Origin of the sequence: Winogradskyella eximia, assembly GCF_003386165.1 — a bacterium.
GTDB lineage: Bacteria > Bacteroidota > Bacteroidia > Flavobacteriales > Flavobacteriaceae > Winogradskyella > Winogradskyella eximia.
Genome location: NZ_QRDV01000003.1, coordinates 173,015 through 288,357, shown reverse-complemented (window position 1 = coordinate 288,357; position 115,343 = coordinate 173,015). Strand labels below are relative to the sequence as shown.

Sequence of the window (115,343 nt, the reverse complement as noted above, 5' to 3'; positions counted from 1 at the left end):
TTCCCAAAGCCACTTGCTCTAGTAGTTGATCTGTTAATATATTGGCTTGCTTTGATTTTTTTAATCTATCGGTTAAAACAATGGAGTCATTTTCTAAATTTTGTTTAATTAATAGTAAAATTTCTTGTTCGTAGTTTTGATTCTTTCGTGCATCATTCCAATCATTAAATTGCAGTGCAATTAAAATTCCAATAACTACTAGGACAATTTCACCGATGGCGTATTTAAAGTATTTGCTGGCTTTACCTTCGTTTAAAAGGTTTTGACGAATTTTTCTGAAGAATTTAATCATTCTGTTTCTTTAATTATGGCATCAATAATTATTTCTAACTGCTTAAGGTTATTGCTAGCCGATTTTACCCTGTATAAATAATCATCAATAATGTTTTCAAATTGTATGTCTTCGAATATATAAAGCTTGTCTATGTTTAGTAAGGTTTTGCTTTTCCATTGTAACACGCCATGCATATCGATATCTTTCATGGAATAATGTTTTGATAAATAAGGAATTAATTCATTATCAATTTTTAATTCAACTCTACTATAACTGACATCAGTTTTCTTTAGGGTTCTTGTCCATTTATAAAGTAAATTTTTTAAATCTTCATTTTGTAATAACTGTAATTTACCTGACTGTAATAAGTCTGAAATTGTATTTTCTGAAGGCCTGAATGAACCGGTTTCTAGCATTACATACATCAAACTATCCAAATTGTGTTGTAGGATATGTTCTCTTTTTTGTCCAACAAGATTCATTAACGCTATGGAAGCTTTGCAACCTTGATTGTTTTCTTCAACACCTAATTTTAAAGCAACTTTATTTTCTAAAAATTCAGTGTGTATATTTTTTAGGATAATTTTTTCTTCATTTTGCAGCTGTCTTTCTTGATTCCAATTGTTAATCTGTAGCGCGATAAGAATACCAATAACCACGAGGAATATTTCTCCAATGGCGTATTTGAAGTATTTGGATGTTTTGTTTTCCATTATTAAGTTTTGACGAATTTTTCTAAAGAATTTAATCATTACTTAGTTCGGTATTAATAATCGATAAGATTTCCTCTGCTTTTCCTATAATTTTTAAATACTGTATATTTTGGTTTTGAGTACCTATAGATTTTAGTGTTAATGCATTCAAATAAGCATTGTCTTTTATTAACAGAGACATATTTAATGGAGACACTTCTGCATTTATATTCATACTCCTTTTTGCTATCGCAGGATGCACTAATTTAGGAGTAATAATTTGATGTTGGTAAATTTGAATACTTTGTTCCATGTTTTTTTCAACCCTTTCACTGTTTGAATAATATCTAAATATTAAATCTCGTAAAGTTTTATTTTTTATAAAGCTACCTGAGCTACTTGATTGTATTTGATTGATGGTTCCTTTTTCAGGAATAAAATAAGATTCACCAAATAATGTTAATGTCATGTTTGCAAGTAACGTTTCATCTTGTTCTGTAAATTTTTTTTTTGAGGAAATAAGTGTTAAGATTGTATCAATATTATGTACCATTAGATTATTATTTGCAACTCTAGCATTGAGCGTCTCTATATCAAAAGTGATATCATTTTTTAGGTCTTGTAAATAAACAGTCTCTTGATTATTTATCTTTCTATTTTCATTCCAATTGTTAATCTGAAGCGCAATGAGAATCCCAATGACTACAAGAACAATTTCTCCTGCGGCATATTTAAAGTATTTAGAAGTTTTGTTTTCCATAATTAAATTTTGGCGGATTTTGCGGAAGAACTTTATCATTGATTATTGGTCTTTTTTCTTGAGTTCTTGTTCAATAAGCTCAATAATTTTATCTATTTCTTCAGCAATTTCCATTTGGCTTTCAACTAAATTACTTCTAGTAAACATTGCAAGTTGCGTCGTTTTAAAAAGGTCCATATCAAGTATGAAATTCTGATAATCTTTTATTTTTAGACTGTACAAATTGAGTGTGTCCGAATACTTTCGAGGCATTTTTCGCGGTTTTGAGAAATCAATTTCGAAGTATTTTTTTTGATAAGGGAACATCATATTTGAAATATCGAATTCCTTATTTTTTCCTTGAAAATCACTCTGTAAACGCGTAAAGCTCAGTTGGAAAATGTTTGTAATGGCAATGCGCAAACTGTCGTTAGAAATGGTATTTAATCCAATAGTTTTCAAATTATCAAAACCACTGGTTTTGGGTACTATTTCGTAATCACTACCTATCTTAGAGAACGCACGATAAATTGAATCGGAATAAGATACTTTAGCACGAATTGCATCTAAAAGATATTGCGATAAACTTAGCGCCTCTTTATGTCTATCTGCAGTCCTAATAACATCATTTTTTGTTTGGAATAAATCGCTTTTTATTTCTTTTAATATTTGAACTTCTCGCTGTTGTAATTTGCGATTCTCATTCCAATTATTAATCTGAAGCGCAATGAGAATACCAATAACTACAAGAAAAATTTCACCAATGGCGTATTTAAAGTATTTGGATGTTTTACCTGTTTCCATAAGGTTGTATCTTATTTTTCTAAAAAATTTAATCATTAGTAAAGTATATTATCCAAGGTCATGTCTAAACGTTCTTCCATCATACTAAAACTGCAATCCGAAAAGAATATCTTATACATCTCTCTTCTAAAAGCAGCAAGTTCCATTTCAGTGTAATTATGGTTGTCAATAGAACTTTCAATTTTATTTAATCGCTTTTTTTTAGAATGCTTATGGAATTTTTTATGCATTTTTAAAAATGTTTTTTTTGGTATTTTGTTTTGAATCATTTCTAATTCTTCTTCCGTTTCCTTTTTATCTGCATTTGCACAGAGTAGCATAATGTAAACCTGTAATTCTGTTTTGGTCCAATTTGGCTTTTTGTTTTTCATGGGTTTTTTGTTTTAATTAATTAGAAATTTAATTATATAGCGTTTTCAATTTCAATAATTAGGTCTTCTAATTGCAATTTTATTGATTCTATAAAATTGATTTTTGCCTCAATATTACCTATTGTTAATCGGAGGTCTTTTTTTAAATCAACATCATTTTTTAACGGATTTATTATGGATTTAGCCAGCTCTATTGATATGTTAATTTGGCATTCTTTTGGCAAAGCAACCTCATAGGTTTGTCTGATTTTAATATAAATATCACCACACTTAGATCTTATTTCATCTTGTATAACATCAGGCATTTTACTTCTAAGATTATCTCTATAAGTATTTTTAAGCGTCAAGGTGGTGGATTCTGCCCAGTTGTATTCATAATATCGTATTATGGATGTTTTGAGTTCGTTAAGTTGAATTAGATTAATTTGCCCAGAAGATAAAAGTTCTTGGTATGTAGATTTCGCAGAAATAGGATTTTGTATCTGACTAGCTTGGTATAAATGAATTAAGTTTTCTACTGGATTTTTGTCCGCACTTTCAGAATGTTCAAAAATTAACATTGCTTTTTTTGCATGGCTCTTAACTTCATTAGAATAATTAAGTGTGGCTTGCATAATTGCTTTATCTTCCTTTAAATCTTCTAAAAGCCTTATACAGTATTGCGACTCTAAGCTCTTATTAACTCTGGCAATATTCCATTTGTTAATCTGAAGCGCCATAAGAATACCAATAACCACAAGAATAATTTCACCTATGGCATAGAGAAGGTATTTCGAAAACTTGTTTTCGGAGATTAAGCGTTGACGGACACGTTTAAATAATTTAATCATTTACTTTCTTTAGGTTGAAAGCAAATTAGGTATATGGTTGTAGTTGAGGTTGGTTAACTATTTGTATTTAAAGTTATTAAAATGTTACAGATAAAACTATTACATTTTTATATAATCTCAAAATTTGTTGAAAATCTAATCTATTTTAATTGAAATACGTCTTAAAATAGACGAATTACTAATGTTTATTAAATTAACACCCTTTGCAACTAAAGCTACAATTAGACTGAGTTTTTATTAGTAACTTCGCATCAAAATTTAATAATTCATAAAAATTAAACACATATGGAAGCAATTGCTACCGATTTCGGAATAAAAGAGGCTTTGAGTCAATTAGGAGTTAAAGACTTAAATGATGGGACTTCAACCGGTTCAAATAATTTTTCTAACGGAGAAATTATTGAATCATATTCACCTGTTGATGGTAAACTCATTGGGAAAGTAAAAACAACAACAAGAGCAGATTACGATAAAGTAATGGATACTGCAACTAAGGCATTTTTGTCTTGGAGAGATATGCCAGCACCACAACGTGGAGAAATTGTACGTCAGTTTGGTAACAAATTAAGAGACTTAAAAGAACCTTTAGGTAAATTAGTGTCTTACGAAATGGGTAAATCTTTGCAAGAAGGTTACGGAGAAGTACAAGAAATGATTGACATCTGTGATTTTGCAGTAGGATTGTCTAGACAATTAAACGGACAAACTATTCCATCGGAACGTCCAGGACACGTAATGAGAGAGCAATGGCACCCAATAGGTGTTGTTGGTATTATTTCTGCGTTTAACTTCCCAGTTGCTGTTTGGGCATGGAATACTGCTTTAGCTTGGATTTGTGGTGATGTTTGTGTTTGGAAAGCCTCTGAGAAAGCACCTTTATGTTCTATTGCTTGTCAAAACATAATAGCAGGTATCTTAAAAGAAAACAACTTGCCAGAAGGTATTTCTTGTATCATCAATGGAGATTACAAGGTTGGTGAAATGATGACTACAGACTCTAGAATTCCTTTAGTTTCTGCTACAGGTTCTACAAGAATGGGACGTATAGTTGGTGCAACTGTTGCAGAGCGTTTTGGAAAATCTTTATTAGAGTTAGGCGGAAACAATGCCATTATAATTACACCAACTGCGGATTTAAAAGTGGTAGTTCCTGGTGCTGTATTTGGTGCTGTTGGTACATGCGGACAACGTTGTACGTCTACAAGAAGACTAATTATTCACGAATCAGTTTACGATAAAGTAAGAGATGCCATTGTCGGTGCTTATGGGCAATTAACTATTGGAAATCCATTAGATGAAAAAAATCATATCGGACCATTAATAGATAAAGAATCAGTTGAAACTTATTTGGCTGCAATTGAAAAGGCAAAAGCTGAAGGCGGAAACGTTTTAGTTGAAGGTGGTGTTTTAGAAGGTGAAGGTTATGAGTCTGGATGTTACGTAAAACCAGCAATAATTGAAGCAGAAAATCATTTTGCTATTGTTCAGCACGAAACATTTGCGCCTATTTTATACTTAATGAAATATTCTGGTGAAGTTGAAAATGCTATTGCTAAACAAAATGGTGTTGCTCAAGGTTTGTCTTCAGCCATTATGACAAACGAAATGAAAGAAGCAGAGAAATTCTTATCTTATGCTGGTTCAGATTGTGGTATTGCGAATGTAAACATCGGTACTTCTGGCGCTGAGATTGGTGGTGCTTTTGGTGGTGAGAAAGAAACAGGTGGTGGACGTGAGTCTGGATCTGATGCTTGGAAAGTTTACATGAGAAGACAAACAAATACAGTTAACTACTCTGATGAATTGCCATTAGCGCAAGGCATTAAATTTGATTTGTAAGACTTATTTAAGTCTCAAAAAATATGGAAGCCACATCGAAAGATGTGGCTTTTTTGTGTGCATAACTTTAGTTATGAATCAGTTATGTGACTTTTTTTTAAATGGTGTTTCCTATATAATGTTAAAAGATGTTAAAAATTTAATATCTTAAGCATTAATAATTAAAACACTAACCAATGAGTAAAAAAACATTATACCTTTTAGGTATATTACTTACTATCATTATTGGTACGTTGTTATTTTGCTATTTATGTGACAATTGTCACTGTTCTGAAACTAGCAAAGTTGCAACAGAGGAGACCAATACAATTATTGCAGAACCCAAAGTGAAGTCAATCACCAAAAATGCATTTGTTATTTCTGATGCCAATGGAGACTTCAATGTTAAAATTAATGACAACTTTAATTTTAAAACCTCTAACTTTTCAATTTTAGATACTATTTCCCCAAGCGTAAGCGAAGGCGTTACTAAATTGAAAGACTTCCTTTTAGAAAATCCATTAAAGACGGTAGATATCACTGGTTATTATAAGAGTGATGAAATCAATAATTCTGCCTTTCCAGATCTTGGATTAGCAAGAGCAAATAGCGTAAAAAACTACTTAGTATCACAAGGAATTCCTTCTAAGCAAATTAATATTAATGGACAATTAAACGATGCTATTAATCCAGATGATTCGGGTACATTATTTGGACCATTAGAATTTGGGATGTTAACATCTAAAGAGGGTGCTATAGACGAAACTTTGACTGCTGTTTGTGATGATATTAGAAAAAATCCAATTGTATTATACTTTAATACAGGACAAGCACAAATTAATTTAACAACCGAGCAACGTGAAAAAATCGCAAACATCTCTCGTTGTGTAGATAAGCTTGGCGTTAAAATACAAGTTGTAGGTCATACTGATAATACAGGTAGTGCCACTACAAACATGCGTCTTGGTCAAGAACGTGCAGATTTTGCTAAAGATTATTTGGTAAGAAACGGAATTTTAGAAGCAAATATAGAAACGTTTTCAAAAGGACCAACAGATCCTATTGCAGATAATAATACTAAAGACGGTCAGGCTAAGAATAGACGTACTGTAATAACAATTAACTAACTAACTTAAAAAAGATATAAATTATGAATTGGTGTATATTAATCCCATTACTTGTAGGTGCTATTTGTGCATTGCTAGGCTATTTTCTTGGAAAACTTCTAGGAGGAAGTAACCACGATGATTGCAATGATAGAATAGCTAAACTTGAAGCAGATTTAGAGGCTTGTAGAAAAGCGAGAACTTCATTAGAATCTGACTTAAGTGCATCAAAAAATGCAGCATCACTTTTAGAATCTGATTTAAAATCAGTAAAGCTAGAAAACGCTAATCTTGCCTCATCTTTTGCGGCACCAGCTGCTGTTGCTGCTTTAATTCCGTTTAATGCAGATGCAGCGAAGGCTGTTTTTGGAAAGAAAATTAAACAAGATGACTTAACCGTTGTTGAAGGCATCGGTCCAAAAATTAAAGAATTGTTTCATAATCATGATGTTAAAACATGGAAAGCACTCTCTGAGTGTAGTGTTGAAAAATGTCAATCTGTTTTAGATAGTGGAGGAGATCGTTATAAAGTGCATAAGCCAGGCACATGGCCAGCACAAGCAAAGTTTGCATATGAAGGTAAATGGGCACAACTATTAGAATGGCAAGACCAACTTGATGGTGGTAAATAATCACATCAAAAATATTTAATGATAAAAACCGTTTCAATTTGAGACGGTTTTTATAGTTTTAAACTATTTGTAAATATTTAAGTCTTAGTAATATGATACAGCAAGAGCTTCAACATTTATATTGGCGAGTTGGTTTTGGCCTTAATCCGGCTAACTTTAATTCATTGCCTAAAAATAGGCAGCAAATAGTGGATGCTATTTTTGATAATTCAAAATCAACATCACCTCTTAAAATTGACTTGTCTTTTATGAACGGTGTTACTGTAAAAGACCTAAAAGAGAATCCTAAAATTGCTCGAGAGCTAAGAGTTACAAGTAGAAAAAAACTAGCAGATTTAAATTATGCTTGGTTAAACCAATTGGTAAATACTAAAGAGTTACTGAGAGAAAAAATGACTCTGTTTTGGGCTAATCACTTTGTGTGCAAAGTCAATCATGTGGTTTTTGCTCAAAAATTTAATAATACGCTTAGAACGCATGCGCTTGGTGATTTTAAAACTTTTGTAAAAGCAATATCTAAGGAAGCAGCAATGCTCAAATATTTAAATGGCAAACAAAATAAAAAAAACCAACCTAATGAGAATTTTGCTCGCGAACTAATGGAGTTGTTTACTTTGGGTGAAGGACAATATTCTGAAAAAGATATAAAAGAAAGCGCCAGAGCATTTACAGGTTATAACCATGATTTTGATGGAAATTTCAGGTTTAAAATGAAAGTTCATGATCAAGGTGAAAAAACATTTTTTGGTAAAACCGGTAATTTTTCAGGTGATGATATTATTGATATCATTCTTGAAGATAAACAATGCGCGACCTATATATCAGCTAAAATCTATCGTTATTTTGTAAATCCAAAACCTAATAAAAAACATATTGAAGCCATGGCTAATGTTTTTTATAAGGATTATAATATCGAAAATCTAATGCGTTTTGTGTTGTTGTCAGATTGGTTTTATGATGATGAGAATATAGGTGCAAAAATTAAATCACCTATTGAATATTTAATAGGCATGGTAAAAACAGTTCCTGTTAAATTTGAAAGAGAAAAGGATTTACTTAAAATTCAGAAACTTTTAGGACAAACCTTATTGAATCCGCCAAATGTTGCAGGTTGGAAAGGTGATAAAGCTTGGATTGATGCTAATACTATAATGGTGCGTTTAAAATTACCTTCGGTTATGTTGAATAACGCTGTAATTTCTTCGGGTGAAAATGATGAGTTAAGAAAGAAGTATTTCAAGAAAAACAAAGGGAAATTACCTATTAAAGTCACTGTTGATTGGAATACATTTTCAGAAAATTATAAAAATATTAATCCTGAAAATCTTCAAGATTATATCCTTCAAGGAAATAGTAATAAAGGTACTGCAGACTTTTTAAAAACGTTGAGTAAAACTTCTAAGCAAGAGTATTGTGTTCAGCTAATGTCGTTACCAGAATATCAAATGTGTTAATAGATTAATCATGGATAGACGAAAATTTATTAAGAATTCAGCATTAGCGAGCAGCTTGTTTTTTGTTCCAAATTTTGTAAAAGCTTTCGAACCTGTTACGGCGAAACAATTAGGCTATAAACGTTTGGTAATTGTTCAATTAGCAGGTGGTAATGATGGGTTAAATACTATAATTCCGCATAATAATGATTTGTATTACAATGCAAGGCCACAATTAGCAATTACAAAAGGTATTATAAAACTGAATGACGATTTAGGGTTTCATCCTAGTTTAAGTCCATTGCGTTCTTTGTTTGATAATGGTAAATTGTCAATAATAAATAACGTAGGTTATCCAAATCCGGTTCGCTCACATTTTAGATCTATGGATATTTGGCAAACAGCAAGTTCTTCTAATGAATATTTGCAAAGTGGTTGGTTAGGTCGTTATTTGGATCAGCATGGCGATAAGCCTTATAATGCTTTGGAAATGGATGAGCAATTAAGTTTAGCTATGAAAGGTGAGCATTTTAATGGTATTGCCACTAATGATTATAAAGTTTTGTATAATACAGCAAAGGATCCTTATTTTAAAAAGGTGCTTAATTACAATGATGCACATTTAAGCGAACATAATTTAGGCTATCTCTATCAGACTATGATAGAAGCAGAGTCTTCTGCTAGTTATATTTTTGAAAACACCAACGTAAAGTCATCTCAAGAGAGCTATCCTCAAAACGGATTTGCAAAGCAGCTTAAAAGTGTTGCGCAATTTATCAATTCAGGTTTAGATACAAAGGTGTTTTATACCTCTTTAGGTGGTTTTGATACTCATGCTAGTCAAAATAATAAACAAACAAAATTGTTATCGCAGTACGCAGAGAGTATTTCGGCTTTTGTAAAGGACTTAAAACGAAATAATACTTTTGAGGATACTTTAATTTTAACCTTTTCAGAATTTGGAAGACGCGTAAAACAGAATGCAGCTAATGGCACAGATCATGGTGCGGCAAATAATGTGTTTGTAATTGGTAAAAATTTAAAGAAAGCAGGTTTCTATAATGATCTTGCTAGTTTAAGTGATTTAGATGGGAATGGTGATTTAAAATACAATGTAGATTTTAGATCTGTTTATGCTACAATCCTTTCAAGCTGGCTAAATGTTTCTGCCGAAGGAATTATTCCTTCCAAACAAAAAGCATTGAATTTCATTTAGGTATATAAAAAAACCTTGTTTCAATTTGAGCGTTAAGCTTTATAGAAACAAGGTTTAATAATTGATTAATAGCAATACAAAGATGTGCAATAATTCCATTCGTTAACAAATTTTTTGATGAATGGTTAAAAAAAATGTATAATCAGTAGTGTTTTGATATGTTATCCGATAAGACGCAAAAAACGAGGTTGTAATTTCGAAAAATATCGATGAACTAACTATATCTTACTTTTCTTAAAACCCGAATTGTTTCTTTGTATGAAATATAGAGTTCTGCATCATAGTCTTTTATGTAGGGTTTTGAATATTCTAACTTGTCTAGTGCGTCATCAAAACCGTTGAGGTAACAGATGAGATAACTTGCAGCTAAATTCTTTAAATCTTCAATTTCATTTTGAGATAATTCTTGTTTCTTTTGAAGTTTTTCTAAAATAGCATTATTAGCATTGTAAATATGGTGCAATACTTTTTTGTTGAATTGTGGTGGCTCAAAAATAAGATTCACATCAATGGAATAATTGGCATTGTCATTAAACTGAATCGTTTTTTCTTCAAGCTTATAGTATTTATAAGATTTGTTTAAACCGAGTCTTACATATTCAATTATTTTAAAAGAGTTTTCGGAATATGAAATGGATACTTCATCTAAAGTAGAATAAAACAAACGTACTTGTTCGTTTATCATTTCAATATCAACTCTAGAAAAGAAGGTTTCGTTTTTCACTATTTTTTTAGCGCCAGACCAGCATAAAACAAAGTATTCTTTAAAAACCTTGTATTGCGGATTGTAATCTTGACGTTTATTCATAAAATCAAAAACGCCTTCTAGAGTAAGTTCAATATTGTTTTGTGCATGCTTTTCTATGGCAGCCACAATTTTAGAATTCACATCTTTAATTTCAATATCAAAAACCTTAGGCATACTCATGCTTCCGTCTCTAAAAAAGACAGAACCACCATAATATTTCCAGATGTTTTTTCTAAGCGATGTGATAGAGTCAATTGGTCTAATAGTAACTAGGCCAACCACTTTGTCATCTGGTAAATGCGGAAAAGGAATATTTTCGTATTGTACAATTGGTGGGTTTGAGAGATAGGCATTAATGAGATTCTGAATTTTACTGTCATCAAAAAAATCGACACCTACGATTTTGTTATCGTCATCTTTTACACCAATAACTATGTAAGAGTTGTTTTTTGGATTGCTATTAGAAAGTGCACAAACATGTTTTAAAAATTTAGCTTTTCCTTCTTTGTGGCCAATATTGATTTTTAACTTTTTATCATAGAAACTATTCTCATCATTATGAGCAAGTAAGTTTTTTATGAGAAGACGTTTGTTAATCATAATTTGTTTTCTTGCAAAAGAAGGAATTTTGTTAATTTGATTTTTTCACAATAGTAGAACTAGCCTGAGCAGTACAAAACATCAGAACATCTGCAATATTTACGTGTGCTGGTCTTGAGATGGCAAAGTAAATGACATCGGCAACATCTTCTGGTTGCAATGCTTTATAGCCTTTATAAACATTATCTGCTTTAGAATCACCTTTAAAACGTACTTCTGAAAATTCAGTTTCTACCAAACCAGGATTAATAGCTCCAACTTTTATTCCGAAGGGATTTAAATCAATTCTCATACCTTCAGTGATTGCTAATACAGCATGTTTACTGCCACAATACACATTTCCGTTTGGGTAAACTTCTTTGCCGGCAGAAGAGCCAATGTTAATGATGTGTCCGGATTTACGGTCTGTCATGCCAGGAATAATAGCTTTACTCACGTAGAGTAAACCTTTTACATTGATGTCCATCATGGCATCCCAATCATCTAAATTACCCGTTTGTATTGGGTCTAGTCCATGTGCATTACCTGCATTGTTAATGAGAATATCTATTTTTTGAAATTCTTTGGGTAAAGAAGCAATAGCCTCAAAAGTTTGTTTTCTATCACGAACGTCAAAATTTAATGTATATACATCTGTTTCGCGAGATAATGCTTTTTGTACACTATCTAAGCGTTGTTGCCTACGTCCACATAATACTAAGTTTATACCGTGTTTGGCAAATTCGTGAGCAGTCGCTCTGCCTATTCCGCTTGTTGCGCCTGTGATTAATGCTGTTTTTTTCATTGCGAAGTTTTCTTGAGAAGTCAGAAATTGTTTTCTAAAAATAAGCAAAAACCCTTCTGGTTAGAGAAGGGTTAGTAAATGTTTTATGGAACTTTATGTCCTTGAGCTGCAACTAATATTAAAAACCAATCTTCAGTTTCTAAGTTAATTTTTGCTGCTGCAACTGCTTGTTGTAATCTTTCTTTAGTTGTTGTGCCAACTACAGGATGAAAACCAGATGGATGTTTCATAATCCAAGCTAATAGCAATTGGTCTTCCGTAGCATTGTATTTGTCTTTAAGCGCACCTAGTTGTTTGTGTATACGTCTAGTTTGTTCCGTATCTTCTTTGAAAACAGAGCCTAAAGGCGACCAAGCCATGGGTTTTATTCCGTTAGTCATCATAAAGTCTAATGTTCCGTCATGCATTGCTGTATGTTCGGTTAAGGAGAATTCAATCTGATTAACGTCTATATCCATGCGTAAGCCAATCATGTCCATTTGAGATGGTGTAAAATTAGACACACCAAAGTCTCTAATTTTTCCGTCTTTTTTTAAAATGGTAATGGCTTCAGCTATTTCTTCGGCAACCATTAAAGGACTAGGTCTGTGTAGTAATAACATATCTAAATAGTCCGTGTCATGGTGCTTAAGAGATTCTTCTACAGACCAGATAATGTAGTCTTTACTATAGTTATAATGTTTAACCTTGTTCTTTCGATTGTCACTTTGATATTGAATGCCACATTTAGAAATAAGCTGAATGTCTTCACGTTTTAATCCAGATTCAGCAAATGCTTTTCCAAATTCAGCTTCAGTTGTATATGCGCCATAAATATCAGCATGGTCAAAGGTTGTAATGTTGTTAGCAACGCAGAAATTTATCAATGATGCCATTTCTTTTTTTGAGAGTTGTTTTCCCCAACTTCCCCAAGTCATGGTTCCTGCAATTAATCGAGAATATATCACTTAGTTTTCAGTTTATATGGTTTTTTGTGCAATTCGTGTATAAAAATACTCAAAACATAAAGAATACGATATTATTGAGGTGTAATTATTCAATATCCCAAATCATGAAACATTTACAATCACTAAAATTTATTGTTTTATCACTATTAATATTAGTCAACTTTACAAGCTGCACTAAAGACGATATGGGCAGAGATGCTAATAAAGCGGCTATTTCAGTAAGCCTAAAAAGTAGTGCTAATCACCTAAATAATGTTTTTCTTGATATTGAAGATGTGCAAGTTAAGGTAAAAGAAGATGGAGATGTGTCAAATGCTTGGGTAAGTTTAAATGCTATAAATCTTGGAACGCACAATGTCTCTGACTTAATCAGTGAAACTGAATTGCTTTTAGTAGATCATTTTGAAATAAATCAAACCTTTATCTACGAAATAAGATTAGTTCTTGGAGATAATAATTTTGTAAACATTAATGAAACATTAATCAGTTTAGATCTTGACGAAAACGCTTCGGCTTCAAATTTAATACAGACAGAATTTGAAGGAAATCATATTTATCAGTTAGTAATTAATTTAGATATTGATGAGTCTATTAAATTTGCTGAAGATGAAAACATCATGATTTTGAACCCTAAACTCTATACAGAAATTAGAAAATTTTAGTATTAATTAACCCTAATCCATAATTAATTCTTAAAAAGAGTATTACTTCGGTATTACTCTTTTTTTTTAACCAATTGTTAACAGCATCTAACGAAAAATTTTAACACTTTGCATGCTCTTAAATATGAAGAAGCTATTTTTAGGATTATTTTAAAAATAGTATAACAAAAGATTTGTTCTTAAACCCTTAAATAATGGAAGAAACGAGTACAGTTGATATTAAGTCAATTAACGAAAAGATAGAAAGAGAAAGTGCTTTTGTAGATTTATTAACCTTAGAAATGAATAAGGTTATTGTTGGGCAAAAACACATGGTAGAGCGTCTGCTCATAGGTTTATTAGGTCAAGGTCATATTTTATTAGAAGGTGTTCCTGGATTAGCGAAAACTTTAGCGATTAATACGTTATCTAAAGCAATTGACGCTAGTTTTAGTAGAATTCAGTTTACACCAGATTTATTGCCTGCAGATGTGGTTGGTACATTAATCTTTAATATGAAAGAGAATGATTTTACCATTAAAAAAGGACCAATATTCGCCAATTTTGTATTAGCAGATGAGATTAACAGAGCACCAGCAAAAGTGCAATCTGCTTTGCTTGAAGCAATGCAAGAAAAACAAGTGACTATTGGAGATGAAACCTTCATCTTAGATAAGCCATTTTTGGTAATGGCAACTATGAATCCGGTAGAGCAAGAAGGAACTTATCCTTTGCCAGAAGCGCAAGTGGATCGTTTTATGCTAAAAACAGTTATCGATTATCCAACAATTGCAGATGAACAGCAAATTGTAAGAGCCAACTTAAAAGGATCTTACGAAAAAGTAAATCCTGTAGTTTCAATTGCTCAGATTCTAAGTGCTCAAAAAGCAGTTAGAGAAGTTTATATGGATGAAAAAATCGAAAAATACATACTAGATATTATTTTCGCTACACGTTATCCTGAAAAATATAGATTAAGTGATTTAAAACCTTTAATTTCTTTTGGTGCTTCACCTCGTGGAAGTATCAACCTAGCAACTGCAGCTAAGTGTTATGCTTTTATAAAAAGAAGAGGTTATGTAATTCCTGAAGATGTGCGTGCAGTTGTACATGATGTTTTGCGTCACAGAATTGGCATTACTTACGAAGCCGAAGCTGAAAATGTCACTTCAGAGGACATTATTAATAAAATTGTAAACGAGATAGAAGTACCATAAATGAGTCCTAAGTATTCAGTCCTCAGTTAGCAGTCGCTTACTCAGAATTGAATACAACAAACTGAATACCGAGGACAGAATACTGCAAACTGCATACTAAATAATGGATACTAAAGAACTTCTAAAAAAAGTACGAAAAATAGAGATTAAGACACGTCGTTTGTCTGATCATATATTTGGAGGAGAATATCATTCGACTTTCAAAGGTCGTGGTATGACTTTTTCTGAAGTACGTCAATACCAATTTGGTGATGATGTAAGAAATATTGATTGGAATGTTACGGCAAGAACCAATCAACCACATATTAAAGTTTTTGAAGAAGAGCGTGAGCTCACCATGATGCTGATGGCAGATGTTTCTGGTAGTAAATTATTTGGAACAAAAAATCAATTTAAAGATGAAATTGTTACAGAGATTGCAGCAACATTAGCATTTTCGGCAACACAGAATAATGATAAAATAGGTTTGATTTTGTTTTCGGATGAAATAGAATTATACATTCCACCCAAAAAAGGACGTTCACATGTGCTTAGGATTATTCGTGAATTATTAGAGTTTGAGCCTAAAAGTAAGCAGACCAACGTTGCAGAAGCTTTAAAGTTTTTGTCTAACGTAATGAAGAAGAAAGCTATAGTTTTTGTGTTGTCAGATTTTATTGCAGGCGATTATAAGCAAAACCTTAAAATTGCAGCAGGAAGACACGATATTACAGGGATCAGAATTTACGATAGACATGAAGCTGAAATTCCAAATCTAGGCATGGTGCAAATGGAAGATGAAGAAACGGGTGAAGCTATGTTAGTGAACACAGCGTCAAAAAAAGTAAGACAAGATTATAGTAAATTCTATATTGAAAAAGTACACTACTTTAAGGATAGTTTCGCTAAATCTGGATCTGGTGCTATAGATTGTCGTGTAGATGAAAGTTATGTAAAAAAATTATTGGGCTATTTTAAACAAAGAGGCTAATTAGCTTGAAGTTTGATAGATGAAGCGATTAAAAATGAAAATGCAAAATAATATATCAATTAGAAGTATAGACACAAAGGGTTGCCATCAAAGGTCTATCATTTTTAGTCTATTTTCTGTATTGTTTTTTCTAGGTGCTTTTGTATCCTCAGCACAAGTGACCTCTAAAATTGATACCACTCAAATTAGAATAGGAGAGCAAATTAATTATAAAATTAATGTTGAAGCAGATTCTACTTCTTTGGTTGTATTTCCAGAAGGGCAAACATTTATGCCCTTAGAATCCGTTGAGGCTTTAAAAATTGATACGACCAAAAGAGATTCAAAATTTTTATTGTCTAGAATTTATAAACTTACACAATTCGATTCTGGCGTTTATACTATTCCAAGACAGAAAATAATCATTGACGAGAAACCATTTTTTACGGATTCTTTAAAAGTGGTAGTAAATACCATTGAAGTCGATACCACGAAACAGAAACTCTACGATATAAAACCCATTATTGAAGTAGAAGAAAGTGGAAATGGACGTTTGCAATTTATCTTAGGAGTTATAGCTTCAATAGCTTTAATTGCCTTAGCCGCATTTTTACTTTATTGGTTTGTTTGGAGAAAAAAACCATTAACAGAAGAAGAGGAAATTGCTTTGTTACCACCTTATGATCGTGCAAAATTAGCGATAAAGAAACTCGATGAGAGTCAATTTTTAATGCGTGCAGAAGTCAAGGAGTATTATTCGGAATTGACCTTTATCATTAGAAAATATTTAGACGAGAAAGTTTATGATCGTGCTTTAGAAAGTACAACAGCAGAGCTTATTAATCGTTTAAATTTATTGAAAGACGGCAATCAAATTCCGCTTTCAAAAGAAACCATTTTGCATATTGAATCTATTTTACAACGTGCCGATTTAGTGAAATTTGCAAAGTCAGCACCAGATACAGCTCTTGCTGAAATGGATAAGTTGACAATAGATAAAGCCATAGATAACGTTAAGGTAAGTTTACCAGAGCCATCTGAAGAAGAAAAACTGTTAGATCAAAAGTATAAAGAAGCGCAAGAACGTAAGAAAAAGCGAAGAAAAATATGGATTACTGTTGCAGCTTCGTTGTTTTTAATTGTGGCGACTTTTGTTGGTTTCGGAATGAAATATGGTTTCGGTTATGTAAAAGACACCATCATTGGTCATGAAAGTAAAGAACTATTAGAGGGTAATTGGGTAGAAAGCGCCTATGGTTATCCACCAATTTTTATTGAAACACCTGAGGTTTTAAAACGTGAAGAAGTTGAGGTTCCTGAGGAATATAAAGATAAAATCAACACATCTGTATTTAGATATTTATCTAAAAAATCTGGATTAGATATCCAAGTGAGTACAACAACTTTTAAAACTACCGAAGGTCAAGGCCAACCTAAGGAAATGACTGATGATGAAAAAGCGCAAGATTTACAAAAAACATCTGAAACTTATTTAAAACAATTAGAATCTCAAGGAGCAAAAGATATTACAGTTAAACGAGAAAAATTCACGACACCAAATGGTGCTGAAGGAGTAAAAACGTATGGGACTATGAACTTAGCTCTAAGTGAAGAGGATATAGTACCAGCCAAATACAACCTGTTTCTTTTTAGAGCAGAAAACGTGAGACAACAAATAATTTTAAGTTGGAGAACTGATGACAATTATATCGATGATATCATTGAACGTATAGTAGATTCCATAGAACTTAAGCTAGACGAAGTAGAAGAAAAAGAAAACTAATGCTCGAAAACATACAATTTTTAAATATAGAATTCTTCTGGTTGTTATTGCTTTTGCCAATAGCAATAGTTTGGTATATGTTTACACGTAATAAGCAAACGGCAGAATTAAAGATGTCTAGCATTCAAGGCTTCAAAAATTCATCAACATTTTGGTCTAAATTTAAACATTTACTTTTTGCGTTGCGTTTAATAGCCTTAGGGCTTTTAATCACCGCATTGGCAAGACCAAGAACTGTAGATGTATCTACACAAACAAAAACAACAAGTGGTATTGATATTGTAATGGCAATTGATGTGTCTGCAAGTATGTTAGCAAAGGATTTAAGACCTAACCGATTAGATGCTTTAAAAGAAGTTGCTGCAGATTTTATTGATGGACGTCCAAATGATAGAATTGGTTTGGTAGAATATGCAGGAGAAGCGTATACTAAAACACCAATTACTAGTGATAAATCTATTGTGCAACGTTCACTCAGAGATATTAATTATAATACTATTATAGAAAGCGGAACAGCAATAGGTATGGGTTTAGCCACATCTGTTAATAGGTTAAAGGATAGTAGAGCTAAAAGTAAAGTGATTATATTATTGACGGATGGTGTTAATAATTCCGGATTTATAGACCCTAAAATAGCAAGTGAATTGGCTGTAGAATACGGTATAAAAGTTTATACTATTGGTTTAGGTACAAACGGTACAGCACTTTCTCCAATTGGGTTTAACTCTAATGGGACTTTTAGATATGGTCGTACACAAGTAGAAATTGATGAAGCTTTGCTGAAAGAAATTGCAGCAGAAACTGGTGGAAAATATTTTAGAGCAACCAATAATGATAAGTTAGCTCAGATTTATGAGGAAATCAATAAGCTTGAAAAAACCGAAATTGAAGAAACCAAATACTACAATTACGATGAAAAATACAGACCATTGGTATTATTAGCTGGACTGTTATTATTGATAGAATTATTATTAAGAAATACAATATTTAGAAGCTTTGTTTAGACTCGATGAAAATATATGGTTTTGGACCTTACTGGTAATTCCGGTAATCATTCTGATGTTTTTACTACTTCAATTCTGGAGACGGTCAACACAGAAAAAATTTGCCGACTTAGCTTTATTAAAGCGTTTGAGTCCAAATCAATCGTTATTTAAAAGTGTATTAAAACTTTTTGTGCTTTGTAGTGCTTTTGCTTGTTTATCAATTGCTTTAGTTAATCCAAAAATTGGTACAAAGTTAGAAACTGTACGTAGTGAAGGTGTTGATGTGGTATTTGCTATAGATGTTTCTAAAAGCATGTTGGCAGAAGATATTGCGCCAAACCGATTAGATAAATCCAAGCAATTAGTTACACAAATCATTAATAGTTTAGTAAGTGATCGTGTTGGTATTATTGCTTATGCTGGTAAAGCCTTTCCGCAATTACCAATAACTACAGATTATGCTTCGGCAAAAATGTTTTTACAAAACATGAACACAGATATGTTATCCTCACAAGGAACGGCAATCAGTGAAGCCATTCAGCTTTCAAAAACGTATTTTGATAATGAAGACCAATCCAACCGTGTTTTAATAATCATTTCAGATGGTGAAGACCATGACGGAGATGCCTTAGATATTGCAGAAGAAGCAGCTGAGCAAGGCATAAGAATATTAACAATAGGAGTAGGAGATCTTAAGGGAGGACCAATTCCTATAAAACGAAATGGTGTTATTCTAAATTATAAAAAGGATAATAATGGAGAAACCGTTATTACGCGTTTAGATGAAACTACTTTAAAAGAAATTGCAGCAGAAGCTAATGGTGTTTATATGAATGGAAGCAACACAGCAGAGGTTGTTGAGACCATAAAGAATGAATTAGATAAAATGGATAAGCAAGAATTTGAGTCTAAGCAAATCGCAGATTTTAAAGATCAATTTCAATGGTTCTTGGCTTTTGGAATTCTATTATTATTCATTGATATCTTCCTTTTAGAACGAAAAACTGCTTGGTTGAAGAAGTTGAATTTATTTAATGAGAATTTTTAAGATTTAAATTTTCTTTAACGCTAAGTTATTAAGGGCTTTAGTAATTTAGAGGTCCATGTAAAAAGACCATGAGGAACAATAGAAAAAAACACATGAAACTATATATATTACTTATTGCAGTTTTAATTGGCGGTCTTAGTTTTTCGCAAGACCTTAATGAAGACCAATTAAAGGCAGAAAAAAAGGCAACCAATCTTGTCTACAAAGCAAATGAACTTGTTGGAGAAGATAATTATATTGAAGCTGAAATGGCATATAGAAAAGCCATTTCTGAAGCGCCAACAAAAGCCGTTGGAGCTTATAATTTAGCACATTCTTATTATAAGAAAGGAAGTTTTGATGAGGCCTTGTTTAGAAGTCAAGAAGCTGCAAAAAATGCCACTTCTAAGGAAGAAAAGCATAGAGCATTCCACAATATGGGTAATATTTTAATGCAAAATAAGGCTTGTAAAGAGGCTGTAGAAGCGTTTAAAAATGCACTTAGAAGTAATCCTAATGATGAAGAAACCCGTTATAATTTTGCTTTAGCCAAAGAATGTGCAGAACAGCAAAAACAAGATGGTGGTGGCGAAGATGATAAAAAGGACGAGAATAAAGATCAAGAACAAGATAAAGAAGACCAAGAAAAGAAAGAGGACGACAGCAAAGACAATAAGGATAAGAAGGACGATCAAGATAAAAAGGACGAAGGAGATAAGGATAAAAAAGATGGCGATAAGGATAAGGATGATGAAGGAAAGCCAAAAGATGATAAGAAAGACGAAGGAAAAGGAGATAAAGACAATAAAGACCAAAACCAGAAGCCAAAACCACAACCAGGACAAATGTCTCCTCAGCAGATAAAGAATATTTTAGATGCAATGCAAAATCAAGAGCAAAAGGTTCAGGAGAAAATGAATGCAGAGAAACAAAAAGGAGCTAAAGTAAAGACTGAGAAAGATTGGTAATTTCGCTGATTATCTCATGTAAGGTTTCAAGACTTTTTTGGTGTAAAAACATATAATGAAAGCAATTAAACAAACAGCAATACTATTTATAATACTTGTAACTAGTCTCATTTCAGCGCAAGAGAAGTCTGAATCTGAACTAACTTCTAAGTTGAATAATGGAGTGCATTTTGTCGCTGAATTATCTGATTCTAATGTAAAACTTAAAGATTCTGTAATCATTACCTACAAATTGTATGTCGCTCAAGATATTGGCATTTCTAATTATAATATGCGTGATTATATAGAGAGTGAAGATTTTAAAGTTGAAGATATCACCTCTTCAGACGTTAAAGTTGAATACGAGGTTTTTAAAAATGAAAAATATAGATTTGTGATTTTAAAGAAATCAGTACTAAAACCAAAACAAAAGGGTAAGTTTGAATTGGAGGCATTGGTACTAGATTTTACATCAGAAATACCTTCTAAAAATAGTGATGCATTTGGGCGTCTTATTATGGAAAAAGTAAAAAGAACAATTAAAACGGACAATATTACAATCAATGTTATCTAATTATAGGTAATTGCTTAAAGTAATGAAACGAATAAAAAATAACATATCAATATTATTTCTAGTACTTGCAACAAGTATTGCTTCGGCTCAAATAAAATTTGAAGCTAAAGTAAGTAAGAAGACATTAGGAGTTAACGAACGCTTACGTATCGATTTTGAAATGAACCAAGATGGAGACAATTTTGTGCCACCTAGTTTTGCGGATTTCGATTTGGTTGGTGGTCCTAATACTTCTGTTAGTAATTATTCAAGAAACGGAAAACGATCGTACAATAAAACGTATAGCTATTTTTTAGCACCAAAAAAACGTGGCAAATTCACGATTAAGCAAGCTACAATAGAAATTGATGGAGAAACCTATAAGACGTTTCCTATAACAATTGAAGTTACAGCAGCAGTTAGCAAACCCAATGGAGAAACAGCAGCTTCAGATGTTGCTGAGGATAATATTCATTTAGTTGCGGAGGTTTCTAATGCAAGTCCTTATTTAAATGAAGCGATTACAGTAGTTTACAAATTATATGTTTCAACAGAAACCGGAGTTAGTAATTGGAGGGAAAAGGATATTCCTAGATATAATGATTTTTGGAGTCAAAATATAGATATTAAAGGACTCAATGTTTTAGAAGGAGAATATAAAGGGGAGAAATATCGTTATGTGGTTTTGAGAAAAACAGTGCTTTATCCTCAAAAAACAGGTGCTCTTAAATTAGAACCTTTAGTTTTAGATATTACTGTAGAGGTACCAACCAACCGACGAGATATTTTTGGAAGACCTTTAATGACAAAAGTGCCTAAAGTAGTAACTGCAGGTAGTAGAACTCTTAATGTTAAACCATTGCCAGAGCAAGGAAAACCTTCTGATTTTAAAGGTGCAGTGGGTAATTATTCATTTAAAGTAACGACGTCTAAAACACAGTTAAATGCAACTGAATCTCTTCAGGCAAAAATAGAAGTAACAGGAAATGGGAATTTAAAATTATTTGAGTTACCAAAGTTAACAGTGCCAAGTTCTTTAGAAGTATACGAGCCAGAACACCAAGAAAACATTCGAACAAATTTAGGTGGCATGCAAGGTGGTATTTCAGATACTTACACTATTGTGCCACAGTATAAAGGGAAATATCCTATACCAAGTATTTCATTCTCATATTTTAATCCTGAAACAGCAAGTTATAAACGCATTACATCAGATGAGATTGTAATTGATGTTTTAGAAGGGCCAACTGCTTCAATTAATAATACTGAAAACACTACTGAAGGTGTAAAACAAGCTGTAAACTCTAATACTAATACATTTGCTTTTATAAAAACGGCATCAAATTGGTCGAGTATAAAAGAGGAGCAATTCTTTAAGTCTACAGGGTTTTGGTCCTTGTTATTATTGCCGTTTTTAGCGATACCGTTAGCAATTGTGGTAAGACGAAAAACAGATGAACGTAATGCAGATGTACAAGGTAATCGTATTAGAAAAGCAGATCGTTTAGCTAAGAAATATTTAGGAGAAGCTAAGAAAGCACTCGGTCAAAAAGAAGCGTTTTATTTGGCTTTAGAAAAAGCACTTCACAATTATTTAAAAGCCAAACTAAATATTGAAACAAGTGATTTTAATAAAGAGAAAATTGAAAATTTATTAACTGAGCGTCAGGTTGAAAGTAATGTGGTTTCAGATTTTATTTCAATTCTAGAAAATTGTGAATTGGCACGTTATACGCCAATTACTCAAGTGACTATGAAGAATGATTATGATAAAGCCGCAAAAACGATTTCATTAATAGATAAGCAACTTAGATAATATGAGAGCTATAATAATCTTATTTGTGTGTTGTTTTAGCATGATTGGTTTTTCGCAAAACGATAGCGTTTTTAGCGAAGCCAATACCTTATATAACAACGGTAAATATGCAGAAGCTATTGATAAATATGAATCTATTTTAGATTCGGATCAACATTCTGCTGAGTTGTATTTTAACCTAGGGAATGCTAATTATAAGCTCAATAATATTGCACCAAGTATTTATTATTATGAAAAAGCATTGTTATTAGAGCCTAATGATAAGGATATACAAAACAATTTGGCCTTTGCTCAAAACATGACGATTGATGCTATTGAGATAGTTCCTAAAGTAGGTTTTTCAAGAATTATAAATAATATAGTGAATACGTTTAATACAGATACTTGGGCAAGAATTGCTATTGGAGGCGTGCTTTTGTTTGTTGTTATATTTTTAGCATATCATTTTTCTTATACTTCTTCAAAAAAGAGAATAGCTTTTGTAACCAGTATCATTAGTTTATTTATAGGTTGTTTTTCTGTGGTTATGGCATTTCAAAAAGATAGCCTAGACCGAAAGGATAATCCAGGTATTGTGTTTTCACAAGAAACGAGAGTAAAAACAGATCCTAATTCTGCAAGTGAAGAAGTTTTTAGATTACATGAAGGCACTAAGGTGCAAGTAATAGAAACTTATGAAGATTGGAAAAAAATTAAACTTTCCGATAATTCAATAGGTTGGATCCCTTCAGAAGATATAAAGTTATTGAAGATTTTTTAGAACTTATTTAACACACTATTAAGATCTAACTATTATATTTGTCGCTTATGCGAAAAAGCTCAAAAAACAGGATAGCGATTTTATTTACCATAGTATTTATGGCACTTATTTCTGCACCTGTAATTATTATGTCTATTGATGATTCTATTGATACGACTTGTTTTTTTAGCATTAATGAAGAAGAAGAAAACGCTCATGCTAAGCTTCTTTTTGATAAGGAAGATCAAACTTCAGAGTTTTTGTTTGAGGATCAAACAAGCACTAATCTTATTGGATATACGTTTAAACAATATCCAAAACCACATCTCAATTTAATTTCCCCACCACCCGATTTTATTTAATATTTTATTCGATTGGCATTTATTGTCCCTAAAAAAAATATTAAATCACTATTGAAATCTATTCAATAGAATAAATCATTATATAAAATGTTTAAAACATTAAAAAACGACTTGCCTGCAAGTGTCGTTGTCTTTTTTGTGGCATTACCTTTATGTTTAGGTATTGCATTAGCCAGTGGAGCACCTCTTTTCTCTGGTTTAATTGCTGGAATTATTGGAGGAATTGTAGTAGGATCCTTAAGTGGTTCTAAAATTGGTGTGAGCGGACCGGCTGCTGGTTTAGCCGCAATTGTATTAACCGCAATTGGTACATTAGGAGGTTATGAAAACTTTTTAGTTGCCGTTGTATTAGGAGGTGTAATTCAAATAATTTTTGGTGTTTTAAAAGCCGGAATTATTGGTTATTATTTTCCGTCATCAGTGATTAAAGGTATGCTTACTGGTATTGGAATTATTATAATTTTAAAACAAATACCACACTTTTTTGGCTACGATGCTGAGCCAGAAGGAGCGGATAGTTTTGTAGAGATGTCTGGAGAAAATACATTTTCTGCCATCTGGCATATTTTTGATAACCTTATATTAGGGTCTATGGTTGTTGGCTTTATAGCTTTAGGTATTTTGCTATTATGGAGTAACGTTTTAGAGAAAAAAGGAAAGTTTTTTCAGATTATACAAGGACCATTAGTTGCTGTTGTAGTGGGTATTGTTTTTTACGTAATTACGCAATCTAACGAGTCACTTGCAATAGCACAATCACATTTAGTAAGTGTACCTGTGCCAGACGATTTAGATTCTTTTATAGGCCAGTTTAGTTTTCCTAATTTCGCTGTTATTACAAATCCAGAAGTTTGGGTTATTGCATTTACAATTGCTTTAGTAGCCAGTTTAGAAACTTTATTATGTGTAGAAGCAACAGATAAATTAGATCCAGACAAAAATGTAACACCTACAAATAAGGAATTATTAGCTCAAGGTGCAGGTAATATATTATCTGGTTTAGTTGGTGGTTTGCCAATAACTCAAGTTATTGTAAGAAGTTCTGCAAACATCCAATCAGGTGGAAAAAGTAAGATGTCTGCAATTTTTCATGGTTTCTTATTATTAATTTCTGTGATATTGATTCCTACATTATTAAATAAAATTCCTTTATCAGTACTAGCTGCAATTTTATTAATAGTAGGTTATAAACTAGCAAAACCAGCTTTATTTTTAAAGATGTATAAATTAGGTTGGAAACAATCGGTTCCGTTTTTTGTAACTGTAATTGGTATTGTTTTTACAGATTTATTAGTTGGTATTGGTTTAGGATTGGCTGTTGGTATTGTTGTTATTTTATTAAAAAGCTATCAAAACTCACACTTTCTTCACATTGAGGATAATAGTAATGGAAAGCATAAAATTAAAATGGCGCTTGCAGAAGAAGTAACCTTTTTTAATAAAGGTGCTATTTTAAAAGAGTTAGACAGTTTACCTAGAGATACATATTTAGAATTCGATGTAACTAAGACACGATATTTAGATTATGATATTATTGAAATTCTTGAAGATTTTGCTTTTAAAGCGAAAGAAAGAAATATTGACATTAAGTTAATCTCAAAGCGAGGTATTGTTGAAAACCCACCAAGTTTTATTGAGTTTTTTCAATTGAGACCTAAATCTAATATCAGTTTAAGTTAAAGCATTATGAAAAATAGTAAATATAAAATAGTAGTGCTTTCAGATTTAAAGAAAAGCGCAATTACAACTTTAAAAAGTAGTGTAAGTTTAGCACACATGATTGATGCAGATATAGAGCTGTTTCATGTTAAGAAACACGTAGACATTATAAAGAGAGATAATCAATTGTCTGCAATGCGAAGTATAAATGAGGAGTTTATTAGTACTAAAAATAAAATTAAAGCACTAATTGATCCTGTTTCAAAGGCATATGATATTCCTATTAATTCTAATTTTTCATTTGGAAATATCAAAGACGAAATAAGGACTTATATCAAAGACATTAAGCCAGATATTATTGTTTTAGGACAACGCGATTCTAAACCTTTAAAATTTATTGGTGACAGTATTACTCATTTTTTATTAAAAGAGTTTAATGGTGTCGTAATGATTTCATCTAATGAGCATGCATTAATACCAAATGAAAAAATGACATTAGGAGTATTAAATGGATCAGATAAAACCTTTAAAACGGAGTTGTCTAAAGATTTAATAACGCATACACAATCACCATTAAAATCATTTAAGGTTATTAATAGTCAGAACACAAAAACTGAAAGTCCTTCTAATTACAACGAGGACACATTAGAGTTTGTTTTTGAAAAAAATGATAACACAATACCGACACTTTCTTCGTATCTTTTAAAAAACAACATTAATTTATTATGTGTTGATAGGGATGAAAATAGTAAAATGAAGAATAAGAATGCCTCAGTTTTACCACTAAAAGAAACGGTAAATAAATTGAATGTTTCACTATTAGTTTCTGGAGCATTATAAAATTAGTAACACAACGAATTAAATAAATTAAAAAAGATGAAAGCACATACAAAAGAGACCCAAGCAACAATGACACCTGAAAAGTCATTACAATATTTAAAGGAAGGAAATCAAAGGTTTCAAGATAACTTAAAAGCAAATCGTAACCTTTTAGAACAAGTAAATGACACCAGTGATGGACAGTTTCCATTTGCAACAATTTTAAGTTGTATAGATTCTAGAGTATCAGCCGAATTGGTTTTTGATCAAGGATTAGGAGATATTTTTAGTGTACGTGTAGCCGGTAATATTGTAAATGAAGATATTTTAGGTAGTATGGAGTTTGCATGTAAATTAGCAGGTACAGAGCTTATTGTAGTTTTAGGACACACAAGTTGTGGTGCCGTAAAAGGTGCTTGTGATCATGCAGAAATGGGTAATTTAACCAAGCTAGTTCAGAAAATAACACCAGCAGTTAATGCGGTAACTGAGCCAAAAGATGAAAGCTTAAGAACTTCTAAAAATCTTGATTTTGTAGATGAGGTATCACACAGGAATGTAGAGTTAATGATTGATAGAATCCATGCAGAAAGCCCTATACTTACAGAAATGGAAAAAGCAGGTGAGATTAAAATAATTGGAGCCATGTATGATGTTAATACAGGTGCTGTGACATTTTATGAATAATAAAAGGTTTAAAAACATAATGAAAGAAAGAATAAGTATGGTGGCACTGATTGTAATATTAGTGCTACCTAACTTTTTAAATGCACAAGAGAGTGAGTTAGGTAATTGGTTAATTTATATTGGCAATAAAAAACTAAATTCTAAATGGAACATCCATAATGAAGTTCAGTATAGAAATTATAATGCTATTGGTGATTTAGAGCAATTATTACTAAGAACAGGAATTGGGTATAATTTATCTGAAAATAATAACAATATTTTACTTGGTTATGGTTATATTTTGTCTGAAAATTATATAGGCGAAACTGAGGATAAGCTTTCAGTAAATGAGCATCGTATTTTTCAGCAATTTACAACTAAACAAAACGTAGGAAAAATGGCTTTAAGTCATCGTTATAGGTTTGAGCAGCGTTTTGTAGAAGACGATTTTAAAATGCGATTTAGATATTTTTTAGGGATTAAGATTCCGCTTCAATATAAAGTTGAAGGCAAAAATCCCATCTATTTATCGTTGTATAATGAGATATTTTTAAATACAAAATCCTCGGTTTTTGATAGAAACAGAGTATTTGGTGGTTTAGGGTATAAATTTTCTAATGCGTTGCGCTTAGAATTAGGTTATATGAACCAGTTTTTTGAAACATCAGGAAGAGACCAAATCAATATTATAGCTTTCGTTAATTTTTAGTAAGACTATTGAAGCGGCTATTGTTTATTAAATAGAGTAACTAAATACAATTATAAAACTATGAAGAACTTATTTTCTAATATTAAGGGTGATGCTTTTGGAGGTATCACAGCAGGAATTGTTGCATTACCATTAGCATTAGCGTTTGGTGTTTCTTCAGGTTTAGGACCAGAGGCTGGTTTGTATGGAGCTATTTTTATTAGTTTTTTTGCTGCACTTTTTGGAGGAACAGCGACTCAGATTTCAGGACCTACAGCACCAATGACTGCTGTAAGTATGGTAATTATTGCAGGTATTGTTGCAGCTAATGATGGTAGTGTAGAAAAGGCATTACCAGCTATTTTAACTGTATTTCTATTAGCAGGTCTTATACAAATAGGATTAGGATTTTTAGGCGTAGGGAAATATATAAGATACATTCCTTATCCAGTAGTTTCTGGTTTTATGACCGCTATTGGTGTCATTATCCTTTTAACTCAAATATTACCATCTATTGGGTATTATCCAAAAGAAGATGAGGCATTTGTAGAGCAGTTTAAACCACAGGCAGAAGAAGTTATTCTTGAAAACATTTTAAAAGAAGAAGCAGGCGAAGGTATTTTAGTGCTCGAAAATTTTAAAGAAACAATAGACAGAGCTCATAAAATTACACCAGAAGAAATTTTAAACGAATCACAAACTTTAGCAGCCAAAGAAGCATCAGGTACTATTGGTGCATTAAAAGTATTGCCAAGAGCGTTAAAAAACATTAAATGGTTAGAGTTGCTATTGGCCTTGGGAACTATTTTAATAATTTATGGTTTTAAACGAATAACAACAGCAATTCCAAGTACGTTAGTTGCTTTAGTTGTAATGTCTGGTATTGCCTATGGTTTTAATTTGGGATATGTAAAAATTTCAGAGATTCCAGGTGGTATTCCCGTTCCAAGATTAGAAATGTTTACTAATTTTAGTTTAGGAAACATAACACCCTATATATTTACGGCATTGACTTTGTCCTTATTAGGAGCCATTGATTCCCTTTTAACTAGTGTGGTAGCGGATAACATGACAAAAACTAAGCATAAACCAAATAAAGAATTGATAGGTCAAGGTATTGGTAATAGTATCGCTTCAATTTTTGGTGGTATTCCTGGTGCAGGTGCAACCATTAGAACGGTTGTAAATATTAATGCCGGTGGAAAAACTAAATTATCTGGAATGATTGCTGGCGTAATGCTGTTAATAATTATGCTTGCATTAGGGCCTATCGCATCAAAAATACCAGCTGCAGTGTTAGCAGGTATCTTAATAACTGTAGGTATTGGTGTTATGGATTATAAAGGACTAAAAGCAATTCCTAGTTTGCCAAAGGATATTAAATTCGGACCTTTAAAGCTAAGTTCAGAAGTATTAATTATGCTTATCGTACTCGTTTTATCTACATTCTGGGATTTAATTTATGCAGTAGGTATTGGTTTAATTATTGCTTCATTAATGTTTATGAAGAAAATAGGAGATTTAACTGCAGAGCGGTCAGATGTTAAATCCTTAAAAGAAGAGTCTTGGGAAGATGAAATAAATTTTCCGACAGATCTTAAAGAAGAAGTTTTTATTAAACACCTTAAAGGGCCTTTATTTTTTGGTTCTACAAGTGATTTTCAAGCCTTAACGGAGCAAATTCCTAAGACAGCAAAAACTGTTATATTAAGATTAGGACGTATGCAATATATGGATCAATCTGGTTTATATGCTATGGAAGATATGCTTCAAGAATTAAAGAAAAACGATATTGAGGTATTGTTTGTAGGGCTCTTAAAACAGCCTAGGTATATGATGGAGCGTATCGATATTATTCCAGATTTTATTCCGAATGAGCATATTTTTAAAGATTTTAAAACCTGTTTAAAATGGGTAAAAAATAATATTAAAGACACTATTTAAAATATAAGGATTATGATTTTAAAGAATGTATTTAAAAACAATGAACAATGGATTAAAGAGAAACTTGCCGTTGATTCTAGTTATTTTGAAAAATTAGGAAAAGGACAAAATCCAGAATTATTATTTATAGGTTGTTCAGATAGTCGTGTAACAGCTGAGGAATTAATGGGATTAGGTCCTGGTGATGTTTTTGTACACAGAAATATTGCTAATATGGTTGTGGGTACAGATGCAAATGGTATGTCTGTTGTTAATTATGCTGTAACTCATTTAAAAGTTAATCATGTTGTTGTTTGTGGACATTACGCCTGTGGAGGTGTAAAAGCGGCAATGCAATCGGCAGATTTAGGAGTTTTAAATGGTTGGTTAAGAAATATTAGAGATGTCTACAGGATGCATCATGATGAGCTCAATGCGATTAAAGATGAAGAGAAAAAATATGAGCGTTTAATAGAACTCAATGTAAAAGAGCAGTGCGTTAACTTAATTAAAACAGCTGCAGTACAAAAGGCATTTAGAGAAAGAGGCCTAAAAGTTCACGGTTGGGTTTTTGATGTCCATACTGGGAAATTAATTGATTTAAAAATTGATTTTGAAAGGTATCTCAAAGATATTATGGAGATTTATCATTTAGATTAATAAAAAACCATTTAAAAGAATGGTTCTTATGATTCGTCTTTTTCTCTAACTATAGGTTCATCTTCACTTTTTATGATATTCGGAAAAATCATTGGTGCAAGTGATTTTACGGGATTATAGAGCATACTTTTTTCTAAATCTTCTTTTTCCATAAATGGTAATGTATTGTTCATTTTATGGAACACTATCAAGATCACACTTAAAATTAAACCTATTTTAAGAGCACCAAAAATACCACCAGCTAGTTTATTGATGATACCTAAAGCAGCAAAATCGGCTAATTTGGTTAAGGCTTTTCCGGCTAAACCAATTGTAAGAACAATAACCACAAAAGTGATGGCAAAAGCTACAATATTGATAGTTCTTTCTTCCCAATCTACTCTAGACTCAAGGAAACCTGCGGCAAACCCACTAAAGTGAATAGCACCATAAACACCCAAAACAAGGGCAACTAAAGAAGCGACCTCTACAAAAAGACCTTTAAATAAGCCACGTATAAATCCAAATAATAATAAAGCGGCTAAAATGATGTCAATAATACTCATAACACTAATGATTTAGACAAACGTACATAATTTTTCTGATTTTAAATTAATAACGTAATTCAAGAGGCTTTAGTTTCTTAACTTTGAAATCTAAAATAAGTGTATTAATTAATTGAGATTCCCTTTTATAAGGGACATGACTATGGCAAGAGACGAACAATTAAAAGAGCGATGGGATTTGGTGGTAGAAAAACTTTCTAACCAATTTGCAGATGGAGACAAATTAGATCTCGATACTATAATATATCTAATTGGTGTACAGGAGCTTGGTCAGTTACATCGCGAGTACAAAAAAGACCACAAGTTAGATTTAATGCATATAGCAATTTGTAAGGTTTTAGAACCTTATGGGTTTTATGAATTCGATTATGTTGATGATGACGGTTGGCCACATTACAAGGTTTTAGCGCAATTACCACATCTTAAAGCAGGTGAACAAAGTGTGTTAATGAAAGAAGCGATTGTAAATTATTTTGTAGAAACCGAATATATCGAGTAGTTTCAGAGGAGCTCAGCTACCATAACTCGCAAAAAAAAACTAAATTTGCACTCGTTTTTGAATAGAAATCATGATAGATAAGATAAAAGAACTTATAGCAGAAGCAGAAGCTTTTAAAGCACAATCTAAAGAAGAGGTTGAAGCCTTTAGAATTAAATATTTAGGTTCAAAAGGACTTTTAAAAGAATATTTTGCTGAGTTTAAAAATGTAGCAAACGACCAAAAGAAAGAATTTGGTCAAACTATTAATCAGCTTAAGAAAACAGCTGAGGATAAGGTAAATTCATTAAAAGAGGCATTAGAAAGTCAAGAAGATGATAAAGGGATTTATGGTGATTTATCACGTCCTGGAGAACCAATTGCTATTGGTGCACGTCATCCAATTTCTATTGTAAAAAATGAAATTATTGATATCTTTTCTCGTATCGGATTTAATGTGAGTGAAGGTCCAGAAATCGAAGATGATTGGCATAATTTTACAGCATTAAACTTGCCAGAGTACCATCCAGCAAGAGATATGCAGGATACGTTCTTTATTCAAACAGATCCAGATATTTTATTACGTACACATACAAGTTCTGTACAAGTGCGTTATATGGAAAACAATAAACCACCAATTAGAACTATTTCACCTGGTCGTGTTTATAGAAATGAAGCTATTTCAGCGCGTTCACATTGTTTTTTCCACCAAGTAGAAGGTTTATATATTGATAAAGATGTAAGCTTTGCAGATTTAAAGCAAACCTTACAATATTTTACTACAGAGATGTTTGGTAAATCTAAGATTAGATTGCGTCCATCATACTTTCCGTTTACAGAACCAAGTGCAGAAGTGGATGTATATTGGGGACTTGAGACAGAAACCGATTATAAAATCACCAAAGGAACAGGTTGGTTAGAAATTATGGGTTGTGGTATGGTAGATCCTAATGTATTAGAAAACTGTGGTATTGATTCTAAAGAATACTCAGGTTTTGCCTTCGGAATGGGAATAGACAGAATAGCAATGTTACTTAACCAAATTAGTGATATTCGTTTACTAAGTGAGAACGATGTGCGTTTCTTAGAGCAGTTTAAGAGTGCCTTATAAACTTCACCAAAATATATTTCAAAGCCGACTGTTAACAGTCGGCTTTTTTATTTAACAACAATTTAACTTCGTTTAGTTCGGTTTGTTCCGAACTAATAATATATATTTGCATAGAATTTTACTGTGGTTGATTTATTTATTATCAAAAACAGTGGTAAATATTGAAAAAATGAAAGATGAAATTTGCAAAGAAAAAATGGCTTTGGTTGAAAAACTAGGCGTGCATTTAGAAAACAGAGAGCAATTAGCACCTGTTGCGGCTCGTATTTTGTCTTACATAATTTTAACGGGCAAAAAAGGAACCACTTTTGAAGATATGGTGACTATTCTTTGTGCTAGTAAAAGTACAATTTCAACACATCTTAATCATTTACAGGATTTAAAAAAGATTGTGTATTTCACAAAGACAGGAGATCGTAAAAAATATTTTATCATCAATAAGGATATGATTGTTCAACATATTGATAATATGATAAACGAGTGGCAAGAAGTTAGAGAATTACATTTAGAAATTAAGAGTTATAAAGAAACTATTAATACTCTCAAACTTGAAAATGATGATGAAAAATTTGAATTAAGTTTTCACAATGATTATATCCAATTTTTAGATGAAGCAAGCTCGTCAATAGAAACATTAAGAACAAAATTAATAGACAACCAATTCCATATTTAAAGACAACCAAAATAATATACCAAAAAATGAAAAAGAATAATTTATATAACCTATTAATGCTAAGTGTATTCTTAGTCATTGTAAGCTGTGGTAATAGCGAACAAAACAAACCTGCAGCAGTGGCACCTCCTGCACCATTTCCTGTTTCTCAATTGCAAGTAAAAACGGTAACAGGTTACACTGATTATCCTGCAACTATAGAAGGTAGAGTAAATAGTGATGTAAGAGCCAAAACTTCTGGGTATATTGAAAAAGTATATGTAGATGAAGGTCAAAAAGTACGTAAAGGTCAAGTATTATTTAAATTAGAAACACAATCTTTAAGTGAAGATGCAGGAGCAGCAAGAGCACTTGTTAATGTGGCACAAGTGGAGGTGGATAAATTGATTCCTTTGGTAGAAAAGAATATTATTAGTCCGGTACAACTAGAAACTGCAAAAGCAAATTTAGCACAAGCACAAGCTAATTATAGTAGTGTTTCTGCAAGTATTGGGTATGCAACTATTAAAAGTCCTATTGATGGCTATGTTGGTTCTATTAATTTTAGAGAAGGAGCATTAATTAGTCCTAGTGATGCAACACCTTTAACAACAGTTAGTGAAATTGATGAGGTGTATGCCTTTTTTAGTTTTAACGAAGCGCAATATATAGACCATTTACAACGATCTGAAGGAACAACCAAAGCAGAACGTATTAAAAATTCTCCAGACTTAAGTTTGATTTTAGCTAACGGAAAGGAATATTCTGAAAAAGGACGTATTCAAACAAGTACAGGTCAGATAAACCAAAACACAGGAACAATTCAAATTAGAGCTGCTTTTAAAAATCCAAAGGAAATTTTAACCAATGGAAATAGTGGTAAAATTAGATTTCCAATAGAGTATAAAGACGCTATTGTTGTACCTCAAACAGCAACTTTTGAACAACAAGGAAACGTTATGATCTTCAAACTTGGAGAAGGCAACAAAGTTGAAACTGCTATTTTAAAAATTAAAGGAACCGTAGATAACTTATATGTGGTAGAGTCTGGCGTAGGTGCAAACGATAAAATCATAGTATCTGGTGTTGGCAAATTAAGAGATGGTATGGCAATTTCGCCTCAAGAAACTTCTTTTGATGAGGCTATTAAACCTGTAGCCACTTTATTTAAAAACTAGTTAACCTCAAACATATTAAGTCATGTTAAAAACATTTATTGAAAGACCAGTGCTTTCAACAGTAATCTCTATTATCATAGTTATGCTTGGTGTTATCAGTATCACTAGTTTACCTATAGAGGAATATCCAGATATTGCACCACCAACCATTAAGGTGACGGCAAATTATACAGGAGCAAACGCAGAAACTGTTTTAGAGAGTGTCATTATACCTATAGAAGAACAAATTAACGGTGTAGAAGGAATGACATATATTACTTCTACCGCTTCTAATACAGGTTCAGCTGAAATTACAGTTTATTTTGATCAAGAAATGGATGCTGATATTGCAGCTGTAAACGTGCAAAACCGTGTAGCTAGAGCAGCACCTTTATTACCATCAGAGGTAACACAAACAGGTGTTACCACACAAAAGCAAGAAACAAGTGCGTTGATGTTTATTTCTATGTATTCTGAAAGCGACAATTATGATGCAACTTTCATTCAGAATTACTTAAAAATTAACGTTATTCCTGCTATGCAACGTATTAGTGGTGTTGGTGATGTTAGTGTATTTTCACAACAAGATTATGCGATGCGTATATGGTTAAATCCAGAAAAATTAGCATCATATAATTTAATTCCTTCAGATGTTGCGGCAGCTTTAGCGGAACAAAATTTAGAAGCAGCAGCAGGTTCTTTGGGTCAGAATAACGGAGAATCTTTTTCTTATACATTAACTTATAGTGGTCGTTTTAAAAATGAAAGTCAATACAGCGACATAGTTATTAAAGCCTTAGGAAACGGAGAGTTTCTACGTTTAAAAGATATAGCAACAATTGAGTTAGATGCGCAATCTTATGCATCAAATGCAATGAGTTTAGGGCATCCTGCTGTATTTATGGGGATTTTTCAAACTAAAGGTTCTAATGCGCAAGAGATAATTGAAAACATAAAAACCACTTTAGAAACAGTTAAAAAAGACCTTCCAGAAGGGTTAGATATTTTTGTGCCATATGACACAAGTTTATTCTTAAATGCCTCGATTGAAAAAGTAGTAAGCACTCTATTAGAAGCATTTTTATTAGTGTTCTTAGTGGTGTTTATCTTCTTGCAAGATTTTAGATCTACTTTAATTCCTGCAATTGCAGTGCCTGTTTCTATTATTGGTACCTTCTTTTTCTTGAATGTTTTTGGGTACTCTATCAACCTTTTAACGTTATTTGCGTTAGTTCTGGCTATTGGTATTGTAGTAGATGATGCCATTGTAGTGGTTGAGGCTGTGCATGCTAAAATGGATGAAGGAGAGCATAACCCGAAAAAGGCAACATTAACAGCCATGAATGAAATTTCTGGAGCTATTATATCAATTACTTTAGTAATGGCTGCTGTATTTATTCCTGTAACTTTTGTAACTGGTCCAACAGGTGTGTTTTATGAACAATTTGGTGTCACGTTAATTATTGCAATTCTTATTTCAGCTGTAAATGCCTTAACATTAAGTCCGGCATTATGTGCTTTATTATTAAAAGAACATAAAGAAGACAAAGAGCTAAAAGGGAAAAACCCATTACAACGTTTTTACACGTTGTTCAATCGTGGTTTTAATGCTACAGTTGAGCGTTACGGAAGATCACTTCAATTTTTATACAAGCGAAAATTTGTTTCGGTGTTATTATTAATTTTTGCTGTTGTCGGTATTTATTGGGCATCAACAACTACACCAACAGGTTTTGTGCCTAATGAAGATAGAGGGATTATTTTCGCAAATATAGAATTACCACCAGGATCTTCCTTAGATAGAACCAATGCTGTTGTAAAGAATCTATACAGCAAAGTAGAAGGTATGGAAGGTATTACTGGTGTCAATTTTATTAAAGGTAGAAGTTTAATTAGTGGTGCAGGTAGCAACTTTGGTTTTGGTATTATTAAACTTGAAGATTGGGGAGAACGTAAAGATCCTTCACTTTCTGTACAAGCTTTAACAGGAAAGTTATTTGGTATTGCAGCTACAATCCCTGAGGCTAACATTATTTTCTTTTCACCACCAAGTATTCGTGGTTTTGGTAATGCTTCAGGTTTCGAAATTAATTTATTAGATAAGTTTGGTGGAGAGTTTACGGATTTAGATAAAGCAAATAAAGAATTCTCAATGGCTTTAATGAGTCATCCAGAAATTAAATATGCAACATCTTCTTTCAGTACAAATTATCCGCAGTACGAAATGGAAGTGAATGTGCCTTTAGCTAAGGAAAAAGGAGTTTCTGTAACCAGTATCTTTTCAACCTTACAAGGTTATATCGGTGGAATTTATGCTTCGGATTTTTCTAAATTCGGAAAACAATTTAGAGTATACATCCAAGCATTACCAGAGGATAGAGCAGATGAAAGTGCATTAAATAGCATGTATGTAAGAACAGATACAGGAGAAATGACACCAATTACACAATTCGTAAACTTAAAGAGAGTTTATGGACCACAGTCGGTAACACGTTTCAACTTATTTAATTCAACAAGTATAACAGGTGCAACTAACGACGGATTTAGTACAGGTGATGCCATTAGAGTTATTGAAGAGGAAGTCGCAAAATTACCAAGTAATTATACGGTTGCTTATTCTGGATTAACACGAGAAGAAGTCAATGCAGGAAACCAAACCACCTTCATATTTATATTAAGTATACTGTTTGTGTATTTCTTATTAAGTGCACAATATGAAAGTTACTTATTACCATTTGCCGTAATATTATCGTTACCATTTGGTGTTTTTGGAGCCTATATAAGTACGAAGTTATTTGGATTAGAAAACAATATTTATTTCCAAATTGCCTTAATTATGCTTATTGGCCTGTTAGCTAAAAATGCCATACTTATTGTGGAGTTTGCTTTAGCTAGGAGGAAAAATGGAGAGACGATAGTGAATTCTGCAATCCAAGGTGCTAAAGCGCGTTTAAGACCTATTTTAATGACATCATTTGCGTTTATTCTTGGTTTAATGCCATTAGTATTAGCATCTGGAGTTGGTTCTGAGGGGAATAACTCTATTGGTACAGGAGCAGCAGGTGGTATGCTTATAGGTACGTTTTTAGGAGTCTTTGTAATTCCAATCCTATTTATTTTATTTCAGTGGTTACAAGAAAAAGTTTCTAGTAAACCAGCAGTACAAATTATTGAAGAATAAAAAGATGAAATCAATTATAACACATAGAAACTTTAGTAAAGGCATTTTATTATTAGTTGTAGCATTAACATTGCAAAGTTGTTTTGTCGCTCAAGATTATGTAAGACCAAATATAGATGCTGAAACAGAAGCACTTTATAGAACAGATAATCTATCAAAAGATAGTGTCTCTATTGCAGATGTATCCTGGAAAAATTTATTTACAGATAAATATCTTCAACAATACATCGAAGAAGGTTTGCAAAATAATATGGACGTGCGTATGGCATTGCAACAAATAATAGCTGCAGAAGCATATGCAAAACAAGGTAAAGCAGGTTATTTGCCAACGATAAGTGTTGGTGCAAATGCAACACACCAAGAGTTGTCTGAGAATAGTCAGTTTGGTTCATTGTTTAGCGGAGGAATAGATACTTATGATATCACGGCAAACCTCTCTTGGGAAGCAGATATTTGGGGTAAAATAAGAAGTAATAAAAGAGCAACACAAGCAGGTTATTTGCAAAGTGTGGCCGGACATCAAGTGGTGAAAACACAATTGATTTCTAGTATTGCTAATACTTACTACAACTTACTAGCTTTAGATGCGCAATTAGAAATAACAAAGCAAACTATTGCTACCAGAAAAAGTGGTGTTGAAACTATAAAAGCTTTAAAGGATGCAGGACAAGTAACACAAGTTGCCGTTGACCAAAATATTGCGCAATATAATAGTGCAAGAGCTCTACAAGTAGATATTGAAACTGCCATTTTTAAAACCGAGAATACACTAAGTATTTTATTAGGTAAAACAGCACAGAATTTTGAAAGAAGTAGTTTAAATGTTCAAAAAATTGAACAAGATATTGTATTAGGAGTACCAGCAACTTTGTTAAGTAATAGACCAGATGTAATGTCTGCTGAGTTTGGTTTAATTCAATCTTTTGAGCTAACTAATGTTGCTAAGAGTAACTTTTACCCATCATTAAAGTTAACAGCTTCTGGAGGATTTCAAAGTTTAGAATTGGATAAATTATTGAATGCAAATTCTTTATTTGCTACAGTAATTGGAGGATTAACACAACCACTTTTTAATCAAAGAGCTTTAAAAACACAAAGAGAAGTTGCCCTTGCACAACAAGAGCAGGCTTTACTTCAGTTTAAGAAGACCTTATTAGTTGCAGGTAATGAAGTCTCTAATGCATTGTTCTCTTATGAAGCTGAGACCAAAAAATTCGAGTTTAGAAAAAATGAAGTTGAAGCATTAAGAACAGCGGAAGCCAACTCAGAAGAGTTACTTAAAAATGGTTATGCTAATTACTTAGATTTATTAACAGCAAGACAAAGCGCATTAAGTGCAGAGCTTAATATTATAGATAGCAAATTGCAACAATTAGTATCTATAGTAGATTTATACGAAGCGCTTGGTGGTGGATGGAGATAATATAAATTAGTATGATCACTAAGGCAGAATTGTTAAAGCATTCTATTGCAAAGTTTACGCAATGTGGCAGTAAGCATGTTACACTAGATGATTTAGCAAGTTCTCTTGGGATTTCAAAAAAAACCATTTATTCATTTTTTAAAAACAAAGAAGATCTAGTTACCTCTAGTTTAGAAAGTTTAATAAATGAGTATAAGGAAGATATAAATAGGGTGGTTAATAGCAATGGTAAAGACCCTATTTTGAGTGTTATATTAATTTACCAGAGAGGGTTTGAGTATCTAAAATACTTTAAGCCCTCTTTTCTTTTTGATTTAGAGAAATATTACCCAAAAGCAAATAAGTTATATACTGATTTTATTAAGGAATTATCAAATAGCATTGTCTTAGACTTACTAAAAAAAGGCAAAGAACTTGGTGATATTAGAAAAGATATTAATGTAGAATTAGTAGTGAAAATCTATTTTTTTAGAATTGATAATCTAGTATTTAAAAAGGATAATTTATTTGAATCCTATTCAGAGCAAGAGCTATTTAAGCATTTGGTGATTTATAATCTTAAAGGTATTATAGCTAGTCATTATTCTAATTCTTATTTTGAATAGTTTACTATTTTTGCGCTATGAAAAAAGACATCACAATACCAGAAGTAAAAGACGTACACGTTGCTGTTGTACAAGAACAACATATAGAATATAAAACGCAAGATTGGAATGCTTATATCATTAACAATAGTGATAATGATTTAGACACCGTTCTTATTGTTACAAGAGGTTATAATGATAAAAAATTAACACCTGTAATGCGGCACACCATTGCTAAACTACCTGCAAGAAGTTACGCTAAAATTGAATATCTACAAGAGAAGGTTTTAGAGCTAAATAATGAGTTTAAAATCACGTTTTTTGAAGGCAACCAAATGTTTGATAAAACGTATGTATTTAGAAAAAATACAATCAACGAAAAAGCTTTACAGACCATTCCTTTGATGCAGTTGAAAGGTGTTTTGGTAAAGTAATAGTAGTAGAATTAGAATGACGATTCAAATAGAAACTAAGTAATCATTGTCTCAAACCAAATTCCGCCAAAGTCGGAAGCAACGATTTTCAGAAATAATGAGCTCTAAATATTGTTTTGAAAAGGTATAAAGGATTAACAAAACATGTGGTTTTTTCATCCAAACACTAATGTATCTGCGAATGATGCTTTAGCAATTTCCTAACAAATCGTTTTGATTTTTTTGGCTCGTTTTGCATCAAGGCAAAAATGAACGAATAAAAATAATCAGATTGCCATAGCTAATAAAAAAATTAGCTTTGAAATGACGGAAAACTTCGAGATTCCGTTAAAGTTTTAAATTAATTGTATAGTTGATGAGATTCCTGCTTTCGCTGGAATTGTTTAATCCAACTTATCAGTCAATTTCTGAAACACCTTCTTAGCATCTTTTCCTTCATATAAAATATCGTAAACGGCATTTATAATAGGAAGTTGTGTTTTTTTCTTATTCTTTTTATTTAATTCAAAAGCACTTTTAGTGGCATAATAACCTTCTGCAACCATGTTCATTTCCATTTGTGCAGATTTTACGGTGTAACCTTTACCAATCATGTTTCCGAACATTCGATTTCGAGAAAAAACAGAATAACCAGTCACTAATAAATCACCTAAGTAAGCTGAGTTATTAATGTTGCGTTTCATTTTGTGCATCTTTTTAATGAAGCGTTTCATTTCTCTAATAGAGTTACTCATCAATACACTCTGAAAATTATCACCATAACCAAGTCCGTGCGCAATTCCGGCAGCAATAGCATAAATGTTTTTAAGCATTACAGCGTATTCTATACCAATAACATCATCGCTAGTTTTGGTTTTAATGTAATCGCTCGATAAACTATCTGCAATAGCTTGTGCTTTTTTAGCATCGTCGCAAGCAATAGTTAAATAAGACAAACGCTCTAAAGCAACTTCTTCTGCGTGGCAAGGACCAGCAATAACGGCAATATTTTCAAAAGGAATATTATATTCATCATGAAATTGCTCACCAACTAATTTTCCTGTTTCTGGCATTATACCTTTTACCGCAGATACTATGGTTTTCTTACTAATATCTGTGGTTAGTTTTTCTAACTCAGCATGTATAAATGCGGAAGGAATCACAAAAATGAGTACATCTGCCCAATCCGCTATTTCATTTATATCGTTACTTAGTTTTAATTGCTCGGTATGAAATTCTACAGAGCTCAAATAACTAGGATTATGTTTTTCTTTTAAGATATGCTCTTTAGCATAAACACTTCTCATGTACCAACCAATTTCATTTTGGTTTTCGCAAAGCATTTTAACTATGGCAGTTGCCCAACTTCCGGCACCAAAAACAGCATATTTTGTTGTATCACTCATAGAGATTAAATCAATTTTGTATATCAAAGTTACGGAAAATTTATAAGATTATTCGAGCTAAAACCATGTTAACGCTTCGGTTTTTAACAGGTTTATAGATTTGTAAATACCCACTACAAATGTGCTTTTGTAATACTTACAATAGCATCACTATATTTTTTTGGCACACGTTTTGAATATCACTAAGTAATAACCTTAAAACCGTTAGATTATGAAAACTACAAAACTACTTTTCGGATTTGCATTTATTGCAACACTTTTTACATCTTGTTATGTGGAAGACACACATTATGTTGATGAACCATCAATTTCATTAAATCAATTATTAAATTCTTATGATTTATGGTATGTTGATATTAATGAAACTCAAGGTTATGGTGAAACACCATTTTTACAGATAGCGTTTACAGTGTCTTTTAAGAATGGCGTTATGTATGCTAATAATAATTTAGTTGGCATTGGTAGTCAGGGAAATGGCTATGGTGTAGAAATAGGATACTATGATACTTACGACATGGTTTTAGATGTTAATCATATCATTGATGGTTATGATAGTTTTGATGTTTACCAAGTAGATAACAATACGATAGAATTATATAACCCTTTTAACGATACCTCTTATTTTTTAGATGGTTACCAACGTTCTAACTTTGATTATGATTATGTTTTTTATGATAACATTCACTACTTCTTACAAGAATACGATGCTTGGGAAAAAACATACACAAGTAATTTTGGAGCCTTAAATGATTTTGATAATGAGAATTACCTTCAGTTTTTATCTGGTGGAAATGATGATACATTTAGAAGTTCTCAAGACGCAAATGTTTATAATACTAATAATATTTATTGGGACTTTACAGGAAGTTATGGAGTAGGGAATGTCTCAGGAAATATGTACCTAAAAACATTAACATTAGATTATGATTTCTTTGACAATGAATTCTTTGAACTCAGCGTTATTAATGATAGTAAGATAGAGTTGTACCATTCAAATTCTGGCACAGTATATGAATTTCAAGGAAGAGGATACATTCAATATTACAGAAACGCAAACGTAGAAGAAGGTAAGGCTGCTAAACAATCTGATGAACCTAAAAAACGTAAGCAAAAAACAAAGAAAGTAGAGAATACGAGAGAAAATACAAGAAATGGTCAAGAATAAACTTGAATCATAGAATAGAATTTAAATTGGGATATTCCATGAGACCTTAAAAAACAACAAAATTGATACATATGAAACTAAATTTGGTTGGTTATTTAGTTTCAAAACGCTCAGATAAAACACTTGTTTTACTGAGCGTTTTCTTTTTGGGTTATATATAATATTATAAGCCTTGCAGTATAACCTCTAAATCTCCAAGTTCATAAGGCTTAGCCATAATAATTTTAGAGGCACTTAATAAAAAATACATTGGTGTTGCAGAAACTCCATAGGTTTTTACAACGGGATTATCCCATTTATCTAAACCAATTTGATGAATAAAATCAGGATAGTTTTTTATAGCTTTCTCCCAGCTATCAGCCTCATTTTCTAATCCAAAAGCAACCACTTTTAAATTGGGTTTATCGGCAATCATTTTTTTAACTTTAGGTAATTCATCTAAACAATGTCCACAAGTACTACTCCAAAAGATAAGTAAATAGTGTTCTGCACCTTCTAATTGATGTAAGTTGGTGTTTTGTCCATTAGATGTAATATCAAAATTAGGTGCTTTAGATCCAATAGACGTGTTTTTAAAAGCTATTACCATGTCTAGTAAAACGTTGTTTTCTGTGGCTTTAGCTAACTCTAGTAAGTAATTAGTGGTAATATAATTGGCAACTTCATGATTTTTTTGGTCCGAAAAGTGTTTCCAAAGCATTTCTAATAGACTCGTTTTAATAATTAGGTCATTACTATTAATAGCTGCAGCTACATCATCAATGTGTTGCTTATAGGTGTCGTTACTTGGGTTTTCTACCATATTTAAAACATAAGCTGTAACGCGATCTACTAAAAACGATGAGCTTTGTAGTAGGTAATCACTAAAATCAACTTGACTTAAATACTGTTGTTTTAAGTTTTTTGAATAGGTTGAAATATCCTCGTATCCAGAAGGGATGTAAGGTTTATTAGCTCTAATGAAACTAGAAACTAATTTATCTTTAGCTAATTCTTCGTAGCCTGTTTGTGTGTCTTTTAAGGTTTTGAAAATAGCGTTGAATCCTTTTTTGTCTGAGTTTTCTTTAGCAAAATAATTACTAATCGTTTGGTTGACCATATCCATACTTTTTAAGTAAGAATTCCAAAGTTTGTTTTCTTCTGATTCAGTAAAGAATACGCCATTCTCATTACTAAAGTTAAAGGCAACGGTTTCTTTTCCGTCGTAGATAAAATCGAAATTATTTTCCTCAGGTGGTACCGCATAAACAATTTTATAAATACCAGGTTTTACGGTAGAATCTAATTGGATTTCAAAATTTCCATCACCATCAAGCTTTCCTCTATTGATGTAATTAGCACTTTCTGGTGTTGCTTCATATAGAAAAGCATAACTAAAATCTTCTGCTGGAGAAAATGTACCTTTTACACTTTGCGCAAAAGAAATTAGAGGTATTACGAATAATATGATTAGATTTTTTTTCATTTGTATATGCTATTTTATCTGTTATTTAGCTTCAAAAATTAAGCCATTTTAAACATTCTATTTCTTTTTAGATCTTACGCTTTCAATAACTACTGTTGCTAGTATTAAACCGCCTCCAGCAAATGTATGTATTGTTGGTATCTCATTCAAGAAAAAAAAGGCAATTATAATCCCAAACACAGGTTGTGTACTGCCAATAATACTCGCTGTACTTGCTTTAAAATATTTTAAACTATTAACAAACATGGTATGTCCAATTGCTGTTGTAACTACAGCTAAAAGTATAACGTAAGGATACTGTGTTGTAATATTAGTGGTGTCCATAAAATATAAAATAGGCGCTAATACTACTGTAAGAATCAACACTTGATAAAACATAAGCATTGTGCCATTGTAGTTGGCAATATGTCCTTTTAGCATTAAAATTCTTAAGGCATAACAGGTTGCAGAGAGTACTCCAAACATAATACCTTGTAACTGATTGCTTTCTAAATTGAATTCTGGAGCTAAAATGTAAATACCAAGCAGAACCATAAGACCTAAGATAATATGGATAGGATCTAATTTTGTTTTAGAAAATAAGGGTTCTAAAAGCGCTATAATAACCGGAAATGTGAATAATGAAATCATGCCAATAGCTACGTTAGATAGCTTTAAAGCATAGAAATAGGTAATCCAATGTCCACCCATTAATAAAGCGGCAATAAAAAAAGTAAAGCGATCTGTCTTATTACTTATCTTTAAATTAATGCCTTTAAAAACACAAAAAAGAAATAATATAATTGTTGCTAAAATAGAACGCCACCAAATAATTACTGGTGTTGGCATATCTATAAATTTACCTAAAGGACCAGACGTGCTAAGGCAAACAGTTGCAAAAATCAGCAATAAGAGATGATTTAAATGACTTTTTTCATTCATTGCATATCAGATAAGGCAGCCAATGCTTGTTTGGTAGATTTTATTTTTTCGAAAGTAAGTAACAAGCGTAAACCTTTTCGGGTTTGTTTTTCTTTCATTTTACATTTACTAGCATTTACCTGAACAAACTGCAATACTTTAGTAAATGCTTCACTTTGATAAAATCCACTTTGCTGATCTTGAACAAAATAACCAATCATTTTACCTTGTTTCATAATCAATTTTTCTATGCCCATTTTTGTAGCTATCCATTTTAAACGGACACTATCTAATAAATCTGAAACCTGCGTTGGTAATTCTCCGAATCTATCTATGATATCAGATTCAAATTTAGCGAGTTCCTCTTCTGTTTTAATTTCGTTTAATTTGGTGTAAAGGTTTAAACGCTCGGTAATATTATTGATATAATCGTCTGGAAACAACAACTCAAAATCAGTGTCAATAGTAATATCTTTTACATATGTTTTAGGTTTGCCATCATCTTTGTATAAATCTACAAATTCCGTTTCCTTTAGTTCTTCTATGGCTTCATTTAGAATTTTTTGGTAGGTGTCAAAGCCAATATCGTTAATAAATCCGCTTTGTTCTCCTCCCAATAAATCTCCTGCTCCACGAATTTCTAAATCTTTCATGGCAATATTAAATCCACTACCTAGTTCGGTAAATTGTTCTAATGCACCAATACGTTTTCTAGCATCGTTTGTCATTGCAGAATACTCAGGAGTAATAAAATAACAGAAGGCTTTTTTGTTACTACGACCTACACGACCTCGCATTTGGTGCAAATCACTCAATCCAAAATTATTGGCATTATTGATAAAGATGGTGTTAGCGTTTGGTACATCTAAACCACTTTCTATAATGGTTGTACTTACTAAAACATCAAATTCACCATTCATAAAAGCCAGCATAAGGTTTTCGAGCTTTTTACCATCGAGTTGTCCATGGCCAATGCCAATTTTGGCATCGGGAACTAACCTCTGAATCATACCAGCGACCTCTTTTATATTTTCAATTCTATTATGAATAAAAAACACTTGACCTCCTCTTTGAATTTCATAACTCACTGCATCCCTAATTGTTTCTTCCGCAAAACGAATAACATGACTTTCAATAGGATATCTATTTGGTGGAGGAGTTGTAATTACGGATAAATCTCTTGCTGCCATTAAACTAAACTGAAGCGTTCTCGGAATTGGAGTGGCAGTTAACGTTAAAACATCAACATTTTCTTTTATCGTTTTAAGACGTTCTTTTACGGCTACACCAAACTTTTGTTCTTCATCAACAATGAGTAAACCTAAATTCTTAAACTTTACATTTTTATTAGCGAGTTGATGTGTACCAATAATTATATCAACACTTCCTTTTTCTAATCCTTCTAAAGTCTCTCTTTTTTCCTTAGCTGTTCTAAAACGATTAACATAATCTACAGTAACCGGAAAATCTTTTAAACGCTCCTTAAATGTTCTAGAGTGTTGATAAGCCAAAATCGTTGTTGGGACTAAGACAGCGACTTGTTTACCATTATCAACAGCTTTAAAAGCGGCTCTTATGGCAACTTCAGTTTTACCAAACCCAACATCTCCACAAATAAGACGATCCATAGGTCGCTCACTTTCCATATCTGCTTTTATATCTGCAGTTGAGGTAATTTGATCTGGAGTGTCTTCATAAATAAAAGAAGCTTCTAGTTCCAATTGCATGTGGCTATCTGGAGCGTATTGAAATCCTTTTTTTAGTTTTCGTTTAGCATAAAGCTTAATAAGGTTAAAGGCAATTTCCTTAACTCTTGATTTTGTTTTTTGCTTTAAGGTTTTCCACGCTTTACTACCTAATTTATAAACGGTTGGTGGTTTGCCATCTTTACCGTTAAACTTAGTGATTTTGTGAAGTGAATGTATACTGAGGTATAAAATATCGCGCTCGCCATACACCAATTTAATGGCTTCTTGTTTTTTGCCTTCAACATCAATTTTTTGTAGACCTCCAAACTTACCAATACCATGATCGATGTGAGTAACATAATCTCCAATTTCAAGATTTGTAAGTTCTTTTAAGGTGATGGCCTGCTTCTTCGCATACCCATTTTTAAGATGGAATTTGTGGTAACGATCAAAAATTTGATGATCTGTATAAATTGCAATTTTATGTTCAGAATCTATAAAACCTTGATAAAGTGAAAGCACCACCGTTTTATAATGAACGGTTTGTTCGGCATCATCAAAAATATCATGAAAGCGTTTGGCTTGTTGTTCACTTACGCAAGAAATATAGTTGATGATACCATTGGCATGGTTTTCATTTAAATCTTCAATTAATAAATTGAATTGTTTGTTAAAGGCTGGTTGAGGTTTGGTGTAAAAAGCAATAAGTTGTTTTGCAAAATAGGCTTCATTTCCAAATTCCACTAAAGGATATTCTAAAAACTGACGTTTTAATAAGTCTGAATTACAAAACAATTCTTCAGGTGAAGCATGTTTAACTTCACTAGATAAATTTTTGAAAGCATCTTCTGCTTTTTCATAAAAGTCATCAATTCTAGAAAATATTAGGTTTGCATTTTTAGAAAAAATGACTGTTTTATTAGAAATGTACTTTAGAAAACTCTCGCGTTGCTCTGCAATCATTTTATTAGCCACATTTGGAATGATACTCACTTTCTTAATGCGCTCTGTAGAGAGTTGTGTTTCTACATCAAACGTTCTAATACTATCTACTTCATCTCCAAAAAATTCTATTCGGTAAGGTTCGTCATGCGAAAAAGAAAACACATCTACAATACCACCTCTAACTGAGAAATCTCCAGGCTCTGTAACAAAATCGACACGTTTAAATTTGTATTCAAATAAGACCTCGTTTACAAAATCGATGCTTAAGTCGTTTCCAACTGAAATCTTTAATGTATTCTTTTCTAATTCTTTTTTAGTAACTACTTTTTCAAAAAGCGCATCAGGATACGTGACAATAATACACGGTTTTTTACGCGAATTGATACGGTTTAAAACCTCTGCACGTAAGAGTACGTTAGCATTGTTAGTTTCCTCTATTTGGTATGGTCTGCGGTAACTGCCTGGATAAAATAATACATCTTTATCATTAATGAGTTGTTCTAAATCGTTAAGATAAAAAGCAGCTTCTTCTTTGTCATCAAAAATTAGTAAAAAGGGTTTGTCAGCGGTTTTAAAAGCTTCAGAAACTGTAATTGAAAACGAAGAACCAATAAGGCCTTTTAAATGTGTTTTTGTTTCACTTTGGGCAACAGCAGTTTGCAGATTTTGCAATTGCAGAGTCTGTGCGAATGTTTGGGCAATAGATACTTTACTCAAGTTTCTTATTTTGAAAGTGCAAATATAAAATTTTTGAAGTGTTCCTTAATGATAATTCTTTGAATAGAATTATATTTGTTGAGAATTATTAATTAGATATTTAAATAAAATAGATATATGTCATTTTCAGATTTATTCGATAGCGGATTTAAAAAACGTAATGAAGACCATTTTGCAGCCATAGTAAGAGTTGCAATGAGTGATGGTGTAATCACTGATAAAGAAAGAGCTTTTTTAGATCGTTTAGCAACACGATTAGATATTTCAGAGCACGATTACAAAGATATTTTAAAGGATTATAGCTCACATCCTATAAATGCACCACTTTCTTACGATGATCGTTTAGAGCGTTTATATGATTTAGCTCGTATGGTTTGGATTGACGATATTGAAGGACCTAATCAACACTGGTTGTTAGAGAAACTTTGTGTAGGTTTAGGTTTTCATGCACAAAATGTAAAATATATTGCTGATAAAGCTTTAGCACTTGCTTATGATAAAGTAGATTCTGAAACCTTTATTGAAGAAATGAAAGGTATGAATAAGTAGTGTACCTAACTTATATAAACTAAAAAAGCAACCTTAAATAGGTTGCTTTTTTTATGAATAAAATATCCCTTTTTAAACGTTATTATTTCTCATAAACTCTTCCGCTTTATCTACCATATTTTTACTTCCACAAATAAATGGTACACGCTGATGAAGCTCTGTTGGTTCTATATCCATTATACGAGTATAACCATCACTTGCTTTACCATTAGCTTGTTCTGCAATAAATGCCATAGGATTACATTCATATAGTAAACGTAATTTTCCATTTGGGTTTTTAGAACTTTTTGGATACATATAAATACCTCCTTTAATCATGTTTCTATGAAAATCAGAAACTAAAGATCCAATATATCTACTCGTGTAAGGTCTTTCACCTTCATCTTCTTGACAATATTTAATGTATTTTTTTATACCTACTGGAAAATCAGAGTAATTCCCTTCATTAACTGAATATATGTTTCCATCTTCAGGAAATTGCATATCTGGATGCGATAAATAATAAGAACCAATTGCTGGGTTTAATGTAAAACCATTAACACCATCTCCAGTGGTATAAACTAACATTGTTGATGTGCCATAAACAACGTAACCAGCAGCAACTTGTTGACTTCCTTTTTGTAAAAAATCGTCAAGCGTTACAGGTGTTCCTACAGGAGTTACACGTCTGTATATAGAAAAGATAGTACCTACAGATACATTTACATCAATATTAGAAGAACCATCAAGCGGATCTATTAATACCACGTATTTATTCTGATGATTTTCATCTTGACTATTAATTGTAATAAAATCGTCTTCCTCTTCACTAGCAATTCCACAAACAATATTTCGCTTAGTTAAGGTTTGTATAAACTTATCATTAGCATATACATCTAATTTTTGTTGGTCTTCACCTTGAATATTAGTATCGCCTGCAGCTCCAATTATATCTACTAAGCCAGCCTTGTTAACTTCGTGATTAACAACTTTTGCTGCTAAACGAATAGAATTTAATAGTCGGGAAAGTTCGCCAGACGTGTATTTGAACGACGTTTGATTTTCAATTATAAATTCCCCTAAGGTTTGATTTCTTTTAGACATGAAGTAAATTATTGATTAGTAGCACACAAATATCGTATTTTTTAACAAACTATAACGTTTTCGTTCTAGAAATTAATTGTTATCTCAATAGAGTTGCGTTATATTTGAGTTTTCTTTTTAAATAATCAATGAACCAACCACGATTAGCCCTTAGGCAAGATATGCCAAGAGTTTTAGAACTCATCCAAGAATTAGCAATATTCGAAAAGGAATCAGATGCTGTAGAAGTCAGTGTTTCTGATCTAGAAAAAGATGGTTTTGGTACACACCCAAAATTTATTTGTTTTGTTTTAGAAGTTGAAAATACTATTGAAGGGATTGCTTTAGTGTATCCTAGATATTCAACTTGGAAAGGCGAAGTTTTGCATCTAGAAGATCTTATTGTTAGTGAAAAATGTAGAGGTAAAGGTTTGGGTACCCAACTTTTAGATGCGGTTGTTAAACATGCAAAGCAAATAGGAGTTAAACGTGTTAGTTGGGAGGTTTTAGATTGGAACGATCCAGCTATAGAATTTTACGAAAGTAAAGGAGCAAATGTTATGAGAGATTGGAACGTTGTTCACTTAGACGAAAACGGAATTACTAATTATTTAAACCAATTATAATGCGAGTTTATAAATTTGGTGGAGCATCAGTAAAGGATGCAGATGGTGTAAAGAATTTAGCAGAAGTTCTAAAAACTACAGGTTTCGATAAGACTTTAGTTGTGGTTTCAGCAATGGGGAAAACAACGAATAGAATGGAGTTGGTTATCAAAAATTATTTTGAAAATAAACCAGAATTACAAAGTGCTATCCATGAAGTTATTAAATGCCATGACGACATTATAGTCGATTTATTTGAAAATAAACGTCACCAAGTATTTACAGATGTAAAGATGCTTTTTGATGAATTAAATACATTTTTTAAAAGCAATAAATCACCAGATTATAATTACGTCTACGACCAAACCATTGGTTTTGGTGAGTTAATTTCAACCACAATTATAAGTCATTATCTTAACGAAATTGGTTTAAAAAATAATTGGATAGATGTAAGGGAATTTATAAAAACGGATAGTTACTACAGAAGATCTAATGTAAATTGGGAAGCTACTCAAGATAATATTTCTACTAATTTAGATACTAACATCTTAAATATTACTCAAGGATTTTTAGGAAGTGATGCCAATAATTTTACCACAACCTTAGGAAGAGAAGGTAGTGATTATACGGCTGCAATATTTGCGTATTGTTTAAATGCAAATAGTGTAACTATTTGGAAAGATGTACCAGGTGTATTAAATGCAGATCCTCGTTATTTTGACAACGCACAATTACTACATCAAATATCGTACAGAGAAGCCATAGAATTGGCATTTTATGGAGCATCTGTAATTCACCCAAAAACGCTTCAGCCGCTACAACAAAAGGAAATTCCGTTGTATGTTAAGTCATTTTTAAACCCAAAAGGAGATGGAACCTGTGTAAGTAAAGGAAAAGCTTTAGTGCCAGAGATTCCATGTTTTATTGTTAAAAAGAATCAGACTTTAATTTCATTATCTTCTTTGGATTTTTCATACATTATGGAAGAAAATATTAGTGAAATTTTTAGTTTATTGCATTTGTATAAAATGAAGGTAGATGTGATTCAGAATTCAGCGATTAGTTTTTCTGTTTGTATTGATAATTTATACAATAATTTAGAAAAATTGCTTCAACATTTAAAAGCGAAATTTAAAGTAACATGTCACGAAAATGTGAGTCTTTACACTATTAGGCACTATAACGACGTTGCAATACAAGAGTTAGAAAAAGATAAAACTGTATTATTGAAGCAATTAACACAAGGTACAGTGCAAATTGTAACTAAATAAACTTTACTACATTTGTTTTATGGGGAAATCGTCTGATACTGGTTTAGTAACCGCAAAAGAAGTGGCTAAAGCAATCCATGCTGATAAGTATGGTTTCTTGGGTACTTTGTTTGGTTGGATATTAATGAAGGTGCTTAAAATTTCTACCTTAAATAAAATTTACAATCGTAATAAACATCTTAAAGATGTCGGTTTTCTTGATGCGATTTTAGACGAGTTTCAAATTAAATTCGAAATTCCTGAAGAGGACATGAAGCGACTTCCTAAGGAAGGTCCTTACATTACTATTTCTAATCATCCTCTTGGTGGTATTGATGGTATTTTATTATTAAAGTTAATGATAGAGCAGCGAAGCGATTTTAAAATCATTGCGAATTTTCTTCTGCATCGTATTGAGCCTATTAAACCATATATAATGCCAGTAAATCCTTTTGAAGACCGTAAGGATGCCAAAAGTAGTATCGCTGGTTTTAAAAATGCAATTTTACATTTAAAAGAAGGTCATCCATTAGGTGTGTTTCCAGCAGGTGAGGTGTCTACGTATAGAGATGGAAAATTGGTAGTTGACAAGGAGTGGGAAGTTGCTGCAATGAAGCTAATTCAGAAAGCAGAAGTGCCTGTTGTTCCTATTTATTTTCATGCTAAAAATAGTCGTTTATTTTATAGATTGTCTAAACTTAGTGATACACTCCGAACAGCAAAATTACCTTCAGAGCTATTAACACAAAAACGACGTGTAATAAAAGTAAGAGTAGGTAAACCGATTTCAGTAAAAGATCAAAAGGAACATGAAACGTTGCCTGAGTTTTCAGAATTTTTAAGACGAAAAACATATATGTTGTCTAAAACTTTTGAAGACAAACCTAAGATTTTAGATAATTTGCAATCGCAATTAAAAGTATCAAAACCACCAAAACGTATTGTTACTCCTATTGCACCTAAAATAATGATTGCTGAGGTTGATAAATTAAGAATAAATGATGCAAGGCTTTTAGAAAGTAAAAATTACGAAGTGTTTTTGGCTTCTGCAAAAGATATTCCTAATATCTTAAGAGAGATTGGGAGACTTAGAGAGATTACTTTTAGAGAAGTTGGTGAAGGTACTAATGAAGCGATTGACTTAGATAAATTTGATACGTATTATCACCACATGTTTTTATGGGATAATGAAAAAAACGTCATCGCAGGAGCTTATAGAATGGGCTTAGGCTCACAAATTTTTAAACGTTTCGGAATTGATGGATTTTATTTACAAGATCTGTTCCGTTTTGAGCCCGAATTACATAAAATGATGAGCCAATCTATAGAGATGGGTCGTGCATTTATTATAAAAGAATACCAGCAAAAACCAATGCCTTTATTTTTACTTTGGAAAGGTATTGTGCATATTACCTTACGTTATCCAGAACATAAATATTTAATAGGAGGAGTGAGTATAAGTAACCAATTTTCTAACTTTTCTAAAAGTTTAATGATTGAGTTTATGAAGTCTCATTACTATGATCCTTATGTAGCTCAATACGTGCATCCTAAAAAGGAATTTAAGGTAAAGCTACAGGATGCAGATAAGGACTTTGTATTTGATGCTACAGAGGCTGATTTAAATAAATTTGATAAGATTATAGACGAAGTAGAACCAGGAGCATTACGATTACCTGTTTTACTTAAAAAATATATTAAGCAAAATGCCAAACTTGTAGCGTTTAATGTAGATCCATTATTTAATAATGCGGTAGATGGTTTAATGTATATAAAAATCGCAGACTTACCAGAAAGTACAGTGAGACCCGTAATGGAAGAATTTCAGGCCGAATTAGAACGAAAATTTATGGATAATAGTGAGGATAAATAAAGCGAGCATAATTGCCTTTATTCTACCTCTCTTTTGTTTCTCACAAACGTTTACAGGCCGTGTGTTAGATAGGCTTACTCAACAACCTATAGAAACAGTTTCAGTTTATTTTGATAATACCACAATAGGGACAACCACAAATGATAAAGGGGAGTTTTCAATAAGCTATACTGATGCAGTACAATCCACTTTGGTTATTTCTTATTTAGGTTATAACAAGGTTTTGATTTCCGATTTTAGAAGTAAAAATAATGTTGTAATAGAACTTGTTGAGGCTGATAATGCTTTAGACGAGGTGTATCTAGAATATGATGATGGTTTAACTAGACGACAAAAATTAAGATTATTCAGAAAAGAATTTTTAGGAAATTCTAAGTTTGGTAAATCTTGTAAAATATTAAATGAAAACGATTTAATTTTAAAATACGATAAGCATAAGAAAGACTTATATGCAAGTTGTAAAGTGCCGTTAAAGGTGCTTAACAAATCCTTACAGTATGAAATCTCTTATGACCTCATTGATTTCGAAGTTAATTTTAAATATGCAAATCTTAAGACTAGAGAGTTTACTGTAAATTCGGTGGTATATTTTGGAACTTCATTTTATAAGGAGTTAGAAAATTTCAAAAAAAATAAGAGTATCAAAAATAGAGAACAGGCATACAGTGGTTCTGTACAGCATTTTATGCGTTCACTTTATAATAAAAACCTTAAAGACGAAGGGTATTTGGTTTTTTACGATGGATTTATCGTTAATGAATGGTCTTATTTTACTGTTGAAGCTGTAGAAAATACTGATTTTAAAAAGGTAAGTCTAAAGGAGAACGTTTCTATTTTATATGATAAAGACTTTCAATCAGAATTGCAATTAGAAATAGATGAATTCTTTATTGACACCTATGGTAATTATGCACCTATTATTGGTGTGTATTTTAGTGGAGTTATGGGAAATCAACGTGTTGGTGATACGTTGCCTTTGGATTATGGTTTATATGATTAATCCATTTTTGAATTTATACTTATTAGAACAAAAAAAGCCAGAATGTTAATTCTGGCTTTTTTAATTTTAAAGGCTTTTAAACCAATCTTGAAATTGTTCTCCAATAATTGGTACAGGTTTCTTCTCTCCACTTAAGGCTCCGATTAAACTCATAATCCATAATACGAGTCCGGCAACTCCTATAATAAATGGAAAATAAGGTATAGGGATCCATGAGAGGAATGAGAATAATAGTAAACCTAACATTTGTCTAATATAGAAAGAACCTAATTCTGTTTTTTTCTCTCCATTATTCATAATTAGAGCAATAATCCAACCTATCCACCATATATGTGCAATGATAGCCACGTTTTTACCGTCACTTAATACTTGCTTGGCATCATCAGCAAAATCGCTAGCAGCTTGTTTAGCCTCACGACCAAGTTCCTTAGCGTCGTCAGAAAACTCATTGGCCTTTTGGCTTATCTTATCACCTGCTTTTTTTGCTCCTTCTTTAACGTCACCTATCATATCATCTAGGTCGTCGCTTAAATTTTTATTATCGTCAGACATATTTTTTTGTTTTTTGGTTAGTGCTATAAAGTTAACGAAAATGCATTAACAGTTTTTATTTCTTTCCAAATAACTTTTGAAAGAAACCTTTAGCTTCAGTATACGTTTCTTTAGCATCTTCCGCTAAATCTTCTAATTTATCCTCTGCAGCATCTGCGAACTTAGATGCTTTTTCTTTTGCGTCACCAGCAAATTCATTCATTTTTTCACTAGCTTCACCTGCAAATTCTTTAGCTTTTGCTTTAGTTTCAGTATAAGTCTCTTTAGCATCTTCTGCTAAATGAGAGGCTTTTTCTTTTGCAGCATCAGTTAATTCATCGAGTTTTTCACCTGCTTCATGTGCAAATTCAGATGCCTTTACTTTAGCTTCAGAATAAGTTTCTTTTGCTGTATCTGTAAACTCATTAAGTTTTTCGCTTGCGTCATCAGCTAATTCAGAAGCTTTATCTTTTGCGCTATCAAATGCGTCTTTAGTTTTGTTTACAACTTCATTTGTTTTCTCACTTACACTATCAATAGCTTTATCCACTCCTTCTTTAGTGTTATCTAGCATATCATCACTTAAATTTCTTGTATCTTCAGACATCTTTTTTAATTTTATTTAAGGTGTAAAGTTAACAAAATTAGAGTAGTAAAATGTTTTGAAAAATTTCAGGAATAAAAATTTCAATAATTTATAAGAGAAAATTATTTAAGTAGTTAACTAAATAGCATAATGATACCACCAATAGCAGTAACAATTAAAATGAAGCGTCTATAGTTTAGATTAGAAATTAGTTTTACAATATGCACACCAATAAAAAATCCTATCAGAACTGCTGGTATTAATACCGAATTTAAAACTAAAGTCTCTTTGGTAACTGTTTTCCAAATCAAAATATGAAATGGAAGTTTAAAAATATTTATAATAAAAAATAACCAAGCAGCCGTTCCAATAAACTCATTCTTAGGAAATCTCATAGTTAAAAAATAGATATTGGAAACTGGGCCAGCTAAATTGCCTATCATCGTAGTGAAACCGGCTAAAAATCCCATGCTAGAAGAAAATAATTTGTTGCTTGGTGGTTCTGTAGACTTTATTTTTTCTAGAAAAAACATTATGGCAACAGATATAATAATTATAAAGGCCATAAGTTTTTTAAAAACATATTCTGAAATGTCATTACCAACCCATACACCAACTAATACACCTATAATCATCCAAGGTATTAGCTTTTTTATAATTCCCCAATCTGCATGTCTATTATAATAAATAACGGCTAAAATATCAGCGCAAATTAACATAGGAAGTAGAATACCTGTGGATGCTTTTTCTCCAAAGACAAAAGCAAGTATAACCACTAGAATAATACCTATGCCTTTAATACCAGCTTTAGATAAACCCAATAGAAAAACAGCACAACTAATGGCAAGCCATTGTAATGCATTTAAATTATAAGATTGAAGAATTTCTAAATAGGTCAAATACTATTCTATAAGTTATAAAAAGGCTTTATCTATAGGCTCCCAAAGCTCAATTTTATTACCATCGTTATCTAAAATCCAACCAAATTTCCCGTAGTCATACTCTTCCATTTCACCAACAATAGTAACACCTTCTTCTTTTAAAGTTTCTAAAAGTTCCTTTAAGTTTTCTACTCTGTAGTTAAACATAAAGTCTTTTTTAGAAGGTTCAATATATTTAGTATCTTCTGCAAAAGGGCTCCATTGGGTAGAACAATCTTTTCCTTCTTTATCTTTCCACCAGAATGTGCAGCCATAATCGTCAGTATTAAAACCTAGATGTTTATTGTACCAATCTTTTGCGGCTTTTGGGTCTTTAGATTTAAAGAATAATCCACCAATTCCTGTGACTCTTTTTTTCATTTTATATTCTGAATTATTTCAGAATCTTACAAAGTGAAGTTCTGAAAGTTTATAATTTTATTTCTTTTTTATTACAGTTTCGTAGATGGAAATCCACTCTTTTGCGGTCATTTTTCTTGTTAGCTCTCCGATTAATTCAAATGGTATATCATCCATTTTTTTAAATCTAATACAGCTTTTGCCCATATCTAATTTACGTTTACAATGCTTAGGGTATTCTGTGACAAACCATTTTTGTAATTCTGGGTTGGCATAAATACCACTATGGTAAAGGTTTACTGAGTTTTTTTGAGATGCAAAACTCATAAAAGGCAAAGGTGTTTTAGGATCGCAATGGTAGCCATCTGGATATACGGAATGTGGTACATAATAACCAATCATTTTGTATTGCATTCCTTCTTCAAAACCATTTGGTAAGTTGTCTTTTATAACTTGTCGTAATTTTTTTAAGGAATCTTGGCGTTCTTCTGGAACTTGACTTATATAATCTTCTGGTGATTGAGCTTCGTATTGCATAAAATTTGTAATTAGGTAGTACGCTGAAGTACTAATCTTGAGAATAAAGATATAATAAATCCTAGAATAGTTACAATAACGGGCATTATCATACCATAAAGTCAGTAATGCTATATGCTTTTATTTCTTGTTTTTACTCGTTTAGTTCTATTATACTACATGGCATAATAAAAGTTAAAGAGAATGTATTAGCATTATTAATTTGCCGATGTAAAAACATCTTTAGATGCTAATTTGGTTTTTTTAAGTGCTATTTTCTTTTGCATCCAATCAGGATAGTTGGTATCATCTTCAGCATCAAAAATGCGTAAATGTTGTTCTTTATTTGGTTTAATTAAATCATCTTGCCTGCATCCTAAAATAGCAGCTGCAGTTTGTACGCCAGAGTAACTTGCTCCTGCAACACCATGAGATACGGTACTTGCACCACATAAATAAAAATTCTCTATCTCACTTTTCATTTTATAAGCAAAAGGACCAATATGTTTTAGGCTTTTTTCTGTACCATAAACGTTTCCGTCAGTAGAATTGATGTAAAATTCATTGGTTATTGGTGTGCCCAATTCTTTATGTACAATGCTTGCTGTTATGCCAGGAACCACCTTTTCTAAACTGCGTAAAAACTTCTGAATAATTTGCTCTTTAAATTGTAAATAGGCTTCAGAGCGTTCCTTGTCTTCGTCTTTAAAATCAGCAAAAGCTTCGTAATTTATATAAGTAATAGCTTCTAAGGTGTGATAGCGTCCATCAAAACTTATTGGATCTTTTAATGTTGTGCAACTAATAAACATACCTGGAAATTCGTTACCTTTAAGAATGTCTGCGTTTTGCGAATCATCATAAATGGTATCGAAATCTTTATCTTTTAAAAGCCAGATATTACCAGAGTCTAAACCTGCTTTTTTTACATCCATGTCTACCGTTAAAAACAGCATAATAGATGTGCAAGAGTATTTAGTTTTACTCAGTTTTTTTAGCAATTTAGCGCTTATATTTTCTTTTCCTATGAGGTTAAAATAGGTGATACCTGGATCCGCATTAGAAATTACTCGACTTGCAAAAATTTGCTCTCCAGATTCAAGTTCTACACCAATGGCTTTTTTCTTTTTGTCACCTTCTATTAAAACTCGTTTTACAGAAGTACTAGTTTGTACTAAACCATTGTGCTTTTTAATTTTATTGGTCATAGCTTTAACAATAGCTCCTCCTCCTCCCATTGGATAAAATCCGCCAGCAGAATAATGAGCCATTATAGCAGCATGCATAATAAAACTTGCTTTTTTAGGTGGTAAGCCATGGTCACCAAACTGCACATTTAAAATACTTTGTAACAACGGATCTTTTACATGCCAATTAATTACGCGTTTTAAACTGAATGGTGAATATTTACCCATATGCTTAGTGCGAAACGGAATGGTGATTTGTTGCCATAATCCTTTTACTTTAGGAATAAGTTGCAATTGTTTCCCAACATTTTTAACCAAGGTTAAATATTTAATTATGCCTTTCTTTTCGTGAGGAAAACGTTCTATCAAAGCCGCTTGAAAATCATCAAAATTTGAAGGATAATCGAAACGTTCATCTTCTATCCAGCAATGCTCAAATCCTTTCGGATTCATTTTGTAAAATGCAATATCGTTTGCAATTCCTAAACCTTCGTAGAGTTCGCTTGTAGATTGACCTTTATCTAAAAGCCCTACATAATGAACTCCTGGTGTAAACCGATAACCATTAAGATAGAAGCTATGGCACCAACCACCAGGAACATCATGTTGTTCTAAGACCAATACTTTTTGTCCTGCTCTAGCTAAACATATTGCTGCTGATAATCCACCAACTCCAGCGCCAACAATGATGGTATCGTAAGTGTTTTTTGTGTTGTTATTTTGAGAAACTGACATGCTTACAAGGTACTTTTATTTTTTGAAAAATGCTTCTATTTTATCAACGATAGTTTGCGCTAATTTTTCTTTGCTTTCAATCGTCCAGCCTGCAACATGAGGTGAAAGTAAAACGTTTTCTGATGCTATTAGATACTGAAAGGCTTCTGGCATATTATCTGAAGAGAATAAATTTTCGAAAGAGGCTTTTTCATATTCTAAAACATCTAATCCTGCTCCTAATATTTTACCAGATTTTAATGCGGTAACTAAATCTTCTGTAACTACACTTTTTCCACGCGCTGTATTAATTAGCCAAAATGGTTTTTTAAAGCCGTTTATAAATTCTGAATTCACCATTTTTAAAGTCTGTGCTGTTTGTGGTATATGAAGACTTAAAACATCTGCTTTAGCTTTTAATTCTTCGAGAATAACTTGTTTGGCATTGGCATCTCCAACATTAGTTTTTATGTCATGGCACAACACGTTAACATCGAAACCTCTTAGTTTTTTTGCGAAGGCTTTTCCCATATTACCATAACCAATGAGTCCAACGGTTTTTCCATCTAACTCCAGTCCTCTGTTTTCTTCCCGCAACCACTTACCTTGTCTTACTTCTCTATCTGCTTTATTCAGCTTGTTGAAAAGTGATAATAACATACCTAATGCATGTTCACCAACGGCATTTCTGTTGCCTTCTGGTGCAGAAATAAGATGAATTCCTTTTTCTATGGCGTAATCACAATCAATGTTTTCTAATCCTGCACCAACTCTGCCTATAAATTTTAGGTTTTTGGCCGCATCTAAAAATGGTTGATCTATTGTAAATCTACTACGGATTATAAAACCATCGTAATCTGCGATTTTTGCTTCAATTTCTGATTTTGAAGAGGTACAATCTTCATGATTTGTGAATCCTAAATCGTTAAGTTGATTTATGAGTAGAGGATGATTAGTGTCTAAATGTAGTATTTTCATAATAATGCCTGCGAAAGCAGATATGTATTTTTAGGATTCTGACCTCAAAGGTTTTTAAAACCTTTGAGGTCTTTGTTTGTCTATTTATATTTTAGGATATTCAGTTTGAGTTAGTTTATGTTCAACTTTCCCAGTATGTGCTGTGTTCAGTTTTTCAAATAAAAGCACGTGTACTTCTTCGTCGTTTTTAGTTGTTGGATTGTGCTCTATACCTTTTGGAACTACGATTATTTCGCCTGTATTAATGACTTCTGTCCGATCTCTAAATTGCATATAAAGTGTGCCTTTTATTACTTGAAATAATTCGTCTTCGTTATCGTGGCTATGCCACACAAATTCGCCTTTTAATTTCGCCAGAATGACTTGCATATCATCTACCACAGCAATTTGATGTGGATGCCAGTTTTTACTAAATTTTGTAAATTTTTCTGTGATGTTTATAGCTTTCATAGGATAAAGTTACGAAGTTTTGCGTTAAGGATTGAAGTGAAAATCCTTTTGCTTTTTAGCAAAAGATTGTAACGGAAAGCCTGACCCTTGTGGTAACGCCAAAAAAATCCTATATACCAAGAATCATTTTTGCTATTAAAAAATAAATTAAAATACCAAAAACATCATTGCTTGTGGTAATAAACGGACCTGTTGCAACTGCTGGATCGATACCTCTTTTATTTAAAAAAATAGGAATAAATGTACCGATAATTGCAGCCATAATTATTACCGCTACTAGAGCAATACTGATTGTTATAGATACAATATATGGTGTGCCAAATATAAAATGTGTGATAACAATGGCGACGAGCGATATGGCAACTCCATTAACTAATCCTAGTAAAAATTCTTTGAATAATCGTTTAATAATATTACCATCTATAGTACCATTTGCAATACCTTGAACTACAATTGCTGAAGATTGTACACCAACATTTCCGGCTGTAGCTTGTATTAAGGGTACAAAACTAAGTAATACAACAAAGTTGCCCATGTTGTCATTAAACTGTTCTATAATACTAGCGGCTCCAAGACCTCCAAACATGCCAATAAATAACCAAGGTAAGCGTGCTCTTGTTAGTTTTAGAATACTATCATCTGCTTCGACATCTTTAGAGATACCTGCTGCTAATTGGTAATCTTTGTCTGCTTCGTCACGTATAACATCTATAATATCATCAATGGTAATTCTACCAACAAGTATTTGGTCGTCATTGACTACAGGAATGGCTTCTAAATCGTATTTAGCCATTATTTTTGCTACATCTTCTACATCGTCATTAACATGTGCCCAATCCACATTGTCTTTAGCGATATCTGCAATTTTTGTGTCACTTTTAGAAATGATTAAATCTTTTAAAGACAATCTACCAATAAGTTTATCTTTTTTGTCTACTACATAAACTGAGTGAACCCTTGTGACATCTTTAGCTTGACCTCTAATTCTGCGCAAGCAACCAGCAACCGTCCACGTTTCGTAAACCTTTACTAACTCTTTTGCCATAAGTCCACCTGCTGTGTCTTCATCATAGGCTAAAAGTTCTTGAATTTCATCTCTGTGTTCATGATCTTCTATATACGCAATAACTTCCGCTTGTCTTTCTTCAGGAAGCTCTGCAATCATATCTGCAGCATCATCGGTATCTAGTTCTTCTACTTCTTCAGCAATTTCTTTAGTAGAAAGGTTTCTAAGTACTTTTTCTCTAATGTCCTCATCGAGTTCCATTAGGATTTCTGAAGTGGTTTCAGAATCTAGAAGTTTTATTACATATACGGCATCATCTAGATCTAAATCATCAAGAATTTCGGCAATATCTGCATGGTGATACTCATTTAATAAGGTTTTTAGGTCTTTGTCGTTTTCTTCGTCGACAAGGATTTCTACCTTTTCAATAAGCTCATCTGTAAGCTGAAATTGTATGTTGTCTTGGATTTCTTCCACTTCGTTTTTGTAGTTTCATTGAACTTCTATTGGCTTAGTGAGACAATAGAGGAGAGTTAATCAACGTCTTTTTCAATCAACGATGTCAGCTCAATAAATTGTGAAACACTTAATTGTTCTGGTCGTTGCCCAAATATAGTATTTGCTTTTAAATTATCCGACAGATTGAATGTTTTTAAACTGTTGCGTAATGTTTTTCTTCGTTGTTGAAAACCTGTTTTTACAACCCTAAAGAATAATTTTTCATCACACGGTAATGTGAAATTATCTTTACGTTTTAATAATAATACACCTGAATCTACTTTTGGTGGAGGATTAAAGACTGTTGGAGGCACTGTAAAAAGATATTCTGCATCATAAAATGCTTGTGTTAAAACAGATAAAATACCATAAACCTTTGAGCCTTCTTTAGAACAGATTCTTAAGGCAACTTCTTTTTGAAACATACCAGAAAATTCAGGTATTTGATGTCTTAGTTCTAAAGTTTTAAACAGAATTTGAGAGGAAATATTATAAGGAAAATTACCAATGATAGCAAAAGGTTTGTCTTTAAAAACGAGATTTAAATCGTATTTTAAGAAGTCTTTTTCTATAATTCTGTCGGCAAGATTTAAGTAATTGTTTTTTAAATAGTCTACGGATTCTGTATCTATTTCTATAACGTGTGTTGTGGTGTCTTTTTTAAGAAGGTATTTGGTTAATACACCCATTCCTGGACCAATTTCTAAGACATCATTGTAGCCCACTAGAGATAAGCTATCTGCAATATCTTGAGCTATTGATTCGTCTTCTAAGAAATGTTGTCCTAGATGTTTTTTTGCTTTTACTTGGTGTTGATTTGCCACAAATACACAATTAGATTTTAAATTTTGAAATACAAAGATACATAGAGCTGTACAGAGATAAGCAGTCTTGTCTGTTTTATTGAATCTATTTGTAGTCTATGACATATTCATCTATGACTTCTAACTCCGTTCTAAACGATAAAACTTTATCTCCAAAACGTTTTAAACCTTCTTGTTTTAAATGCTCTGAGTGCTCTGCATAATACGTTTCTAAAGCTTCTCTTGAGTGTGCTCTATATTGTACGGAATAGGTTTCGGATTCGTCATCTTCTACCAAAACTTTTGTTAGTTTGGCTTCTTTAAATTTTCCTGTAGCTAATACTTGTGGAATATGTTCTTTTATCCACTCTAACCATTCCTTGTGGACGCTTTTATCTATGTTTAGGGTAACGTTGTATATGATCATTTTTGATGAATTTGGTGCAAAAATATGGATTTAGAAGTTAATGATTAATAAGTTCTCGCGAATTAGAATAGACGCAAAGTTGAAAATTATAAGAACTAGAAATTTTTAAAACAAAACGATAAAGCTGCTGAATGAGGTTTAAACCTGAAGACTAAAATACTAGTTGATACTATCTCCACGTAACATTCTAAACTTTCGTCTTGCTTCAATAAAATAGATACTGTCTTGATGCTCAAATATAATTTTCTCGTAGAGTGCTTTTGCTTCTTCTGGTTTAGCTAAATGCGTATTGTAGAGTTCTGCTAAATAATAATAGGCATCGTCTGCTAAGATTCCATCTCTGTAATCTGTAATAATTTCTTGGTAATTAGCTTCAGCATTAATATATTTCTTCTTTTTTTCGTATAATTTGGCTTGCTGATAAAGGGTTTGGTCTGTAATACTTTCACCTTTATGTTCTTCTAAAATTTTGTCTAAAAGCGAAATGGCATCGTCCGTTCTATTCTGAAAGGCATACAAATCTGCTTTAGCATATAGTTTTAGAGAGGTCTGTAAAGTATCTTCGAATTTATTATCTGTGATTAATAGTTTTAAATCTAACGCATCATTTGCAATTAATTGCGATGTAGATGATTTTAGAATTTTAAGTTGCGATTCTGCCCAATCAAAATCTCCCTTATAGTAACTTGTTTTTGCGACTTTAAATCTTGCTTCTTGGGCAATGGTACTATTTTTTAGTTCTGCTTGAATTTGAGAATAGAAAATTAAGGCTTCATTAAATTTTTCTTGAAGCACCAAAATATCTGCTAATAGTAACTTTATTTTTGCTTGTCTATATACAGAGATTGGTAATTTTAAACTTTCCTTTAGGAAGCTTGTAGCTTTTGCAGTGTCTTTAAGGTCAAAAGCTAAGAATTTACCATAAGCTAATTGCAACGGAATGGTGAGTAAAGATTTTCCGTATTCTTCAAAAAGATTATTATAGATTTCATCGATTTGTTTTAAACCTTTTTCATCTGCATCTTTAGTATCAATTTCGAGAATGTATTGATGTGCAGTTAACGCTGTGGTTTGGTCTTGGGTTGTTTCTAAAACGTAATTAAAAATTGTTTTTGCAGTGTCATCGTCATTATCTTTTCTTGCCGTTTCTGCTAATTCAATAATACGGTCTAAACTTTCTGGATTACGCTTATAAAGTGCTTTTTCTTGAATAAAGGATTTGTTATAGGCTTTTTCTTGAACATATAACCAGCTCAACATATCGTACCAAAAAGGTTTAGGCTCTTGCTGTATTTTTTTTAATAATAATCGCCTTAAATAAATATTGCTTTCGTTCTCATTGTTTTCAGAAATAAACTCACTAATTGCACGTTTAATATCGTTGAGGTAATTGGGTTTGAAATCTACATACTCTATATAGTTTTCAAACATTTTTTCAATATCACCTTGGTCGCCATAAATGCGAGCTAACTGAATACTATAGTCTCTTTCTGGAGTTAGAATTTTGCCTTTTTCGTAAACCCTAATGGCTTGGTCTAGGAGTGAGTAATCTTCAAATTTTTTGGCAATGGTATAAATGTAATTGGGTTTGTCATCGACCAAAGTAATGGCTTCTTCATACAATTTATTAGCACTTTCTATGCTGTCTTTAAGCTGAGAGTTATAACCCAAAACAACTAGCATTACTGGATTTGGGTTTCTTTTTAATTGTGCTGTAATGATGTTTTGTGCTTCATTATATTGCTCTAATTGTTGGTGGATATCTACTAGCTTGTAAATATAATTATAGTTGTAGGGTTTCTCTTTTATCAAATTTTCATAAATGATAAGCGCTTTTTTAAATTCTCCTTTTTTATAATAACTGTCTGCTTGTGCTTGACTAGTCTGTGAGAAACTATAAAGGTTAAATGAAATAAAAAGAAAAATAAATAATCGCTGTACCATGTATATGTTGTTTTTTACAGAACTTAATTTTGTTAATCAGTAACGTGTAAAAGAAAAGATAAGTGTAAATATAACAAATGCTCAACCTAGATATTGTGAAAATAACCATAAAAAAAATGCCTAAACTTTATGTTCAGGCATTTTACCAGCAAAATAAATGTGCTATTAACCATTATTTTTGTAAATATGATTCAATTATTCTGTCTTGGTTCTGTTTTATTATTTCTAAATGAAAGAACAGTTAAAACAAAACTTTGCATACCATTGTAATCAAAGAAATGAGTAGTACAATTCGTTTTAAATTTTTCATAATATAGGTCGTTGTAATTTGGAAATACTAATTTCTAAAAAACAATCAATAAAAACGAAGAAATACATAAATAATCGCTGAAATACATTTAATTTTAACAAATGAGATATTTACAAGTGATTTTTAATGCGTTAAGAAATCATATCAAAACCAGTATAAGGTACCAAAGCCTCCGGAATTTTTATACCATCTTCAGTCTGATAATTCTCCAAAATACCTGCTAATATTCTAGGCAATGCTAGAGAGCTACCATTTAAAGTATGGCATAATTCGTTTTTACCTTCACTATTTTTAAAACGTAATTTTAAACGATTGGCTTGAAACGTTTCAAAATTAGAAACTGATGATACTTCTAACCAACGGTCTTGGGCTGTAGAGAATACTTCAAAATCATAGGTTAATGCCGATGTAAATCCTAAATCTCCACCACATAATCTTAAGATTCTATATGGTAATTTTAAATCTTGTAATATACCTTTTACATGATTTACCATACTATCTAATGCTTTATAAGAATTATCAGGATGTTCAACTCTAAGTATTTCAACTTTATCAAATTGATGCAAACGATTTAATCCTCTAACATGGGCACCATAACTTCCAGCTTCACGTCTAAAACAAGGTGTATAGCCAGTAATACTAATTGGTAAATCGCTTTCATTTAAAAGTGTATCTCTAAAAATATTGGTCGCAGGTACTTCTGCTGTAGGAATTAAATATAGGTTATCTAAAGTGACATGATACATTTGTCCTTCTTTGTCTGGTAATTGACCAGTTCCAAATCCAGAAGCTTCATTTACCAAATGTGGTACTTGATATTCTGTGTAACCGGCTTCAGTGTTTTTATCTAAAAAATAAGCAATAAGTGCACGTTGTAATCTTGCGCCTTTACCAATATACACAGGGAAACCAGCTCCAGTAATTTTGTTTCCTAATTCAAAATCAATGATATTATACTTTTTAGCGAGTTCCCAATGTGGTAATGCAGCATCGTGCAGTTTTGGTATGTCACCTTCTCTAAACGTTTCTTCATTATCCTCATCGGTATTTCCTGCAGGTACAATAGGGTTTGGTACGTTAGGAATCTTGTAAAGCAACTCAGAAAGCGCTTCTACTTTATCGTTAAGCTCTTGTTCAAAATTTTTAGTAGCTTCTTTTAATTGAGTTGTTTTTTCTTTTAAAATATTTGCTTTTTGTACTTCCCCAGATTTAAATAAGTTTCCAATTTCTTTAGACAAAGCATTAGATTCTGCTTTTGTATTATCTAAAGACGTTTGTAGTGCTTTTCGGTCTTCATCAAAAGCAATAGCTTCATTAATCATTTCTGTAGCATCTATATTTCGTTTAGCTAAACGTGCAATGATGTCTTCTTTATTCTCTCTGATAAAAGCAACTTGTAACATATCTTTTAATTTAGGTTATATACCAATTAAGCTCAGTAAAAACAATGAACAAAAGTAAAAATAAAATGAGCAGAAAAAAATATAAATGGGTCTATTTTGACGTGTGAATTTGGGCTTGGTCGAATTTTACTAATTATCACAGACAAAAGAACTTAGTGGATTTCTGTTTTGTCCGTTTTGATTAGTTATAATTAATAAAAATTGGTCTTAATTTTTTCTAGTATTATTATCAATAGTCAACTCTGAAGGCAAGATCCAATTATGATGTTTAAAATGAGACCATTCAACATTTGCAAGATCCACTTTTGGGTCTATAAATTGTTTTGAAGGTTTACCATTAACACTTACATAACATTTTACAAATACTTTAATAGGGATATTTTTTTTAGCAAAATCTTGTTTGAGGTGTTGTGCAAATTGCCAAATAACATCTGGTTTTGTGCTAGCACCTCGTTGTTGTTTTGGAGTAAGGTAATCATCTAATTTAATAGGAATAGCTTTGTTTGTGTCAGCGTTTATTACAGAATAGGTTATTCTGCCACTTTTTGAGCGCAACATCATTCGCCAAGATAAGCGATGACCTTCTTCTGTCCATAACACATTGTCTTCTATAAAGTGATGTCTTAGAGGTAAGACAATTTGGACAATAAAGTAAATTGAAAATAAGGTTACTAATACGGTTTTGTACTTTGGAATTGTGATGGCTTCAGCTTCATAAAACGGTTTATTTTTTAAGAATAAATTCCTAATAATTTTAGGGTCAAAAAAGAATAAGCTAAACGCTAAAGACATATAAGGAAATATGCCAATTTGAAATACAATAGAATTAAATAAGTGAAAGAATATAGAGGCAAAGAAGGCGTATTTTCTTGTAGGTTTAAAAAGCAATAGCGGAATAATTAAGCCATCGAATAATATTCCTCCATAAGCTAAGATATAATGTATGGTGTTTTGTTGTAAAAGTTCACCAACTATGGGATAATTGGCCTTATTTCTCATTAGAATTGCTATTACTGAAGCATCTAACCAATCTGGATATAATTTGGCTAATGAAGCATAGGTGTATAGAATAAATAGCTGAAGCACAAATACCCATTTACACCAACTAGGCATTGAAATACTTTTGAGTGAAGGTTTCTGTTTTACATCAATAGAAGCATAGCGATGTGCTGGCATAAAAACCATTAAGAAACTTAATAAAACCAGAAGGTAATAATGATTGTTATAAGACGATTTTTGCATGAGGTAAGTAGTCGTCCACATCAATGCAAACATAAGCATGCTAAATCGGTATTTGTAACCTAACATAATGAAGAGCCCAAACATTCCCATTACTATGTAATAAACATACATCCAATTTCCAGGAAGTGGTTGTAACCATTCAAAACCAATAAATGAAAATGTGAATTCCGGATCTATTAATGTACGTTTTACCCATCCAGTAAAAATGGCACCAACAGCTTCTAAAAAACAAAGTAAACCAAAGATAATTCTGAATACTATGAGTCCGGAATTGTCAATATGTTTAAATAAGAATTTAATCATTTATGGTTTTTATATAATCTGAAGCATTTTCCATATCTTTTTTTAACTGGGTTTTTAAGGCTTCGAGATTTTTAAATTTTTCTTCGCTTCTCAGGCGTTTAAGAAATTCAATTTTTAATTCAGAATTATAGATGTCTTTATTAAAGTTGAAAAAATGAACTTCAATTGAGCGTGTTTTTCCATTAACGGTTGGGTTAGTCCCAATATTCATCATTCCGAAAACCGTTCTGTCTTCAATTTTAGATTTAACAACATAAACACCATCACTTGGAATGAGTTTGTATGTTGCTGTGATATTAATATTTGCTGTTGGGAAATTGATGGTTCTCCCCAAGCCTTTACCTTTAATTACTGTACCTGTAATAAAAAAATTATAGCCTAAATATGAGTTAGCCAAATCAACTTCTCCTTGGTTTAAAGCTGTTCTGATTTTGGTAGAGCTTACAGTGACGTCTTTAATATCTTGCGCTGAAATTTCTTCAACTTTAAAATCGTAAAGTTTAGCAAATTCTTTCAAGTCTGTAATGTTGGCACTTCGGTTTTTACCAAAATGATGGTCGTATCCAATAACTATTTGTTTGGTGTTTAGTTCATCTACCAAGATTTGTTTTACGTAATCTTGAGCTGAAAGGTTGGCAAACTCTTTGGTGAATTTTTTAACAATCACCTCTTTAATACCAAAGGTTTTTAGCAATTCTATACGCTCTTCAATAGTGTTTAGTAACTTAATTGAATCATCTTTTTGAAGCACCATTCTAGGGTGTGGAAACAACGTGAGTACCACAGGAATATAGCCCTTGGCTTCTGCAAGTTGCACCACTTGTTTTAATATCTTTTGATGCCCAATATGGATGCCATCAAAGGTGCCTATGGTTGTTACTTTTGCTAAATTTGAAGTCAATTTTAAAGGGTATTGCTGTTTTTTATAATTAATATAAGTTTTGAAAACAAAGCTACATTATTATTTTCCATTAAATTGATTCATTGTTGTATTTACACCTGCTAGTGCAAAAGATTTAATAAGCTCTGCAGAAATTTTTAAGCGTTCTTTTAATTTTGAATTCTCATCTTCATTCCATTCGCCTAAAACGTAATCTACTTGTCTTCCTTTGCTAAATTCATCACTAATACCAAATCTAAAGCGGTTATATTTTACGGTTTGCAATTTGTCTTGTGTGTCTTTTAGTCCATTATGTCCTCCGTCACTGCCTTTTGTTTTTAATCTAAGTGATCCAAAGGGTAGATTTAAATCATCAGTAATAACAAGCAGATTTTCTAATGGAATATTTTCTTTCTCTAGCCAGTATTTTATGGCTTTACCGCTGAGATTCATAAAAGTGCTAGGTTTTAAAAGAATAAGAGTTCTTCCTTTTATTTTGAAAGTGGAAATGTCACCAAGTTTTACAGTTTCAAATGTAATATCGTTTGTTTCTGCTAAATAATCAAGAATTTTAAAACCAATATTATGTCTGGTATTGGCGTATTTTTCTCCGATATTTCCTAATCCAACTATTAAGAATTTTTTCATTTTGTCTTCTTCCGTTAATTCTGCTTTATTACTAAAGCCAAGCCATTGTTTAATAGCCTTCCACATAATTACAATTTGTGTAAAAATAAAAAAAGCATCCTATAAATAGAATGCTTTTTTAAAATTTGAAAATAGGAAATATCTATTCTTTTACTGCAGCTACATCGTCAGTCTCAGTTGCTGGCACATCTCCTGCTTCAGTTTCTTCATCTTCATCATCAACAATAACTGCTAATCTACTACGTCTTACTTGGCAAACAACAGTATTGTCTGGGTGTAAGAATTTGTAATCTTCGTTTTCTAATTCAGTGATATAGAATTTACTTCCAATTTTTAATGGAGTAATATCTATCTCAATAAAATCTGGTAATTTAGAAGGAATAGCTTTTACTTTAAGTTTACGGTAAGGCATTCTTAAGTTACCACCATTCATTACACCTTTAGAAGATCCTATTGTTTTAACAGGGATTTCCATAGTAATCGCTTTATTATCAAAAATTTGATAAAAATCGACATGTATAATTCTATCTGTTACTGGGTGAAACTGAATATCTTGCATTACTGCATTGTATTCTTCACCGTTATCTAAGGCAATCACAACTGTATGTGCGTTAGGTGTATATACAAGTTTTGAAAAAGCCAGTTCTGGTGATGAGAAATGCAATGGCTTGTCTCCTCCGTAAATAACGCAAGGAACCTGACCAGCATTACGTAAGGCTTTAGTTGCCTTTTTGCCTACGCTTTCTCTTTGAGATCCGTTAATTGTAATTGATTTCATTTTTTAAATGTTTGTTTAATAAATATTTAATTCCCTCATTTTGAGGGCTGCAAATTTAGACATAATATCTGAAAATACTAGTGTTATAGTACTATTTTTTATTGAAGCCTAATTTACTAAACAAGGAAGATGATTTGAGGCTATGTTTGAGGCGTTTCTTTCTCATTCAAAAACTCCAAGACACCTTTTGCTTGCAGTTGCTAGGACATTATCGCTTTTATTATGTAGTTATTTGAAAGCTATGAATTACATCACAAATTTATTACTAATAGATTCGTTGTGATGTACATGATGCATTACTTCTGCAAATAAATCGGCACAACTTAATACTTTTAATTTTTTGCTTTCTTGCTTTAAAGGAATAGAATTGGTTACAATTAATTCCTCAAGTTTAGAGGCTTCAAGTTTTTCATAAGCAGAACCAGATAAAATAGGATGTGTACAAATAGCTCTTACACTTAAGGCACCACGTTCCATCATTAAATCTGCAGCTTTAGTTAATGTGCCAGCTGTATCTACCATATCATCTACTAAAACTACATTTTTACCTGTAACATCACCAATAAGTTCCATGTGCGAAATTACATTAGCTTTTGCACGTTGTTTATAACAAATAACAACATCACTTTTTAACGCTTTAGAATAAGCATAAGCTCGTTTAGAACCTCCCATATCTGGAGAGGCGATGGTTAGGTTGTCTAGGTTTAAACTTTTTAAGTATGGTAAAAATATAGTGGATGCAAACAAATGATCTACTGGCTTTTCAAAAAATCCTTGAATCTGATCGGCATGTAAATCCATTGTAATAATACGAGTTGCACCAGCAGCTTCTAACATTTTAGCTACTAATTTTGCCGCAATTGGTACTCTAGGTTTGTCTTTTCTGTCTTGTCTGGCCCAACCGAAATAAGGCATAACCGCAGTGACGTGTCTTGCCGAAGCACGTTTTGCTGCATCTATCATTAAGAGCATTTCCATTAAATTCTTTGGTCCTGGATGAGTGGATCCTATAATAAAAACACGTGTACCTCTAATAGATTCTTCATAAGATGGCTGAAATTCACCGTCACTATAAGTAGATGTAATTACATTCCCTAATTTTACTCCATAGGCTTTAGCAATCTGTTCTGCAAGGTATGTACTTTGTGTACAAGCAAAAATTTTGGCTTCTTTGGCTTCGTATGACATTTGTTTTCAGTTATTTATTTGGTGGTTTGGTGTCTTTTTATTTTCATTCAAATTTAGAAAAATTATTTGCTTCAAAAAATTATAAAACCTACTAATTTTGATTGCTTGACGGAAATAATTTTCTATTTTTGCAGTCCTAATTGCTAAAGCAAAGCGGAAGTACCTATCAAAGATAGAGTTGGTAGATTTAATTACCAATTATAATCGCTCAAGTGGTGGAATTGGTAGACACGTTGGATTCAAAATCCAATGTCGCAAGACGTGTGGGTTCGATTCCCACCTTGAGTACAAGTAAAAACCTCAACTATTTAATTTTAAATAGATTGAGGTTTTTTTTGTTGCTGTTAATTAATAATTTGTCTTATTTTTCCGTATTAAATTATATTAATCCAATGACATTAATCCAATGACATTAATGTTTATGCACTTAAAAAAAACCTTTCTAATAGCTTTCGTTTTTCTTATAGCTACTTCCTTATACTCTCAAACTGAATTTAAGAAAGGAGTATTTATTACAGATACTAATGATAAAGTAGAATGTTTTATTAAAAGTATGGACTGGAAAAGTAATCCTACAGAATTTAAGTATAAACTCACCGAAAATGGCGAGATTAAAACAGGTTTTATTGAAGGGGTGAAGGCTTTTGAGATTTATGATATTTCTAAGTACACAAGAGCAACAGTAAATATTGATCGATCAAGTAGCAATCTTAATAAACTAACAACAGATAAGAATCCCATATTTAAGGAGGAGCAACTTTTTCTTAAAGTGATAATAGAGAGCGAAGCCAGCTTGTATTACTACGAAGATGGTAATTTAAAACGCTTTTTTTATAATCTAGAAAATGAGAAAATAGAACAATTGGTTTATAAAGAATATCTTTTTGAAGCTGATCTCATAAATGAAAATAATCATTATAAGCAACAGTTGTTAAATTCATTAAAATGTAAAGATATTTCAATGAATAGTATAAAAAGCTTAAGCTATACTATAAAAGATTTGTCTAAACTCTTTGAAAAATACAATGCTTGCGTTGGCGGTGAGCTTGTTAATTTTGAGAAAAAAGAAGAAAGAGATTTGTTTAATTTTAGAGCAAAATTAGGTTTGGGGAGAGCTTCTTTGTCTATTAAGAATTCAGTAGATCCAGATCAAAATGTAGATTTTGACAATGAGATTTTGTTTAGATTTGGAGGAGAGTTAGAAATGATTTTACCTTTTAATAATGATAAATGGGCTATTGTAATAGAGCCAAGTTATCAGAGTTATTCGTCTAAAACAGAAGTTGATATTCGTTATCCTGGGGAAAATCAAGCTGACACATACACTTATGAAGCTTCATACTCAACAATAGAATTGCCAATTGGTTTAAGGCATTACTTCTTTTTGAATGAGGACTCTAAGATTTTTGTTAATGCTTTTTACACTTATTTTCACACCTTAGATTCTTCAATGAAAATTAGATATGGAACAGAATTAGATGTTGAAAAAGGAGGATTATTATCAATAGGTTTAGGTTACAGCTATAAAAAGTTAAGTGCAGAATTCCGACTTGAAAACTCTCGTCAGATTCTTGGTCAATATCGTTATTGGGACTCAAATTATAAACAAGTAACATTACTATTTGGATACCAACTTTTTTAAAGAAGCTGGTATCTAATAATACACTTATTAAAATAGCTCAGAAGCAATAGTTTTAATATTATCACTTTTTCCCATAGAGTAATAATGTAATACAGGAATACCTGCCTTTTGAAGTTCTTTAGATTGTTGAATACACCATTCAATACCTACTTCTCTTACTTGTTTATTGTCCTTGCATTTTACAATAGATATAATAAGATCTTCAGGTAGATCTACGTGAAAACGATGTGGAATTAAATTCAATTGTTTTTTGGTTGAAATTGGTTTTAAACCTGGAATAATAGGAACAGTAATGCCTTCTTTTCGGCATTTAGCAACAAAGTCGAAATACTTCTGATTATTAAAAAACATTTGGGTAACAATATAGGTAGCTCCGTTTTTTATTTTCTTTTTTAAGAAATGAATATCACTATCTAAACTTGGTGCTTCCATATGTTTTTCTGGATAAGCAGCAGCTCCAATACAAAAATTTGTGGCAGAACTATTCTGTAATTCTTCATCTAAATATTGCCCGTTGTTCATCTCTTCAATTTGAGAGATTAATTCATTAGCATAAGAATGACCTTCCTTTTCGGGTTTGAAGTAAGTTTCACTTTTAACCGCATCTCCACGTAGTGCCATTACATTTTCAATACCTAAGAAATCTAAATCAATCAAAAAGTTTTCAGTATCTTCTTTTGTAAAACCACCACATAATATATGAGGAATTGCGTCAACACCATATTTATTTTGAATTGCAGCACAAATCCCTACAGTTCCAGGTCTTTTCTTTACAACTTGTTTTTTTAGAAGCCCATTTTCAACTTCCTTAAAGACGTATTCTTCTCTATGATATGTGACATCAATAAAAGGTGGTTTAAACTCCATTAAAGGATCTATATTGTTGAAAATAGATTGAATGTGCTGTCCTTTTAAGGGAGGCAAAATTTCAAAGGAGAATTGCGTTTTTCCGTTAGCGTTTTCGATGTGTTCTGTTACTTTCATGTGTTTAAACTTATTGCTTTTCAATGGTCACATGCTGTTCGCTATTAATCATTCATGTAAAAATGATAAAGTTTTGAACATGCTCGTTTCATACTATTGTCTGCGAAAGCAGGTATCTCTTTAATGTTTAATCTTATTTTTATAGACATTATTTTTTGACCTGCAAGGTTTTTAAAACCTGCAAGGTCGATAATCATAATTCTATTAATCTGCAATATTTGGATTCAACCATTTAGTTGCTTCTTCATTTGAAATGTTTCTTCGTTTAGAATAATCTTCAATTTGGTCTTCTTTAATCTTTCCAAGACCGAAATATTTAGCCTCAGGATTCCCCAAATAATAACCGCTTACACTTGCAGCTGGCCACATGGCTAAACTTTCTGTAAGCTTAACTCCGATATTTTCTTCGACATTTAAAAGTTTCCATATAGTTGTCTTTTCTAAATGGTCTGGACAAGCAGGATAACCAGGTGCTGGTCGTATTCCTTTGTAGTTTTCCTTAATTAAATCGTCGTTAGATAAGTTTTCGTCATTAGTATAATTCCAATGTTTAGTTCTTACTTCCTTATGTAAATATTCTGCAAAGGCTTCAGCTAATCTATCAGCTAATGCTTTAATCATAATCGAATTATAATCATCGTGTTCCGCTTCAAATTGCGCTGCTAATTCTGCTGTTCCAAATCCGGTAGATACACAGAAGCATCCCATGTAATCTTGTTTTCCTGAAGTTTTCGGTGCAATAAAGTCTGATAAGGCGATGTTTGGTTTGCCTTCAGATTTTTTAGATTGCTGACGAAGAGTTAAGAATTTATAAATTTCTTCTTTGTTCTCGACTGCGCTCGAACTGGCAGAAGAAATCTCAATATCATCATCATTAACCGTATTGGCTTCAAACAATCCAAAAATGGCTTTCGCTTTTAATAACTTTTCGTCAAAAATACGTTTTAGTAAAACTTGTGCATCAGCAAACAATTCTGTGGCTTGTTCGCCAACAACAGTGTCTGTTAATATATCTGGATATTTGCCATGTAAATCCCAACTTCTAAAAAAAGGTGACCAATCAATAAATTCTTCAAGTTTAGTGATGTCGAAATCATCTATAATTTGAATACCTAATTGTTTTGGTTTTACAATTTCAGACGTATTCCAATCGATTTTGAACTTGTTTTTCCTGGCATCAGAAATCGTCAAATATTCCTTTTTTCTAGTACGTTTTAAGAATTGTTCACGGAAGGCATCATACTCTTCACGAATCTGATTTTTATATATTTTGCTGTCTTTTTTGAGTAAATCTCCAACGACGGTTACTGCTCTAGAAGCATCATTTATATGAACAACAGTATTGTTATAATGAGGTGCGATTTTTACGGCAGAATGTGCTCTAGATGTTGTTGCGCCACCAATAATAAGTGGGATTTCTACATTTTGTTTTTCGAGTGCTTTAGAGACGTAAACCATTTCATCTAGTGAAGGCGTAATTAAGCCACTCAACCCAATGATGTCTACTTTTTCTCTAATCGCTGTTTCAATGATTTTTTCTGGTGGCACCATCACACCAAGGTCAATAATTTCGTAATTGTTACAACCTAATACCACGCTTACAATATTCTTTCCAATATCATGAACGTCTCCTTTAACGGTCGCCATTAATATTTTACCTGCAAATTCTTGTTTACCGTCTTTTTCAGCTTCAATATAAGGTTGCAGATAAGCAACCGCTTTTTTCATTACTCGTGCAGATTTTACTACTTGAGGTAGAAACATTTTACCGCTTCCAAATAAATCGCCAACCACATTCATACCAATCATTAAATGACCTTCTATGACATGAATTGGTTTATCCACTGCTAATCGTGCTTCTTCAACATCTTCCAAGATAAAGGCATCTATTCCTTTTACTAATGCGTGCGTAATTCTATCTTGTAAAGCGTCACTTCTCCATTCTAGGACTTTGTCTTCTTGTTCTTTTTTCTGTCCTTTTACCGATTCGGCATAATCTAAAAGGCGTTCAGTTGCATCATCACGTCTATCAAATAAAACATCTTCTACACGTTCTAATAAATCTTTGTTTATTTCATCGTAAACTTCGAGCATGGTTGGGTTAACAATACCCATATTCATCCCATTTTTAATCGCATGATATAAAAAAGCTGAATGCATGGCTTCACGAACGATATTGTTCCCTCTAAATGAAAAAGAGACATTACTTACACCTCCAGATACGTTAGCATGAGGTAAATTTTCTCTAATCCATTTGGTCGCTTCAAAAAAATCGAGTGCATTTCTACGATGCTCATCCATACCTGTTGCTACAGGAAAAATATTAGGGTCAAAGATGATGTCTTGAGGTGGGAATTTAAGTTCGTTGACTAAAATATGATATGAGCGTTGGCAAATTTCGATTCGTCTGTTGTAAGTATCGGCTTGGCCATCTTCATCAAAAGCCATTACCACAACAGCAGCTCCATAACGTTTGATGAGTTTTGCATGATGTTTAAATTGCGTTTCACCTTCTTTTAAACTAATAGAATTAACCACGCATTTTCCTTGAGCCACTTGTAAACCAGCTTCAATAATTTCCCATTTAGAACTGTCTATCATTAATGGGATTCTAGAAATGTCTGGCTCTGAAGCTATAAGATTTAAAAAGGTAGTCATGGCATAAACACCATCTAACATGCCTTCATCCATATTAACATCAAGAATTTGTGCGCCTCCATCTACTTGGTCTCTGGCAACTTCTAAGGCTTCATCGTATTTTTCTTCTTTAATAAGACGAAGAAATTTTCGAGAACCTGTGACATTGGTTCGTTCTCCAACATTAATGAAGTTACTTTCTGGTGTTACTACTAAAGGTTCTAATCCAGATAAGGTTAAATACTTTTGGTTTTTAGTTGATTGTTGATTGTTGATGGATGCACTCATGTTACTTTTTAGATTTGAAATAATTAATGAATCCGTTTAATAGTTTTTTAGAAGTAGTAATCTGTTTTAATATAGCATCTAATTGTTTTTTCGAAATATAATTTAAATCAAAAGCTAGAAAAAGTTGAGTTTCAAGCTCAAATAACGAACCTCTTGAAATATATAAAAAATGAATAGTCTCTTTATTGGATTGTCGTCCAAGACCTTCTGCAATATTTGATGGTATTGAGATTGAGCATCTCCTAACTTGATTAGTTAATGCATACAATTCTTCTTTGGGAAACAAATCACTTAATAAATAAACTTTTTTTACAAGTTCTCTGGAATATTTCCAAACATCTAATTCTATATAATCCATTCTTTTTCTTTTTTGACTAATTACAACCAACTAAACACTAACAACTATTAATCTTGGTTTGTAGTTCTTTGCCACGTCTGCAATAGCTTTGATGTGCTCTGGACTTGTACCACAGCAGCCACCAATGATATTGATGAGGTCATCTTTTAGATACTCCTCAATATATTGCTGCATTTGTTTTGGTGTTTCATCATATTCTCCAAAAGCATTTGGTAATCCTGCGTTGGGATGTGCTGAGGTATAGAAATCAGTTTCGTTAGATAAACGCTGTAAATAAGGTTTTAACTGTTGCGCACCAAGAGCACAATTAAAGCCAACACTTAACAATGGAATATGAGATATCGAAGTTAAAAATGCTTCAACCGTTTGGCCAGATAACGTTCTGCCCGAAGCATCAGTTATCGTCCCAGAAACCATAATTGGAATATCAATATGTCGTTCTTCTTTGACTTCTTCAATAGCGAATAAAGCCGCTTTTGCATTTAAAGTATCAAAAATAGTTTCCACTAAAAGTAAATCAGCACCTCCATCAATTAACGCTTCTACTTGTTGCTTATACGCAATTCTTAACTCGTTAAAGGTAATGGCTCTATATTCTGGTCGGTTAACATCTGGTGATAAACTTGCCGTTTTGTTTGTTGGTCCAATACTGCCAGCAACAAAACGCGGTTGATCAGGATTTTCTTTTGTGAATTTGTCTGCCACTTCTCTCGCGATTTTAGCAGATTCAAAATTCAATTCGTAAACTAAATCTTCCATATCATAATCTGCCATGGCAATTGTAGTCCCAGAAAAGGTGTTGGTTTCCACGATGTCAGCTCCAGCTTCAAAATATTTAGCATGAATTTCTGCAATAGCTTTCGGTTGGGTTAAGGATAGTAAATCGTTATTCCCTTTTAAAGGGGATGGATAATCCTTAAAACGTTCACCTCTAAAATCTTCTTCCGAGAAATTATATTGCTGAAGCATGGTTCCCATGGCTCCATCGAGAACTAATATGCGTTTTTGTAATTCGTCTTTTATATTGCTCATAGTATATGTTTGTTCTCGATATAATTTTATTCCGATGTCATAAAATCACTCGAACTGACGTTAATTTTCTAATGCCTGTTTTAAATCGTTAATAATATCTTCAGGATGTTCTAAACCAACAGATACTCTAATTAATCCAGAAGTAATTCCTGTTTCTAAACGGACATCTTCTGGTATTTTTGCGTGTGTTGTAGATGCAGGATGTGTAACTATTGTTCGGGTATCTCCTAAATTTGCAGAAAGCGATAATAACTTAATGGCGTTTAGAAATTTTCTACCAGCTTCAATGCCACCTTTTATTTCAAAAGCCACGACGTTTCCGCCTAATTTCATTTGTTTTTTTGCTAATTCGTATTGCGGATGTGATTTTAGAAATGGATATTTTACAAAATTCACATGGTCGTTAGCCTCTAAAAATGTGGCTACTTTTAATGCATTATCACAATGTCTATCAACTCTAACCGGTAAAGTTTCTAAACTTTTTGATAAAACCCATGCGTTAAAAGGCGATAATGCAGGACCTGTATTTCTAGAAAATAGATAGATTTTTTGAATTAAGTCTCCACTACCAACAGTGACACCTCCTAAAACTCGACCTTGTCCATCCATTAATTTTGTAGCAGAATGAATCACTAAATCTGCACCAAATTTTATAGGCTGCTGTAAGTATGGTGTTGCAAAACAATTGTCTATAATAAATATAAGATTGTGCTTTTTCGCAATATCTCCTAGGCGTTGTAAGTCTAAGATATCTACAGCCGGATTTGTTGGACTTTCAGCATAAATCACTTTCGTATTGGGTTGTATTAGACTTTCAATGGTATCTAATTCATCAATTTTAAAGTAGCTTGTTGAGATATTCCACTTAGGTAATATATTATTAAATAAGGTTTGTGTAGAGCCAAAAATACTTCGAGATGAAATAACATGATCATCGGAATTTAATAAAGCTGCAAATGTTGAAAACACAGCAGACATACCAGATGCGAAGGCATAACCGCGTTCTGCACCTTCCATTTTACAAACTTTTTCTACAAACTCAGATGTATTAGGATTAGAGTAACGACTGTAAATATTACGTTGTTTTTCATCTGCAAAAGAAGCACGCATATCTTCAGCATCTTCAAATACGTAACTCGATGTTAAAAACAAAGGGCTAGAATGTTCTAGGTATTGCGAACGCTCAATTTGGGTGCGTATAGCTTCTGTTTCTATGTGTTTTGAATTCATTTTTGTTTTCCTTAATTGATAGTAAACCAAAAATCAAATGCATCAAAAATTGACGTGTAAATAGAAAAATGTTATAAAGAATTTGAATTACAACTATGACGTGTAATTATGTTGGGTTATCTATCCAATTACACGATAAATGAATCGGTAATTACGTAGAATTTAGCACCTTCTTAATAAGTTTAAGGGTTGCTAAGGTTTCAAAGGGTCTAATCCCTCCACCTTTCTTGATAACATTTCAATAAGTTATTTGAACTTTGTGAATTACAATATTCCGAAAGAAATCACTAAGAAACAAATTATATTCACTTTATTTTAACAGAAACCTATTGGCTTTTAATTGTAACTTTGGTGAATCCCAAAGAATTAATTATGTTAGATAATTTTTGGTTTAATGTTCAATATGGCATGAACCACGTTTTAGATATTAATGGTTATGACCATGTACTTTTCTTAATGGTTTTATCCGTTCCTTACCTTTTTAAAGATTGGAAACGCGTGCTTTTACTCGTTACCATGTTTACTTTAGGACATACGCTATCCTTAGTGTTAGCAGCTTATAGTATTGTAACGGTTAACGGAAAGTTAGTAGAATTTTTAATACCTATAACCATTTTAATTACAGCAATTTATAATGTGTTTACTACCGGAAAAAAAGCAAAATCGAATAAGATAGGCTTGCTGTTTTTTACGACTTTATTTTTTGGTCTCGTCCACGGATTAGGCTTTGCGAGAGAGTTTAAAATGTTTTCTGGTCAATCTGGAAATAAATTAGAATTACTCATAGAATTTGCATTGGGTATAGAATTAGCGCAAGTTATTATTGTATTCGTCGTTTTATTTATTGGATTTTTATGTCAAACGGTCTTTAGAGTTTCTCGTCGTGATTGGGTAATGGTAATTTCAGCTTTGGTTGCCGGATTAGTGATTCCGATGATTTTGGGAAGTCAATTACTTAGCAATACATAAAGTTTGGTTAAATTTTACAGATAGTAAATTGGTTATAAAATACTAACCGTTTATATTCGTTACTTACAAGTGTACTCGGTACAAGAATAAATCTTTTAATGTCAGATATAAAACAATTACGTTACGATAAAGCTTATTTACGCATTGCAAAAGAATGGGGAAAATTATCCCATTGTAAACGCAAACAAGTTGGAGCGCTTATTGTAAAAGATAGAATGATAATTTCTGATGGTTACAATGGTACACCAACAGGCTTTGAAAACTATTGTGAAGATGATGAAGGTTACACCAAATGGTATGTGTTACATGCTGAAGCTAATGCCATTTTAAAAGTAGCATCATCCACACAATCTTGTAGAGGTGCAACGCTGTATATTACACTTTCACCTTGTAAAGAGTGTAGTAAGTTAATTCATCAAGCAGGTATTGTAAGAGTGGTTTATCATGAAGGCTATAAGGATTGTTCTGGAATTGAGTTTCTTGAAAAAGCAGGAATTGAAATTGAACTTATAGAAGATTTAAATGCCTAATGGCAACAAAAGATAAATACATACCACTAATTATTGGTGTTGCAATTGCGGCTGGAGTGATTATTGGCGGAAGATTGAATTTTTCTGACACATCGGATAATCTTTTTTCTACGAATAGTAAAAAGGATAAACTCAATCGTTTAATAGATTATATAGATTACGAATACGTTGAAGAGGTGAATACAGATAGCATCGTTGATGTTACGGTGAATGGTATTTTAAATAATCTCGATCCACATTCGTCTTACATTCCAAAAGAAGATTTAGAACGCATTACCGAAAATATGAAAGGTAATTTTGTTGGTATTGGTATTAACTTTTATCCTTATAAAGATACTATTGCTGTTGTAAAACCTACAGAAGGTGGTCCAAGTGAACGTGCTGGTATAATGAGTGGAGATCGTATTCTCTACGCAAATGGAGATACACTATATGGTCGTGATTTTGACTTTGATTTAATAGGTGAAAAGCTTAGAGGTGAGAAAAATTCTTCAGTAAAATTAACTGTTTTCAGAAAGGATGAAGATGATTTGTTAGAGTTTGAAGTGAAACGCAAAGAAATTCCTATTAAAAGTATAGACGCATCGTACATGCTAACGGACGATTTGGGTTATATAAAAATGAACCGTTTTGCGGAATCTACGTTTATGGAATTTAAAGACGCTTTAGACGAGCTTAAGGATTTAGGCGCTACAAAATTAGCTTTAGATTTAAGAGATAATCCTGGTGGTTTTCTCGGTATTGCAGAACAAATTGCAGATGAGTTTTTAGAAGATGATAAGCTTATCTTGTTTACTAAAGACAAAAAAGGAAAGGAAGAGCGTATCTATGCAACAAGGCGAGGGGATTTTGAAGAAGGAGAAATTTATATTTTAATTAATGAGAATTCGGCGTCTGCTAGTGAAGTTATTGCGGGAGCACTTCAGGATAATGACAAAGGAATTATTGTAGGAAGACGCTCTTATGGAAAAGGTTTAGTGCAACGAGAAATGTCATTAGGAGATGGAAGTGCAGTAAGACTTACGGTGTCTAAATATTACACTCCAACAGGTCGATCTATACAAAAACCATATACTAATGGAGACAATGAAAAATATTACAACGATTATTACAAGCGTTTAAGAACGGGAGAATTAGCAGATGAAGAAAATATTGTAGTTGACGATTCTTTAAAATTTACCACTCCAAAAGGGAAAGTGGTTTATGGAGGTGGAGGTATTATTCCGGATGTATTTGTGCCAGTAGATCGTTTATTTGATAACGAAACGATTAATTATTTAAGACGACGAGGGCATTTTGGCTATTTTGTATTTGAAGAGTTAGATAAAGATAGAACCTTGTATCAAGATATTACTAAATACGATTTTATTAATAATTTTGAAGTGAGTGACGATATTGTTGTTCGTTTTCAAGATTATGTTAATGAAAGAGAGCGTACCAACATTACTTTTGTAGCTTATAATGATGAGATAAGACGCATTATTAAAGCAACGCTTGCAAAACAATTATTTGATGATAATGCCTTCGAAGAAATTATTAATAAGGAAGACATTATGGTGCAAGAAGTGATTCTTTTAAGTACAGAATATCCAAGCTTTAAACAAGATTAAACTTCTATATTTTATCGTGAATTTTGGTTTGTTTTCCGTTATTCCAAAGCGTTAAAATATCTGTAGCAACATGCGCGCCACTTCCACTAGCTATAGCAAATTGACTACGCCAACCAGCTAAAGTGCCAGCAACGTACAAGTTTTTTTCAATAAGATGATCTGTGTTTTTTAACCAAATTCTATCTTTTTCAATAGCAGCTTTTGGGTGTGGTTCAATATAGTTTTCTAAGCCATTTATGGTCATTAAATTGGTGTAACCAACAGCGATAACCACAATTTTAGAATGATAGCTGTTTTTGTTAGTTTCAATTAAAAATCCATTGGTATTCTTTGTAATTGAAACAACTTTCTCGTTATCTATTTGATTAACGTGAGGATATAAATCACTAAGTTGTTGTAAGCCATCATTCAATATATCTGCACCTAAGGTTCCTGGTTTTAATCCAAGTACATTATTAAATAATGCATTTTGTAGATGTGATGTTTTCTGATGTGTAATAATACCAATGTGTTTACCTTCTGCAAAAGGTTTCGTTTTAGCAGAACCTAAGACTAGAGCGCAAGATAATCCAGCTGCACCAGCTCCAATGATTAATACATCAAAAGTCATTAACGTCGTTTGCTTAGTTTTTCAATCTTCTTAGAAATTCTAAGAATTTGCAATAAAATAATAGCACAAAGTGCAGCTACAATAGTGATTAATGCTGTTTGGCTTTCACCATCAAAAAGCGCATCAAAATTTAACTTTGTAGCATTAAAAATAATAAGTGCTAGAGCTATAACTGATAGGATAATTGTAAATACTTTCATGTTTTAAAAATTAAGCCAATAACGCTTTAATATTATGGGCAAAGAGTTTTACTGCGATTGCTAACAAAATTACACCAAATATTTTTCTTATTATGTTAATTCCATTGGATCCTATTAGGCGCTCAATCTTAGCAGATGTTTTTAATACAATAAAAATAACAAGGACGTTGCTAATTACTGCGATGATAATGTTTTCTATAGCGAATTCTGCTCGTAAAGATAAGAGTGTGGTTAATGTTCCTGGTCCAGCCATTAAAGGAAATGCCAAAGGAAATACAGAAGCTGTTACTGCATTATGCTCTTCGTCCTTATAAAGTGTAATACCTAAAACCATTTCTAGAGCAATAAAAAATATAACAAATGCACCTGCTACCGCAAATGAATTAACATCAATACCGATTAGATTTAATAAACTTTTTCCTACAAAGAGGAATACAATCATTATAATACCAGCGATTATAGATGCTTTTCCACTTTGTATGTGTCCAACTTTTTTACGTAAGTCTATGATAATCGGGATATTTCCAATGATATCAATAACCGCAAAGAGGATCATGAAGGCTGTAAATATTTCTTTAAAATTGAGTTGCATTGCGTAATTTTTTTTCTTTGATATTTGAGCTTTAAATAGCTGATGGTTATTGTTTTATCAGCTAAAAACCAGCTAAGGTTTTCAAATTTTTTGCAAAGGTGCGATATTATTAAAGATTTTCAATATTAAATTGCGGTTAAGTTTTAGGTATTTATACTTTTGCACTAAATGCTAACTCACAGTAATTACATATGTTTCAATTAGGAAAAACAATAGTTTCAGAAGATATTATAGAAAAGGATTTTGTTTGTAATCTTTCGGCTTGCAAAGGTGCTTGTTGTATTGATGGTGATGCAGGTGCTCCTTTAGATAAAGCTGAGGTTAAAATATTAGAAGATATTTACCCTTTGGTAAAGCCTTTTCTTCGTAAAGAAGGTATTGAAGCAATAGAGCAGCAAGGCACATCAATAACTACAGATTTTGGTGATTTTGAAACGCCTCTTATTAATGGTGCGGATTGTGCTTATGTTATTTTTGATGAGAAAAAAACGGCACTTTGTGCTATTGAAGAAGCTTATAATCAAGGTGAGATTAAATGGAAAAAGCCAGTTTCTTGCCATTTATATCCTATAAGGGTTAGAGAATACACAGAGTTCTCTGGTGTTAATTACGATAAATGGGAAATTTGTGATGATGCCTGTACTTTGGGTAAAGAATTACAAGTGCCTGTTTATAAGTTTGTGAAAGAAGCGCTTATTAGAAAATTTGGAGAAGATTGGTATGCAGAGTTAGAAAAAGTAGCTGAAAAGCATAATGCTAAATAGATTAAAAATAACTGCTTTTAGAAGCTAGGCTATGGGTTGTATTAATCTTCTTAGTTGGGATTTGTAATGTTATTTTTGTGCCACTTGGAGTGTCATTTTCATACAAATCTTCTATGTCTAAAGTGTAAGAATTATGAAAAGATTCGGAGAAATTAGCCAACCTTGCTTTGGTAATATCAATACCAACAGAATTTCGTTTTAATTTTTTGTTATCATTAATTTTTCGGGCAGCTATTCTACCAATACCATTGTCAATAATTTCAACGGTAATAAAATTTGATGATTTTTTACTAACGATTAAATCAATTTTTTTCTGCTCTGTTTTTGAAGATAAACCATGCCAAAGCGAATTTTCTAAAAAAGGTTGAAGTACTAAGGAAGGTATTTTGGTTACTTCGGTATTTATAGAAGGGTCAACAGTAATATTGAAATCAATTTCATTGTCAAAACGAATGTTTTCAATATTCATATAGAGTTTCATGGTCTCTAGTTCATCGTTTAATGAGGTTTCTTTCTCTTTGGAAGCCATCAAAATTTTTCTAATTAATTTTGAAAACTTATTGAGATAATAAACCGCATTTTCTTTTTCATTATTTATAATGTAGAGCTTTATGGAGTTCAGTGAATTAAATATAAAATGAGGATTCATTTGGCTTCTGAGCATATCTTGCTCTAGAGTTAAGATATGCTTATCGCGCCTTAAGGCTTTTGTTCTATTTAAAATAAATAAAGCAGTGCCTAAAATGGCAAGAAGTAGTGAGGTGTAAAGTAGGATTTTCTTATTGCGCTCTAATCGTAAACGAACGGTTTCGTTTTCTAAAGCCAATGCCTTTATTTGGTTGTTCTGGTTTTCGTTTTCGTATTCTAAAACAATATCATTAACATATTGAAGATTTTGCTGAGTTAAAATGGTACTTTCTATCTCTACTGCTTTTTGGTAGTAGTCTAAAGCTGCTTCAAATTTTTTGTTTTTCTGATTTAGTTTAGATAGTAATTTGCTAGACTCTGCGACAGCTGATTTTAAATTATAAGAATTGGCAATGTTTAATGCCTTTTTTAAAGTTTTTTCAGCTAGAGGAAGCTCATTCATTTCAAGCTCTAACTGGCCAAGGTTAACATATGAAGATGTAATATAAAATTGATCGTCTAATTCTAATGCTTTTTCTAACGCATTTTTAATCATCGGTTCTGCTTCTGCGTAATTTTCTTGTTTAAGATAAATACGGCCAATACTATTGTAGCATATAACACGTCCTATTTCTGAGTCAATAGCATTATTATAACTTAAGGATTTGTTGTATTGAGATAATGCGACTTCCAAGTTGCCTTTAGCTTCTTCTGCATAGCCAATATTATGGTAATTAATCGCTAAGCCTAATTTGTTGTTGGCATTTTGTTCAATTTTTAATGATTTGTTAAATTGAGTAATGGCTAAATCATATTGGTTTAAGGCTAAGTAAATATTCCCAATACTATTTTGAGAAACGGCAATATTATGAATTATAGTTTGCGAAGGATTGATTACTGAATAGGCTGTTTTTAAAGCTTCAGTATGGTAGTCTAGTGCCAGTTTAACAACATCCATGCGCCTGTAAGCAACTCCAATCATATTAAGGCTAATAATTTTTAACTCAGTACTGTTGGCTTTTTCGGCATATTTCTTGGCTTCTTGGTGGTATTTTATGGATTGATCGTAATTAGAAATATCTCTATTTATTACACCTAGTGCATTTAATGCAAAACAAGAGCCTTCATTATAATTGTTCTTTTTAGAATCACTTAATAACTGCTTCATTTTTAGGCTATCCTTTTTAAATGGCTCTAAAATTGAATCTATTTGCGTGAATTGTATAAGCTTTTGGTTGTTGAGATAAGCTAATGTGTTTTCAAATTCTGGTTGTTGCGCAAAACTTTGTGATGTATAAAGAAGAATGACAACAAAGAGACTTAATAGCTTATGCAAGAAACGTAAATTCATTCGTTATAATTTTTCTAAAAAATCTGATTTGCGTTGTCTAGCTACTGGGATTTTTTGATCGCTATCCATTATTACGTAACCTTCATTTTTTATGAATGCTTTTATTTTGTTTAAATTAATAATGTAAGAGTTATGAATCCTAAAGAAATAATGTTCTGGTAAAATAGCATCAACCTCTTTTAGCTTTTTTGTGAGTACTATTTTTTTTTGATTTTGTAAAAAGAGTGTGCTATAATTACCATCAGATTCTATATACACAATATCATCTACATCTAAAAAAAGCAGTTTGCCATCTGTATTAATTGTAATTTTCTTTTTATCAAATTGCGAATTAAAGTTAGTAAGCATGCGTTCTAACTTTATAGAGTTAATAGTGCGATCGCTGTATTTTTGTATTTTTATAATGCATTCTCTTAAGTCGTCAGAATCTATAGGTTTTAAGAGATAATCAATAGCTTCATGTTTTAAGGCTTTTATTGCATATTCGTCATAGGCAGTAGTAATAACCACCGCGAAATCTTTATTTTTTAATTGCTCTAAAAATTGAAAACCACCAATAGTAGGCATTTGCACATCTAAAAATAAGCAATCTGGAGTATTTGATTCTAAAAATAACAAGGCTTCATCCGGATTAGAGAACGAGGAGATTACCTCAATCTCTTGACTAAAGTTGCTTAGTTCCCAAATGAGGCTTTGGATGGCTTTTGGCTCATCATCTACGATTACAGCTTTTAACATGGTTATAAGGTATTGAATATAAAGGTAGAAATATAATGAATGTTTACATGTAATTATGTGTGCAATGCATGGTTTTGTGTGTAGAATGCTAAAAACAATGGTCTTAAAATTGTGTCTCCATTTATACACTATTTTTTACCATTTACACATTACAAGAGTGAAAATAAGTGATTTATGGTGATATTTGGGTGATGAAAATGACCAAATGATACAGTAAATGGGGGTTTACTTTTTGGTTAAATGCTATTAATCAGTACTCATCAGGATTTTATAAAATTCTGAAATTTTCATTTCAGTGTTAATCGGTAATAAGCAATTTTTAATTGTTTATTATTTATTTTAGTTAGTTATTAGGGAAAAAAGGGCGTTATAAAACGCTCTTTTTTGTTTCTTAATTTTTATTAAAATACCTGATCAGAAGTATCAATAAAATCGCTTGCTGACATCGGTTTTAATGTGATTTAACTTACAATTTCTCTTATCTCTTTAGTTTTGTAAAATACTTATAGTCAGTTAATTAAGTTTATTTTTAATCAAATTGTGTTTTGTGGCTGATACAGCGGTTTGTTAAAAACTTGTTGACAATGTTTATAACAATGTCTTTCATTTCACCCTACATTTTTCAATCTTTGTTGAGGGCAAAATAATATAGATTTTTCTATTTTTTTTCAGTTTAGAAAAACAATTAAGATTCGCCTTTTTTATTCCTGTTTTAGGAAAAAATTATAACACGTTTTACGGATTTACTAGGAGTTTCTGAACAACTAACTATTGTTCTTATGACTATTTAGGCTTTAAATTAAAAGAAATATGGAGATTACTCAGATTATTAAAAGGGATTACGAAACAAGTCCGTTTGTTTTAAATAAAATTACAAATGCCATTGAAAAAGCAATGCTGTCTGTAGGAAATGGTACTAAGGAAGATGCCAATACTATTTCTGTAAATGTGTTACAAACGTTATTAGAAAGAAAGGGTAGAGATCATAATTATTTACCTACTGTAGAAGAGGTTCAAGATCTTGTTGAGGAAAAATTAATGACAAGTTCTTTTCCTAGTGTTGCAAAAGCTTACATATTATATAGAGACGAACAAGCACGTAGTAGAAAGACAAATATTTTTGAAAAGCGTATTAACTTAAAGCCTTATGAGTATCCTGAGCTTAATGAGTATGTAGATGCTATAAGACATTCTTATTGGATTCATTCTGAATTTAATTTCACAAGTGATATTCAAGATTTTAAAACAAGATTGACGGTTGTAGAGCAAAATGCTATTAAAAACACCATGCTTGCTATTTCTCAAATTGAAGTTGCAGTAAAATCGTTTTGGGGTGAGATTTACAATAAAATGCCTAAGCCAGAAATCGGATCTGTAGGAGCAACATTTGCTGAAAGTGAAGTGCGTCATCATGATGCTTATTCTCACTTATTAGAGATTTTAGGTCTTAATAACGAATTTAAAAACCTGAAGAAAAAGCCGGTAATAATGAGACGTGTTCATTATTTAGAAACTGCTTTAAAAAATGCTAAAAGTGAAGATAATAAAGAGTATGCAGAGTCAATTTTATTGTTCTCTCTATTTATAGAGCATGTGTCTTTATTCTCTCAGTTTTTAATCATTATGGCTTTCAACAAACATAAGAACATGCTAAAAGGTGTTTCTAATGTGGTTGAAGCAACGTCGAAAGAAGAGCAAATTCACGGAGATTTCGGAATTGATATTATTAAAATTATCAAAAATGAAAACCCAACATGGTTTGATGCAGAGCATAGCACTTTAGTAAGGGAATTATGTGAGGAAGCTTTTGTATCTGAAAGCAAACTTGTGGATTGGATTTTTGAAGCAGGAGAATTAGAGTTCTTACCAAAAGACGTAATTAATGAATTTATTAAAAACAGATTTAATAATTCATTAGAAAGTATTGGCATCGAAAAAGTATTTGATGTTGACGAAAAATTATTAGTACAAACCGAATGGTTTGACGACGAAATTATAGGAACAAAACACGGAGATTTCTTCGTGAAGCGTTCAATAAACTATGCAAAGAGACAAAAAAGTGTAACCGGAGACGACCTATTTTAAGACGACTTATTTTAAACCACAAACGACCATATGAACCAAGACATCAAAAACAAAGTGATTAAAGAATCAACAACAACATCAACATCTAGCCACGATGAATTAATTAAAGCTAGAAAAGAAGCCATTAAAGAAGCTAAATCAGAACCAGAAATAAAATGGTTAACAGAGCATAGTCGTCAATTTTTAGCCTCTGGTTATCTTACAGGTGATACAACACCAGAAGAACGCATTAGAGAAATTGCTAATAATGCAGAAAAAATATTAGGTATCGATGGTTTTGCAGATAAGTTCTATGGCTATATGGCAGAAGGCTATTACTCATTAGCATCTCCAGTGTGGTCTAACTTTGGAAAAAAACGTGGCTTACCAATTAGTTGTTTTGGTTCACATATTTCTGATGATATGGGAGATATCCTTTATACTCAGTCAGAAGTAGGAATGATGTCTAAATTAGGAGGTGGTACTTCTGGTTACTTTGGTAAATTAAGACACAGAGGTGCTCCTGTAAAAAATAACGGTGAGTCTTCTGGAGCCGTTCACATTATGCAATTGTTTGAAAAAATGGTTGATGTGGTAAGTCAAGGTTCAGTGAGAAGAGGTCGTTTTTCTCCATACTTACCTATCGATCATAAAGATATTCACGAGTTTTTAGAAATAGGAACAGAAGGAAATCCAATTCAAGAGTTAACTCATGGTGTTACTGTTGGTAATGAGTGGATGCAAGAAATGATTGATGGTGATGCTGATAAAAGAGCTATTTGGGCAAAAGTATTACAACGTAGAGGAGAGATAGGGTATCCTTATATTTTCTTTAGAGACAATGCTAATAACAATGCTCCAGATGCTTATAGAGATAACAAACATGAGATTTACGCAAGTAACTTATGTTCAGAAATTATGTTACCTACAAACGATCGTTGGTCTTTTGTTTGTGTATTGTCTTCTATCAACTTATTACATTATGATAAGTGGAAAGATACTGATGCTGTAGAAACCATGGTATATTTCTTAGATGCGGTATTAGAAGAGTTTATTACAAAATTAGAAGTGTATAGAGATTCTGATAGCCGTGACGATAGACATACATTTATGTTTATGGAGAAGGCTTATAATTTTGCTAAAGAAAACAGAGCTTTAGGTTTAGGAGCTTTAGGATGGCATTCATTACTACAATCTAAAATGGTAGGTTTTGATAGTAAAGAAGCATTCGATTTAAACAGTGAAATCTTTAAAACAATTAAAGATAAATCTGTAAAAGCATCAGAAGAATTAGCTAAGTTATTTGGTGAGCCAGAAGTATTAAAAGGTTACGGAAGACGTAATACAACATTAAATGCTGTGGCGCCAACAACATCTTCAGCCTTTATTTTAGGACAAGTATCTCAAGGTATTGAGCCAATTTGGTCTAATAGTTACGTAAAGGATATTGCTAAAATAAAAACAACCATTAAAAACCCTTATTTAGTAGCGCTTTTAAAAGAAAAAGGCATGAATACTAATGAGGTGTGGAGAAGCATTAGAGATTATGATGCTTCTGTACAACATTTAGAAGGACTTACAGATCATGAAAAAGATGTGTTTAAAACCTATTCTGAAATTGATCAAATGACCATTATTTACCAGGCAGCAAATAGACAAAATCACATTGACCAAGGGCAGTCTATTAATATTATGGTACATCCAGATATGCCAGTAAAAGATATTAATAAAATCTATGTTACCGCTTGGCAGTTAGGTGTAAAATCATTGTACTACCAACACAGTATGAATGCTGCACAGAAGTTTAAGCAAAAGAAAGAATGTTCTAGCTGTGAAGGATAAAATTCCGGCGAAAGCTGGAATCTGAATAAAATAAGTGTTAAAGAAAGCACCTTTTTCTTGGTTGAAAAGGTGCTTTTTAATTGTTTTTTAAATAATTCTTGGCATCACGAAAATTTAATTCTGTTTCATCAAAATATCTACTATTCCGTTTTTCGTCAAAAGCGGATTCATCAAATCGGTCTAAAGCAATTAAAAGCTGAAATATTGGCGTTTCATTTTTAAGATTGAATTCTTTTTTCAACCAATTTTTAAATTCAGGAATAATGCTTTTATCATTTGTTTTTGATAAAGCCCAATACGCACTCGTACGTTCATTGTTTTTTGTGTAGAGTCCTGAGTTCAATCCATTAATAATAATTGTTTTCAGTTCTGATGGTTTTAAGTGTAATAGATTAGATTCTTTTATCACTTCCTTTTCATATTTATCATGCCGATTTCCATTTTCTTTTTCGAAAATAAAAGCAGCTTCTATAAATTGATGATTGGTGAGTTTCATGTTTGTAAATAAGAAAAACGTGGTGTTATTCTTCAATCAAAGTATCTGTCCCCAAATACTTATCTGCTTTATTATAATACCAAGCTCTTACTTTAGGGATTTTAATATCATTTAAGAGGGTTTCTTCTGAAAGCAATATATATTCACCACTATCAGGTTTCTCTTTACCATGCTCATCGGTTTTAAAGAATTGATAGATTTCCATGGCATAGGTCTTTGGATTAAAATAGAAGTACCAAACATCACTACCTATAGCTTCATCATAAGTGACTTTTAAGACTAAATAATCTTTGCCTTTAAAAGTTTTCTTTTCAACCGTATCACTAAGATTGGTGCCTGCATCTTTCAACTTCATTGGTAAACCATATAAATACGAGTAGTAGTTTTTGTAGAGTGTAGCTCTATCGCAAGTCATGTTTTTGTCTTTCGCTTTAAGGCTGTCTAAAACTTTGCCATTATACTGCATTTGGCATTTGCCTTTATCTAATGTATACGTCGTGGTTACGGTATCTTTGGTAGCTGTGACGTTGAAATATTCAGCAGGTAAATTAATAGAAATAACACTTGTGCGTTTTGGTGCTTTTGGTGTAGTCATTACCACTGTAAACGTCTTATTAAAATGTTCCCAGTTGCCGTTTGGGTCGTGATAATTAATAGCATTATCTAATAACGCTTCTGAGGATAGGTTTTGACTAAGACCAGATAAAGAGCATAGAAGTATCGCTAGTGCAAGGAAAGATTTCATATCAATTATTTTTTCTACAAATTACAATATATGAAACAAAAAAAAGCATCCAATGCCGAATTTTACGGGAGGATGCTTTTTATAAATTTAGATAGATTTGTGCGAAAAAATAAATCTTACTTTGCTTCCATCATAGCAAAGAACTTATCAATATTTGGCATTAAAATAATACGTGTTCTACGGTTTTTAGCACGATTAGAACTAGAGTTATTTTCAACTAAAGGTTGGTAGCTACTACGACCAGAAGCTATTAATTGTTCTGGTGCAACTTTAAATTGATTCTGTAATTTTTTCACTACAGAAGTAGCACGTAATACACTTAATTCCCAGTTATCAGATATTTTAGGTGTGTTAATAGTTCTAGAATCTGTATGACCTTCTACCATAACATCTAAACTTGGCTCAGAGTTAATAACGTCTGCTAATTTCTGTAAAATTTTATCTGCTTTGTTACCTACTTTATAGCTTGCTGTGTTAAATAACATATCATCATCAATAGAGATCATTACAACTGTTTCGTTGATATCTACAACAATCTCGTCATCCTCGTTAAGATCACTAGTGTTAAGTGCTTTATTTAAATTATACTGAACCGCTAAGTTCATAGAATCTTTTAATGTTTTTGCACCTGCAAGTTTTTCTGGATTTACATTCTGTAAAGTTGCGCGCATTTTTTCTTTACTCGCTACAGAAGCAACATTACCATCTTTAGAAACTTCAAATTTTGCTTTATTTTCAATTTTTAGCCCTTCAACATTATCATTTAATGATTGAATTTTAGCGTTGTATTGATTGACACGAGCTTCAATTGCAGCAAATTTATTTTCTAAATCTTCTTTTTCTACACGTGTTTTAGTTAGTTCACTAACAGTTTCACCATGTTGTTGCTCTAAAGCCACAAATTTTTTCTTTGATACACAAGAGCTCAATAAAACTGCTGTTACTAATAAGATTGAAATTTTCTTCATTTTATAATTTTTGGTTATTATCTAATTTAAAGTTATATATACGACAAAGTGATGCTTTTGGATGTTGAACGTTAAAATTTAATACAAATAATTCCATTTTAATTGGGCTTAAAAGGGATTGAAAATAAGTCTGTGATTTTAAAAACAGAATGTAATCTATTGAACGTGTTGTGTTTGTCTTAATCTGTTGTGTAAAGTTTTGGGTATAAAAAAAAGCTTCAAATCTTATGGTGATTTGAAGCTTTTATATAAAGTGTAGTTAGATTCTGAATTATTTATTCTTCATCTGTGTTTATAGTTGCTGGTTCTACAGAGCTATCATGTGAGTTGTAATACTCTTCTAATAGATTCATAGTCGCAGTTAATAAATCTTTGGTCTCTACTAATAAACCAAAATATAAAGTTGTATTCTTTGGGCTAGATTCTTCTGTTCTTGTTCTAGCTACTTGTTTTACAATTTTATCGGTTACTAAATCTAACACATCTTTTTTGCGCTTAATAATAGAACCAATTTGTTCAAATGAATGAGAGTCAAAAGCCGCTTTTGTATCATTAAATAAGGTCTCTAATGTAACGTCAATTTCCTTTAATTCTTTAATTTGACTAAATTTAAGTTTCTTGTGATTATTATTAATGTGCTTATGACTTACCTTAGAAATATATTCTAATGATTGTGTCATATCTTCCAAGTATCCTAAAATATTAATATAAAAACTACTAGCACGTAGACTTGTTTCATCAAGATTTTTAATGAAATAGAAAATGTTGTCTCTTAAACTATCAACTTCTTTAGATAATTTATCAACTTGTTTTCTGTTCTTTTTCAGAAGTGATAAATCTTGTTTAGCTAAGCCATTAACAGCATTGGTGTATATTTTATTTCCACGTTTTACAACGTTAGCAATATTATCTGCACTTTCTAAAATAACACCTTGTACAGAGCTACTACCTGTTTCCTTAAGACTATCTTCTTCCGCAATTTTGTTAGAAGACTTTTTATGTGAAACGTAATTTTTGTAAAGAAGGAACGCTGTAATTAATAATAATATTGGAATCATAACAGAAGGATTCCAATTGATTAAAAACACAACGATACCAGCTGCAACAAATGCTCCGAATGCAGTACCAAACCAGCCACCAATAACGTTTAATACTCCAGCCACTCTATAAACAGCACTTTCTCTTCCCCAAGCTCTATCTGCTAAAGATGTACCCATGGCAACCATAAACGTTACGTAAGTTGTAGATAAAGGTAATTTTAGTGAAGTTGCTACAGCAATTAGTACACCAGCCACCATTAAGTTAACCGAAGCTCTAATCATATCAAATGCTGGTGCATCAATACTTTGGTCTTTAGTCATAACCGACGCTGGTTTCTCAAAACTCATATCAATTTTTCCTTGTAGTGATTTAGGTACTAAAACACCAAAATAGTTAGATAATTGAGTTGATCCTTTTACAATTGCTCTAGAAAGGCGGTTAGGCTCAAACTTATCGTGAGTATCACCTTGGCGAGATAAGCTTAGTTCTGTTTCTGCAACAGATTTAGCTTTTTTAGAAAACCATAAAGTAAGTACCATTATGGCACCTGCTATAAATAGTAAATAAGGTTCTGCTGGTACTTTTTTCTCTAAAACGGACATTGACATGCCAGCATCCATTCCTCCAGCAACCCAAGCTTCATAAGAGTGGTATGCAGCCATTGGCACACCAATAAAGTTTACTAAATCATTTCCTGAAAAGGCTAAAGCTAAACCAAAGGTTCCAACTGCAATCACTGCAAGTAAGGAAGTTTTCTTTGTTATTTTTTCGAATATAAATGAGAATAAGGTCCAAAACACAAAACTCCCTATTATAATATAGATTTCGTTACCTTCAACTACACTTTTCATTTCTTTGTAATATGGTGTGCCTTTTAATCCTTTTAAAAAGATAAAATATGTGATGGCAGTTAAAGCAACACCACCGAAAACTACTCCAAAATTCTTTATTTTTTTCTCGTAGTTAAAAGTGAAAATAAGTCTTGAAATCCATTGCACAAGTGCACCAACAGAAAATGCAATTATAACAGATAATAAAATACCACTTATAATAGTTAAGGCGGTATCTGTGGCAATGTATTTTCCTAAATCAGAAAGCGTTTCAGTTTCTGAATGACTTATCTTTATTAATGACATTACAACAGCTGCACCTAATAAATTAAATACAATAGACACCGTTGTTGATGTTGGTAAACCTAGAGTGTTAAAGAAGTCTAATAACAGAATGTCTGTAATCATTACTGCCATAAAAATGAGCATAATTTCTCCAAACTCAAACTGAGCAGGCACAAAAATACCTTTTCTAGCGACCTCCATCATTCCGCTAGAAAATACAGCTCCGATAAAAATACCTAGACTCGCTATAATCATTATAGTTCGCATTGATATGGCTTTAGAGCCAATTGCAGAGTTTAAGAAGTTAATAGCATCATTACTCACACCTACCACAATATCAACTACAGCTAAAACTGTAATGGCAATTAACATTAATAAGTAAATATTATCCATAATTTTTTAATTAAAATAAGTTTGCAAATATCTTTAAACAGTTTAGTCGGTACGTTACCTAATTGTTATTTTTTAAAAGTGAATATCAAAACCAAGTCTAAACGTAATATTGTTTTCATTTCCATCTAAAGTGGTATAACTTAGATCGGATTGTACTTTTAATTTATGACCAACAATATATTTTGAAGCTCCTAAAGTATATTGCGTTATTGGCAATGCTCCTGTTTCTTTTTCGTAATCTAAAGTTGTAAAACGTGCAGCGATTTCGTAATTGCTTTTAAATAAATAACCAGCTTGCAAGTTTAGAGCGTTACCAGTTAATACAATATCTCCTGTAGGTGTGCCATCGGCTTCGGTAGCTATAACATCATCAGCAGTACGTTTAGCATATTCTCCCATAAAAGAAAAACCGTTATACTTAAACATAGCATCTGCAAAAATTGTAGTTTGATTGGTTTCGAATAAAGGCCCATTTTTAGACTCATCCTCAGTAGTAAACATATAATCACCAGCAAATCCTCTTTCTCTTACAGCATCTTGATTGTAGTTGTAAGTAAAACCTAGCATTAATTTTGGTTTAGCTTCACGCTTTAAATCTGATTGTACATAATCACCTTTAGATTTAAAAGTTCCAAAAGGTAGAAATTCTAATCGAGCAGTATATTGTAATCCGCCTTCATTACCTTCGGTAACGTTACGACCTTCACCTTGTGAGATGGCAAATTTTTCGCGCATTAAAAAATCCTTACCTAAGTTTGTTTTGTGTCGTATTTGAATACCTAAATCGCGATCTATATTAAAGCGACTATTTAGCAATGAACGATTTACAAATTGAAGATTGGCAGAAGAGACCACACGCTCAACGTTGCCAGGTAATTTAGTTTGTCCTGCCCAAAGCTCCCAATTGCCGGCAAAATTCCACATAATTACGGCATCTAAAATATAACGAGGAGTATTTCTATTATACTCATTAGCTCCAGCAACATCTCTGTTTGAGAGTCCTAATTCTAATTTGTATTTTAGTTTTGGAGAGTACGCAAAACCATCAAATTTCAATCGTGCTCTACGAACAATAAAATTGTGTTCTGCACTTCCATATTGGTTGCCGTCATAATCCCAAGAGGATATGGAACGTACTTGAAAACGTGGTGCAAATTTTACACTGAATGAGCTGTCTTTGGCAACAAAATTAATTAGCCCTTTACCAAACGAAGTATCGCTAATTTCTTGAGCATTAAGTTTCATTAGCACCGAAATGGCAACAATAGCCATTATACTAAGTCTGAGTTTCATCTAAAATATCAGTTTTTGTCACTGCAAAGAACTTACTTATTTTAAACATGTATGTTTCCATAATGTTAAGTTTTGACATGAAAAAAACTGCCTTGGCCAAAGGCAGTCATTAGTAATCATGATAAATAGTCGACAAAAACTAATAGATTATACGAAACTAATAGGTCTTATAAGACGAACGTAAAGATATATGGGATGTATAACAGAACTGTAACCTTAGTATTAACTTATTATTAAACTTTAATAATAAAATAAAAAGTGTAAAAAGCTAAGAATCAAAAAATTAAGTATCTAATGTAAATTTAATGTTAAGTAATTGTTGCTAAAAAGTTACCAAATCTTTATATTTGGGTATTACAAACTTTAAAACCCGTAATTATGAACAAGAATGTTTTAATGTTGTTCGCTTTTTTAATAGGTATGGTTTCTTTTGCTCAGCAAGAGAGAGCATTAAAACTTAATGATAACACCAATTTAATTGATGTAACTTATTTTCACGACAATGGAGTAGTGAGCCAAACAGGTTCTTATACTTTAGATGGTAAATTACAAGGTGAATGGTTAAGTTTTGATACTGATGGTAACAAGAGTGCTTCAGCAAGTTATGATAATGGGAAAAAAGTCGGCAAATGGTTTTATTGGACAGATAAAACTTTAAAAGAAGTAGATTATACAAACAATGCTATTGTTAGTGTTAACGATTGGAAAAAGGATTCTAAAACATCCGTTGCTCTTCGTCATTAATAAAAGTATTAGAAATAAAAAAAGCATCTCAATTGAGATGCTTTTTTTATTTCTAAGATATTCTACTTGTTACTAGAATCTTGTCCAACCAGTTGCCCAAGATGGCACTGCAGATCCGTTTCCAGCACCTGTATTAGTTCCTTCTGTGTAGAAATCTGTGTTAGTACCAGCGTAATCTGTAATTGTAGTTACGTTTTCAAATTGAATATTAGATATTGTAATATTATCGTTATCTACGTTAGCATTTCCTGCTGGATCACTTGTAGCATTTTTAATTTTAATACCTAAATCAAAGTTAGAAGCAAAGATGTTTTCTAAAGTCCAGTTTCCACCACCTTCTTTAATGTAAAGTGCACCTTCATCACCAGCACCAATAATTGTAATGTTTTTTAATGTTGCAGTCGTTGTTGGTGTTGCATAACCATCATCTCCGTTGTTAGAACCTTCGATACCTGCATGTGTACCTCCTTTGATGTACCAGTTTTCACCTGTACCAGACCAACCATCAGCAAAATCGATAGAATCATCTCCACTATTAATAGATACTAAATATCTTCCGTTTACAGCTCCACCGAAAAATTCGATACCATCATCACCACCTTCAAAAGATTGTACATATTCTAAAGTTGTACCAGAACCCACACCAAATAATGATAGGCCGTTAAATTCTTTAGAACCATTAAATGTTGCTCCTGTATATTCTACTCTTAAGTATCTTATAGAACCAGAGTTGTCTGCATTGTTTGTTCCACCATAAGTTAAGTCAGATACTTCAGCTGTTGCTGTTTGTCCGTTAGAACCACCTTTGTTAGTATTTGCATTACCACAAATTACTAATCCACCCCAATTTCCTGCTGCAGGATTAGCCGCTCCAGATGTCATTACTACTGGATTGTCTTGAGATCCGTTTACATAAATTTTAGCATCTTGAGCTACGGCAATATAAGCGCTAGTTCCGCCAGTTGCTTCAATTAAAGTTCCTGCAGGAATAATTAAAGTTCCTCCAGCATTTACTACAAAAGAACCTGTTAATTTATAGACCTCTGTTGGGTCTAATGTTACAGTTTCGCCGCTGTTAACTTCTCCTTGAAAATCGTTAGGATCAATGGTAACAGGATTGCCACCACCATTTCCTTCGTCATCACTGCTACAAGCAGTTAATCCTAATGTAGCTATTGCTAACATTGATAAAAATAATTTTTTCATTTTAATTGGTTTTTTAGTTTTAAATTAAAGTACAAATGAACGATTCTATGTTTATTTAGTAATTACGTTAGTATTAATTTAGTATTAAATGAAAGCCGATTTTAAGGCTTAATATTAATTGAATGTTAACTACAATTTATAGGTTAATGAGAGGCTATAATCAACACCTTTTGTGTACGATTGAACAATGACGTCTTGAGTGTCTTGAATTCTTTCGATTGCAGGATCTAGTATGTTTCTTACTTTTAAACTTAGACCTAAGTTTTTACTAAGATTAGATTTTAAAGTAAAGTCTAATGTGCCAATAGCTTTGTCAACTAAATTCCCTTTATTATTGGTGCCAATAGCATATAAACGGTCTGAGAAATAGTTGTAAGATAATGTGGCTTGTAAATTCCTATCTTCTGAAAATTCTTTGATATAACTAATATCTCCGTTTAATAATAAATCTGAAGCTCCAGTTAATTCACCACTGTCATTGGTAAAACCAACACTAAGGTCTGTTTCTTTAACAACTTTATCTCTATCAAAATCTTGATCGGTATGCATGTAAGAAGCATTAAACCCTAAAGAGATGGTGTTCTTTAAATCTTCCTCATTAGATATTTTTAAGATATTTTTTCTTATTTCTAATTCACCACCAATTGCAATAGCAGATTCTCCTGTATTTACCCATGAGATATCATTAGTTGCTGAGGCAATTGTGACTTCGTTTATTGGATCTTGAATGTATTTACCAAACGCAGTAACTGAAAAGACTTCATCATTATTAGGGAAGAATTCCCATTTTAAATCGGCATTATAATCCGTAGAAGGATATAAGTTTGGATTTCCAAAAAAGACTTGTGTTACTTCTTCGTATTGAAAAGGTGCTCTTTCTTTAAACTGAGGTAAAGTATATGTTTTACTTGCTGCAAAACGTAAATTTTGTTTGTCGTTTAAAGCATATTTTAAAGAGGTGCTTGGTAGAATTTCAAAGGTGTCAAAATCATTTTTATCACCATTAGGATCTAAAGACGTTTCCCATTCAATTTCTTGAAAGATATATTCTCCACGTACGCCAAATATTCCAGTAAATTTAGGTGAGAATTTATATTCTACAGAAGCAAATGCGGCTTGTATTAATTGATTACCGTTATAAGTCTGTGGATTTAAAACACCAGGTGTTCCTGCAGGACCTCTAAAGGTTTCAATAGTAAACAAACCTTGATTTAAGCTATTTTGATTAAAATAGGCATCTAAATTATTTGGGTCTGCAACAGGCTGTGTTGTATTTCTATTAATTCGGAAGTTGAATTGTGTAGCTTCAAAATCTACATTTTTAAACCTTCCGCTATAGCCTAAGGTTACTTTACCTTTATAGGTGTCATCTTCAGTTTTACCAAATTTATAAGAAGACATTATGTTAGCTGCAAATTCATCTTCTTTTAAATCTTGATAAAATCTATGATTGTCTGATGTTGCTAAATCTGAAACTCTTAAATCTCCATTAATATCTGTATTATCTACAGGTACTAAAGTGTTTTGCATTCTGTCTGGAATAACATTGTTAACCATGTTATAAGAAACTCCCCAATTTAAATCTAACTTTTCTGTAAACGTATGCTCGCCCAATAATTGATTGATAAATATTGAAGTTTTATCATAAGTAGAACGTCTTACAAAACCTCCACCTTCAGAAGCATTATCAAAAATATCAATAACACCAGAAAACTCTTCGTGACTTTGATTGGTAGAATTTATAAATAATGAATTAAAGCTTAAGGTGTTTTTGTTATTGATTTTGTAATTAACGTTACCTAATAAGGTTGAATTTGTTTCGTAAGCGAATTTATCAAAAGTAAAATCTTTACGAGGTACACCTTGTGTACTTACAGAACCTCTTGCTATGCCTTCGCTAAATTTATATCCATTATCAAAAGCTGCCGTAGCAAAAAAGCTTAATCTGCTTTCTTCACCAATATTAAATGAGTCTCCTCCAATTAAAGAAAAACTGTTGTTAATTGGGCTATTAGTATTTGTGTTCCAACTAGTATCAAAATTATATGCCGTTAAGGGATTGTTTGGTTGTGTTGGGTTAGAGAAGCCAGTTTTATTTGGTCCATCTTGTAAATAAAATTCATCTGCATTAAGTGCGTTTGAGTTTCCTGCAACACCTAAACCAATTTCTAAAAAACCATTTCCGTTATAGTTTTTTGAAATGATGTCTATGTTAGCTCCGGCAAAATCTCCGTAATTAAGTGTACTAAATGTTTTTGAAATTGAAATATACTCCACAATGTCAGTAGAGAAAATGTCTAAATTTATATTTTTTCTTGAAGGATTATTTGAAGGTAAAGGCAATCCGTTCATAGTTGTAGAGTTGTAACGATCTCCTAACCCTCTAACATAAATATTTCCTGAACCTTCTTGTTTAGAAATACCAGTTGTTTTTGTAACTGCAGTGGCAACGTCGCTTACTCCTTTTCTAGAAAGTTCTTCTGTACCAATACTCTGCTTAAATTCAACAGCCTTTTTTTGATCTAGTAATAATGCTGATTCGCTTTCTTTTCTTGCTGTTGTGGTAATTAATACTTCATCTAGAGTTGCAGCACTTGCTCCCATAGGAACATTAACTGTTGTTACCTTATTGGCTACAACATCTACTTTTATCTCTTGTGTTTCATAACCTACAAAACTATAAGTTATGGTGTAAGATCCGGCTACTAAATTGCTGAGTTCGTAAAGACCATCAATATCAGAAGTTGTTCCTGTTGCAGTACCTTTAATTAATACGTTAGCAAAAGGAAGCGGTTCGTTGTTAAATTCTTTATCTGTTAATTTACCAGCGATTGAGCCTGTGTTTTGGGCATATGTTGTGGCTGAGATAAGTAGAATAAATAGTAATTGTAATGTTTTCATTAGTTTGTTTTTATCGACGTTGCAAAGGAACTGTGATTACTTTTTGTGTATGTTATACAAAAATTAAAGTTTTGTAATGAAAAGGTTAGATAAGTGTTAGCTTAGTATTAACTCAATTAGCATTAAGGAAACAATGCCATAACATTAAAAATCTATTCGATCTAACTTTCGTTTTAGTTAACAATTCAAAACCATTTTATCTATCTTGCATGCACTAAGAATTATACTATGAACTGGGAACAATTACTCTCTTTAAAACGCTTTGGCGACACCAATAAAAGACTACGAAAAGAACAAGATGAAACACGTTTGGGTTTTGAGGTGGATTATGACCGAATTATTTTTTCATCAGAATTTAGAGGACTTCAAGATAAAACCCAAGTGGTGCCATTGTCTAAAACCGATTTTGTACATACACGTTTAACGCATAGTTTAGAAGTGAGTGTGGTTGGTCGTTCTTTAGGCCGAAGAGTGGGTCAGTTATTATTAAAAAAACATCCGCATTTAGAAAGTGTACACGGTTATAAAATGAACGATTTTGGAGCCATTGTTGCAGCTGCTGCTTTAGCGCATGATATTGGTAATCCTCCCTTTGGTCACTCTGGTGAAAAAGCTATAGGTGCTTATTTTAAAGATGGAAATGGTTCAGAATTTAAAAAGCACTTAACTGAAAAAGAGTATCAAGATTTATGTGATTTTGAAGGTAATGCCAATGGATTTAAGATTCTCACGGAAAGTAGAGAAGGTAGAGAAGGAGGCTTAAGATTAAGTTATGCCACTTTAGGTGCTTTTATGAAGTACCCAAAAGAATCATTGCCTAAAAAACCATCAGATCATATAGTAGATAAAAAATATGGCTTTTTTCAAAGTGAAAAAGCAATGTTCCAAAACATAGCATCAGAGTTGGGTTTAACCAAAAGAAGCGATGATTATGTAACTTATCAAAGACATCCATTAGCATTTTTGGTGGAAGCAGCTGATGATATTTGTTATACAATTATTGACTTTGAAGATGGAATTAATTTAGGTTTAATTGAAGAAGAGTACGCTTTAGAGTATTTAATTAATTTGGTAAGAGGTAGTATTAAAACCGAAAATTATAGTGCTTTAAAGACAACCGAAGATCGAGTAAGTTATTTGCGAGCACTAGCTATTGGACGTTTGATTAATGAAGCTGCTTCACTATTTATGAAGCACGAAGATGATATTTTGGCAGGTAAATTTGAAACTGCTTTATTAGATGTTAGTCAGTATAAAGCACAAATAAAGGATATCATTAATATTAGTATAAAAAATGTGTATCGCTCTAAAGAAGTTATTAATAAGGAAATTGCAGGATATAAAATTCTGAATCAATTATTAGAATCTTTTGGAGAAATGGCGCATCATTATTTTGATAATAAAATGTCTAATTATGATAAACTATTATTTAGCACATTACCAGAAACAGTAAAACTAAGTAATGATTCGTTGTATCAGAATCTTTTAGCTGTATGTCTTTATATATCAAAGTTATCTGATACTAATGCGATGCTCTTACACAAGAAATTACAAGGACAGATATTATAAAAGTGCATTTCATCGAATAAATTTGTTTTTTAACGGTATTTTGTTTTAATTTGCTTAGATTCAAGCTATTAAAATACCTACTTATGAGAAATAATATACTCGGAGGATTAGTCATCTTTTTTGTTGTTGTGACTTGCCTTTTAATGTTAGACGACATTTCTAGTAAAAACGAAGAAAATTTTTCTTACAAAACTATTGAGCTAGAACAGAAGGTTGAAAACCCTACAGACTTAGCTGTTCTTGATGAAGAGGAATAAATTTTCTATTTCTTTTTTTATGGATAACGCATCTAATTGCTGCAGTTGTTGCAATTGGTGAACTGTAGCATGTTCAATAAATTGATCATCGATTCCCATGGTTACAATACTTTGTTTGTAGTGATGCGCATTTGCAAACGCTAAAACGGAAGAAGCAAAACCTCCAACGATAGTTCCATCTTCAATAGTAATAATTGCTTGGTAAGATTTAAAAATCTCATGGAGTAAAGTTTCATCAATAGGTTTAACAAATTGCATGTCATAGTAACCTACAGACGTCTTATCATCTAACATTTCTATAGCATCAACAACATTTTTTAAAACTGTACCAATGGAAAGAATGGCAACGGAAGAGCCTTTCTTTAAACAGATTCCTTTTCCTATTTCTAAAGTTTCAAAAGGCATTTTCCAATTTAATAAATGGTCTCTTCCTCTAGGATAACGAATTGCAATAGGGAAATCAATACCTAACTGAGCTGTATACATTATATTTCTAAGTGCAATTGCATTACTTGGAGCAAAAATTACCAAATTAGGAATGCAATTGAGATACGCCAAATCAAAAACACCATGGTGTGTAGCTCCATCTTCACCAACCAATCCGGCTCTATCTAAACAAAAAATTACAGGTAAGTTTTGAATAGCCACATCATGAATCACTTGGTCGTAAGCACGCTGTAAAAATGTAGAGTAAATATTACAAAAAGGAATGAGACCTTGTGTAGCCATACCTGCAGCAAGTGTTACTGCATGTTGCTCTGCAATACCAACATCAAAAGCACGATCAGGAATAGTTTCCATCATGTATTTTAAGGAACTACCAGTTGGCATAGCTGGAGTAATACCAATGATTTTTTCGTTTTTTAGAGCTAATTCTACAATAGTTTCTCCAAATACATCTTGAAATTTTGGTGGTAGTTTTTCAGAATTGGGTGTTGCAACTAATTCTCCGGTTTTAGCATCAAATTTACCAGGAGCGTGGTATTTCACTTGATCTAATTCGGCTTGCTTTAATCCTTTTCCTTTGGTAGTAATAATGTGTAAAAATTTTGGGCCTTTCACGGTTTTAAGCCGCTCTAATTCTGATAGTAATAATGGTAAATCATGACCATCAATTGGACCAGAATAATCAAAATTTAAAGCTTCAAAAATATTATCTTGTTTCTCTGTCCCTTTTTTTACGTTAGTTAAATATTGTTTTAAGGCACCAACACTTGGGTCAATACCAATAGCATTATCATTTAAGATGACTAGTAAATTAGCATTGGTAACTCCCGCATGATTTAATCCTTCAAAAGCCATTCCGCTGGCAATGGAAGCATCACCTATTACAGCAATATGGTGTTTGTTTTCTCCTTTTAGTTGTGACGCAATTGCCATTCCTAAAGCTGCCGAAATTGAAGTTGATGAATGTCCAACTCCAAAAGCATCATATGCACTTTCACTGCGTTTAGGGAAACCACTTATGCCATTTAGTCGACGGTTGGTATCAAAAACATCCTTTCTCCCAGTTAAGATTTTGTGTCCATAAGCTTGGTGACCAACATCCCAAATTAATTCATCTATTGGAGTGTTAAACACGTAATGTAACGCAATGGTTAATTCTATAACTCCCAAACTTGCACCTAAATGACCTTCTTTTGTGGCAACGATATTGATGATAAAATTACGTAACTCTTGGGCAAGTTGAGGTAAATCTTCTGGCTTCAGTTGACGTAAGTCTATTGGTAAATTGATATGTTTTAGAAGTGAGTTTTTCACGTCGTAAAAATACGAGATTTTATTAGTCTTCAGCCACAAAAATTATTGGTAAGGTATAGGTAACTGAAACATTTTTACCACGCTGTTTACCTGGAATAAATTGAGGTAATAATTTTATAACACGTAAGGATTCTTTCTCTAATTGTGGATGAGGTGCTCTGATTTTTATATCTGTTACATCACCACTTTTGTTAATTGTAAATTTTGCGAGAATTTTTTGTTTTCCTTTAATACCCAAATCACCTTGACCTAAATCAAAATTATTATTAACAAATTCAGTTATTCTTTTAGAGAAATAGTCTTTTTTTTCTGTTTTTGATATGGTTTTTGGTGTATCTATAAATTCTGGAACCTGATCTACAATCAGATACCCAAAAACTACTTCGTCATCATTTATAATAGGTTCGGGAGGTGCAATATCTCCCATTACTTCAACAACTATACCTTTTAAAACGGGAATAGGAATATCAATTTTATCTATTGGATCTGGTTTTTTGGTAATGGTTATGGTTTTAGTGGAATCAATCAGAATATTAGGTGCAGTAATCTCTGGAGTTTCAATGGATTCGGCTTTTAAAGTAGAAATTACTTCTACAGCATCAATTTTCTTCGTATTTCCGTTTTCATCTGAGCAACTCAAAAGAGAAGTTCCCATAGCAATCAATAGGGCTAAAAGAAAGAACTTATGAAAAGACATCCGTTTCTGAAAGATGTGTTGTGGGATTTCAATCCGAATTTGATCTAATTGAGACACTTTAAAACGACCACATATCCTTTTATCACCATTATTATTTAAATATTCCTCAATAGATTGTTGTGGCATTTCTGTAAAATCAATGACAGATTTAGAACACGATTGGCAAAATCGACCTTTTTCATTCGGACTCATTTTAGACCAATCTTCGTGGCATGGTTTTGGAATCGAAATAGAGAAGTTCGTTTTCATAATTAATAGCTTTGTATGTATGCATCAAATTTCTTGCCGCAATGATTTAGAATAATTTTGAAATCGTATTTTTACAACTATGATAAATCCATTTGACGATACCTATTTTATGAAAAAGGCGCTTCAGGAAGCTGAGACTGCTTTTGAAAAAGGTGAAATACCAGTTGGCGCAGTTATTGTTGTAGAAGATAGAATTATAGCACGTACACATAATCTTACTGAATTATTAAATGACGTCACAGCACATGCAGAAATGCAAGCGATAACATCTGCAGCAAATTTTTTAGGTGGAAAGTATTTAAATAAATGTACGCTATACGTAACTTTAGAACCTTGCCAGATGTGTGCAGGAGCATTGTATTGGAGTCAGATTTCGAAAATAGTTTATGGAGCTTCAGACGAGCAAAGAGGTTTTAAAACTATGGGAACAACAATACATCCTAAAACAGAAGTGGTTAGTGGAATTATGGCCAAAGAAGCGTCCGCACTAATGAAACGTTTTTTTATTGAAAAACGCAACTTAAATTAATTGGAGTAAATTTTAGATTTTAAATCTATACTTATTATGAAAATACAGACACTCATTATACTATCATTACTATTTGTTGTTAGTTGTAAATGCAATAAAATCAATCAAAATAACGCTAAAATGCAGATTGTAGAAACTGTTTTAATTTCAAAAGGCAATCTGTACGGTTCGGGATCAGAAGGTATTGCTAAGCAAAACACCGTTATTGAAAATTTGAGTGATTGGGAACGTTTAATAAACCAAATGAATAGCGTAAATAATGTTTCAGAAGGTTTTACGGAAACAAAAATTGACTTTTCAAAATATGCTATTATTGCTGTGTTCAATGATGTAAAAGGAAGTGGAGGTCACACGATAGAATTAGATATTTCTAAAACTTCAGAAAAGACTTTAGTTACAGTAAAATATACAAGTCCTAAAGGCAATGCAACAACTGTAATGACGCAGCCTTATTATATTGCAAAAATTTCAAAACAGGATTTACCAATAGTTTTTCAATAGTATTCTAACGTATTTATAAATTTAATACGCTAATATTAAGGCAAAAAAAAACGCCCAACCATTGGTTGAGCGTTGAAACTTGTAAGATATATACTTATAATACCTGCACGTTTGCAGCTACTAATCCTTTTCTTCCTTCTTCTTCATCGTACTCTACTGTATCACCTTCGCGTAATTCTACGCCATTAAGGTTTGATACGTGTACAAAGATGTCTTTTCCTGTTTCTTCGTTGGTAATGAATCCAAATCCTTTTGAATCATTAAAAAATTTAACTGTTCCAGTCATTATAATATAAATAAAAATTAAAGTACAAAGATAAAATAAAATTAAAACCCAATGTTAATAAATCGTTTTATTTTTAGATGTTTTAATATTGATTACCAATATTTTCTAATTGAAACATGGGTTGTATTTCTTTATTTTATAGTTAGAGTTTCTAAATTAGATTTAATAATAGAAGAAAAATTATTGTTAAGAATTGCGTTGGTTTTCTCTCATTTTATCAAGGTTTTCTTTAGTAAGCATATAGTCTTTAACGTCTTTATCTTTCCATCGATAATATGAAAATAAAGGAAAAACCACAAAAAATAAACCTAGAACACCAAAACCAATGAGTTTTTTTGAATAGTCCAAATTTAAAATTAAACCACAAAGAATACTGGTAAATGAGGCTAAAAAGGCTAAAAACGTAATAATTTTTATGAATTTCATTAAGTGATATTTATTCAAACGCCTAATATAGGCTTAAGATGTAAAATTAATTAATTCGTTTCGATATGCGGTTAGTAATTTAGATTTTGAGACAAACCCATAGTAACAATTGTCTTTTATTACTGGTAAATTCCAAGCTCCACTATCTTGAAACTTCTTCATCACCGTTTTCATATCATCTTTTTCATAATTAATAAAATCTGGAGGGTTGTGCATAAATGTTTCTACTGATGTTGTATTGTAAAGTGATTGATCAAACATTACAGTTCTAATATCGTCTAGGAGAATAATACCAACCAATCGCTGATAACCGTCCACTACAGGAAATAAATTTCTACTCGATTTGGCAACCGCTTTATGCAACATATCTCCTAATGTCATTTCTGGGTTTAGAAGTATAAAATCTTTTTCTATTACACTATCTAATTGCATCATGGTAAGTACACTTTGGTCTTTGTCATGTGTTAATAAATCACCGCGTTCAGCGAGTTCGCGAGTATAAATAGTGTGTTCCATATAATTTTTTGTAATCATATATGAAATAGCAACAGTTATCATCAAGGGTAAAAACAAGATGTAACCTCCTGTGATTTCTGCAATTAAAAATATGGCTGTTAGTGGAGCATGGATAACTCCTGCTATCAATCCTGCCATACCAATTAATGTAAAGTTGGCTTCAGATACTTGATGCCCTAGACCTATGTTGTTTATTATTTTAGCCACCACATTACCTAATGCACTTCCCATTACCATTGTTGGTACAATAACTCCACCAACTCCTCCAGCAGCAAAGGTGGTTGTCATAGCAATAGCTTTAAAGATTGTAAATCCGATGAGTAACACAATGACAACCCAAATATTGTCAATGTATTTGTCAAAAGGATTAGAACCTAATGCATGTAAATAATTACCTTCAAATAAATCTTTGGTAAAACTTAAACCCTCTCCATGAAGAGGTGGAATGAAATATAACATAATACCAATGGCGATTCCACCAACCAAAAGTTTAATGAACTTTGTTTTAAATCGATCAAAAAACGCATAAATAGCAAAGTACATTTTTGTGAAATATATGGATGCAATGCCAGTTGCTAACCCTAAAATCATAAAAAAAGCCGTATCCCTTGGGTTGAATTTTTCAGTAACATTAAAATTAAATAACAACTCATCTCCTAAGAAAAAATAGGACGTTAAAACTGAAGATATGGATGCAATTAATAAAGGTAAAAGTGATGCAAATGTAAGGTCTAAACTAAAAATTTCAACAGCAAATACTATGGCAGCAATAGGAGATTTAAACATTGAGGCGACAGCGGCAGCAGTAGCACAAGCAATAAGTAAAGTACGCGTTTTTTTATCTACATGTAAAACTCGACTTAAATTAGAACTTAATGCAGAACCAGAAGTTATTGCAGGTCCTAATAATCCAACAGAACCACCAAAACCGACCGTTAGAGGAGCTGTTATTAATGGGTGATATATAAGTTTATAAGATAAAAGTCCTTTTTGACGCAATAAAGAATAAAGTAATGAAGGTATTGCTCGTTTTATAAAAGGAGGAATTGATGGGTTTAGTGCTTTTTTAAAGATATACTTTGTAAAAAGATAGACTAGAAATAAGCCAATTACAGGCAAAATAAAATAAAGTTGGTTTTGAGAAAAAATAATTCCTTTTTCTAATGCAGACTGAATTGTGTAGGTAATATTTTTTAAAGTTACAGCAGCAATACCTGTTAATAAACCGACTGCAATACTTAATATATAAACAAAGTTTTTTTGCGATATATATTTGTACCGCAAAAGAAGTAAGTGTTTTATAAAGGGTGTTGTTGGCATCTTTCAAAAAAACGGTCAGGTTTCAAAATGCTATAAATTAGATTTATAGTGCTGACTAAGATGTAAAATTAATTAATTCTCGTCGGTAAGCAGTTAATAATTTTGATTTAGAAATAAAGCCTACATAAATACCATTTTTTACAACAGGTAAATTCCAAGCGCTACTGTCTTGAAATTTTTTCATAATAACCGTCATTTTATCCTTGTCAATATCTATTACTTCGGGTGGTTTTTGCATAATCTCGCTTGCATATACATCATTGTATAACGTTTGATCAAACATTATAGCTCTTAAATCATCTAATAGAATAACCCCTTTTAGAGTTTTGTCTTTGCCATTTATAACTGGAAAAATGTTTCTATTTGATTTAATAACTGCCTTATTAATAATATCTCCTAATGTCATTTTAGTGGTAACACTTATAAAGTTAGTTTCAATAACTTTATTGATGTCCATTAAGGTTAAAATAGCGTGATCCTTATCGTGTGTTATAAGGTCTCCTTTTCTCCCTAATTCCATTGTGTAGACTGAATGTGGAGCAAAATGTTTTGTGATACCGAATGAAATTGCCGCTGTAATCATTAGAGGAATAAATAAATCATAACCACCAGTAAGCTCGGCAATTAAAAATATAGCAGTTAAAGGAGCATGTAAAACGCCAGCCAATACACCAGCCATACCAACAAGGGTGAAATTACTTTCAGAAACGGGAGCATTAAATAAGCCACAATGGTTAATGATTTTAGCGATACAATTTCCCATTATACTTCCCATAAAAAGGGTAGGTGCAAAAATACCTCCAACACCTCCTGCTCCAAAAGTTATAGCACTTGCAATAATTTTAAAAAACACGAGTCCTGCTAAGAGTAAGATAATTATCCAAATGTTAGTTAAATCTAGATTTAAAAAATTGTTTTCTAAAGCTTTTTCTGGATTACCAACAATAAGACTATTCATAATATCAAAACCTTCACCATAAAGAGGTGGAATAAAAAAGATCAATATTCCGATAGCAACACCTCCAACAAGAAGTTTTTTAATTGGTGAATTTAGTTGGTCAAAAAAGATTTGAATTCTTTCATAAACCTGATTAAAATAAATTGAAGTAAATGCTGCGCAGACTCCTAAAAACGCATAAAAAGGTACATCCGAGATTATAAATTTATCTTCAATTCTAAAAGGTAATAAAACATCATCACCAAAGAAAAAATAAGATGTTAATACGGCAGAAAGTGAGGCTAGTAATAATGGTAGCATTGACACCATTGTTAGGTCTAAACTAAAGACTTCAATTGCGAAAATGATAGCAGCAATAGGTGCTTTAAAAATGGAAGATAATGCTCCAGCTGCTGCACAACCAATGAGTAAAGTCTTAGTTTTTTGGTCCATTCTAAAGAGCCTAGAAATATTTGAGCTAATAGCAGCACCTGTAGCAACTGCAGGTCCTTCTAACCCAACAGAACCTCCAAAACCAACCGTTATAGGTGCTGTAAGAATTGAACCAAACATTTGATAGCTTTTTATGATGCCTTTACGTTTGGCAATAGCATGTAAAGTTGAAGGAATCCCATGACTAACTTTTGATCTTATGACATATTTTATAATTAAATAGACTAAAATCAATCCTATTATCGGGAATAAAAAGTAAAAGGCATGATGATAATATTTTACCAATTTCCCTTCTAGCAATAGTTGAATATAGTGCGTTAAATTTTTAAGGATTACGGCACCAACTCCAGATGTAAAGCCAACTAAAGCACTTAAAATGAATATAAACTGTTTATCTGAAATGTGTTTGGCTCTCCAAATAAGTATTTGTTTTAAAATGGTATGTTTAGGCATGGTTATTAGAACTAAAAAATCCTGCAATAAGCAGGATTTAATAGTTTAAGATTTTAAATTTAGTTTTAAACTTAATTCCTCTAGTTGTTCATCATCTATTGGTGCAGGTGCATCAATCATTACATCTCTACCAGAATTATTTTTTGGAAAGGCAATAAAATCTCTAATGGTTTCTTGTCCTCCTAATATAGCAACTAGTCTGTCTAACCCAAAAGCTAAACCTCCATGCGGTGGTGCGCCATATTCAAAAGCATCCATTAAGAATCCAAATTGTGCTCTAGCATCTTCTTCTGAAAAGCCTAAATGTTTAAGCATTATGGCCTGTGTCTTTTTATCGTGTATTCTAATAGAACCACCTCCAATCTCATTACCATTTAATACTAAATCGTAAGCATTAGCTTTTACGTCACCTGGATTAGTATCTAGCAATTCTATTTGCCCTGGTTTTGGTGAAGTAAATGGATGATGCATGGCGTGGTAATGACCAGTTTCTTCATCTAATTCTAATAATGGGAAATCAATAACCCATAATGGAGCAAATACTTTAGGATCTCTTAATCCTAAGCGTGTTGCTAATTCCATACGTAAAGCACTTAATTGCGCTCTTACTTTATTAGTATCTCCAGATAATACACAAACTAAATCTCCTTTTTTAGCACCTGTAATTTCTGCCCATTTTGCTAAATCATCTTGATCGTAAAATTTATCTACGGATGATTTGTATGTTCCATCGTCGTTACAACGAGAATAAATCATACCTAATGCACCAACTTGTGGACGTTTTACCCAATCAATTAATTTATCAATTTCTTTTCTGGTGTAACTGTTTCCTCCAGGCACGGCAATACCAACAACTAATTCAGCATTATTAAAAACACCAAATTCTTTATGTTGGGTAACAGCATTTAATTCACCAAACTCCATCCCAAATCTAATGTCTGGTTTGTCATTTCCGTACAAACGCATAGCGTCATCGTAAAGCATTCTTGGGAATTTTTCAACTTCAACACCATTCACTTCTTTTAATAAGTGACGTGTTAAGCCTTCAAAAACATTTAATATATCTTCTTGCTCAACAAAAGCCATTTCACAATCTATCTGTGTGAATTCTGGTTGTCTGTCTGCACGTAAATCTTCATCTCTAAAGCATTTTACAATCTGATAATACTTATCCATGCCACCAACCATCAATAGTTGTTTGAAGGTTTGAGGCGATTGTGGTAATGCATAAAACTGACCTTCATTCATACGAGAAGGTACAACGAAATCTCTAGCGCCTTCTGGTGTAGATTTAATTAAATAAGGTGTCTCCACTTCAATAAAACCATCACTAGAAAGGTAATTTCTAACTTCTTGCGCCACTTTTGCTCTAAAAATCAGACTGTTTTTTACAGGATTACGACGAATATCTAAGTAACGATATTTCATACGTACATCGTCTCCACCATCTGTTTTGTCTTCAATAGTAAAAGGCGGTACTAACGAGCTGTTTAATATATTAAGCTCAGAAACTAAAACTTCAATATCTCCTGTTGGAATATTAGGGTTTTTTGAAGCACGTTCAATTACATTTCCTTTAACTTGAATAACAAACTCACGTCCTAATTTAGAAGCCTGTTCCATGATGGCTTTTGGTGTGCGTTCTTCATCAAAATATAATTGCGTGATACCATAACGATCGCGAAGATCTATATAGATCATAAAACCTTTATCGCGAACACCTTGAACCCAACCGGAAAGTGTAACTTCTGTATTGCTGTGTGATGCTCTTAACTCACCACAATTGTGACTTCTGTACATAGATTTTTATTAGAATTGCAAAAGTAAAAAATCCGAAGTAAAGACTTCGGATTTTTCTATTTAAATAATGATTTTCAATTATTCATTAATTTTAGTCATTGAGGATGCTTCAATTTGTTCAAATCCTTCAGATTCATTAGCTCTTAAAGGTTCTGACGTAAATTTAGTACGTAGCCACATTTTTAGTCTTACACTTAAGAAGAATAAAACAGGAACTACAATCAACGTTAAGAATGTAGCAACAAACAAACCGTAAATAACGGTCCACGCTAATGGTCCCCAAAATACGACGTTATCTCCACCCATGTATATGTTAGGGTCAAAGTCTGCAAACAATGTAAAGAAGTTA

The 115,343-nt window shown here is 32.1% G+C and carries 106 protein-coding genes, 1 tRNA gene and 1 riboswitch (2 of these 108 running past the window's edge); of the genes, 49 read left to right on the top strand and 58 right to left on the bottom strand.

The window, feature by feature from the left end; translation table 11 throughout:
• The 6 genes in view from DFQ10_RS09430 to DFQ10_RS09405 are tightly spaced (at most 42 nt apart) and all read right to left on the bottom strand, a layout consistent with a single transcriptional unit that may run on beyond the window.
• Window positions 1-292, bottom strand: the 5' end (the start) of a protein-coding gene (locus tag DFQ10_RS09430; RefSeq protein ID WP_115817163.1) for a DUF6090 family protein. The gene continues 425 nt to the left of window position 1, outside the view; the window shows 292 of its 717 coding nt (coding positions 1-292); it begins with the start codon at window positions 290-292; its stop codon lies beyond the left edge, outside the window.
• Window positions 289-987 carry a DUF6090 family protein gene (locus tag DFQ10_RS09425; RefSeq protein ID WP_147299201.1) on the bottom strand — a complete coding sequence of 233 codons (699 nt, stop codon included), beginning with the start codon at window positions 985-987 and terminating at the stop codon, window positions 289-291. The genes DFQ10_RS09430 and DFQ10_RS09425 overlap by 4 nt, the downstream gene beginning before the upstream one ends.
• 31 nt (window positions 988-1,018) lie before the next feature.
• Window positions 1,019-1,726, bottom strand: coding sequence for a DUF6090 family protein (locus DFQ10_RS09420; RefSeq protein WP_115817161.1), 708 nt, complete (start codon window positions 1,724-1,726; stop codon window positions 1,019-1,021).
• 42 nt (window positions 1,727-1,768) lie between these two features.
• Entirely contained in the window at window positions 1,769-2,509 is a 741-nt protein-coding gene (locus tag DFQ10_RS09415; protein WP_147299200.1) for a DUF6090 family protein, read from the bottom strand.
• A gap of 35 nt (window positions 2,510-2,544) precedes the next feature.
• Complete coding sequence (locus DFQ10_RS09410; RefSeq protein WP_115817159.1) at window positions 2,545-2,880, bottom strand: hypothetical protein; 336 nt, start codon at window positions 2,878-2,880, stop codon at window positions 2,545-2,547.
• 32 nt (window positions 2,881-2,912) lie between these two features.
• A complete protein-coding gene (locus tag DFQ10_RS09405; protein ID WP_115817158.1) occupies window positions 2,913-3,710 on the bottom strand; it encodes a DUF6090 family protein in 798 nt (265 codons plus the stop codon).
• A gap of 285 nt (window positions 3,711-3,995) precedes the next feature.
• Here DFQ10_RS09405 and amaB point away from each other — a divergent pair, with 285 nt between their 5' ends.
• The 5 genes from amaB (at window position 3,996) to DFQ10_RS09380 (ending at window position 9,915) form a co-directional block, all read left to right on the top strand.
• Complete coding sequence (gene amaB / locus DFQ10_RS09400) at window positions 3,996-5,549, top strand: L-piperidine-6-carboxylate dehydrogenase (protein ID WP_115817157.1); 1,554 nt, start codon at window positions 3,996-3,998, stop codon at window positions 5,547-5,549.
• 176 nt (window positions 5,550-5,725) lie between these two features.
• Window positions 5,726-6,655, top strand: a complete 930-nt coding sequence (locus tag DFQ10_RS09395) for an OmpA family protein (protein WP_115817156.1) — start codon at window positions 5,726-5,728, stop codon at window positions 6,653-6,655.
• Between the two features lie 23 nt (window positions 6,656-6,678).
• Window positions 6,679-7,266: a hypothetical protein gene (locus DFQ10_RS09390; RefSeq protein WP_115817155.1), complete on the top strand. Its 588-nt coding sequence runs from the start codon at window positions 6,679-6,681 to the stop codon at window positions 7,264-7,266.
• Between the two features lie 92 nt (window positions 7,267-7,358).
• Window positions 7,359-8,720 carry a DUF1800 domain-containing protein gene (locus tag DFQ10_RS09385; protein ID WP_115817154.1) on the top strand — a complete coding sequence of 454 codons (1,362 nt, stop codon included), beginning with the start codon at window positions 7,359-7,361 and terminating at the stop codon, window positions 8,718-8,720.
• Between the two features lie 10 nt (window positions 8,721-8,730).
• Window positions 8,731-9,915, top strand: coding sequence for a DUF1501 domain-containing protein (locus tag DFQ10_RS09380; protein WP_115817153.1), 1,185 nt, complete (start codon window positions 8,731-8,733; stop codon window positions 9,913-9,915).
• Between the two features lie 214 nt (window positions 9,916-10,129).
• Here DFQ10_RS09380 and DFQ10_RS09375 read toward each other — a convergent pair whose 3' ends face one another.
• The 3 genes from DFQ10_RS09375 to DFQ10_RS09365 form a co-directional block, all read right to left on the bottom strand.
• Window positions 10,130-11,263: an ATP-binding protein gene (locus tag DFQ10_RS09375; RefSeq protein ID WP_115817152.1), complete on the bottom strand. Its 1,134-nt coding sequence runs from the start codon at window positions 11,261-11,263 to the stop codon at window positions 10,130-10,132.
• 31 nt (window positions 11,264-11,294) lie between these two features.
• Window positions 11,295-12,047, bottom strand: coding sequence for an SDR family NAD(P)-dependent oxidoreductase (locus DFQ10_RS09370; RefSeq protein ID WP_115817151.1), 753 nt, complete (start codon window positions 12,045-12,047; stop codon window positions 11,295-11,297).
• An 83-nt stretch (window positions 12,048-12,130) separates the two neighbouring features.
• On the bottom strand, window positions 12,131-12,994 hold the full coding sequence (locus tag DFQ10_RS09365; protein WP_245940668.1) for an aldo/keto reductase: 864 nt from the start codon (window positions 12,992-12,994) through the stop codon (window positions 12,131-12,133).
• A 104-nt stretch (window positions 12,995-13,098) separates the two neighbouring features.
• Between DFQ10_RS09365 and DFQ10_RS09360 the strand changes: the two genes are divergently transcribed.
• From DFQ10_RS09360 to DFQ10_RS09280, 17 genes are all read left to right on the top strand, one after another.
• Window positions 13,099-13,656, top strand: a complete 558-nt coding sequence (locus DFQ10_RS09360) for a DUF4382 domain-containing protein (protein ID WP_181897615.1) — start codon at window positions 13,099-13,101, stop codon at window positions 13,654-13,656.
• A 194-nt stretch (window positions 13,657-13,850) separates the two neighbouring features.
• Complete coding sequence (locus tag DFQ10_RS09355; protein ID WP_115817148.1) at window positions 13,851-14,852, top strand: AAA family ATPase; 1,002 nt, start codon at window positions 13,851-13,853, stop codon at window positions 14,850-14,852.
• 103 nt (window positions 14,853-14,955) lie between these two features.
• Entirely contained in the window at window positions 14,956-15,822 is an 867-nt protein-coding gene (locus DFQ10_RS09350) for a DUF58 domain-containing protein (protein WP_115817147.1), read from the top strand.
• A 40-nt stretch (window positions 15,823-15,862) separates the two neighbouring features.
• Window positions 15,863-17,584 carry a hypothetical protein gene (locus DFQ10_RS09345; RefSeq protein ID WP_394347246.1) on the top strand — a complete coding sequence of 574 codons (1,722 nt, stop codon included), beginning with the start codon at window positions 15,863-15,865 and terminating at the stop codon, window positions 17,582-17,584.
• The gene (locus DFQ10_RS09340; RefSeq protein ID WP_115817146.1) at window positions 17,584-18,588 is read left to right on the top strand and encodes a vWA domain-containing protein; all 1,005 of its coding nucleotides are present in this window, start codon (window positions 17,584-17,586) and stop codon (window positions 18,586-18,588) included. Before DFQ10_RS09345 ends, DFQ10_RS09340 begins: the two co-directional genes overlap by 1 nt.
• Entirely contained in the window at window positions 18,581-19,618 is a 1,038-nt protein-coding gene (locus DFQ10_RS09335) for a vWA domain-containing protein (protein ID WP_115817145.1), read from the top strand. Before DFQ10_RS09340 ends, DFQ10_RS09335 begins: the two co-directional genes overlap by 8 nt.
• 92 nt (window positions 19,619-19,710) lie before the next feature.
• Window positions 19,711-20,565 (top strand): aerotolerance regulator BatC, encoded by an 855-nt coding sequence (locus DFQ10_RS09330; RefSeq protein ID WP_115817230.1) that lies wholly within the window; start codon window positions 19,711-19,713, stop codon window positions 20,563-20,565.
• Between the two features lie 55 nt (window positions 20,566-20,620).
• Window positions 20,621-21,118 carry a BatD family protein gene (locus DFQ10_RS09325; protein WP_115817144.1) on the top strand — a complete coding sequence of 166 codons (498 nt, stop codon included), beginning with the start codon at window positions 20,621-20,623 and terminating at the stop codon, window positions 21,116-21,118.
• Window positions 21,119-21,140: 22 nt separating this feature from the next.
• The gene (locus DFQ10_RS09320) at window positions 21,141-22,913 is read left to right on the top strand and encodes a BatD family protein (protein WP_115817143.1); all 1,773 of its coding nucleotides are present in this window, start codon (window positions 21,141-21,143) and stop codon (window positions 22,911-22,913) included.
• A 1-nt stretch (window position 22,914) separates the two neighbouring features.
• On the top strand, window positions 22,915-23,673 hold the full coding sequence (locus DFQ10_RS09315; protein ID WP_115817142.1) for a tetratricopeptide repeat protein: 759 nt from the start codon (window positions 22,915-22,917) through the stop codon (window positions 23,671-23,673).
• Window positions 23,674-23,720: 47 nt separating this feature from the next.
• Complete coding sequence (locus tag DFQ10_RS09310; RefSeq protein WP_115817141.1) at window positions 23,721-24,014, top strand: hypothetical protein; 294 nt, start codon at window positions 23,721-23,723, stop codon at window positions 24,012-24,014.
• Between the two features lie 87 nt (window positions 24,015-24,101).
• Window positions 24,102-25,694 carry a SulP family inorganic anion transporter gene (locus DFQ10_RS09305; protein WP_115817140.1) on the top strand — a complete coding sequence of 531 codons (1,593 nt, stop codon included), beginning with the start codon at window positions 24,102-24,104 and terminating at the stop codon, window positions 25,692-25,694.
• A 6-nt stretch (window positions 25,695-25,700) separates the two neighbouring features.
• A complete protein-coding gene (locus DFQ10_RS09300; protein WP_115817139.1) occupies window positions 25,701-26,513 on the top strand; it encodes a universal stress protein in 813 nt (270 codons plus the stop codon).
• Between the two features lie 36 nt (window positions 26,514-26,549).
• Entirely contained in the window at window positions 26,550-27,179 is a 630-nt protein-coding gene (locus DFQ10_RS09295) for a carbonic anhydrase family protein (RefSeq protein WP_115817138.1), read from the top strand.
• A gap of 19 nt (window positions 27,180-27,198) precedes the next feature.
• Entirely contained in the window at window positions 27,199-27,867 is a 669-nt protein-coding gene (locus DFQ10_RS09290) for a DUF2490 domain-containing protein (protein ID WP_115817137.1), read from the top strand.
• A gap of 60 nt (window positions 27,868-27,927) precedes the next feature.
• Window positions 27,928-29,790 carry a SulP family inorganic anion transporter gene (locus tag DFQ10_RS09285; RefSeq protein WP_115817136.1) on the top strand — a complete coding sequence of 621 codons (1,863 nt, stop codon included), beginning with the start codon at window positions 27,928-27,930 and terminating at the stop codon, window positions 29,788-29,790.
• 12 nt (window positions 29,791-29,802) lie between these two features.
• A complete protein-coding gene (locus DFQ10_RS09280) occupies window positions 29,803-30,429 on the top strand; it encodes a carbonic anhydrase (protein ID WP_115817135.1) in 627 nt (208 codons plus the stop codon).
• Between the two features lie 26 nt (window positions 30,430-30,455).
• Here DFQ10_RS09280 and DFQ10_RS09275 read toward each other — a convergent pair whose 3' ends face one another.
• A complete protein-coding gene (locus DFQ10_RS09275; RefSeq protein WP_115817134.1) occupies window positions 30,456-30,974 on the bottom strand; it encodes a CvpA family protein in 519 nt (172 codons plus the stop codon).
• A 142-nt stretch (window positions 30,975-31,116) separates the two neighbouring features.
• On the opposite strand from DFQ10_RS09275, the gene DFQ10_RS09270 reads away from it, so the two are divergent.
• The 8 genes from DFQ10_RS09270 (at window position 31,117) to DFQ10_RS09235 (ending at window position 39,994) form a co-directional block, all read left to right on the top strand.
• Window positions 31,117-31,473 carry a hypothetical protein gene (locus DFQ10_RS09270; RefSeq protein ID WP_115817133.1) on the top strand — a complete coding sequence of 119 codons (357 nt, stop codon included), beginning with the start codon at window positions 31,117-31,119 and terminating at the stop codon, window positions 31,471-31,473.
• A gap of 70 nt (window positions 31,474-31,543) precedes the next feature.
• On the top strand, window positions 31,544-32,563 hold the full coding sequence (pheS, locus tag DFQ10_RS09265) for a phenylalanine--tRNA ligase subunit alpha (protein WP_115817132.1): 1,020 nt from the start codon (window positions 31,544-31,546) through the stop codon (window positions 32,561-32,563).
• A 169-nt stretch (window positions 32,564-32,732) separates the two neighbouring features.
• Window positions 32,733-33,236 carry a GbsR/MarR family transcriptional regulator gene (locus DFQ10_RS09260; protein WP_115817229.1) on the top strand — a complete coding sequence of 168 codons (504 nt, stop codon included), beginning with the start codon at window positions 32,733-32,735 and terminating at the stop codon, window positions 33,234-33,236.
• Window positions 33,237-33,262: 26 nt separating this feature from the next.
• Window positions 33,263-34,393 (top strand): efflux RND transporter periplasmic adaptor subunit, encoded by a 1,131-nt coding sequence (locus DFQ10_RS09255; protein WP_115817131.1) that lies wholly within the window; start codon window positions 33,263-33,265, stop codon window positions 34,391-34,393.
• Window positions 34,394-34,415: 22 nt separating this feature from the next.
• Entirely contained in the window at window positions 34,416-37,553 is a 3,138-nt protein-coding gene (locus DFQ10_RS09250) for an efflux RND transporter permease subunit (protein ID WP_115817130.1), read from the top strand.
• A gap of 4 nt (window positions 37,554-37,557) precedes the next feature.
• Window positions 37,558-38,976 (top strand): efflux transporter outer membrane subunit, encoded by a 1,419-nt coding sequence (locus tag DFQ10_RS09245; RefSeq protein ID WP_115817129.1) that lies wholly within the window; start codon window positions 37,558-37,560, stop codon window positions 38,974-38,976.
• Between the two features lie 11 nt (window positions 38,977-38,987).
• On the top strand, window positions 38,988-39,581 hold the full coding sequence (locus DFQ10_RS09240) for a TetR/AcrR family transcriptional regulator (protein WP_115817128.1): 594 nt from the start codon (window positions 38,988-38,990) through the stop codon (window positions 39,579-39,581).
• 17 nt (window positions 39,582-39,598) lie between these two features.
• Window positions 39,599-39,994 carry a hypothetical protein gene (locus tag DFQ10_RS09235; RefSeq protein ID WP_115817127.1) on the top strand — a complete coding sequence of 132 codons (396 nt, stop codon included), beginning with the start codon at window positions 39,599-39,601 and terminating at the stop codon, window positions 39,992-39,994.
• A 383-nt stretch (window positions 39,995-40,377) separates the two neighbouring features.
• Here DFQ10_RS09235 and DFQ10_RS09230 read toward each other — a convergent pair whose 3' ends face one another.
• The gene (locus DFQ10_RS09230; protein ID WP_115817126.1) at window positions 40,378-41,379 is read right to left on the bottom strand and encodes an NAD(P)H-dependent glycerol-3-phosphate dehydrogenase; all 1,002 of its coding nucleotides are present in this window, start codon (window positions 41,377-41,379) and stop codon (window positions 40,378-40,380) included.
• Between the two features lie 211 nt (window positions 41,380-41,590).
• Between DFQ10_RS09230 and DFQ10_RS09225 the strand changes: the two genes are divergently transcribed.
• A complete protein-coding gene (locus DFQ10_RS09225) occupies window positions 41,591-42,544 on the top strand; it encodes a nicotinic acid mononucleotide adenyltransferase (RefSeq protein WP_115817125.1) in 954 nt (317 codons plus the stop codon).
• Window positions 42,545-42,707: 163 nt separating this feature from the next.
• On the opposite strand, the gene DFQ10_RS09220 is transcribed toward DFQ10_RS09225, so the two are convergent.
• Genes DFQ10_RS09220 through mfd form a run of 3 tightly spaced genes read right to left on the bottom strand, consistent with a single transcriptional unit; the run spans window position 42,708 to window position 48,259 of the window.
• Complete coding sequence (locus DFQ10_RS09220) at window positions 42,708-44,009, bottom strand: TlpA family protein disulfide reductase (RefSeq protein WP_115817124.1); 1,302 nt, start codon at window positions 44,007-44,009, stop codon at window positions 42,708-42,710.
• Between the two features lie 57 nt (window positions 44,010-44,066).
• Window positions 44,067-44,930: a DMT family transporter gene (locus tag DFQ10_RS09215; RefSeq protein ID WP_115817123.1), complete on the bottom strand. Its 864-nt coding sequence runs from the start codon at window positions 44,928-44,930 to the stop codon at window positions 44,067-44,069.
• On the bottom strand, window positions 44,927-48,259 hold the full coding sequence (gene mfd / locus DFQ10_RS09210) for a transcription-repair coupling factor (protein ID WP_115817122.1): 3,333 nt from the start codon (window positions 48,257-48,259) through the stop codon (window positions 44,927-44,929). The genes DFQ10_RS09215 and mfd overlap by 4 nt, the downstream gene beginning before the upstream one ends.
• 117 nt (window positions 48,260-48,376) lie before the next feature.
• Between mfd and DFQ10_RS09205 the strand changes: the two genes are divergently transcribed.
• A complete protein-coding gene (locus tag DFQ10_RS09205) occupies window positions 48,377-48,808 on the top strand; it encodes a tellurite resistance TerB family protein (RefSeq protein ID WP_115817121.1) in 432 nt (143 codons plus the stop codon).
• 72 nt (window positions 48,809-48,880) lie between these two features.
• Here DFQ10_RS09205 and fbp read toward each other — a convergent pair whose 3' ends face one another.
• Window positions 48,881-49,891 (bottom strand): class 1 fructose-bisphosphatase, encoded by a 1,011-nt coding sequence (gene fbp / locus DFQ10_RS09200; RefSeq protein WP_115817120.1) that lies wholly within the window; start codon window positions 49,889-49,891, stop codon window positions 48,881-48,883.
• A gap of 128 nt (window positions 49,892-50,019) precedes the next feature.
• Between fbp and DFQ10_RS09195 the strand changes: the two genes are divergently transcribed.
• The 4 genes from DFQ10_RS09195 to DFQ10_RS09180 are packed head-to-tail and all read left to right on the top strand — an operon-like array spanning window position 50,020 to window position 54,598.
• The gene (locus DFQ10_RS09195; RefSeq protein WP_115817119.1) at window positions 50,020-50,496 is read left to right on the top strand and encodes a GNAT family N-acetyltransferase; all 477 of its coding nucleotides are present in this window, start codon (window positions 50,020-50,022) and stop codon (window positions 50,494-50,496) included.
• A complete protein-coding gene (locus DFQ10_RS09190; RefSeq protein WP_115817118.1) occupies window positions 50,496-51,746 on the top strand; it encodes an aspartate kinase in 1,251 nt (416 codons plus the stop codon). The genes DFQ10_RS09195 and DFQ10_RS09190 overlap by 1 nt, the downstream gene beginning before the upstream one ends.
• A gap of 19 nt (window positions 51,747-51,765) precedes the next feature.
• Window positions 51,766-53,598, top strand: coding sequence for a GNAT family N-acyltransferase (locus DFQ10_RS09185; RefSeq protein WP_115817117.1), 1,833 nt, complete (start codon window positions 51,766-51,768; stop codon window positions 53,596-53,598).
• Window positions 53,585-54,598, top strand: a complete 1,014-nt coding sequence (locus DFQ10_RS09180; RefSeq protein ID WP_181897614.1) for a carboxypeptidase-like regulatory domain-containing protein — start codon at window positions 53,585-53,587, stop codon at window positions 54,596-54,598. Before DFQ10_RS09185 ends, DFQ10_RS09180 begins: the two co-directional genes overlap by 14 nt.
• Window positions 54,599-54,664: 66 nt before the next feature.
• Here DFQ10_RS09180 and DFQ10_RS09175 read toward each other — a convergent pair whose 3' ends face one another.
• From DFQ10_RS09175 to DFQ10_RS09090, 18 genes are all read right to left on the bottom strand, one after another.
• Window positions 54,665-55,150 (bottom strand): YtxH domain-containing protein, encoded by a 486-nt coding sequence (locus DFQ10_RS09175; RefSeq protein ID WP_115817115.1) that lies wholly within the window; start codon window positions 55,148-55,150, stop codon window positions 54,665-54,667.
• A 55-nt stretch (window positions 55,151-55,205) separates the two neighbouring features.
• On the bottom strand, window positions 55,206-55,736 hold the full coding sequence (locus DFQ10_RS09170) for a YtxH domain-containing protein (protein WP_115817114.1): 531 nt from the start codon (window positions 55,734-55,736) through the stop codon (window positions 55,206-55,208).
• A gap of 113 nt (window positions 55,737-55,849) precedes the next feature.
• Window positions 55,850-56,614, bottom strand: a complete 765-nt coding sequence (locus DFQ10_RS09165) for a sulfite exporter TauE/SafE family protein (protein ID WP_115817113.1) — start codon at window positions 56,612-56,614, stop codon at window positions 55,850-55,852.
• Window positions 56,615-56,629: 15 nt separating this feature from the next.
• Window positions 56,630-57,016, bottom strand: coding sequence for a VOC family protein (locus tag DFQ10_RS09160; RefSeq protein WP_115817112.1), 387 nt, complete (start codon window positions 57,014-57,016; stop codon window positions 56,630-56,632).
• A gap of 57 nt (window positions 57,017-57,073) precedes the next feature.
• Window positions 57,074-57,532 carry a DUF1801 domain-containing protein gene (locus DFQ10_RS09155; protein WP_115817111.1) on the bottom strand — a complete coding sequence of 153 codons (459 nt, stop codon included), beginning with the start codon at window positions 57,530-57,532 and terminating at the stop codon, window positions 57,074-57,076.
• A gap of 197 nt (window positions 57,533-57,729) precedes the next feature.
• The gene (locus tag DFQ10_RS09150; protein ID WP_115817110.1) at window positions 57,730-59,433 is read right to left on the bottom strand and encodes a phytoene desaturase family protein; all 1,704 of its coding nucleotides are present in this window, start codon (window positions 59,431-59,433) and stop codon (window positions 57,730-57,732) included.
• Window positions 59,434-59,448: 15 nt separating this feature from the next.
• Window positions 59,449-60,390 carry a 2-hydroxyacid dehydrogenase gene (locus DFQ10_RS09145; protein ID WP_115817109.1) on the bottom strand — a complete coding sequence of 314 codons (942 nt, stop codon included), beginning with the start codon at window positions 60,388-60,390 and terminating at the stop codon, window positions 59,449-59,451.
• A gap of 84 nt (window positions 60,391-60,474) precedes the next feature.
• Complete coding sequence (locus DFQ10_RS09140; protein ID WP_115817108.1) at window positions 60,475-60,840, bottom strand: cupin domain-containing protein; 366 nt, start codon at window positions 60,838-60,840, stop codon at window positions 60,475-60,477.
• Window positions 60,841-60,949: 109 nt separating this feature from the next.
• Complete coding sequence (gene mgtE, locus DFQ10_RS09135) at window positions 60,950-62,323, bottom strand: magnesium transporter (protein WP_115817107.1); 1,374 nt, start codon at window positions 62,321-62,323, stop codon at window positions 60,950-60,952.
• A 56-nt stretch (window positions 62,324-62,379) separates the two neighbouring features.
• Window positions 62,380-63,168 carry a 16S rRNA (adenine(1518)-N(6)/adenine(1519)-N(6))-dimethyltransferase RsmA gene (gene rsmA, locus DFQ10_RS09130; RefSeq protein WP_115817106.1) on the bottom strand — a complete coding sequence of 263 codons (789 nt, stop codon included), beginning with the start codon at window positions 63,166-63,168 and terminating at the stop codon, window positions 62,380-62,382.
• Between the two features lie 85 nt (window positions 63,169-63,253).
• Entirely contained in the window at window positions 63,254-63,574 is a 321-nt protein-coding gene (locus DFQ10_RS09125; protein WP_115817105.1) for a DUF4286 family protein, read from the bottom strand.
• 159 nt (window positions 63,575-63,733) lie between these two features.
• A complete protein-coding gene (locus DFQ10_RS09120) occupies window positions 63,734-65,518 on the bottom strand; it encodes a tetratricopeptide repeat protein (protein WP_115817104.1) in 1,785 nt (594 codons plus the stop codon).
• Window positions 65,519-65,959: 441 nt separating this feature from the next.
• On the bottom strand, window positions 65,960-67,231 hold the full coding sequence (gene serS, locus DFQ10_RS09115) for a serine--tRNA ligase (protein ID WP_115817103.1): 1,272 nt from the start codon (window positions 67,229-67,231) through the stop codon (window positions 65,960-65,962).
• Between the two features lie 207 nt (window positions 67,232-67,438).
• Window positions 67,439-68,776 carry an HTTM domain-containing protein gene (locus tag DFQ10_RS09110; RefSeq protein ID WP_115817102.1) on the bottom strand — a complete coding sequence of 446 codons (1,338 nt, stop codon included), beginning with the start codon at window positions 68,774-68,776 and terminating at the stop codon, window positions 67,439-67,441.
• The gene (locus tag DFQ10_RS09105) at window positions 68,769-69,677 is read right to left on the bottom strand and encodes a bifunctional riboflavin kinase/FAD synthetase (protein ID WP_115817101.1); all 909 of its coding nucleotides are present in this window, start codon (window positions 69,675-69,677) and stop codon (window positions 68,769-68,771) included. Before DFQ10_RS09105 ends, DFQ10_RS09110 begins: the two co-directional genes overlap by 8 nt.
• 60 nt (window positions 69,678-69,737) lie before the next feature.
• Window positions 69,738-70,304, bottom strand: coding sequence for an aminoacyl-tRNA hydrolase (gene pth, locus DFQ10_RS09100; protein WP_394347245.1), 567 nt, complete (start codon window positions 70,302-70,304; stop codon window positions 69,738-69,740).
• A gap of 142 nt (window positions 70,305-70,446) precedes the next feature.
• Window positions 70,447-71,082: a 50S ribosomal protein L25/general stress protein Ctc gene (locus DFQ10_RS09095; RefSeq protein WP_115817099.1), complete on the bottom strand. Its 636-nt coding sequence runs from the start codon at window positions 71,080-71,082 to the stop codon at window positions 70,447-70,449.
• Between the two features lie 246 nt (window positions 71,083-71,328).
• Window positions 71,329-72,270 (bottom strand): ribose-phosphate pyrophosphokinase, encoded by a 942-nt coding sequence (locus tag DFQ10_RS09090; RefSeq protein WP_115817098.1) that lies wholly within the window; start codon window positions 72,268-72,270, stop codon window positions 71,329-71,331.
• A gap of 206 nt (window positions 72,271-72,476) precedes the next feature.
• On the opposite strand from DFQ10_RS09090, the gene DFQ10_RS09085 reads away from it, so the two are divergent.
• Window positions 72,477-72,558, top strand: a tRNA-Leu gene (locus DFQ10_RS09085).
• 133 nt (window positions 72,559-72,691) lie between these two features.
• Window positions 72,692-73,912 carry an outer membrane beta-barrel protein gene (locus DFQ10_RS09080; RefSeq protein ID WP_181897613.1) on the top strand — a complete coding sequence of 407 codons (1,221 nt, stop codon included), beginning with the start codon at window positions 72,692-72,694 and terminating at the stop codon, window positions 73,910-73,912.
• Window positions 73,913-73,939: 27 nt separating this feature from the next.
• Here DFQ10_RS09080 and metF read toward each other — a convergent pair whose 3' ends face one another.
• The 5 genes from metF to DFQ10_RS09055 all read right to left on the bottom strand — a co-directional run bounded on the left by metF (window position 73,940) and on the right by DFQ10_RS09055 (window position 80,441).
• Window positions 73,940-74,896: a methylenetetrahydrofolate reductase [NAD(P)H] gene (gene metF / locus DFQ10_RS09075; protein ID WP_115817096.1), complete on the bottom strand. Its 957-nt coding sequence runs from the start codon at window positions 74,894-74,896 to the stop codon at window positions 73,940-73,942.
• A gap of 204 nt (window positions 74,897-75,100) precedes the next feature.
• Entirely contained in the window at window positions 75,101-77,821 is a 2,721-nt protein-coding gene (gene metH / locus DFQ10_RS09070; protein WP_115817095.1) for a methionine synthase, read from the bottom strand.
• A 1-nt stretch (window position 77,822) separates the two neighbouring features.
• Complete coding sequence (locus DFQ10_RS09065) at window positions 77,823-78,179, bottom strand: four helix bundle protein (protein WP_115817094.1); 357 nt, start codon at window positions 78,177-78,179, stop codon at window positions 77,823-77,825.
• A gap of 30 nt (window positions 78,180-78,209) precedes the next feature.
• A complete protein-coding gene (locus tag DFQ10_RS09060; RefSeq protein WP_115817093.1) occupies window positions 78,210-79,211 on the bottom strand; it encodes a homocysteine S-methyltransferase family protein in 1,002 nt (333 codons plus the stop codon).
• A 60-nt stretch (window positions 79,212-79,271) separates the two neighbouring features.
• Entirely contained in the window at window positions 79,272-80,441 is a 1,170-nt protein-coding gene (locus DFQ10_RS09055; protein ID WP_115817092.1) for a trans-sulfuration enzyme family protein, read from the bottom strand.
• 113 nt (window positions 80,442-80,554) lie between these two features.
• Window positions 80,555-80,678: riboswitch (SAM riboswitch) on the bottom strand.
• Window positions 80,679-80,813: 135 nt separating this feature from the next.
• Here DFQ10_RS09055 and DFQ10_RS09050 point away from each other — a divergent pair.
• The 3 genes from DFQ10_RS09050 (at window position 80,814) to DFQ10_RS09040 (ending at window position 83,550) form a co-directional block, all read left to right on the top strand.
• Window positions 80,814-81,410, top strand: a complete 597-nt coding sequence (locus tag DFQ10_RS09050) for a HupE/UreJ family protein (protein ID WP_115817091.1) — start codon at window positions 80,814-80,816, stop codon at window positions 81,408-81,410.
• A 98-nt stretch (window positions 81,411-81,508) separates the two neighbouring features.
• Window positions 81,509-81,940: a deoxycytidylate deaminase gene (locus DFQ10_RS09045; RefSeq protein ID WP_115817090.1), complete on the top strand. Its 432-nt coding sequence runs from the start codon at window positions 81,509-81,511 to the stop codon at window positions 81,938-81,940.
• On the top strand, window positions 81,940-83,550 hold the full coding sequence (locus DFQ10_RS09040; RefSeq protein ID WP_115817089.1) for a S41 family peptidase: 1,611 nt from the start codon (window positions 81,940-81,942) through the stop codon (window positions 83,548-83,550). The genes DFQ10_RS09045 and DFQ10_RS09040 overlap by 1 nt, the downstream gene beginning before the upstream one ends.
• Before the next feature lie 4 nt (window positions 83,551-83,554).
• Here the strand turns inward: DFQ10_RS09040 and DFQ10_RS09035 are convergent, their stop codons facing one another.
• From DFQ10_RS09035 to DFQ10_RS09025, 3 genes are read right to left on the bottom strand one after another with little or no spacing between them, the layout of a single operon-like run.
• Complete coding sequence (locus DFQ10_RS09035; protein WP_115817088.1) at window positions 83,555-84,160, bottom strand: FAD-dependent oxidoreductase; 606 nt, start codon at window positions 84,158-84,160, stop codon at window positions 83,555-83,557.
• On the bottom strand, window positions 84,160-84,360 hold the full coding sequence (locus tag DFQ10_RS09030) for a hypothetical protein (RefSeq protein ID WP_115817087.1): 201 nt from the start codon (window positions 84,358-84,360) through the stop codon (window positions 84,160-84,162). The genes DFQ10_RS09035 and DFQ10_RS09030 overlap by 1 nt, the downstream gene beginning before the upstream one ends.
• Window positions 84,361-84,370: 10 nt before the next feature.
• On the bottom strand, window positions 84,371-84,952 hold the full coding sequence (locus tag DFQ10_RS09025) for a MarC family protein (protein WP_115817086.1): 582 nt from the start codon (window positions 84,950-84,952) through the stop codon (window positions 84,371-84,373).
• A gap of 191 nt (window positions 84,953-85,143) precedes the next feature.
• Here DFQ10_RS09025 and DFQ10_RS09020 point away from each other — a divergent pair, with 191 nt between their 5' ends.
• A complete protein-coding gene (locus tag DFQ10_RS09020) occupies window positions 85,144-85,716 on the top strand; it encodes a DUF3109 family protein (RefSeq protein ID WP_115817085.1) in 573 nt (190 codons plus the stop codon).
• 1 nt (window position 85,717) lies between these two features.
• Here the strand turns inward: DFQ10_RS09020 and DFQ10_RS09015 are convergent, their stop codons facing one another.
• Window positions 85,718-87,694 (bottom strand): tetratricopeptide repeat-containing sensor histidine kinase, encoded by a 1,977-nt coding sequence (locus tag DFQ10_RS09015; RefSeq protein WP_115817084.1) that lies wholly within the window; start codon window positions 87,692-87,694, stop codon window positions 85,718-85,720.
• Between the two features lie 3 nt (window positions 87,695-87,697).
• Window positions 87,698-88,432: a LytR/AlgR family response regulator transcription factor gene (locus DFQ10_RS09010; protein ID WP_115817083.1), complete on the bottom strand. Its 735-nt coding sequence runs from the start codon at window positions 88,430-88,432 to the stop codon at window positions 87,698-87,700.
• A gap of 810 nt (window positions 88,433-89,242) precedes the next feature.
• Between DFQ10_RS09010 and DFQ10_RS09005 the strand changes: the two genes are divergently transcribed.
• Both DFQ10_RS09005 and DFQ10_RS09000 read left to right on the top strand, forming a co-directional pair.
• Complete coding sequence (locus DFQ10_RS09005; protein WP_115817082.1) at window positions 89,243-90,517, top strand: ribonucleotide-diphosphate reductase subunit beta; 1,275 nt, start codon at window positions 89,243-89,245, stop codon at window positions 90,515-90,517.
• A gap of 30 nt (window positions 90,518-90,547) precedes the next feature.
• The gene (locus DFQ10_RS09000; protein ID WP_115817081.1) at window positions 90,548-92,338 is read left to right on the top strand and encodes a ribonucleoside-diphosphate reductase subunit alpha; all 1,791 of its coding nucleotides are present in this window, start codon (window positions 90,548-90,550) and stop codon (window positions 92,336-92,338) included.
• Between the two features lie 76 nt (window positions 92,339-92,414).
• Here the strand turns inward: DFQ10_RS09000 and DFQ10_RS08995 are convergent, their stop codons facing one another.
• From DFQ10_RS08995 to DFQ10_RS08975, 5 genes are all read right to left on the bottom strand, one after another.
• The gene (locus DFQ10_RS08995) at window positions 92,415-92,834 is read right to left on the bottom strand and encodes a hypothetical protein (RefSeq protein WP_147299199.1); all 420 of its coding nucleotides are present in this window, start codon (window positions 92,832-92,834) and stop codon (window positions 92,415-92,417) included.
• A gap of 25 nt (window positions 92,835-92,859) precedes the next feature.
• Window positions 92,860-93,579, bottom strand: coding sequence for a DUF6503 family protein (locus DFQ10_RS08990; protein ID WP_115817079.1), 720 nt, complete (start codon window positions 93,577-93,579; stop codon window positions 92,860-92,862).
• Window positions 93,580-93,695: 116 nt separating this feature from the next.
• Window positions 93,696-94,547, bottom strand: a complete 852-nt coding sequence (locus DFQ10_RS08985; RefSeq protein WP_115817078.1) for an OmpA/MotB family protein — start codon at window positions 94,545-94,547, stop codon at window positions 93,696-93,698.
• Between the two features lie 275 nt (window positions 94,548-94,822).
• Window positions 94,823-97,096: an inorganic phosphate transporter gene (locus tag DFQ10_RS08980; protein WP_115817077.1), complete on the bottom strand. Its 2,274-nt coding sequence runs from the start codon at window positions 97,094-97,096 to the stop codon at window positions 94,823-94,825.
• Window positions 97,097-97,168: 72 nt separating this feature from the next.
• On the bottom strand, window positions 97,169-98,389 hold the full coding sequence (locus DFQ10_RS08975) for a porin (protein ID WP_115817076.1): 1,221 nt from the start codon (window positions 98,387-98,389) through the stop codon (window positions 97,169-97,171).
• 378 nt (window positions 98,390-98,767) lie between these two features.
• Between DFQ10_RS08975 and DFQ10_RS08970 the strand changes: the two genes are divergently transcribed.
• Window positions 98,768-99,133 carry a toxin-antitoxin system YwqK family antitoxin gene (locus tag DFQ10_RS08970; protein ID WP_115817075.1) on the top strand — a complete coding sequence of 122 codons (366 nt, stop codon included), beginning with the start codon at window positions 98,768-98,770 and terminating at the stop codon, window positions 99,131-99,133.
• A gap of 72 nt (window positions 99,134-99,205) precedes the next feature.
• Here DFQ10_RS08970 and DFQ10_RS08965 read toward each other — a convergent pair whose 3' ends face one another.
• Together DFQ10_RS08965 and DFQ10_RS08960 are read right to left on the bottom strand one after the other, a co-directional pair.
• The gene (locus DFQ10_RS08965; RefSeq protein WP_115817074.1) at window positions 99,206-100,339 is read right to left on the bottom strand and encodes a YajG family lipoprotein; all 1,134 of its coding nucleotides are present in this window, start codon (window positions 100,337-100,339) and stop codon (window positions 99,206-99,208) included.
• Window positions 100,340-100,468: 129 nt separating this feature from the next.
• Complete coding sequence (locus tag DFQ10_RS08960; RefSeq protein ID WP_115817073.1) at window positions 100,469-103,240, bottom strand: TonB-dependent receptor; 2,772 nt, start codon at window positions 103,238-103,240, stop codon at window positions 100,469-100,471.
• Between the two features lie 228 nt (window positions 103,241-103,468).
• Between DFQ10_RS08960 and DFQ10_RS08955 the strand changes: the two genes are divergently transcribed.
• Both DFQ10_RS08955 and DFQ10_RS18575 read left to right on the top strand, forming a co-directional pair.
• The gene (locus DFQ10_RS08955; RefSeq protein ID WP_115817072.1) at window positions 103,469-104,809 is read left to right on the top strand and encodes a deoxyguanosinetriphosphate triphosphohydrolase; all 1,341 of its coding nucleotides are present in this window, start codon (window positions 103,469-103,471) and stop codon (window positions 104,807-104,809) included.
• A gap of 83 nt (window positions 104,810-104,892) precedes the next feature.
• Window positions 104,893-105,066 (top strand): hypothetical protein, encoded by a 174-nt coding sequence (locus DFQ10_RS18575; protein WP_181897612.1) that lies wholly within the window; start codon window positions 104,893-104,895, stop codon window positions 105,064-105,066.
• Here the strand turns inward: DFQ10_RS18575 and DFQ10_RS08950 are convergent.
• On the bottom strand, window positions 105,040-106,827 hold the full coding sequence (locus DFQ10_RS08950) for a 1-deoxy-D-xylulose-5-phosphate synthase (protein ID WP_115817071.1): 1,788 nt from the start codon (window positions 106,825-106,827) through the stop codon (window positions 105,040-105,042). The genes DFQ10_RS18575 and DFQ10_RS08950 overlap by 27 nt on opposite strands.
• 22 nt (window positions 106,828-106,849) lie before the next feature.
• Window positions 106,850-107,773 (bottom strand): energy transducer TonB, encoded by a 924-nt coding sequence (locus tag DFQ10_RS08945; protein WP_115817070.1) that lies wholly within the window; start codon window positions 107,771-107,773, stop codon window positions 106,850-106,852.
• Between the two features lie 79 nt (window positions 107,774-107,852).
• Between DFQ10_RS08945 and DFQ10_RS08940 the strand changes: the two genes are divergently transcribed.
• Window positions 107,853-108,302, top strand: coding sequence for a nucleoside deaminase (locus DFQ10_RS08940; protein WP_115817069.1), 450 nt, complete (start codon window positions 107,853-107,855; stop codon window positions 108,300-108,302).
• 36 nt (window positions 108,303-108,338) lie between these two features.
• The gene (locus tag DFQ10_RS08935; RefSeq protein WP_115817068.1) at window positions 108,339-108,803 is read left to right on the top strand and encodes a hypothetical protein; all 465 of its coding nucleotides are present in this window, start codon (window positions 108,339-108,341) and stop codon (window positions 108,801-108,803) included.
• Between the two features lie 94 nt (window positions 108,804-108,897).
• On the opposite strand, the gene DFQ10_RS08930 is transcribed toward DFQ10_RS08935, so the two are convergent.
• The 6 genes from DFQ10_RS08930 to DFQ10_RS08905 form a co-directional block, all read right to left on the bottom strand.
• The gene (locus DFQ10_RS08930; RefSeq protein WP_020898101.1) at window positions 108,898-109,089 is read right to left on the bottom strand and encodes a cold-shock protein; all 192 of its coding nucleotides are present in this window, start codon (window positions 109,087-109,089) and stop codon (window positions 108,898-108,900) included.
• 186 nt (window positions 109,090-109,275) lie between these two features.
• A complete protein-coding gene (locus DFQ10_RS08925; protein WP_115817067.1) occupies window positions 109,276-109,515 on the bottom strand; it encodes a hypothetical protein in 240 nt (79 codons plus the stop codon).
• Between the two features lie 33 nt (window positions 109,516-109,548).
• Window positions 109,549-111,351 carry a chloride channel protein gene (locus DFQ10_RS08920; RefSeq protein ID WP_115817066.1) on the bottom strand — a complete coding sequence of 601 codons (1,803 nt, stop codon included), beginning with the start codon at window positions 111,349-111,351 and terminating at the stop codon, window positions 109,549-109,551.
• Between the two features lie 55 nt (window positions 111,352-111,406).
• Window positions 111,407-113,194, bottom strand: coding sequence for a chloride channel protein (locus DFQ10_RS08915; RefSeq protein ID WP_115817065.1), 1,788 nt, complete (start codon window positions 113,192-113,194; stop codon window positions 111,407-111,409).
• Window positions 113,195-113,239: 45 nt separating this feature from the next.
• Window positions 113,240-114,994: an aspartate--tRNA ligase gene (gene aspS, locus DFQ10_RS08910; RefSeq protein ID WP_115817064.1), complete on the bottom strand. Its 1,755-nt coding sequence runs from the start codon at window positions 114,992-114,994 to the stop codon at window positions 113,240-113,242.
• Between the two features lie 78 nt (window positions 114,995-115,072).
• A protein-coding gene (locus DFQ10_RS08905; RefSeq protein WP_115817063.1) for an efflux RND transporter permease subunit crosses the window boundary here: on the bottom strand, window positions 115,073-115,343 show its end. The gene runs 3,272 nt beyond the window's last position; the window shows 271 of its 3,543 coding nt (coding positions 3,273-3,543); its start codon lies off the right edge, out of view; the stop codon is at window positions 115,073-115,075.

What these genes read in the sequence shown, in the direction of transcription:
- DFQ10_RS08935 (WP_115817068.1), top strand. Translation starts at nt 108,339, where the DNA reads ATGAAAATACAGACACTCATTATACTATCATTACTATTTGTTGTTAGT.
- DFQ10_RS09020 (WP_115817085.1), top strand. Translation starts at nt 85,144, where the DNA reads ATGTTTCAATTAGGAAAAACAATAGTTTCAGAAGATATTATAGAAAAG.
- DFQ10_RS08955 (WP_115817072.1), top strand. Translation starts at nt 103,469, where the DNA reads ATGAACTGGGAACAATTACTCTCTTTAAAACGCTTTGGCGACACCAAT.
- DFQ10_RS09215 (WP_115817123.1), bottom strand. Translation starts at nt 44,930, where the DNA reads ATGAATGAAAAAAGTCATTTAAATCATCTCTTATTGCTGATTTTTGCA.
- DFQ10_RS09350 (WP_115817147.1), top strand. Translation starts at nt 14,956, where the DNA reads ATGGATACTAAAGAACTTCTAAAAAAAGTACGAAAAATAGAGATTAAG.
- DFQ10_RS09055 (WP_115817092.1), bottom strand. Translation starts at nt 80,441, where the DNA reads ATGAATTCAAAACACATAGAAACAGAAGCTATACGCACCCAAATTGAG.
- DFQ10_RS08915 (WP_115817065.1), bottom strand. Translation starts at nt 113,194, where the DNA reads ATGCCTAAACATACCATTTTAAAACAAATACTTATTTGGAGAGCCAAA.
- DFQ10_RS09425 (WP_147299201.1), bottom strand. Translation starts at nt 987, where the DNA reads ATGGAAAACAAAACATCCAAATACTTCAAATACGCCATTGGAGAAATA.
- DFQ10_RS09390 (WP_115817155.1), top strand. Translation starts at nt 6,679, where the DNA reads ATGAATTGGTGTATATTAATCCCATTACTTGTAGGTGCTATTTGTGCA.
- DFQ10_RS08995 (WP_147299199.1), bottom strand. Translation starts at nt 92,834, where the DNA reads ATGAAACTCACCAATCATCAATTTATAGAAGCTGCTTTTATTTTCGAA.
- DFQ10_RS09415 (WP_147299200.1), bottom strand. Translation starts at nt 2,509, where the DNA reads ATGGAAACAGGTAAAACATCCAAATACTTTAAATACGCCATTGGTGAA.
- DFQ10_RS09420 (WP_115817161.1), bottom strand. Translation starts at nt 1,726, where the DNA reads ATGGAAAACAAAACTTCTAAATACTTTAAATATGCCGCAGGAGAAATT.
- DFQ10_RS09030 (WP_115817087.1), bottom strand. Translation starts at nt 84,360, where the DNA reads ATGAAAGTATTTACAATTATCCTATCAGTTATAGCTCTAGCACTTATT.
- DFQ10_RS08930 (WP_020898101.1), bottom strand. Translation starts at nt 109,089, where the DNA reads ATGACTGGAACAGTTAAATTTTTTAATGATTCAAAAGGATTTGGATTC.
- DFQ10_RS09410 (WP_115817159.1), bottom strand. Translation starts at nt 2,880, where the DNA reads ATGAAAAACAAAAAGCCAAATTGGACCAAAACAGAATTACAGGTTTAC.
- DFQ10_RS09005 (WP_115817082.1), top strand. Translation starts at nt 89,243, where the DNA reads ATGGAGATTACTCAGATTATTAAAAGGGATTACGAAACAAGTCCGTTT.
- DFQ10_RS09360 (WP_181897615.1), top strand. Translation starts at nt 13,099, where the DNA reads ATGAAACATTTACAATCACTAAAATTTATTGTTTTATCACTATTAATA.
- DFQ10_RS09380 (WP_115817153.1), top strand. Translation starts at nt 8,731, where the DNA reads ATGGATAGACGAAAATTTATTAAGAATTCAGCATTAGCGAGCAGCTTG.
- DFQ10_RS09285 (WP_115817136.1), top strand. Translation starts at nt 27,928, where the DNA reads ATGAAGAACTTATTTTCTAATATTAAGGGTGATGCTTTTGGAGGTATC.
- aspS (WP_115817064.1), bottom strand. Translation starts at nt 114,994, where the DNA reads ATGTACAGAAGTCACAATTGTGGTGAGTTAAGAGCATCACACAGCAAT.
- DFQ10_RS09000 (WP_115817081.1), top strand. Translation starts at nt 90,548, where the DNA reads ATGAACCAAGACATCAAAAACAAAGTGATTAAAGAATCAACAACAACA.
- DFQ10_RS09330 (WP_115817230.1), top strand. Translation starts at nt 19,711, where the DNA reads ATGAAACTATATATATTACTTATTGCAGTTTTAATTGGCGGTCTTAGT.
- DFQ10_RS09205 (WP_115817121.1), top strand. Translation starts at nt 48,377, where the DNA reads ATGTCATTTTCAGATTTATTCGATAGCGGATTTAAAAAACGTAATGAA.
- DFQ10_RS08975 (WP_115817076.1), bottom strand. Translation starts at nt 98,389, where the DNA reads ATGAAACTCAGACTTAGTATAATGGCTATTGTTGCCATTTCGGTGCTA.
- metH (WP_115817095.1), bottom strand. Translation starts at nt 77,821, where the DNA reads ATGAGTGCATCCATCAACAATCAACAATCAACTAAAAACCAAAAGTAT.
- DFQ10_RS09190 (WP_115817118.1), top strand. Translation starts at nt 50,496, where the DNA reads ATGCGAGTTTATAAATTTGGTGGAGCATCAGTAAAGGATGCAGATGGT.
- DFQ10_RS09290 (WP_115817137.1), top strand. Translation starts at nt 27,199, where the DNA reads ATGAAAGAAAGAATAAGTATGGTGGCACTGATTGTAATATTAGTGCTA.
- serS (WP_115817103.1), bottom strand. Translation starts at nt 67,231, where the DNA reads ATGTTACAAGTTGCTTTTATCAGAGAGAATAAAGAAGACATCATTGCA.
- DFQ10_RS09340 (WP_115817146.1), top strand. Translation starts at nt 17,584, where the DNA reads ATGCTCGAAAACATACAATTTTTAAATATAGAATTCTTCTGGTTGTTA.
- DFQ10_RS09300 (WP_115817139.1), top strand. Translation starts at nt 25,701, where the DNA reads ATGAAAAATAGTAAATATAAAATAGTAGTGCTTTCAGATTTAAAGAAA.
- DFQ10_RS18575 (WP_181897612.1), top strand. Translation starts at nt 104,893, where the DNA reads ATGAGAAATAATATACTCGGAGGATTAGTCATCTTTTTTGTTGTTGTG.
- DFQ10_RS09155 (WP_115817111.1), bottom strand. Translation starts at nt 57,532, where the DNA reads ATGCAATACGAAGCTCAATCACCAGAAGATTATATAAGTCAAGTTCCA.
- DFQ10_RS09025 (WP_115817086.1), bottom strand. Translation starts at nt 84,952, where the DNA reads ATGCAACTCAATTTTAAAGAAATATTTACAGCCTTCATGATCCTCTTT.
- DFQ10_RS09255 (WP_115817131.1), top strand. Translation starts at nt 33,263, where the DNA reads ATGAAAAAGAATAATTTATATAACCTATTAATGCTAAGTGTATTCTTA.
- DFQ10_RS09125 (WP_115817105.1), bottom strand. Translation starts at nt 63,574, where the DNA reads ATGATCATATACAACGTTACCCTAAACATAGATAAAAGCGTCCACAAG.
- DFQ10_RS09225 (WP_115817125.1), top strand. Translation starts at nt 41,591, where the DNA reads ATGAAAACTACAAAACTACTTTTCGGATTTGCATTTATTGCAACACTT.
- DFQ10_RS09355 (WP_115817148.1), top strand. Translation starts at nt 13,851, where the DNA reads ATGGAAGAAACGAGTACAGTTGATATTAAGTCAATTAACGAAAAGATA.
- DFQ10_RS08990 (WP_115817079.1), bottom strand. Translation starts at nt 93,579, where the DNA reads ATGAAATCTTTCCTTGCACTAGCGATACTTCTATGCTCTTTATCTGGT.
- DFQ10_RS08945 (WP_115817070.1), bottom strand. Translation starts at nt 107,773, where the DNA reads ATGAAAACGAACTTCTCTATTTCGATTCCAAAACCATGCCACGAAGAT.
- DFQ10_RS09230 (WP_115817126.1), bottom strand. Translation starts at nt 41,379, where the DNA reads ATGAGTGATACAACAAAATATGCTGTTTTTGGTGCCGGAAGTTGGGCA.
- DFQ10_RS09090 (WP_115817098.1), bottom strand. Translation starts at nt 72,270, where the DNA reads ATGTCATACGAAGCCAAAGAAGCCAAAATTTTTGCTTGTACACAAAGT.
- DFQ10_RS09315 (WP_115817142.1), top strand. Translation starts at nt 22,915, where the DNA reads ATGAGAGCTATAATAATCTTATTTGTGTGTTGTTTTAGCATGATTGGT.
- DFQ10_RS09240 (WP_115817128.1), top strand. Translation starts at nt 38,988, where the DNA reads ATGATCACTAAGGCAGAATTGTTAAAGCATTCTATTGCAAAGTTTACG.
- DFQ10_RS08960 (WP_115817073.1), bottom strand. Translation starts at nt 103,240, where the DNA reads ATGAAAACATTACAATTACTATTTATTCTACTTATCTCAGCCACAACA.
- DFQ10_RS08970 (WP_115817075.1), top strand. Translation starts at nt 98,768, where the DNA reads ATGAACAAGAATGTTTTAATGTTGTTCGCTTTTTTAATAGGTATGGTT.
- fbp (WP_115817120.1), bottom strand. Translation starts at nt 49,891, where the DNA reads ATGTCTAAAAGAAATCAAACCTTAGGGGAATTTATAATTGAAAATCAA.
- DFQ10_RS08985 (WP_115817078.1), bottom strand. Translation starts at nt 94,547, where the DNA reads ATGAAGAAAATTTCAATCTTATTAGTAACAGCAGTTTTATTGAGCTCT.
- amaB (WP_115817157.1), top strand. Translation starts at nt 3,996, where the DNA reads ATGGAAGCAATTGCTACCGATTTCGGAATAAAAGAGGCTTTGAGTCAA.
- DFQ10_RS09045 (WP_115817090.1), top strand. Translation starts at nt 81,509, where the DNA reads ATGTCAGATATAAAACAATTACGTTACGATAAAGCTTATTTACGCATT.
- DFQ10_RS09065 (WP_115817094.1), bottom strand. Translation starts at nt 78,179, where the DNA reads ATGGATTATATAGAATTAGATGTTTGGAAATATTCCAGAGAACTTGTA.
- DFQ10_RS09080 (WP_181897613.1), top strand. Translation starts at nt 72,692, where the DNA reads ATGCACTTAAAAAAAACCTTTCTAATAGCTTTCGTTTTTCTTATAGCT.
- DFQ10_RS09140 (WP_115817108.1), bottom strand. Translation starts at nt 60,840, where the DNA reads ATGAAAGCTATAAACATCACAGAAAAATTTACAAAATTTAGTAAAAAC.
- DFQ10_RS09120 (WP_115817104.1), bottom strand. Translation starts at nt 65,518, where the DNA reads ATGGTACAGCGATTATTTATTTTTCTTTTTATTTCATTTAACCTTTAT.
- DFQ10_RS09310 (WP_115817141.1), top strand. Translation starts at nt 23,721, where the DNA reads ATGCGAAAAAGCTCAAAAAACAGGATAGCGATTTTATTTACCATAGTA.
- DFQ10_RS09250 (WP_115817130.1), top strand. Translation starts at nt 34,416, where the DNA reads ATGTTAAAAACATTTATTGAAAGACCAGTGCTTTCAACAGTAATCTCT.
- DFQ10_RS09010 (WP_115817083.1), bottom strand. Translation starts at nt 88,432, where the DNA reads ATGTTAAAAGCTGTAATCGTAGATGATGAGCCAAAAGCCATCCAAAGC.
- DFQ10_RS09170 (WP_115817114.1), bottom strand. Translation starts at nt 55,736, where the DNA reads ATGTCTGAAGATACAAGAAATTTAAGTGATGATATGCTAGATAACACT.
- DFQ10_RS09110 (WP_115817102.1), bottom strand. Translation starts at nt 68,776, where the DNA reads ATGATTAAATTCTTATTTAAACATATTGACAATTCCGGACTCATAGTA.
- DFQ10_RS09320 (WP_115817143.1), top strand. Translation starts at nt 21,141, where the DNA reads ATGAAACGAATAAAAAATAACATATCAATATTATTTCTAGTACTTGCA.
- DFQ10_RS09260 (WP_115817229.1), top strand. Translation starts at nt 32,733, where the DNA reads ATGAAAGATGAAATTTGCAAAGAAAAAATGGCTTTGGTTGAAAAACTA.
- DFQ10_RS09325 (WP_115817144.1), top strand. Translation starts at nt 20,621, where the DNA reads ATGAAAGCAATTAAACAAACAGCAATACTATTTATAATACTTGTAACT.
- DFQ10_RS09145 (WP_115817109.1), bottom strand. Translation starts at nt 60,390, where the DNA reads ATGAAAATACTACATTTAGACACTAATCATCCTCTACTCATAAATCAA.
- DFQ10_RS09235 (WP_115817127.1), top strand. Translation starts at nt 39,599, where the DNA reads ATGAAAAAAGACATCACAATACCAGAAGTAAAAGACGTACACGTTGCT.
- DFQ10_RS08965 (WP_115817074.1), bottom strand. Translation starts at nt 100,339, where the DNA reads ATGAAAAAATTATTTTTATCAATGTTAGCAATAGCTACATTAGGATTA.
- DFQ10_RS09035 (WP_115817088.1), bottom strand. Translation starts at nt 84,160, where the DNA reads ATGACTTTTGATGTATTAATCATTGGAGCTGGTGCAGCTGGATTATCT.
- DFQ10_RS09095 (WP_115817099.1), bottom strand. Translation starts at nt 71,082, where the DNA reads ATGAAATCAATTACAATTAACGGATCTCAAAGAGAAAGCGTAGGCAAA.
- pheS (WP_115817132.1), top strand. Translation starts at nt 31,544, where the DNA reads ATGATAGATAAGATAAAAGAACTTATAGCAGAAGCAGAAGCTTTTAAA.
- DFQ10_RS08925 (WP_115817067.1), bottom strand. Translation starts at nt 109,515, where the DNA reads ATGAAATTCATAAAAATTATTACGTTTTTAGCCTTTTTAGCCTCATTT.
- DFQ10_RS09220 (WP_115817124.1), bottom strand. Translation starts at nt 44,009, where the DNA reads ATGAAAAAAAATCTAATCATATTATTCGTAATACCTCTAATTTCTTTT.
- pth (WP_394347245.1), bottom strand. Translation starts at nt 70,304, where the DNA reads ATGAAAAAATTCTTAATAGTTGGATTAGGAAATATCGGAGAAAAATAC.
- DFQ10_RS09405 (WP_115817158.1), bottom strand. Translation starts at nt 3,710, where the DNA reads ATGATTAAATTATTTAAACGTGTCCGTCAACGCTTAATCTCCGAAAAC.
- DFQ10_RS09015 (WP_115817084.1), bottom strand. Translation starts at nt 87,694, where the DNA reads ATGAATTTACGTTTCTTGCATAAGCTATTAAGTCTCTTTGTTGTCATT.
- DFQ10_RS09175 (WP_115817115.1), bottom strand. Translation starts at nt 55,150, where the DNA reads ATGTCTGACGATAATAAAAATTTAAGCGACGACCTAGATGATATGATA.
- DFQ10_RS09385 (WP_115817154.1), top strand. Translation starts at nt 7,359, where the DNA reads ATGATACAGCAAGAGCTTCAACATTTATATTGGCGAGTTGGTTTTGGC.
- DFQ10_RS09370 (WP_115817151.1), bottom strand. Translation starts at nt 12,047, where the DNA reads ATGAAAAAAACAGCATTAATCACAGGCGCAACAAGCGGAATAGGCAGA.
- DFQ10_RS09275 (WP_115817134.1), bottom strand. Translation starts at nt 30,974, where the DNA reads ATGAGTATTATTGACATCATTTTAGCCGCTTTATTATTATTTGGATTT.
- DFQ10_RS09150 (WP_115817110.1), bottom strand. Translation starts at nt 59,433, where the DNA reads ATGTCAGTTTCTCAAAATAACAACACAAAAAACACTTACGATACCATC.
- DFQ10_RS09160 (WP_115817112.1), bottom strand. Translation starts at nt 57,016, where the DNA reads ATGAAAAAAAGAGTCACAGGAATTGGTGGATTATTCTTTAAATCTAAA.
- DFQ10_RS09245 (WP_115817129.1), top strand. Translation starts at nt 37,558, where the DNA reads ATGAAATCAATTATAACACATAGAAACTTTAGTAAAGGCATTTTATTA.
- DFQ10_RS09050 (WP_115817091.1), top strand. Translation starts at nt 80,814, where the DNA reads ATGTTAGATAATTTTTGGTTTAATGTTCAATATGGCATGAACCACGTT.
- DFQ10_RS09185 (WP_115817117.1), top strand. Translation starts at nt 51,766, where the DNA reads ATGGGGAAATCGTCTGATACTGGTTTAGTAACCGCAAAAGAAGTGGCT.
- DFQ10_RS09375 (WP_115817152.1), bottom strand. Translation starts at nt 11,263, where the DNA reads ATGATTAACAAACGTCTTCTCATAAAAAACTTACTTGCTCATAATGAT.
- DFQ10_RS08980 (WP_115817077.1), bottom strand. Translation starts at nt 97,096, where the DNA reads ATGGATAATATTTACTTATTAATGTTAATTGCCATTACAGTTTTAGCT.
- DFQ10_RS09395 (WP_115817156.1), top strand. Translation starts at nt 5,726, where the DNA reads ATGAGTAAAAAAACATTATACCTTTTAGGTATATTACTTACTATCATT.
- metF (WP_115817096.1), bottom strand. Translation starts at nt 74,896, where the DNA reads ATGAAAGTAACAGAACACATCGAAAACGCTAACGGAAAAACGCAATTC.
- DFQ10_RS09040 (WP_115817089.1), top strand. Translation starts at nt 81,940, where the DNA reads ATGGCAACAAAAGATAAATACATACCACTAATTATTGGTGTTGCAATT.
- DFQ10_RS09295 (WP_115817138.1), top strand. Translation starts at nt 26,550, where the DNA reads ATGAAAGCACATACAAAAGAGACCCAAGCAACAATGACACCTGAAAAG.
- DFQ10_RS08920 (WP_115817066.1), bottom strand. Translation starts at nt 111,351, where the DNA reads ATGCCAACAACACCCTTTATAAAACACTTACTTCTTTTGCGGTACAAA.
- DFQ10_RS09305 (WP_115817140.1), top strand. Translation starts at nt 24,102, where the DNA reads ATGTTTAAAACATTAAAAAACGACTTGCCTGCAAGTGTCGTTGTCTTT.
- DFQ10_RS09060 (WP_115817093.1), bottom strand. Translation starts at nt 79,211, where the DNA reads ATGAGCAATATAAAAGACGAATTACAAAAACGCATATTAGTTCTCGAT.
- DFQ10_RS09195 (WP_115817119.1), top strand. Translation starts at nt 50,020, where the DNA reads ATGAACCAACCACGATTAGCCCTTAGGCAAGATATGCCAAGAGTTTTA.
- DFQ10_RS09270 (WP_115817133.1), top strand. Translation starts at nt 31,117, where the DNA reads ATGGCAAGAGACGAACAATTAAAAGAGCGATGGGATTTGGTGGTAGAA.
- DFQ10_RS08940 (WP_115817069.1), top strand. Translation starts at nt 107,853, where the DNA reads ATGATAAATCCATTTGACGATACCTATTTTATGAAAAAGGCGCTTCAG.
- DFQ10_RS09345 (WP_394347246.1), top strand. Translation starts at nt 15,863, where the DNA reads ATGCAAAATAATATATCAATTAGAAGTATAGACACAAAGGGTTGCCAT.
- DFQ10_RS09280 (WP_115817135.1), top strand. Translation starts at nt 29,803, where the DNA reads ATGATTTTAAAGAATGTATTTAAAAACAATGAACAATGGATTAAAGAG.